The organism is Streptomyces gobiensis (assembly GCF_021216675.1).
In the GTDB taxonomy this organism is placed as follows: Bacteria; Actinomycetota; Actinomycetes; order Streptomycetales; family Streptomycetaceae; genus Streptomyces; species Streptomyces gobiensis.
In genome coordinates, this window is sequence record NZ_CP086120.1 from 4,189,761 (window position 1) to 4,305,103 (window position 115,343).

The 115,343-nt window shown below is 68.6% G+C and carries 94 protein-coding genes, 3 tRNA genes, 2 pseudogenes, 2 CRISPR repeat arrays and 2 riboswitches (2 of these 103 cut by a window edge); of the genes and pseudogenes, 59 read left to right on the plus strand and 40 right to left on the minus strand.

Annotation, left to right across the window (positions count from 1 at the left end):
- The 13 genes from test1122_RS19625 to glgX form a co-directional block, all read right to left on the minus strand.
- Positions 1-210, minus strand: the start of a protein-coding gene (locus test1122_RS19625; protein WP_232270475.1) for an ABC transporter ATP-binding protein. Its footprint begins 1,587 nt before the window's first position; 210 of the gene's 1,797 nt are visible here — the first part of the coding sequence; its start codon is at positions 208-210; its stop codon lies off the left edge, out of view.
- Positions 211-504: 294 nt separating this feature from the next.
- On the minus strand, positions 505-726 hold the full coding sequence (locus test1122_RS19630; RefSeq protein ID WP_232270476.1) for a hypothetical protein: 222 nt from the start codon (positions 724-726) through the stop codon (positions 505-507).
- A gap of 491 nt (positions 727-1,217) precedes the next feature.
- A complete protein-coding gene (locus test1122_RS19635; RefSeq protein WP_232270477.1) occupies positions 1,218-1,736 on the minus strand; it encodes a hypothetical protein in 519 nt (172 codons plus the stop codon).
- 162 nt (positions 1,737-1,898) lie between these two features.
- Positions 1,899-3,101: a helix-turn-helix domain-containing protein gene (locus test1122_RS19640; RefSeq protein ID WP_232270478.1), complete on the minus strand. Its 1,203-nt coding sequence runs from the start codon at positions 3,099-3,101 to the stop codon at positions 1,899-1,901.
- Between the two features lie 113 nt (positions 3,102-3,214).
- Positions 3,215-3,670: a CRISPR direct-repeat array (repeat unit 29 nt; unit sequence GGGACCATCCCCGCAGGCGCGGGGAGCAC).
- Between the two features lie 85 nt (positions 3,671-3,755).
- Positions 3,756-4,103, minus strand: a complete 348-nt coding sequence (gene cas2e / locus test1122_RS19645) for a type I-E CRISPR-associated endoribonuclease Cas2e (RefSeq protein WP_232270479.1) — start codon at positions 4,101-4,103, stop codon at positions 3,756-3,758.
- Positions 4,100-5,044, minus strand: coding sequence for a type I-E CRISPR-associated endonuclease Cas1e (gene cas1e / locus test1122_RS19650; protein WP_232270480.1), 945 nt, complete (start codon positions 5,042-5,044; stop codon positions 4,100-4,102). The genes cas2e and cas1e overlap by 4 nt, the downstream gene beginning before the upstream one ends.
- Positions 5,045-5,047: 3 nt before the next feature.
- Entirely contained in the window at positions 5,048-5,755 is a 708-nt protein-coding gene (gene cas6e, locus test1122_RS19655; protein ID WP_232270481.1) for a type I-E CRISPR-associated protein Cas6/Cse3/CasE, read from the minus strand.
- A complete protein-coding gene (gene cas5e / locus test1122_RS19660) occupies positions 5,755-6,453 on the minus strand; it encodes a type I-E CRISPR-associated protein Cas5/CasD (protein ID WP_232270482.1) in 699 nt (232 codons plus the stop codon). Before cas5e ends, cas6e begins: the two co-directional genes overlap by 1 nt.
- Complete coding sequence (gene cas7e, locus test1122_RS19665; protein ID WP_232270483.1) at positions 6,450-7,637, minus strand: type I-E CRISPR-associated protein Cas7/Cse4/CasC; 1,188 nt, start codon at positions 7,635-7,637, stop codon at positions 6,450-6,452. The genes cas5e and cas7e overlap by 4 nt, the downstream gene beginning before the upstream one ends.
- Positions 7,634-8,260 (minus strand): type I-E CRISPR-associated protein Cse2/CasB, encoded by a 627-nt coding sequence (gene casB, locus test1122_RS19670; RefSeq protein ID WP_232270484.1) that lies wholly within the window; start codon positions 8,258-8,260, stop codon positions 7,634-7,636. The genes cas7e and casB overlap by 4 nt, the downstream gene beginning before the upstream one ends.
- A gap of 67 nt (positions 8,261-8,327) precedes the next feature.
- Entirely contained in the window at positions 8,328-9,968 is a 1,641-nt protein-coding gene (casA, locus tag test1122_RS19675) for a type I-E CRISPR-associated protein Cse1/CasA (protein ID WP_232270485.1), read from the minus strand.
- Positions 9,958-12,882, minus strand: a complete 2,925-nt coding sequence (gene cas3 / locus test1122_RS19680) for a CRISPR-associated helicase Cas3' (RefSeq protein WP_422397017.1) — start codon at positions 12,880-12,882, stop codon at positions 9,958-9,960. The genes casA and cas3 overlap by 11 nt, the downstream gene beginning before the upstream one ends.
- 190 nt (positions 12,883-13,072) lie before the next feature.
- A CRISPR array of direct repeats spans positions 13,073-14,382; the repeat unit is 29 nt; unit sequence CTGCTCCCCGCGCATGCGGGGATGGTCCC.
- 37 nt (positions 14,383-14,419) lie between these two features.
- Positions 14,420-16,753, minus strand: a complete 2,334-nt coding sequence (gene glgX, locus test1122_RS19685) for a glycogen debranching protein GlgX (protein WP_232270486.1) — start codon at positions 16,751-16,753, stop codon at positions 14,420-14,422.
- 186 nt (positions 16,754-16,939) lie between these two features.
- Here glgX and test1122_RS19690 point away from each other — a divergent pair, with 186 nt between their 5' ends.
- The 5 genes from test1122_RS19690 to test1122_RS19710 all read left to right on the plus strand — a co-directional run bounded on the left by test1122_RS19690 (position 16,940) and on the right by test1122_RS19710 (position 21,249).
- Positions 16,940-17,098 (plus strand): hypothetical protein, encoded by a 159-nt coding sequence (locus test1122_RS19690; RefSeq protein WP_232270487.1) that lies wholly within the window; start codon positions 16,940-16,942, stop codon positions 17,096-17,098.
- Between the two features lie 153 nt (positions 17,099-17,251).
- Complete coding sequence (locus test1122_RS19695) at positions 17,252-18,490, plus strand: L,D-transpeptidase (RefSeq protein WP_422397018.1); 1,239 nt, start codon at positions 17,252-17,254, stop codon at positions 18,488-18,490.
- Positions 18,491-18,551: 61 nt separating this feature from the next.
- Positions 18,552-19,319, plus strand: coding sequence for an enoyl-CoA hydratase/isomerase family protein (locus test1122_RS19700; protein WP_232270488.1), 768 nt, complete (start codon positions 18,552-18,554; stop codon positions 19,317-19,319).
- A gap of 284 nt (positions 19,320-19,603) precedes the next feature.
- Entirely contained in the window at positions 19,604-20,074 is a 471-nt protein-coding gene (locus test1122_RS19705) for an ATP-binding protein (protein ID WP_422397019.1), read from the plus strand.
- A gap of 263 nt (positions 20,075-20,337) precedes the next feature.
- Positions 20,338-21,249, plus strand: a complete 912-nt coding sequence (locus tag test1122_RS19710) for a glutaminase (protein ID WP_422397020.1) — start codon at positions 20,338-20,340, stop codon at positions 21,247-21,249.
- 23 nt (positions 21,250-21,272) lie between these two features.
- Here test1122_RS19710 and test1122_RS19715 read toward each other — a convergent pair whose 3' ends face one another.
- Positions 21,273-21,584: a hypothetical protein gene (locus test1122_RS19715; protein ID WP_232270489.1), complete on the minus strand. Its 312-nt coding sequence runs from the start codon at positions 21,582-21,584 to the stop codon at positions 21,273-21,275.
- A 128-nt stretch (positions 21,585-21,712) separates the two neighbouring features.
- On the opposite strand from test1122_RS19715, the gene test1122_RS19720 reads away from it, so the two are divergent.
- Entirely contained in the window at positions 21,713-22,417 is a 705-nt protein-coding gene (locus test1122_RS19720; RefSeq protein WP_232270490.1) for a DUF2267 domain-containing protein, read from the plus strand.
- Here the strand turns inward: test1122_RS19720 and test1122_RS19725 are convergent.
- From test1122_RS19725 to test1122_RS19740, 4 genes and pseudogenes are all read right to left on the minus strand, one after another.
- Entirely contained in the window at positions 22,408-24,432 is a 2,025-nt protein-coding gene (locus test1122_RS19725; protein WP_232270491.1) for a CocE/NonD family hydrolase, read from the minus strand. The two genes, test1122_RS19720 and test1122_RS19725, sit on opposite strands and share 10 nt — an antisense overlap.
- Complete coding sequence (locus test1122_RS19730; RefSeq protein ID WP_232270492.1) at positions 24,425-25,720, minus strand: ATP-grasp domain-containing protein; 1,296 nt, start codon at positions 25,718-25,720, stop codon at positions 24,425-24,427. Before test1122_RS19730 ends, test1122_RS19725 begins: the two co-directional genes overlap by 8 nt.
- 325 nt (positions 25,721-26,045) lie before the next feature.
- Positions 26,046-28,277: a catalase/peroxidase HPI gene (katG, locus tag test1122_RS19735; protein WP_232270493.1), complete on the minus strand. Its 2,232-nt coding sequence runs from the start codon at positions 28,275-28,277 to the stop codon at positions 26,046-26,048.
- Between the two features lie 41 nt (positions 28,278-28,318).
- Positions 28,319-28,569, minus strand: a pseudogene (locus tag test1122_RS19740) (transcriptional repressor); the annotation flags it as partial.
- 194 nt (positions 28,570-28,763) lie between these two features.
- Between test1122_RS19740 and test1122_RS19745 the strand changes: the two are divergent.
- Entirely contained in the window at positions 28,764-29,174 is a 411-nt protein-coding gene (locus test1122_RS19745) for a Fur family transcriptional regulator (RefSeq protein ID WP_232270494.1), read from the plus strand.
- Between the two features lie 46 nt (positions 29,175-29,220).
- Here test1122_RS19745 and test1122_RS19750 read toward each other — a convergent pair whose 3' ends face one another.
- Positions 29,221-29,916, minus strand: a complete 696-nt coding sequence (locus test1122_RS19750) for an AAA family ATPase (RefSeq protein ID WP_422397089.1) — start codon at positions 29,914-29,916, stop codon at positions 29,221-29,223.
- A gap of 31 nt (positions 29,917-29,947) precedes the next feature.
- Here test1122_RS19750 and test1122_RS19755 point away from each other — a divergent pair.
- Positions 29,948-30,176 (plus strand): annotated as a pseudogene (locus test1122_RS19755) (IS5/IS1182 family transposase); the annotation flags it as partial.
- A 195-nt stretch (positions 30,177-30,371) separates the two neighbouring features.
- On the opposite strand, the gene test1122_RS19760 reads toward test1122_RS19755, so the two are convergent.
- From test1122_RS19760 to test1122_RS19780, 5 genes are all read right to left on the minus strand, one after another.
- The gene (locus test1122_RS19760) at positions 30,372-31,769 is read right to left on the minus strand and encodes an L-serine ammonia-lyase (RefSeq protein ID WP_232270496.1); all 1,398 of its coding nucleotides are present in this window, start codon (positions 31,767-31,769) and stop codon (positions 30,372-30,374) included.
- 134 nt (positions 31,770-31,903) lie between these two features.
- Positions 31,904-33,181: a serine hydroxymethyltransferase gene (gene glyA / locus test1122_RS19765; RefSeq protein ID WP_232270497.1), complete on the minus strand. Its 1,278-nt coding sequence runs from the start codon at positions 33,179-33,181 to the stop codon at positions 31,904-31,906.
- A gap of 44 nt (positions 33,182-33,225) precedes the next feature.
- Positions 33,226-33,600, minus strand: a complete 375-nt coding sequence (gene gcvH, locus test1122_RS19770; RefSeq protein ID WP_232270498.1) for a glycine cleavage system protein GcvH — start codon at positions 33,598-33,600, stop codon at positions 33,226-33,228.
- A 117-nt stretch (positions 33,601-33,717) separates the two neighbouring features.
- Entirely contained in the window at positions 33,718-34,857 is a 1,140-nt protein-coding gene (gcvT, locus tag test1122_RS19775) for a glycine cleavage system aminomethyltransferase GcvT (RefSeq protein WP_232270499.1), read from the minus strand.
- Positions 34,858-34,885: 28 nt separating this feature from the next.
- A riboswitch (glycine riboswitch) is annotated at positions 34,886-35,003 on the minus strand.
- A riboswitch (glycine riboswitch) is annotated at positions 35,004-35,109 on the minus strand.
- A gap of 156 nt (positions 35,110-35,265) precedes the next feature.
- The gene (locus tag test1122_RS19780) at positions 35,266-35,895 is read right to left on the minus strand and encodes a hypothetical protein (protein WP_232270500.1); all 630 of its coding nucleotides are present in this window, start codon (positions 35,893-35,895) and stop codon (positions 35,266-35,268) included.
- Between the two features lie 156 nt (positions 35,896-36,051).
- Here test1122_RS19780 and test1122_RS19785 point away from each other — a divergent pair, with 156 nt between their 5' ends.
- The 7 genes from test1122_RS19785 to test1122_RS19815 all read left to right on the plus strand — a co-directional run bounded on the left by test1122_RS19785 (position 36,052) and on the right by test1122_RS19815 (position 43,638).
- Complete coding sequence (locus tag test1122_RS19785; protein WP_232270501.1) at positions 36,052-36,846, plus strand: enhanced serine sensitivity protein SseB; 795 nt, start codon at positions 36,052-36,054, stop codon at positions 36,844-36,846.
- Positions 36,847-36,923: 77 nt separating this feature from the next.
- Positions 36,924-37,700: an enhanced serine sensitivity protein SseB C-terminal domain-containing protein gene (locus test1122_RS19790; RefSeq protein WP_232270502.1), complete on the plus strand. Its 777-nt coding sequence runs from the start codon at positions 36,924-36,926 to the stop codon at positions 37,698-37,700.
- 158 nt (positions 37,701-37,858) lie between these two features.
- A complete protein-coding gene (locus test1122_RS19795) occupies positions 37,859-39,523 on the plus strand; it encodes an ABC transporter substrate-binding protein (protein ID WP_232270503.1) in 1,665 nt (554 codons plus the stop codon).
- Between the two features lie 87 nt (positions 39,524-39,610).
- Positions 39,611-40,615, plus strand: coding sequence for an ABC transporter permease (locus tag test1122_RS19800; protein WP_232270504.1), 1,005 nt, complete (start codon positions 39,611-39,613; stop codon positions 40,613-40,615).
- Positions 40,615-41,568, plus strand: coding sequence for an ABC transporter permease (locus tag test1122_RS19805; RefSeq protein ID WP_232270505.1), 954 nt, complete (start codon positions 40,615-40,617; stop codon positions 41,566-41,568). Before test1122_RS19800 ends, test1122_RS19805 begins: the two co-directional genes overlap by 1 nt.
- A 4-nt stretch (positions 41,569-41,572) precedes the next feature.
- A complete protein-coding gene (locus tag test1122_RS19810) occupies positions 41,573-42,586 on the plus strand; it encodes an ABC transporter ATP-binding protein (RefSeq protein WP_232270506.1) in 1,014 nt (337 codons plus the stop codon).
- Positions 42,583-43,638 carry an ABC transporter ATP-binding protein gene (locus tag test1122_RS19815; protein WP_232270507.1) on the plus strand — a complete coding sequence of 352 codons (1,056 nt, stop codon included), beginning with the start codon at positions 42,583-42,585 and terminating at the stop codon, positions 43,636-43,638. Before test1122_RS19810 ends, test1122_RS19815 begins: the two co-directional genes overlap by 4 nt.
- 19 nt (positions 43,639-43,657) lie before the next feature.
- Here the strand turns inward: test1122_RS19815 and test1122_RS19820 are convergent, their stop codons facing one another.
- The gene (locus test1122_RS19820; RefSeq protein ID WP_232272000.1) at positions 43,658-44,281 is read right to left on the minus strand and encodes a trimeric intracellular cation channel family protein; all 624 of its coding nucleotides are present in this window, start codon (positions 44,279-44,281) and stop codon (positions 43,658-43,660) included.
- 42 nt (positions 44,282-44,323) lie between these two features.
- On the opposite strand from test1122_RS19820, the gene test1122_RS19825 reads away from it, so the two are divergent.
- Positions 44,324-45,172, plus strand: a complete 849-nt coding sequence (locus tag test1122_RS19825) for a thioesterase family protein (protein ID WP_232270508.1) — start codon at positions 44,324-44,326, stop codon at positions 45,170-45,172.
- Between the two features lie 7 nt (positions 45,173-45,179).
- Here test1122_RS19825 and mnmA read toward each other — a convergent pair whose 3' ends face one another.
- Entirely contained in the window at positions 45,180-46,316 is a 1,137-nt protein-coding gene (gene mnmA, locus test1122_RS19830; protein WP_232270509.1) for a tRNA 2-thiouridine(34) synthase MnmA, read from the minus strand.
- Between the two features lie 508 nt (positions 46,317-46,824).
- Here mnmA and test1122_RS19835 point away from each other — a divergent pair.
- Positions 46,825-47,475 (plus strand): N-acetylmuramoyl-L-alanine amidase, encoded by a 651-nt coding sequence (locus test1122_RS19835; protein WP_232270510.1) that lies wholly within the window; start codon positions 46,825-46,827, stop codon positions 47,473-47,475.
- On the opposite strand, the gene test1122_RS19840 is transcribed toward test1122_RS19835, so the two are convergent.
- The 3 genes from test1122_RS19840 to mreB all read right to left on the minus strand — a co-directional run bounded on the left by test1122_RS19840 (position 47,468) and on the right by mreB (position 50,328).
- The gene (locus test1122_RS19840; protein WP_232270511.1) at positions 47,468-48,631 is read right to left on the minus strand and encodes a cysteine desulfurase family protein; all 1,164 of its coding nucleotides are present in this window, start codon (positions 48,629-48,631) and stop codon (positions 47,468-47,470) included. The two genes, test1122_RS19835 and test1122_RS19840, sit on opposite strands and share 8 nt — an antisense overlap.
- Positions 48,632-48,746: 115 nt before the next feature.
- On the minus strand, positions 48,747-49,223 hold the full coding sequence (locus test1122_RS19845) for a Dps family protein (RefSeq protein ID WP_232270512.1): 477 nt from the start codon (positions 49,221-49,223) through the stop codon (positions 48,747-48,749).
- An 82-nt stretch (positions 49,224-49,305) separates the two neighbouring features.
- Positions 49,306-50,328 carry a rod shape-determining protein gene (gene mreB / locus test1122_RS19850; RefSeq protein ID WP_232270513.1) on the minus strand — a complete coding sequence of 341 codons (1,023 nt, stop codon included), beginning with the start codon at positions 50,326-50,328 and terminating at the stop codon, positions 49,306-49,308.
- Between the two features lie 103 nt (positions 50,329-50,431).
- On the opposite strand from mreB, the gene test1122_RS19855 reads away from it, so the two are divergent.
- The 5 genes from test1122_RS19855 to test1122_RS19875 all read left to right on the plus strand — a co-directional run bounded on the left by test1122_RS19855 (position 50,432) and on the right by test1122_RS19875 (position 57,319).
- A complete protein-coding gene (locus test1122_RS19855; RefSeq protein WP_232270514.1) occupies positions 50,432-50,956 on the plus strand; it encodes an LOG family protein in 525 nt (174 codons plus the stop codon).
- Positions 50,957-50,970: 14 nt separating this feature from the next.
- Entirely contained in the window at positions 50,971-51,672 is a 702-nt protein-coding gene (locus test1122_RS19860; RefSeq protein ID WP_232270515.1) for an SDR family oxidoreductase, read from the plus strand.
- Between the two features lie 118 nt (positions 51,673-51,790).
- Positions 51,791-52,762 carry a methionine synthase gene (locus tag test1122_RS19865; RefSeq protein ID WP_232272001.1) on the plus strand — a complete coding sequence of 324 codons (972 nt, stop codon included), beginning with the start codon at positions 51,791-51,793 and terminating at the stop codon, positions 52,760-52,762.
- Positions 52,763-52,777: 15 nt separating this feature from the next.
- Positions 52,778-54,958, plus strand: coding sequence for an NAD-dependent DNA ligase LigA (gene ligA / locus test1122_RS19870; protein WP_232270516.1), 2,181 nt, complete (start codon positions 52,778-52,780; stop codon positions 54,956-54,958).
- Between the two features lie 204 nt (positions 54,959-55,162).
- Entirely contained in the window at positions 55,163-57,319 is a 2,157-nt protein-coding gene (locus tag test1122_RS19875; protein ID WP_232270517.1) for a putative bifunctional diguanylate cyclase/phosphodiesterase, read from the plus strand.
- A 315-nt stretch (positions 57,320-57,634) separates the two neighbouring features.
- Here test1122_RS19875 and test1122_RS19880 read toward each other — a convergent pair whose 3' ends face one another.
- Entirely contained in the window at positions 57,635-58,660 is a 1,026-nt protein-coding gene (locus test1122_RS19880; protein WP_232270518.1) for a methyltransferase, read from the minus strand.
- 174 nt (positions 58,661-58,834) lie between these two features.
- Here test1122_RS19880 and gatC point away from each other — a divergent pair, with 174 nt between their 5' ends.
- The 7 genes from gatC (at position 58,835) to test1122_RS19915 (ending at position 68,319) form a co-directional block, all read left to right on the plus strand.
- Positions 58,835-59,131, plus strand: coding sequence for an Asp-tRNA(Asn)/Glu-tRNA(Gln) amidotransferase subunit GatC (gene gatC / locus test1122_RS19885; RefSeq protein ID WP_232270519.1), 297 nt, complete (start codon positions 58,835-58,837; stop codon positions 59,129-59,131).
- Between the two features lie 5 nt (positions 59,132-59,136).
- Positions 59,137-60,630: an Asp-tRNA(Asn)/Glu-tRNA(Gln) amidotransferase subunit GatA gene (gene gatA / locus test1122_RS19890; protein WP_232270520.1), complete on the plus strand. Its 1,494-nt coding sequence runs from the start codon at positions 59,137-59,139 to the stop codon at positions 60,628-60,630.
- Positions 60,627-60,869, plus strand: coding sequence for a hypothetical protein (locus test1122_RS19895; RefSeq protein ID WP_232270521.1), 243 nt, complete (start codon positions 60,627-60,629; stop codon positions 60,867-60,869). The genes gatA and test1122_RS19895 overlap by 4 nt, the downstream gene beginning before the upstream one ends.
- A 26-nt stretch (positions 60,870-60,895) precedes the next feature.
- Entirely contained in the window at positions 60,896-62,404 is a 1,509-nt protein-coding gene (gene gatB / locus test1122_RS19900; RefSeq protein WP_232270522.1) for an Asp-tRNA(Asn)/Glu-tRNA(Gln) amidotransferase subunit GatB, read from the plus strand.
- Between the two features lie 249 nt (positions 62,405-62,653).
- Complete coding sequence (locus test1122_RS19905) at positions 62,654-64,906, plus strand: MMPL family transporter (protein ID WP_232270523.1); 2,253 nt, start codon at positions 62,654-62,656, stop codon at positions 64,904-64,906.
- A gap of 98 nt (positions 64,907-65,004) precedes the next feature.
- Positions 65,005-65,226 (plus strand): hypothetical protein, encoded by a 222-nt coding sequence (locus tag test1122_RS19910; protein WP_232270524.1) that lies wholly within the window; start codon positions 65,005-65,007, stop codon positions 65,224-65,226.
- A 60-nt stretch (positions 65,227-65,286) separates the two neighbouring features.
- On the plus strand, positions 65,287-68,319 hold the full coding sequence (locus tag test1122_RS19915) for a helix-turn-helix transcriptional regulator (protein ID WP_232272002.1): 3,033 nt from the start codon (positions 65,287-65,289) through the stop codon (positions 68,317-68,319).
- On the opposite strand, the gene test1122_RS19920 is transcribed toward test1122_RS19915, so the two are convergent.
- From test1122_RS19920 to test1122_RS19930, 3 genes are all read right to left on the minus strand, one after another.
- Positions 68,246-68,461: a DUF6191 domain-containing protein gene (locus test1122_RS19920; RefSeq protein WP_232270525.1), complete on the minus strand. Its 216-nt coding sequence runs from the start codon at positions 68,459-68,461 to the stop codon at positions 68,246-68,248. The two genes, test1122_RS19915 and test1122_RS19920, sit on opposite strands and share 74 nt — an antisense overlap.
- 43 nt (positions 68,462-68,504) lie before the next feature.
- Positions 68,505-69,695, minus strand: a complete 1,191-nt coding sequence (locus test1122_RS19925; RefSeq protein ID WP_232270526.1) for a PQQ-dependent sugar dehydrogenase — start codon at positions 69,693-69,695, stop codon at positions 68,505-68,507.
- Between the two features lie 92 nt (positions 69,696-69,787).
- Positions 69,788-70,786 (minus strand): aldo/keto reductase, encoded by a 999-nt coding sequence (locus test1122_RS19930; protein WP_232270527.1) that lies wholly within the window; start codon positions 70,784-70,786, stop codon positions 69,788-69,790.
- A gap of 122 nt (positions 70,787-70,908) precedes the next feature.
- Here test1122_RS19930 and test1122_RS19935 point away from each other — a divergent pair, with 122 nt between their 5' ends.
- From test1122_RS19935 to test1122_RS19965, 7 genes are all read left to right on the plus strand, one after another.
- Positions 70,909-71,850, plus strand: coding sequence for a 2-hydroxyacid dehydrogenase (locus test1122_RS19935; RefSeq protein ID WP_232270528.1), 942 nt, complete (start codon positions 70,909-70,911; stop codon positions 71,848-71,850).
- Between the two features lie 251 nt (positions 71,851-72,101).
- Positions 72,102-75,014, plus strand: coding sequence for a putative bifunctional diguanylate cyclase/phosphodiesterase (locus test1122_RS19940; protein ID WP_232270529.1), 2,913 nt, complete (start codon positions 72,102-72,104; stop codon positions 75,012-75,014).
- Positions 75,015-75,287: 273 nt separating this feature from the next.
- A complete protein-coding gene (locus test1122_RS19945; protein WP_232270530.1) occupies positions 75,288-77,183 on the plus strand; it encodes an acetolactate synthase large subunit in 1,896 nt (631 codons plus the stop codon).
- A 21-nt stretch (positions 77,184-77,204) separates the two neighbouring features.
- Positions 77,205-77,729, plus strand: coding sequence for an acetolactate synthase small subunit (ilvN, locus tag test1122_RS19950; protein WP_232270531.1), 525 nt, complete (start codon positions 77,205-77,207; stop codon positions 77,727-77,729).
- Positions 77,730-77,867: 138 nt separating this feature from the next.
- A complete protein-coding gene (gene ilvC, locus test1122_RS19955; protein WP_232272003.1) occupies positions 77,868-78,866 on the plus strand; it encodes a ketol-acid reductoisomerase in 999 nt (332 codons plus the stop codon).
- A 281-nt stretch (positions 78,867-79,147) separates the two neighbouring features.
- A complete protein-coding gene (serA, locus tag test1122_RS19960) occupies positions 79,148-80,737 on the plus strand; it encodes a phosphoglycerate dehydrogenase (protein ID WP_232270532.1) in 1,590 nt (529 codons plus the stop codon).
- Positions 80,738-80,855: 118 nt separating this feature from the next.
- A protein-coding gene (locus test1122_RS19965) for an IS5 family transposase (RefSeq protein WP_422396910.1) occupies positions 80,856-81,700 on the plus strand; the annotation gives its coding sequence in 2 pieces (ribosomal slippage) (positions 80,856-81,186 and positions 81,186-81,700; 846 coding nt in all).
- Positions 81,701-82,362: 662 nt separating this feature from the next.
- Here the strand turns inward: test1122_RS19965 and test1122_RS19970 are convergent.
- Positions 82,363-83,538 (minus strand): PucR family transcriptional regulator, encoded by a 1,176-nt coding sequence (locus tag test1122_RS19970; RefSeq protein ID WP_232270533.1) that lies wholly within the window; start codon positions 83,536-83,538, stop codon positions 82,363-82,365.
- A gap of 179 nt (positions 83,539-83,717) precedes the next feature.
- On the opposite strand from test1122_RS19970, the gene test1122_RS19975 reads away from it, so the two are divergent.
- From test1122_RS19975 to cimA, 7 genes are all read left to right on the plus strand, one after another.
- On the plus strand, positions 83,718-84,644 hold the full coding sequence (locus tag test1122_RS19975; protein ID WP_232270534.1) for a proline dehydrogenase family protein: 927 nt from the start codon (positions 83,718-83,720) through the stop codon (positions 84,642-84,644).
- 56 nt (positions 84,645-84,700) lie between these two features.
- Positions 84,701-86,332, plus strand: a complete 1,632-nt coding sequence (gene pruA, locus test1122_RS19980; RefSeq protein WP_232270535.1) for an L-glutamate gamma-semialdehyde dehydrogenase — start codon at positions 84,701-84,703, stop codon at positions 86,330-86,332.
- A gap of 349 nt (positions 86,333-86,681) precedes the next feature.
- Entirely contained in the window at positions 86,682-87,401 is a 720-nt protein-coding gene (locus tag test1122_RS19985) for an HAD family hydrolase (RefSeq protein WP_232270536.1), read from the plus strand.
- 206 nt (positions 87,402-87,607) lie between these two features.
- On the plus strand, positions 87,608-87,736 hold the full coding sequence (locus tag test1122_RS26605; RefSeq protein ID WP_277879860.1) for a hypothetical protein: 129 nt from the start codon (positions 87,608-87,610) through the stop codon (positions 87,734-87,736).
- A 69-nt stretch (positions 87,737-87,805) separates the two neighbouring features.
- Entirely contained in the window at positions 87,806-88,849 is a 1,044-nt protein-coding gene (locus test1122_RS19990; protein WP_232270537.1) for a 3-isopropylmalate dehydrogenase, read from the plus strand.
- 207 nt (positions 88,850-89,056) lie between these two features.
- On the plus strand, positions 89,057-90,160 hold the full coding sequence (locus test1122_RS19995; RefSeq protein ID WP_232270538.1) for a branched-chain amino acid aminotransferase: 1,104 nt from the start codon (positions 89,057-89,059) through the stop codon (positions 90,158-90,160).
- Between the two features lie 456 nt (positions 90,161-90,616).
- Complete coding sequence (cimA, locus tag test1122_RS20000) at positions 90,617-92,221, plus strand: citramalate synthase (RefSeq protein WP_232270539.1); 1,605 nt, start codon at positions 90,617-90,619, stop codon at positions 92,219-92,221.
- 6 nt (positions 92,222-92,227) lie between these two features.
- On the opposite strand, the gene test1122_RS20005 is transcribed toward cimA, so the two are convergent.
- From test1122_RS20005 to ureA, 4 genes are all read right to left on the minus strand, one after another.
- Positions 92,228-92,857 (minus strand): TetR/AcrR family transcriptional regulator, encoded by a 630-nt coding sequence (locus test1122_RS20005; RefSeq protein ID WP_232270540.1) that lies wholly within the window; start codon positions 92,855-92,857, stop codon positions 92,228-92,230.
- A gap of 26 nt (positions 92,858-92,883) precedes the next feature.
- A complete protein-coding gene (locus tag test1122_RS20010; protein ID WP_232270541.1) occupies positions 92,884-93,945 on the minus strand; it encodes an agmatine deiminase family protein in 1,062 nt (353 codons plus the stop codon).
- Between the two features lie 105 nt (positions 93,946-94,050).
- Positions 94,051-95,790, minus strand: coding sequence for an urease subunit alpha (locus test1122_RS20015; protein ID WP_232270542.1), 1,740 nt, complete (start codon positions 95,788-95,790; stop codon positions 94,051-94,053).
- On the minus strand, positions 95,787-96,473 hold the full coding sequence (ureA, locus tag test1122_RS20020; RefSeq protein ID WP_232272004.1) for an urease subunit gamma: 687 nt from the start codon (positions 96,471-96,473) through the stop codon (positions 95,787-95,789). Before ureA ends, test1122_RS20015 begins: the two co-directional genes overlap by 4 nt.
- Positions 96,474-96,645: 172 nt before the next feature.
- Here ureA and test1122_RS20025 point away from each other — a divergent pair, with 172 nt between their 5' ends.
- The 3 genes from test1122_RS20025 to test1122_RS20035 all read left to right on the plus strand — a co-directional run bounded on the left by test1122_RS20025 (position 96,646) and on the right by test1122_RS20035 (position 100,241).
- Positions 96,646-98,088 (plus strand): cytosine permease, encoded by a 1,443-nt coding sequence (locus test1122_RS20025; RefSeq protein WP_232270543.1) that lies wholly within the window; start codon positions 96,646-96,648, stop codon positions 98,086-98,088.
- Positions 98,089-98,408: 320 nt separating this feature from the next.
- Positions 98,409-99,992, plus strand: coding sequence for an acyl-CoA carboxylase subunit beta (locus test1122_RS20030; RefSeq protein WP_232270544.1), 1,584 nt, complete (start codon positions 98,409-98,411; stop codon positions 99,990-99,992).
- A gap of 30 nt (positions 99,993-100,022) precedes the next feature.
- Entirely contained in the window at positions 100,023-100,241 is a 219-nt protein-coding gene (locus test1122_RS20035; protein ID WP_422397023.1) for an acyl-CoA carboxylase epsilon subunit, read from the plus strand.
- A gap of 310 nt (positions 100,242-100,551) precedes the next feature.
- On the opposite strand, the gene test1122_RS20040 is transcribed toward test1122_RS20035, so the two are convergent.
- Positions 100,552-100,713, minus strand: a complete 162-nt coding sequence (locus test1122_RS20040; protein ID WP_232272091.1) for a hypothetical protein — start codon at positions 100,711-100,713, stop codon at positions 100,552-100,554.
- Positions 100,714-101,262: 549 nt separating this feature from the next.
- On the opposite strand from test1122_RS20040, the gene test1122_RS20045 reads away from it, so the two are divergent.
- From test1122_RS20045 to test1122_RS20105, 13 genes are all read left to right on the plus strand, one after another.
- Positions 101,263-104,652, plus strand: coding sequence for a sensor histidine kinase (locus test1122_RS20045; RefSeq protein WP_232270546.1), 3,390 nt, complete (start codon positions 101,263-101,265; stop codon positions 104,650-104,652).
- Positions 104,653-104,661: 9 nt separating this feature from the next.
- Complete coding sequence (locus test1122_RS20050; RefSeq protein ID WP_232272005.1) at positions 104,662-105,075, plus strand: roadblock/LC7 domain-containing protein; 414 nt, start codon at positions 104,662-104,664, stop codon at positions 105,073-105,075.
- 66 nt (positions 105,076-105,141) lie between these two features.
- Complete coding sequence (locus test1122_RS20055; protein WP_232270547.1) at positions 105,142-105,549, plus strand: DUF742 domain-containing protein; 408 nt, start codon at positions 105,142-105,144, stop codon at positions 105,547-105,549.
- The gene (locus tag test1122_RS20060; protein WP_232270548.1) at positions 105,530-106,129 is read left to right on the plus strand and encodes a GTP-binding protein; all 600 of its coding nucleotides are present in this window, start codon (positions 105,530-105,532) and stop codon (positions 106,127-106,129) included. The genes test1122_RS20055 and test1122_RS20060 overlap by 20 nt, the downstream gene beginning before the upstream one ends.
- A 314-nt stretch (positions 106,130-106,443) precedes the next feature.
- A complete protein-coding gene (locus tag test1122_RS20065; RefSeq protein ID WP_232270549.1) occupies positions 106,444-109,584 on the plus strand; it encodes a sensor histidine kinase in 3,141 nt (1,046 codons plus the stop codon).
- 10 nt (positions 109,585-109,594) lie between these two features.
- A complete protein-coding gene (locus tag test1122_RS20070; RefSeq protein WP_033321188.1) occupies positions 109,595-110,008 on the plus strand; it encodes a roadblock/LC7 domain-containing protein in 414 nt (137 codons plus the stop codon).
- Positions 110,009-110,118: 110 nt separating this feature from the next.
- Positions 110,119-110,652: a DUF742 domain-containing protein gene (locus test1122_RS20075; RefSeq protein WP_232270550.1), complete on the plus strand. Its 534-nt coding sequence runs from the start codon at positions 110,119-110,121 to the stop codon at positions 110,650-110,652.
- Entirely contained in the window at positions 110,633-111,211 is a 579-nt protein-coding gene (locus tag test1122_RS20080) for a GTP-binding protein (protein WP_232270551.1), read from the plus strand. Before test1122_RS20075 ends, test1122_RS20080 begins: the two co-directional genes overlap by 20 nt.
- A 728-nt stretch (positions 111,212-111,939) precedes the next feature.
- Entirely contained in the window at positions 111,940-112,722 is a 783-nt protein-coding gene (locus test1122_RS20085; RefSeq protein WP_232270552.1) for a fumarylacetoacetate hydrolase family protein, read from the plus strand.
- The gene (gltX, locus tag test1122_RS20090) at positions 112,715-114,193 is read left to right on the plus strand and encodes a glutamate--tRNA ligase (RefSeq protein WP_232270553.1); all 1,479 of its coding nucleotides are present in this window, start codon (positions 112,715-112,717) and stop codon (positions 114,191-114,193) included. Before test1122_RS20085 ends, gltX begins: the two co-directional genes overlap by 8 nt.
- A gap of 360 nt (positions 114,194-114,553) precedes the next feature.
- A tRNA-Gln gene (locus test1122_RS20095) sits at positions 114,554-114,625 on the plus strand.
- Between the two features lie 27 nt (positions 114,626-114,652).
- Positions 114,653-114,725, plus strand: a tRNA-Glu gene (locus test1122_RS20100).
- A gap of 26 nt (positions 114,726-114,751) precedes the next feature.
- Positions 114,752-114,824 (plus strand) — tRNA-Glu (locus test1122_RS20105).
- Positions 114,825-114,892: 68 nt separating this feature from the next.
- Here test1122_RS20105 and ndgR read toward each other — a convergent pair.
- A protein-coding gene (ndgR, locus tag test1122_RS20110; RefSeq protein ID WP_232270554.1) for an IclR family transcriptional regulator NdgR crosses the window boundary here: on the minus strand, positions 114,893-115,343 show its 3' portion. Its footprint extends 275 nt past the window's final position; the window shows 451 of its 726 coding nt (coding positions 276-726); its start codon lies beyond the right edge, outside the window; its stop codon occupies positions 114,893-114,895.

The following is a 115,343-nucleotide window of genomic DNA, read 5'->3' on the forward strand; positions in this document are numbered from 1 at the left end:
ACCGGTATCCCGCTCGGCAACCGGACCATCAATGATCCACTTCAACACCAGCGGAATAGCCAGCCCCATAAACGACGCGGCGATCCCCACAACCGCCGCTGTGGCCAACCGCGCCCGCACGGGCCGCACGTACGGCCACAGCCGTAAGAGCGACCGCACAGCGGAGCGTCGATCCTCTGCGGAGGAAGCGGCAGCGGCAGCGGCAGTCATCAGCACCGAGACTACGGTTCGCCACTGTCACACTTCACTGGGTTTTTGGGCCTAGACCCTTGGCCCTACGCCACTGAACGCGCCCATATCCGCTGGGGCGCTGAAGGGTCGCCCACGGCCACGGACTCCAGGTTCATCGCGCAGCTCGCCTGATGGACCGGCAGCGGGCGCACGCACAGGGCGGGTAGCTGATGGAGTCGGGAAGGAGCGCAGGATCCCCCGCCCTGAACTCCCGAGGCTCCCGGACCGTGACGCGGCGGCCGTCCGGACGTACCCGGTAAACCTTGATCGTCATCATGGCTGCTGCTCACCACCGTCAAGGAGCTGCCGCAGCTGCTCGCCCGCGAAGGTGATCGCCAGGGCTTCCACCAGGGCGCTGTCCCGGTCGATCCAGCGCAGCCCCAGAGTATCCTGGTGCAGGCCATCGTGACCAGCTCGAAGGACACAGGGGATGTGACCCCCGTCTGTGCATCGGTGGTCGGGACGCTTGGAGCCGCACAGCCGATCGCCGCTCATCGAGCACCCCCGTGCAGGACACGCTGGTCAAGGTCGATACCGAGATACACGGCCGCGTAGAGCACCCGGCGACGCTCCTGCTGCTCATGCGCCAGCAAGTACGGCCTTACAAGCGGTTGGGCGTCCATGTACAACGGGCCCTCCGGAAGGCCGTAGGGGCTGCGATGCCGGGGCAGCGCTGCGGGGCTCTCTGGGCGCGGTGGTACTGGTGGTCGCGGAGGGACGTCGTCGTGACCGGCGCCTGTCGGGCGCCACTCCTCCAGCCCGTAAAGGGCTGCGATCGCTGCTCTCGCCAAAGCGATCAGGGCATGGATAATGCGCATGTCGGTCTGCTCCATTCAGATCGGCCACGCCCCGGGAGGTCTGCGGCCTCGCCGGGGTCTCCTTGTGGCCTGGTGATGAACCGGTCACGTCCTGGGCCCGAAGGCATCAGTCACTGATCGGCGATTGCGGTCTGGGGCGAGCGGCACCCGCCAGTGCAGGCCGGGTCGTCACCGCCTCCCGCCAGCGTCCGGGGGCAGCTTCGTGACGTCCAGCCCGTCCGGCAGTGCCCACGGCTCTGCTTCCGGCAGCAGCGGCATTACGGCTTCGCCAGTGGTGATTCCGTCACCGCACTCCTCGACAGGAGACGTACCGGTGGACGCGTAGACGGCGAATCCGTCGTGGCTACGAAGCCAGGCGGCCACCTGGCCCCGCTCGTCCGGGCTGCCACCGCACATGTCCGGCGTCGCGGTGACGATGCCCTGAGCCTGACCTGTTTCAATCATGCTCCGCACCCGCGCCCAGCCGGTACGGCTGTCGAGGGGCAGGCTGACCGCCGCACGGTCTATGACCTCTACGACCGGTACCCAGTACCGCGCGTCGGCGTAATCGCGGGCAGCTTGGAGCATCTTGGACTCGGGGCCGCCGGGCAGAACGCAAACGTAGATCACCACGGCAGTGCGCTGGAAACCAGACGACGCGTCCGCGATGGCACGCCGCCTCATGACTTGGTGCGGAGTCCTGCCCATTGACGTCTCCCTTCACGGTGCAAGACATCGTGACGGGACATCAACTGTCTGTGAACGGATGGACTGTAGGGCCTGGCTTAACTCGTTGAGGCTCTTCTCCTACGGCCCGTGACAGACCTCTGGAGCCTCACCGCAGGAGGTACCACGAACTGTGGTACTCGGTCACCGTAGAGCCAGCGGTACTCCGATGGTCCGTGAGATTTGCCGTGCCTTGTGCGTCGCGTGGTCCGCGATCCGCTGGTTGACTACACCCACCAGTGCCTGATGGCGCGCCCACTCTGGCCGCTCGGCGATGACCGCCAACAGAGTGTCCGCCGCGCGGTCCCATAGCTTCGCCTCAGCCTGGGCCAGCGCCACCGACAGCATGTAGCGCAGACGCGGCACATCCCTGAGCTGGTCGACGCCCTGGGTCGATTTGATGAGCTTGATGGCCTTGCCGATCTCTCCGAGCGCCAATGCCACCGTGACGGCCTCCGTGCCTGCCGTCGCCTGCCCAAACGTCGTCTCGTACGGGTCGATTTCACCATCGACCCGCGCTGCCGCAGCATGCGCCTGGCTCAGATAGTCGCGCGCACGCTCCTTGTCCTCCAGCCGTGAGGAGGCGACTGCGGCCCGAATCATCAATTTTCCGTACACCGCCAACCGGGCCTGGTCGTTCTGCGAGAACGAGGGCTCGATCTGTGACGCTGCGCCCAGAGAGAGGGAGATGGCATCAGCCAGACGGCCGTCCCGCATCAACACCCATGCCAGAGTGGTGTTCTGCGCTGCGTACAGCAACTCGTCACTCGCCCGCTCGGCAGAAGTCTTCGCATGAGTCATCGCCGCGTAGGACAGGTTCCGGGAGCCGAGCGAGTTCCCGACGCGGGCAGCAATCCGGTAGGCATCCGCAAGGATCCGCATCGCCTCGTCCCGCTCCGACCCTGAGCCACTGTCCGCCAGCGCGGTTGTCTCCATCATCAGCTGGGGCAGGATGCTGGCCGTCTCAACGTGCTCGCCTTTCCAGTAGTGGAGGCTCGCTTTCCCGAGCGCGGCCCGCAGGGAAGGAATGTCACTGGGAACCATGCCGTCGGGGAAGAGCTTCAGCGCGCTGTTGTGGACGGCGGACTCGATATGGCGAAGTGCGGCCCGGTCCGTCATGGTCATCGCGTGACGCGGACCCTGTTGGCCCAGGATCACGCTGATATCCACCTTCAGCGCGCTGGCCAGCCGCAGCAGCGACCCGATCGATGCCTTGGAGGTCTGCTCAACTTTCTGGATCAGTGAGAGAGAAAGCCCTGTGGCGTTGGCGAGGCCCTGCTGGGTCATCTCCTGCCCGCGCAGAAAGCGGACTCGTTCCCCTGTCGTGTAGTCAGACCATTGCGGCATAGTCAGCTCCGTTCTGACGTAGACACTCAGGACGGTACTCCCAACTTTGTTTACGGGTACAGCAGACGGCCCTGGCGCATGTCACGAGAGGCCGTCGTGCTGCTACACCGGTTGGTGCCATCCCCGCAAGCGCGGGGAGCACGGCGGCAGCCATCTCCCGGCGGGCCCGGTCACGGGACCATCCCCGCAGGCGCGGGGAGCACACCAGCGTGACCGTCTTCGACGCTACATCGTCGGGACCATCCCCGCAGGCGCGGCGAGCACCGTTCCCCAGAGCCGTTGTCACAGCAACCGTGGGGACCATCCCCGCAGGCGCGGGGAGCACCCAGCCACATACAGCCACCAGGCATCGCACTGGGGACCATCCCCGCAGGCGCGGGGAGCACCTCCAGTCCCATGTCATGCCTGATCTGGAGATGGGACCATCCCCGCAGGCGCGGGGAGCACTCCCCGAACGGCTGTGCGCTTGTCTGCGGCCCGGGACCATCCCCGCAGGCGCGGGGAGCACGAGGAGGTCTGCGGACCTTGTGGTGCCGTCTCGGGACCATCCCCGCAGGCGCGGGGAGCACACTTCGTGACCTGCGTGTTTAGGGTGGCGGGGCGCGGGTTTTGAGTACTTTCCGAGAGTCGGGCATATCGGGCGTGAACCTCCTCCTAGCGGTTGCCGAAGCGACGGCGCTTGGATGCCTTGCTCCAGCCGCGCTGTGGGATCGCCGAGGTCGCAGATTGCTCCTTTGGGCGGCGGATCAGGGTGAGGCCTTCGTGGTTTGTTGGGTGCCACTTGTGGTCGTGGGTCTCGAAGGTGTAGCCCTGTTCATTGTTGGTGTTGTAGGCCAGCAAGGCGCGGCCGTTGCCCGCGTACTGCTTTACCTCCGTCCACAGGGCTTCGCGGATACGGGCGGATGGTCCGCCGATGAAGACGCCGGGGGAGATCTCCAACAGCCAGCGGGTGAGGAAGCCACGTAGGCCTGCTGGGCAGTTGGTGAGCACGATGACCGTCACCAGACCACTCCGTCGCCATAGTTGCGGCCGGAATCCACTTCCAAACCGCGATCGGCTTGGAGGGTGACGCGGTCCGTGGCGTCGCCGGGGAGGTCGGTGTCAGGGAGCAGGAGTTTCTTGATGTCGGTCACGCATCGGTCCAGCAGTTGTGTTTCGTTGACGCGGTCGCGGAGGGCGCGGCGGGTGCGAGCGCCTACCTCTTCGGGGTCTTCTGCCGCCACCTCAAAGGCGACGGGGATGCCTATCTCGGTTTTATAGAGGTCGGCTATGTCCAGGACAAACGACAGTTCATGCCCGGAGTGGATAAAGCCGAGCCCTGGTGCGCAGCCCAGGGCGGCGGTGACGGCCTGAGCAATTCCGTACATGCACTGGGCTGCTGCGGTGATGCCTTGATTGAGTGAATCTCCGGCGGTGAAGTCGCCGGGGACGTACTGACGGCCATGCCAGGGGATGCCGACTCTGGCGGCCTCCTTGCGGTAGAAGTCCTTGACTCGTTGGCCTTCCCTGCCCAGAAGCTCCTGGCGGTTCAGGCCCGCCGGGTCCTCGTCCGGGAAGCGCATCTTGTACATGGCTCGGGCCACATCAAGCCGGGTGCGGCGGTTGGCCCACTTGGTGGCCTGGGCCTCGACTAGGGCGGACGAGCGGGTCAGAGCACGGCCGCCAGCGTAGAAGCGGACCCCGTGTTCCCCCACCCACACCACGCCAGCCCCACATTCGCCGAGCACACTCATCGCCTGGTGAGTGACGCGGGTGCCGGGGCCCAGCAGCAGAGTTCCGATGGTGGCGGAGGGGATGTGGGTGGTGCCGTCTGCGTCCTCGGCCGTGATGGCGTTGGCGTCGCGGTGGATCGTGCACCGCTCCAGGTAGATGAAGGAGAGTCGGTCTCCGGCGCGGGTGAGCTCGCGTGGGGATGAGGTGCGGCGCTGGCTAACGCTTGCCATGCCTCACCCCACCGGGGCCAGGGTCATCAGGCCGCAGCCGTATGCCTTGGCCCGGCCCAGGCCTGCGGTGAGAGTACGGCGCAGAGCGTTGGGGTCCGTGACCTCCAAGTGGCCGTCGAAGGTGGCAATGGCCAGGGAGACGGTTCTCTTCCGCTGCGCTTTCTCGTCGGTCTTGCCAAAGGCGAGATTGCGGCGATCGTGGACGGTCAGCGCGTATTCGTCGGTCTCAGGAAGATGACGTTGCTCTGGTGGTTTTTCCGCTATCCGGAATCCTGCTGCTTCCTGGCGCTCCAGCAGCCAGCTCATCTGGTGTCGTGGTGTGATGTGCGCGGTGTGTTTGGTTGGTTCGCCTGCTTTTCGGCGGATGCTGTGCACCGGGTTGGCGGTGATGCGGAATGACCAGAACTGACCTGTGGTGAGCCGGGAGAGGAACGGGCCGTAATCGTAGGTCTGCCATGTCGTCGCCGTGGTGGGCCAGCCCGCCTGCTCAACCAGGTGGGTGAGGTCGGGCTTCGGTGGGCTGACGATATAGAGGATCACCTCGGCCTTGGCGTTGTGGTCGATCCGCCAGAGCACACGCGGGCCGCCGTCGGGGGTGGTCAGCACCTCGGCGAAGGAGGACATCACGGCGGCGTGCAGGGCCTGGGGTGATGACAGCAGCCGACGGGCCCCGATGCGCGCGGTGTTGATGCGGAAGCGGGTGAGGTACATCAGTCACCTCCCAGCACGGCCGTCGGGTCGTGATCGGGGCGCGCGGGCACCGGGACGGTATCCGTGCGGACGCCGCGCAGGGCGTAGCGGCGGTGTCTTGGGTCAAAGCTGAGGGGCTGGTCGCGGAGGCTGTCGACCGGGGCATCTGCGTCGCCGTCGTGTGGGGTGGCTTCGATGAGCCACTCGAGATACGGTTCGCGCCGATGGCGGCGCTTGTACCACTCGGCGGCGCGCCAAGGCTCCCGCGCCAGGATCTCTTCCAGGCCCCGGTCGTGGTAGACACCGAGATCGACAGGGTGGGCGGGCGGGCAGGAGCGGCGCCCCAGGTAGGGCAGGTAGACCGGGTCCCGCAGCGCTCGATGCAGCTCGTTGACCAGAGCGTCATCGCCCTCGACGGCCGCGACGAATACGGCGTCGGCCAGGTAAAAGCGCTCGGACAGCGGCATGGATTTACCCGTGTCGAAGTGCTGCGCGGTCTGGTAGTCCCGTACGCGTCTGCCGGGCTGGTCAACCCGCACCCCGAAGCGCAGTGCGGCCAAGTCCGTGAGGTCGGCGCCGCGCTCACGTCCCTGCGCGGCGGCGAGCAGCCCGATGACACCGCTCTTGGTGGGGGCGGACTCGGTGGTGCGCCGGGCGAACCGAGCCGAGGCTCCCCACGATTGCAGGGGGCCCGCCAGTTGGAGCACCAGGACGCTCATTCCACGGCCTCCTGGCGCTGGGCGACCGCCGCGCCGACACCGGAGACCAGCTCGGTCAGGTTCGTCTCCGTGCCGAGACCGGCGAGTTTCTCTGTATTCTCCCCGACACGCAGCACCCAGGTGGGGGTTCCGTCCTCGGCGCCGTAGCTGCTCTCGACGTCGGGGATGTAGGACGCGAGCCTGTCGCAAGCTGTCCGGAGGTGGCCGGTGCCCGGTAGTACCGGCTCCTCGAAGGCCGCGACGAAGCTGATGGGACGGGAGGAGCGGAGCTTGACGATGACCGCGTCGGGCAGCGTGTGGTTGCCGAAGGTGTTGAGCTTGCCGGTGGGCAGCGAGGTGATGAAGCCCTGGACGAACGCCTCGACGGCTCGGCGCACTGGCTCGGTGTCCGGCTCGTCTTCGCGTAGCCCCATACCCAGGTTCTTACGCAGCAGGTCAACGTCCAGAGCGGCGTACCGGTAGAGAGTGGCGGAGTTGAACTCGACGGTGCCGATCATTCCCGCGCCAGGCTCGGCGTCCGTGTTGCGGTCGTCAACGGCGGTGTAGTAGTCGGATTCATTCTCCACCGCGTGCACGCTGATGGCGTGCGCGACCTGAGCGGCGGCGTCGACGTTGATGTCGGCGCCGTCAGCGACCATACGGCCGAAGAGAGCGATGTCGACCGAGTGCCGAGTGTTGGCGATCTCTTTGGCCTGGCTTCTGTTCTCCTTCTCCTTGAGGAATGCCTTGATGTCGGCGCTCCCCTTAATGGCCAGCTCGGCCAGGCCGTCCAGCTGGCGGGCGCTGAGGAACATCAAGTAAGAGGATTCAGGAGCGGGCTCGTCCTCCCCCTTCTTTTTCGACGACTCTGCCTTCCGCTTGGGCACTTCGATCTTGGAGCCGGTGGCGGCCTGGACGGTCTCCGCCGCCAGTTTCAGCGCTTCGGTTGCCTCGATGGACGTGTCGAGCCCGTGAATACGCTCGGCCAGCAGTTCGGCTACCCGTTTGGTCCGCACGCCCAGCTCGCTGGGGTCCAGGAGATCGTCGAAGGCCCGGCGAGTGGCACGCTTCCATGCCTGACTGGAGACCCGTGATCGGCGCACGCCGCCGTAGAAAGCAGTCTTGGGCGCCCCGGTGTCGTCCCGGTTGAGGTTGCTCGGCGGAACGGTTTGCAGCACGTGCAAATCGAGGATGGTACGGCTCACGAGGCGTCCTTGTCGGTTGGAGTGTCGTCTTTCTTCGGCTGGTAGGCGTGGAAGCTGCGGCCCCATGCCTGGCGGACCTTGAGCATCCCGCCGGGCCGCTGTGCCTGGTAAAGCCGGTCCGCGAGCTTGCCGTAGTCGAGTGGTATCGCGTCGCGCCGCAGAAGGGTGGTGATCTCCCGTAGCCGATAGGCGAGTACATTTGACGTGGTCGCGGCGCCCGCTCGTACGAACCGCTTGCGGACCGGTTCGTCGATCTCGCCGCCCCGCATCAGCTGACGTACGGCCTCGCCCAGCTCAGGTCCAGGCTGGTGCATCTTGTCGTGGTGGGACTGCTGGTGCAGGGCGTAGAGGGTGACGGCGATGTGGACGGCGGACTCGGCTCGGGTCGCCTCCTCTTCGGGAAGTGGACCGTCCTGGTAGAGCAGTTCAGTCCCGGTCAGAGCCCACAGCTCCGGTACCTCCTCTGGCGTTTTTCCCGCGCCGCGCCGCAGCTGTGCCAGGCGGGCGACCGCTTCACTACGGTCGGTGAGATAGCCCTGCTGGAGTGGCCTCAGGTATTCCTCGACGGTGGTGCCCGCCAGGCCCAGAGGGAAACGTCTGGCGGGTGGGACGGCTGTGGTCACCGGCGGGCCCTCCCTTCTGCAAGCCGTGTCATGTGCGCTGCACCTCCGGGTGTTGATGGTCGGACCGCTAGGCGTTGGTCAAGGGGAGAGCGTCGCGGAGTCTGCGCCGGAACCGCAGGTCAGCGGAGGATGCCGTGAGCCAGAGAGACCCGCCGCCCCTGGTGTCGATGACCCTGCCCTCCCAGGCGGCGTCACCAGCTTCCTTCAGCAAGTCATCGCCGAGTCCGCTGATGAGTTGATGGACCCGGTGCTGCCATATCTGGCGTCGCTCATGGGGATCGTGCCCGGGCTTGAGGTCCCGCAGCCACGCACGGAACGGTCCGTCCAGCGTGGCGAAACCGAGATCACGTGCGGCGGCCTGGGCTACGGAGGGCTCGGCCCCGGCGGCCTGAGCCAAGTCTGCGGCGAGGTCACCCAAGACGGCATAGACCGTTTCCTCGGCGTCACTGACCGCGCCGATGGCGGCTTGGCACAGAGGACTGTCTTGGTCGTGCAGCAGCACCACGGCCATCTTCACCCCGTCGTCCACCACCTCGTCGATCACCGACTGCTGGGTGCCGTACACCGCGCCGAAGAGCCGGGCCCGGATGAGGAAATCCTCCTCCAGACAGTCCTCGACGGTGAGTCGGGCGACCCAGTCGAGGATGCGCGGCCGTACGAATTTGGCGGGCTCCTGACGCTGGCCCGCATCCTTCACTGCCCCTGTCACCAGGGCTGCCAGGCCGCGCCAGGCGGTGCGGGTGGGGTCGTGCTCGCGCGGCAGGTAGACCTGGGGCTCGCGTAGCTTCTTCTCCTGAACCGGGCTGCGTCGCCAAGCGGTCATCGGCTCATGCTGTTGTTTGTTACGCGGGGTCAGTGGATCGCCGTAGCCGAGTACCACGCCATGGACGCCGTCAGCGTCGTAGTGCAGCCGGAGCCGACGGGACTGCCAGGTGTACAGGTCACGTACCCCCGATGGCCGGGAAGCCAGCTCTACGGGATCCGCCTCGCCCGGCCCCGGCGGTTCACGGCGCCAGGCGGGGCGGTCATCCTTGCCGGACCGCAGGTTCTCGGTGTCCGTGGCGATCAGGTTGAGCAGCAGGGTCTCGCGAAGGTCCGCGCCCTCGGCGAGCACGCCGCCCAGGTTCCCCGCCCAGCCAACGCCCTGCGGATACCCCTTGCCACCCTTGACCCGGGAGTCGCCCACCGCACCTGACTTGATACCAGAGGGGTCGTACGCGTGTGCGTGCACGACCCAGCGGGCGGCCTCCGCGAAGCCGAGCCGCCCGGCGCCCTGTGCCCGCATCGTGAAGAACCGCTCACCGTTAGGGACATCGGCGACGATACGGTCCAGCGAAGCCACTTCGTTCTTCGCCGTATGCAGCCCGGCGACCTGGAAGAACGGTGTCTCGGGATGAAGCAGGTCAAAGCGCTCGCGATGTTCGTCGAGATAGGCCGCGATGTCGTCGCACGGCAGCCCGTCCTCCCGCAGGACGCTCCAGGCGTCGAGGTCGGCCGGTCCGTCGACCGCGTCATGCACAATCGCCAGCAGCAGCCGTAGCAGCGCGAACTCCTGCGTGGGTATGTCCCCGACGAGCCGTCGCAGGTTTTTGGCCTCCGCGAAGACGTCCAGAAGGGACAGCTCCGATTCGGCGTCGCTGAGGTCCTGAACCGGTATCCATGGCTGGGAGATCAGGTCAAAGGACTGAACGGGGCGTTCACTCGGCACGGGTCACCTCGAGGCCGTCGGTGCGGGTGTAACGGAGGTCAAAGCCTGCCAGCCGGGCACGACAATCCTCGTCCAGCACCAGGAGCAACTCTCCGGCCAGCCAGTGGGACTCCTTGGTCTGCCAGGCCGGGACGCATACGGCCTCCATTTCTTCGATAGCCCGATCCAGCACATCGGGGAACGAGAAGTGGTAGGGGAGCCGCAGCCCGCTTGCCGCGACGATGCGCGCAAGCCTGGGCGCGGGCACCGCGTCGGTGGGAAGTTCCAAGCCGCCGCATCCGTCGCTCAGCCACGGCATGGTCGTCAGCGCGCCATCGGCGCGCCGCTGCACGACCAGCACTTCCAGGCTCTCCTGGCTGTCCCTGACCTGTGCCCGCCCGGCGCGGGTGTCATCGGCGTCCCCGACTCCGGCATCGATCCAGCCCACCAGGGCACGGCCGTCTCGCCCTACGTCACCCAGCTGGAAAACATGAGCGCTCTCCTGCTGCTTCGCCTGCTTCAGGTCATGCTCTTCGCGTGCCTGGGCCATCACTTCCTGCCACTCCGCCGGGCCCTCCGTCTGTGGGCCATATGCCCGCTGGACCAGCGGGCTGATGTCCTCGGGCAGCCGCACCGTGCGGTCCGTCCCGGCGGCCCCGGCCAGGTATGGCTCCAGTACGGCCAGGGAGCGCAGCAGCGCGTATCTCCCGTAGATCCGGGAGGAACCCCTTACCGGCTCGGGCGGCACGTGTTGCCAGTCCGTACCGGTTATCAGGCAGCGGGCGGTACGCAGTTTGGGCGGCCGGTCGCTCTGCCCCTTACCGCGCAGGTGGCGGTGCAGCCGTCCCATCCGCTGCAGCAGCAGATCGACCGGGCACAGATCTGTCACCAGCAGGTCAAAATCAATATCGAGGGACTGCTCCACGACCTGGCTGGCAACCACGATGTGCCTGTCGTCTGGGCGCTGGCCCCCGCTCTTTTCGGGCGGACCGAAGCGGGCCAGTAGCTCAGCGTCCTTCGCGGCGCGGTCCAGATCAAGGAAGCGGGCGTGCGCGACGGTGACTTGCCCGGTGCCGAACCGCTGCCGCAGGTGCGCGGCCGTATCCAGCACGCGGTCCACGGTGTTGCGCACCACGAGAGCGCAGCCGCCGTCGGACAGCTCGTCCGCCAGCCGGTCGGCCAGCGCGTCGAGGTCATCATCGAAGCGCTCAACTCGTACTTCTGTACGGCGGCCGGATGCCTCGGGGACGCCGGTGCGGGGCGCCGATCCGGACGTGACCGCAGCCAGCAGCGGATACCCGTCTGTCTTCTCCAGCTCGGCGAAACCGCCCCCGGCCGAGGACGTCCCGGCGTACGCCTCGGCCAGCTCGCGACGCCGGCGCGCGGGCAGGGTCGCTGACAGCACCACCACCGGAACCTGGTAGGCGCCCAGCCATGACAACACGCGGTCGAGGTACGCGTTCATATATGTGTCGTAGGCGTGCGCCTCATCGATCACGAGGACCTTTCCCGCTAGGGCGAGATGACGCAGTGCCAGGTGGCGGCTTTTGAGTCCCGCGAACAGCAGCTGATCGATGGTGCCTACCGCGAACGACGCCAGCATCCCCTTCTTGCGGCCACGCAGCCAGTGATGTGCGACTAATTCCGCCGAGTCGGCCCGCATATCCTGGCCGTGCCGCCGGGTGTTGCCCTGGCCGTCCTGGTCAACCGCGGCGACTTTCCGTCCGTAGTTGCTTGAGCGCAACAGACCCGAGTACTCCTTGTTGAGCGCGGCCTTTGAGTGCGCCAGGAATACGGAATGCGCACCGGGCTCGGCTCGTTCGTCCGGGAGCCGCCCCAGCCAGTCGAGCAGCCGAGGGAACATGGCGTTTCCCGTGGCCATGGTGGGCAGCGCGATGAAGCAGCCGCCCGCTCCGGTACGGGCAGCGAAGATCTCGGCAACGGCGAGCGCGGCCTCCGTTTTCCCCTCACCCATCGGGGCCTCGATCACCATCAGGCCAGGGGCGGGCATCTCGCGCGCCATCCGCACCGCCGCTTCCTGCACCGGCCGGACGCGTGCACCGGGCGGCAGGGAAAACCGGGCGGCGAACAGTTTTGCTGGGTCTTCGTCGGGCTCCACCGCCCGCCACGGAGGCGGCAGGCTCAGGCCGCGCCAGGCTGCCTCGACGCGCTCGGTGTCCGTCCGGGGCGGTTCCTCAGGAAAGTACGGGAAAAGATCCGGATTACTGGCGATCCAGTCCGCGACGATGACGAGCGCGGTCAGCAGGACCTGCACCGATTGGGGGAGCTTCACATGCTGCCAGTCGGCCAGCTGTTCTCTTACGCCGCACGCCTCCGCACAGGCGTCGAGCAACTCCTCTTGCACGGTATGCCACAGCGGCTCGCTGCCAGGAGTGCGCAGCAGCTCGGGGCGAACTGTCAGCTGCTGGATATCCGAAGAGGTCGGCGGCACACCGTGGTGGCCTCCGGCGACAATCGCGAATTGGGTGGTGGCCGCCTTGGACCAGCCGTGCCGCTCGTTCAGCCACTGACGAAGAAGCCGCTGTCCCGCCAAGCCGTGCGGGGCGAGACGACGGTCGGCCATCTGCTTCTGCAACGGCATATCCAGCCCTGCGGCCCGCATGGCATCGGCCAGCGACTCCACCTGGCAAGCGAAGGCGGGTGTGGCCTTACCGATGTCGTGGGTGGCCGCCAGCCACACCGCCAGCCGCCGCGCGTCTCCGGCTCCGCCGGGTAAGGCCATTGCTACGAGCCGCTGCACATGGCGGGGCAGCCACTGGTCCCAAAGCAACCCGGCGACGGCCGCACTGTCCGCCATATGCCGCCACAGCGGCAGCCATCCATCGGTGGGCCGGTCATGCTTGGCCCACACCGCACATGCGGCCGAGGATAGCCCTGCTCCCAGCCGGGTCCGGGTGGGCTGATCGGTATCCATGGGAGCTATCTAAACCCAACGTGACTCCGATGATGTGATGAGTAGCAAAACGTCCCCCAAGCTGCTTGCGTGACGGTAGAGTTCAGCGGCCTCTGGCGCCGTCGAAGGGGGTTTTAATTCCCTTATGTCCGATCCTTCGAAACTATGCGGAACAGCATCCTGTCCCGGATAAACACGCAGGTCACCGAGTCTGCTCCCCGCGCATGCGGGGATGGTCCCGCCGCCTATCTGGCCGCAGCTTCAAGCGGCCACTGCTCCCCGCGCATGCGGGGATGGTCCCGTCGCCTTGACGACTCCTTGCCCGCTGTAGCGCTGCTCCCCGCGCATGCGGGGATGGTCCCTGCGCTCCCGTCTAGACGCCCTGGGCATCTCCCTGCTCCCCGCGCATGCGGGGATGGTCCCAGCCAGCGGGCCACGGCCCGTGAGCCGACTGTCTGCTCCCCGCGCATGCGGGGATGGTCCCCTGGAGTTCGACTACGACGATCCGGTCCCCGACTGCTCCCCGCGCATGCGGGGATGGTCCCGCCAGGGTCTTCAGGTCCATCGGTGTCTCCAGCTGCTCCCCGCGCATGCGGGGATGGTCCCTCCGCCAGCGCCTTCCAGCTGTCCGTCCACGCCTGCTCCCCGCGCTTGCGGGGATGGTCCCGGGCTGTCGTGCGGGTCCTCCATTCGCGAGGCCTGCTCCCCGCGCTTGCGGGGATGGTCCCAAAGCCGACGACCTGCTGGACACGGTCAACGACTGCTCCCCGCGCTTGCGGGGATGGTCCCTCAGCCACCCCGTCCGGGGTGAGCTGGAGGCTCTGCTCCCCGCGCTTGCGGGGATGGTCCCGGCGGGGAGGGGGAAGGGGTGCGGCCGCAGGGCTGCTCCCCGCGCTTGCGGGGATGGTCCCCGCTAGGGACGCGTCGTCAACAGCGAAGACCTCTGCTCCCCGCGCTTGCGGGGATGGTCCCTGGCCCATCGGCAGTATTCCAGGAAGGAAAGTCTGCTCCCCGCGCATGCGGGGATGGTCCCTCGGCATGGAACCAGACGAGGTTCTGCGCCTGCTGCTCCCCGCGCATGCGGGGATGGTCCCCGCGGCCACCGGGCCCATCTCGATCTCACCGGCTGCTCCCCGCGCATGCGGGGATGGTCCCGCCGACCGTGCGATCCGCCAGCTCCACCGGCACTGCTCCCCGCGCATGCGGGGATGGTCCCGCCCTGTGGGATCTTGCCCGGCTGGTGGGGGCCTGCTCCCCGCGCATGCGGGGATGGTCCCGGGTTGGTGAAGCCGAAGTCGACAACCCACCACTGCTGCCCGCGCATGCGGGGATGGTCCCCGCTATGTCATCCCGGAGTGGGGGAACCGGCACTGCTCCCCGCGCATGCGGGGATGGTCCCGGCGCCAGCGGACCACAGCGGCTCGAGCCCGTCTGCTCCCCGCGCATGCGGGGATGGTCCCGCCACGCACCGCCGCACGGCCGCCGGAAGGATCTGCTCCCCGCGCATGCGGGGATGGTTCCTCCTGGAGTCGTCGTGCTCCCCGTGCAGCGGGGATGGTCATACGCCCCGGGGCGGGGCAGGCGCTCCGCGCGCTCGTGGGGGCTCGGGTTCGGGGACTACACGCCACAGCAGGGCGGAGCGTTCTGGGAGGTCGATGACTGTGCCGGCTTTGTGGAGGGTGGCTGGGGGGTGGTGTTGGTTCTCTTGGGAGGTGTCGATGAGGAGTTCGTAGGTGGTGGCCCAGGGTGGGCCCGGGAGGGGGAAGCGGAGGGGGTGGTGGGCTGCGTGGAGGAGGGCCAGGAAGCTGTCGTCGGTGACGGGGTCGCCCTTGGCGTCCCGGTGGGGGATGTCGCGGCCGGAGAGGTAGAGGCCGATGGTTGAGCTGGGGGCGTACCAGTCGGCCTCGGTCATTTCCGTGCCGTGGGGGGTGAACCAGGCCAGGTCACGCAGGCCACCGGGGGCGTGGGGGCGGCCGGAGAAGAAGGCTTTGCGGCGCAGGACCGGGTGGGCGCGGCGTAGGGCGATGAGGCGGGTGGTGAGGTCGAAGAGGGCTTGCCAGGCGGGGTCGTCGAGGAGGGACCAGTCGAGCCAGCTGGTCTCGTTGTCCTGGCAGTAGGCGTTGTTGTTGCCGTGCTGGGTGCGGCCCAGTTCATCGCCCGCGACGAGCATGGGTACGCCGGTGGAGAGCAGCAGGGTGGTGAGGAGATTGCGGAGCTGGCGGCGGCGGAGGGCGTTGATGTCGGCGTTGTCTGTTTCGCCTTCGGCGCCGCAGTTCCAGGCGCGGTTGTCGTTGGTGCCGTCGCGGTTGTCCTCGCCGTTGGCCTCGTTGTGCTTGTGCTCGTAGCTGACGAGGTCGCGCAGGGTGAAGCCGTCATGGGCGGTGATGAAGTTGACCGAGGCGTAGGGGCGGCGGCCGCCCCAGGCGTAGAGGTCGCTGGAGCCGGAGAGGCGGTAGCCGAGGTCGCGGACGTCGGGCAGGGCGCCGCGCCAGAAGTCGCGTACGGCGTCGCGGTAACGGTCGTTCCACTCGGTCCACAGGGGTGGGAAGGCGCCTACCTGGTAGCCGCCGGAGCCGACGTCCCATGGCTCGGCGATGAGCTTCACCCGGCGCAGGACCGGGTCCTGGGCGATGACGGCCAGGAAGGGGGAGAGCATGTCGACGTCGTGCATGGCGCGGGCGAGCGCGGAGGCGAGGTCGAAGCGGAAGCCGTCGACGCCCATCTCCTGGACCCAGTAGCGCAGTGAGTCGGTGATCAGGCGCAGCACCTGGGGCTGTACGACATGGAGGGTGTTGCCGCAGCCGGTGTAGTCGGCGTAGTGGCGGGGGTTGTGGGCGAGCCGGTAGTAGCCGCGGTTGTCGATGCCGCGCAGCGAAAGGGTGGGGCCGAGTTCCCCTGCCTCGGCGGTGTGGTTGTAGACGACGTCGAGGATGACTTCGATTCCGGCGGCGTGCAGGGCGCGGACCATCGCCTTGAACTCGCCGACCTGCTGGCCGCGGGTGCCGTGCGCGGCGTATGCGGCGTGTGGGGCGAAGTAGCCGATGGAGTTGTAGCCCCAGTAGTTGCGCAGGCCGCGGCGCAGCAGGTGGTCCTCGTGGGCGAACTGGTGGACGGGGAGCAGTTCGACGGCGGTGATGCCGAGCTTCGTCAGGTGTTCGAGGGCGGCCGGGTGGGCCAGGCCGGCGTAGGTGCCGCGCAGGTGTTTGGGGACGCCGGGGTGGCGCATGGTGAAGCCGCGGACGTGCAGTTCGTAGAGGACCGTGTCGGCCCAAGGGGTCTTGGGGCGGCGGTCGTCGCGCCATTCGTCGTCGGGGCCGCTGTTGTGGATGACGACGCCCTTGGGGACATGCGGTGCGGAGTCGTGGTTGTCGCGTACGGTGTCGGCGAGCTGCTGCTGTGGCCAGTCACGGACATGGCCGTACACCTCGGGGGGCAGCCGGAAGTCACCGTCCACCGCCCGCGCGTAGGGGTCGAGCAGCAGCTTGGCCGGGTTCCAGCGGGCGCCGGACCAGGGGTCCCAGCGGCCGTGTACGCGGTAGCCGTAGCGCTGTCCGGGCTGGACGCCGGGCAGAAAGCCATGCCAGATCTCATGGGTGAGTTCGGTCAGTGGGCAGCGGCTCTCGCGACCGGCGTCGTCGAAGAGGCAGACTTCCACGCCTTCGGCCCCGCCCGCCCACAGTGCGAAGTTGGTGCCCGCCACCCCGTCAGGGCCCATCCGGTACCGCGCGCCGAGTGGCTGTGGGCTGCCGGGCCAGACCAGCCTGGCCGGTGCCTCCTGCACGGGCGGTGGTGTGCGGTCCGGTGTGACCGCTTGGCGGTGGCCGTTCACCGGGGGCGCGGCGACGGCTGCCCGCTCGTTGTGGGCCAGCCCGTCTTCGGGTGCCTGCGACATAGGTACGCTCCCCCGTTTCGCGGCTCGGCTGGGCGGCGGTGCGCGGTGTCCCGGCCGCAGGGGTCTGTCGCCCAGTCCTCTTCCCGATTCTTCCCGAAAGGGCCATGCCATTCACACGCGTGATCGACCCGGTTCACCCCTCTGAGCAAGATCGTTTGAGGCGTTGTGACGGTGCGATGGCCGCGGATGGCGGCATTGACGGTGGCCTTGGTGATGCTGGCGGTGTGTGGACTGGTGGCCGAACCGAGTCCGCACGCGGAGGCCATTCGGGTGACGCCGGTGGACGGGGCGAAGGGGGTACGGGCCTCGGGGCCGCTGGAGGTGGGCGGGTCAGCGCTGAGCTGAGGGGACCTCGTCGGCGTAAATGTCCTGGAGCTGTCACAACTGGATTTCCTGTGTACCTCCCTGACCTGGCTGTGTGGTTATCTAACCGGGAAAAGGCGCGGGTCGCGCGTCGGGGCGCCGCCGGGGCGGGCTGCGCGAGGGGAGAAAGTCATCTTGATTGTGTGGGGTATACGTACGGGGGGCGGCGGTTCGCCAGCACTGAGGAGTGGGCTGCTGGCCCTCCTGCTGGGGACGCTGCTGATGATGGTCACGGCCTGCGGCGGCGATTCCGCAGCGGACAAGGCCAGGACCGGTACCGTGAGCAGCGGGCAGGATGAGGAGGCCTCCGAGGCGGTCGTGACGATAGCCCCGGAGAATGGCGCGGAGGGTGTCGCCACCTCGGGCGCGCTCAAGATCACTGCGGTGAAGGGGAAGTTGACCTCGGTCCGGGTCAAGGACTCCGAGGGCAACGAGGTAGCGGGGGAGATCGTCAAGGGGGGCGCGGCCTGGGAGCCGGAGCGCCAGCTGGCCACCGCGACGAAGTACACCGTGGATGCGGTCGCCAAGGACAGTGAGGGCCGCGAGTCGGCCAAGAACTCGACCTTTACGACGATCGTTGCGAAGGACAGCTTCATTGGTTACTTCACCCCCGAGGATGGCTCCACGGTGGGTGTCGGTATGCCGGTGTCCATCAATTTCAACCGAGCCATCGCCAACCGGGAGGCCGTTGCGAACGGCATCGAGGTCACGGCTGAACCGAAGGTGGAGATCAAGGGTCACTGGTTCGGCAACCGGCGGCTGGACTTCCGGCCCAAGGAGTACTGGAAGCCTGGTACCAAGGTCACACTGAGCCTGAAGCTCAACGGTGTTGAGGGTGCGTCCGGGGTCTATGGCAGCCAGCACAAGGATGTGTCGTTCACCATCGGCCGCAGCCAGGTCAGCACGGTTGACGCGAAGAAGAAGACGATGGTCGTCCAGCGCGACGGCAAGACGGTCAAGACCATTCCCATCACCGCTGGTGAGCCGAAGAGCACCACATGGAACGGCAAGATGGTGATCAGTGAGAAGCACAAGGTGACCCGGATGAACGGTGACACCGTGGGCTTCGGCGGTGAGTACGACATCGAGGATGTGCCGCACGCAATGCGGCTGAGCACGTCCGGCACGTTCATCCACGGCAACTACTGGGCGGGCAAGGCGACCTTCGGCTCGGCGAACACGAGCCACGGCTGTGTGGGGCTCTTCGACAAGCGGGGCGGTAACGACAAGTCCACTCCGGCCGCCTGGTTCTTCAAGAACTCGATCCTCGGCGATGTCGTCGAGGTGGAGAACTCCCAGGACAAGGTCATCGCTCCGGACAACGGCCTCAATGTCTGGAACATGGACTGGAGCCAGTGGGGCGCCAGCCAGTAAGCGCGGCACATCACAGGCGGCGGCAGGGGACACGTTCGTTAACGGGCGTTACCCTGCCGCCATGACTGTGAATCTCGAAGTCGCCGACGGTGTCGGCACCATCCGGCTGGACCGTCCTCCGATGAACGCGCTGGATATCGCCACCCAGGACCGGCTGTTTGAGCTGGCCGCGGAGGTGACCCGGCGCGACGATGTACGGGCCGTGGTGATCTACGGCGGCGAGAAGGTGTTCGCGGCGGGCGCGGACATCAAGGAGATGCGGGACATGGACCACGCGGCCATGATCGCCCGGTCGCGTGCGCTGCAGGACTCCTTCACCGCCGTGGCCCGTATCCCCAAGCCCGTGGTGGCCGCGGTCACCGGTTACGCGCTGGGCGGCGGATGTGAGTTGGCGCTCTGCGCCGATATCCGGATCGCCGGGGAGAACGCCAGGCTCGGCCAGCCCGAGATCCTGCTGGGGCTGATCCCGGGTGCGGGCGGCACCCAGCGACTGTCCCGGCTGGTCGGCCCGTCCAGAGCCAAGGATCTGATCTTCACCGGGCGCCAGGTCAAGGCCGAGGAAGCGCTCGCCATTGGGCTTGTCGACCGGGTTGTCCCGGCCGAGGAGGTCTATACGCAGGCGCACGCCTGGGCAGCCAAGCTGGCCGCGGGGCCCGCCATCGCGCTGCGCGCCGCCAAGGAGTCGGTCGATTTTGGCCTTGAAGCGGACATCGACACGGGGCTCGCGATTGAACGCAACTGGTTCGCTGGTCTGTTCGCTACCGAGGACCGGGACATCGGCATGCGCAGCTTTGTGGAGGAGGGGCCGGGCAAGGCCAAGTTCCGCTGACCGATGGCTGGTTGTTGTTGACGGATGTCCGTCAACAACAGCCGGTACGTCCGTTCGTGTCTTGTCTCCGCCTTAGCTAAACCTTAAGGAAGCCTTAAATACAGGCCGATTAGCGACCCCTGGTGATCAACTGCGCACCGGGCGTTACCGCAGGTCGTCAGGGTGAGTGGACTATGTGACTGCCTTCGGCATATGCCTTTGTAGTGGCTGGTAACCGACGGTCGGCCGACGGGGATTCACTCGGTACGGCCCCGGAGCATTAGCTATCAGGCCATGATGGGGGCATGCCGGGACTGGAACACGCGGCACCGCGGGTGTCGACGCTCGAGAGCGAAATGGTGACCAACGCCGTCCATTGGGTCGGAGACCTAACCTTTGGCGAGGTGCATCTGCCCAACCGTCCGGAGTCCGCCCGCCGTGCCCGGCGGATGGCCGAGTCCGTCCTCCACGGACGCTGGCACCTACCGGGCCATCTCACCGAGCAGGCCGTACTCCTCGTCTCCGAGCTCGTGGGCAACGCCGTGCGGCACACTGGCGCCCATACCTTTGTACTGCGTATGTCCTGCCGCCGCGGCTGGATCCGCATCGAGCTGCGTGACCCCTCGCGGGGGCTGCCCTGTCTGCTGCCGGTGCATGACCTCGATACGAGTGGGCGTGGCCTGTTCCTGGTGGACAAGCTTTCCGATCGCTGGGGTGTGGATTTGTTGCCGCGTGGCAAGACGACGTGGTTTGAGATGCGGGTCGGCGAGCACTGAGGTGGGGCCGGTACGGTGCGGGTGGTTCGGCGGGGCGGGGTTCCCCAGCCCCGCCCCTTCCCGTAACCGGGGCTCCGCCCCGGGGCCCGGGGTTGGCCGGGTGCGGTCCGGTGGCCGGGTGTTGTGCCCACCCTCCCCCATAGCCTTAAGGGCATGGGGGGACCCCCATCGCCCCTCGGGCGGCCCGAGTGCCCACAACGGTGGGGAGAGGGCCCGAGTGCCCACAACGGTGGGTGAACTCGGGTTCCGGGAGAATGGGGGGTGTGGACTATGGAGAGTTGTTGAGTGAGGCGATGGAGGCGGCTCGGCCGGTGCTGGGGCGGGGCGCCCCCGCTGACTACATTCCCGCGCTGGCCTGCGCCGATCCCGCTGACTTCGGGATGGCGCTGGCGACCGTGGACGGTGAGGTGCACGGGGTCGGCGAGTGGCGTAAAGCCTTCTCCATCCAAAGCGTCTCCAAGCTCTTCGCCCTCGCGCTGGCGCTCTCCCATGGCGGCACCACACTCTGGCAGCGCGTCGGCCGGGAGCCCTCGGGCAACCCGTTCAACTCACTGATCCAGCTGGAGTCCGAGCACGGCATCCCGCGTAACCCGTTCATCAACGCGGGTGCCCTCGTGGTCACCGACGCCCTGCTCAGCCTGACCGGTGACGCCCGGGGCGCCGTGGTCGACTTCCTGCGCGCCGAATCAGGCAATATGTCCATCGACACGGACCACGCCATCGCCGCCTCTGAGGCCGGGCACGGCCACCGCAACGCGGCGCTGGCCCACTTCATGGCCTCTTTCGGCAACCTCCACAACGAGGTCGAGGAGGTCCTGGAGCACTACTTCGCCCAGTGCTCCATCAGCGCTGACTGCCGTGACCTCGCACTGGCGGGCAGCTTCCTCGCCCGCCACGGGCTGCGCGCCGATGGCAGCAGGCTGCTGGGCCGAGGCGACGCCAAACGGATCAACGCCGTCCTGCTCACCTGCGGCACCTATGACGCCGCGGGGGAGTTCGCCTACCGCGTCGGCCTGCCCGGTAAGAGCGGGGTCGGCGGTGGCATCCTCGCCATCGTCCCCGGCCGGGGCGCGATCTGTGCCTGGAGCCCGGGACTGGACGCGGTCGGCAACTCGGTGGGCGCGATGGCCGCACTGGAGGACTTCACCAGCCGCTCCGACTGGTCGGTCTTCTGACCGGGTCCTGACCGGGTTCGCGCTCAGCGTGCCGTGCGTCGGCCGGTGCCTGCTCTGCGGCGGCGGTCATTGCAGAGCAGGCACTTGCCCCAGGTGGGCGGCAGCGGGTCCTCCTGGTCGCCGTACAGCGGATCGACCGCCCCGCGTGGATGCTCACGGCATCCGGTCGCCCCGCCGTGTTCGGCCTCCAGCGTCCGTACCGTGGCCAGTGCCCGGCGCAGGGCGTCGGAGACCTCCGCCAGCTGGCCGGTGGATGGGGTGCCCTCCAGCGCGAAGGCGATATCGGACGCGGTGTGCAGCGCGGTCTGCAGCTCGCGGACATCTGCGTGACTCATATCCGGGAGCCTAGGCGGGGCCACTGACAGTCCGGCGGGACTCGTGTAGGCGGCGGCCCGGTGGGTACCGCGACGGGGACTGTTTCTGAGCCACGCAGTCATCAGCGGATCCAGCAGGGAGGCGCGCGATGGTCGCCCAGCGGTGGCTGGTCGAGGAGGTCGCTGCCCGGGCGCGGCTCGCCGGTACCGAGGAAGCGGCCCAAGCCGTACGGGTTACGGTGGCCGCGCTGGCCCGGCGGCTCGATATCCCCCAGCGGCGCAGGCTACGGCAGGCGGTGCCGGGGCCCGAGCGGGATGCCGCGTTCGCCGCCGTCCCCACCGTGGGCGGCGGCAACGCCGAGCTGCTGGAGGAGATCAGCGGCTACGTGGGAGGCACGCCCGAACACGTCCGGTATATCGCCCGGACCGTGCTCTCCCGGATCGCCGAAGCAGAACCGGAGCTGGCGCGGGAGATCCTGGCGCATCTGCCGACCGAATTCAGGGAACTGTTCTCGCCGCCGGATCCCTGTCCCGAGCGGATGAGCACCGCGACCGGCGCCCCGGCACCGCTGACCCCCAGCGAGTTGGATACCGCGCTGCGGCTGCGTCCCGCCTGGAGCGGGGACGGCCACCGGCTGCTCCGCACGGTGACGCTGCCGGACGACCGGCTGGCGCAGCTGCTGGACCGGGTCCAGCGGGAGGCGGCGGAGCTGAACCACCGGATCGACTATGAGCAGACCGGTGAGGGCATGACGTTCATCCTCCGTACCCGTACCCGTACCGCGGAGGCGGTCACCGAGCTCGACCTGACGCTGGCCGACCGTATTGACGTCGCCATCGAGGCTTACAGGTGATCGCGGGGGATGACGTGATCCCAGTTGCGGGAGAAAGCCCTGCGGGCGTCCTCATATCCGTCGAGCTGTGCGTGGAGCAGAAACTCATCCTTGGTGCAGGACAGGTACGTGCGCGTGACGGTACGGACCTCCCAGTCACCCCGCTGGAATGTCATCGTCCCCACCACTTCGCCCCACACCGACTCAAAGTCATCCGCCAGCCAGCAGTACCGCTGGTACACACGGCGCCCCACTTCCAGGTCGATGTCCTCAAACCGTACGACCCCGGCGTCCTTCACCACCTCCAGCGCCGAGCGGTACCTGACGAGGTCACGTGAGACGGTCCACTTCTCCTCACCTGGCTTGATCTTGGTGGTGCGGATCGGGGGTGTGCCTTCCGGCTCATCGAACGGGTGCGGCGTCACCTCGTCGGCCTCGGTGATCGGCCGTACCGGCAGCACCAGCTGGCTGGCCCCGGCGAATACGCTCATCCGCACCGGCCGCGGTGGTGGCCAGGCCACTGGCCAGTAGGAGGTGGACAGCGACAGCCGGATCCGGTGGCCGGCGGGGAAGAGCTGCGCCACGCCGTTGAGCTGGATGTCCACCCGGTAACGGCGGCCGGGCTCCAGAGGTTCCGGGGTGCTGTCGCCGTTGCGGTGGGTGAGGTTCAGCATCCCGAAGGTGACCCGGGTCGCGCGACCGTCCGGGGATACATCGGACAGCCGGACGGCCACCATCGCGATGGGTTCGGTGACCGCGACCTCCAGTTGCGCGACGGGGGCGCCGAGAATCTCGCATGGCTCGCTGAGTACATCGCTGTTGAACACCAGTGAGCCGCCGTCCTCCTCCCGTTGGTCGTAGGGCAGGTCGGGGGGCGCGGCGTAGGAGCACCACTTTCCGGCGAACTGCCCTACCGACAGCGGTGACTCAACGGTTATCTCTTCCTCCTCGATCTGTTCTCCCGGCTCGCGGACCCGGTACCGGGAGAGCGGGTACTCGGTCAGCCGGGTGTGCGGGGACGGCCACGAGGGCTCACCGACCCAGCGGCCGGGGCGTTCCACATACGCGGTGAACGGGGGCATGCTGTCCTGCATCCAGACGCGCAGCATCGGCTCCTTCGTCACACCGTTGTCGATGTTCTTCAGCCAGCGGTCCCACCAGCGCACCACTTCCTGCAGATACCCGATGGCCGGTCCCGGCTCCCCCAGATGCGGGTACTTGTGCGACCACGGTCCGATCAGGCCCATGCGCGGGACCTCGAGATGCTCCATCAGCCGGAAGACCGCGTTTGAGTATCCGTCCGCCCATCCACTGACGGCGAACACCGGGCACCGTACCGCCTGGTAGTTCTCGTTCACCGAGCCATGCCGCCAGTAGTCGTCCCGCCGCTGGTGCTGCAGCCACTCATGCAGCCACAGGCCGCTGTCCGCGAGCCTTTCCAGCCACATCTCCCGCCAGCGCTCGCCGACCAGTGCCGGGTCGGGCGGGCAGGAGGTGTGGGCGAACATGGTGGACGCCTCCGAGAGGTTGTCCGACAGCAGGCAGCCGCCCATGAAGTGCATATCGTCGGAGTAGCGGTCGTCCGTGAAGGAGGCGATGGCGATGGCGCCCAGGCTCGGCGGCTGCCGGGCGGCGACCTGCAAGGCGTTGAAGCCACCCCAGGAGATGCCCATCATGCCGGTGTGCCCGTCGCACCATGGCCGGTCGGCGAGCCAGGCGAGGACCTCTTCCGCGTCACGCAGTTCCAGCTCCAGGTACTCGTCGGTGAGCACCCCCTCGGACTCGCCGGTACCGCGCAGGTCGACACGTACGCATCCATAACCGTGCCCTGCCATATAGGGGTGGTTGATGGAATCGCGCACCGCGGTGAGGTCCCGCTTGCGATAGGGGATGTACTCGAGGATCGCGGGCACCGGCTCGTCATCGGAGGACACCGGCCGCCAGATACGGGCCGCGAGCCGGGTGCCGTCCGACAGCGGAATCCACAGGTGTTCTTCCTCCTTGACCGGGTACGGCAGTGAGGTCACCTCACGCATGACTGCCCTCCTCGTCGTCTTCGATGCGGAAGTCCAGAGCCGCCACGCAGCGGTCGTACTTCTGCTCCAGTTCCCGTTCGTCGACTGCCGCCACATCGATGTGGGCGAGCTCGTAGCTGTAGCTGTCGTGGGTCTGTGGCAGCTCGGACAGCCGCTTGCCCTCATCGACGGCATAGATCACCTCCACTCCGGGGATCTCCCGCTGCAGCCGTTCGATGTCCTCGTCCGTGGCCCGGTGCCGGACCCGCCCGTCACTGAAGTGGCGCAGGAAGCACTTGGCCGCGAGCGCGTACGGGCCCTGCCGGAAAGGTAGCCGCGGGTCCACGCCCAACGCGAGGCTGATCATGCAGTGGTGGTTGGGGATTCCGTCGACCTGCTCGAATATCCAGGCGTGGGACTGGGAGTGCCGCGGGTTGATCTCCAGCAGGCTGATGCTGCCCTCCTCGGGATGACAGAAGTACTCGATACAGAACGTCGAGTTGTCCAGCCCGATCTGCGCCATCACGCGTTTTGAGACGTCTTCCAGCCGCCGCAGCATATGGGGCGGCTGCTTGGACGGGTACTGATACCGCAGGAAGCTGGACCTGCCGGGATAGGTGAGTGAGTCCACCACCCCGTAGATGTCGATGTGCCCTTCGCGGCTGTAGCCCTCCACGGTGACCTGCGCGCCGGACAGCGACTCCTCCACCAGACACGCCTGGCCACCGGCCTTGGCGATCTCGGGCGGCAGGTCGAGCTGCCGGAGAATGTACTCAAACGACTGGCCGATCTGGCCCAGGCCTTCCCGGACCTCCCTTACCGCGGTGCGGAACTGCTCGTCATCCTCCACCCGGTAGGCGAGCTGGGAGGCGTAGGACTTGACCGGTTTGACCCACAGCGGATACCGCAAGCCCTCCGGCGGATGGGCAGGACGATCGAGGTCGACCAGCGCGAACCGGGGATGTTCCTCGATCACCTTCTGCTGTTCGAGCCTGCTCCAGTATTTGTGCTCGCACTTCAGAACCGCTTCCAGGCTGGGCCCCCGGAGCCCGAAACGGCGGCACAGGATCGGCGCCATCGTGCTGACCGGGAAGTCCCAGTAGCCGACGATCGCGTCGATCTTCCCCTCGAACGCCATGAGCTGCCGCTGCGCCCGGTCCAGCAGCTCGGACACCGGGATCTTGCTGTACTGCAGTTCCTCCCGGCTCAGCAGTGCGTGGAACCGGTAGCTCGCGGCGTTCGACACATCTCGCAATGTCTCGTGGCTCTTCTCCTCGAGCCCGAGCACGAATATGTTGGCGTGCTCCATCCAGGCCTCCTAGCGGAGCCCCCGTAACCCGGTTTGCCCTGATCACGGCGATCAAACGTTCGGCGATACATGCCGGACGGTGACCGCTGTGCGGGAGGAGCTGGACCGTGCCTCAGCACTGGGCCCCATCACTGGGCCTCAGCACTGGGCCTCAGCACTCGATGATGTTGACCGCCAGGCCGCCGCGGGCGGTCTCCTCGTATGTGACGTTCATGCTGGCCCTGGCAGCGATGACTCCCTCGACCTGGGGATTCGGGCTCAGTTTCTTGATCCATCCGGTCGCCAGGTCCAGGTCGGCCAGCGCAGGCCGACCTGGACGTCATGATCAGACGAGGTCGAACCGGTCGAGGTTCATCACCTTGTGCCACGCCGCGACGAAGTCGTTTACGAACTTCTCCTTCGCGTCATCGCTCGCGTAGACCTCCGCGAGCGCGCGCAGCTCGGAGTTCGACCCGAAGACGAGGTCGGCACGGCTGCCGGTCCACCTGACCTCGCCCGTGGCGGCGTCGCGGCCCTCGAACGTGTTCGCGTCCTTGGACGTCGCCTTCCACGTCGTGCCCAGGTCGAGCAGGTTGACGAAGAAGTCGTTGGTCAGAGACCCGGGAGTCGTGGTGAAGACGCCGAGCGGTGGCTGCTGGTAGTTCGCGTCCAGGACACGGAGGCCACCGACGAGGACGGTCAGCTCGGGGGCGCTCAGGGTCAGCAGGTTCGCCCGGTCGATCAGCAGGTACTCGGCCGGCAGCCGGTTGCCCTTCCCGAGGTAGTTGCGGAACCCGTCGGCGGCCGGCTCGAGCGCGGCGAACGACTCCACGTCGGTCTGCTCCTGCGACGCGTCCACGCGGCCCGGCGTGAAGGGGACCTCGACGTCGACGCCGGCGTCCTTGGCGGCCTTCTCGACGGCCGCGCACCCGCCGAGCACGATCAGGTCGGCGAGCGAGACCTGCTTGCCGCCGGTCTGGGCGGCGTTGAAGGCTTCCTGGATCCCCTCCAGGGTGTGCAGCACTGTCGCCAGCTGGTCGGGGTCGTTGACCTCCCATCCGCTCTGCGGCTGGAGGCGGATGCGCGCACCGTTGGCGCCGCCGCGCTTGTCGCTGCCACGGAAGGACGAGGCCGACGCCCACGCGGTGGACACGAGCTGGGACACCGACAGGCCTGAGGCGAGGATCCGGCCCTTGAGAGAGGCGATGTCCTCGGCGTCGACGAGCTCGTGCGCCACCGCGGGGAGGGGGTCCTGCCACAGCAGCGTCTCGGCCGGAATCTCCGGGCCGAGGTAGCGCACGATCGGGCCCATGTCGCGGTGGGTCAGCTTGAACCACGCCCGGGCGAAGGCGTCCGCGAACTCGGCGGGGTTCTCGAGGAAGCGTCGCGAGATCTGCTCGTAGGCCGGGTCGAACCGGAGCGAGAGGTCGGTCGTCAGCATCGTTGGGGCGTGGCTCTTCGACGGGTCGTGGGCGTCGGGGACGGTGCCTGCCCCGGCGCCGTCCTTCGGCCTCCACTGGTGCGCACCCGCGGGGCTCTTGAACAGCTCCCACTCGTAGCCGAACAGGATCTCGAAGAAGCTGTTGTCCCAGGTCACCGGGGTGTTCGTCCATGTGCCCTCGAGACCGCTGGTGATCGTGTCGCCGCCCTTGCCGGTGCGATAAGAGTTCCTCCAGCCGAGGCCCTGCTCCTCGAGCGGGGCGGCCTCGGGGTCGGGGCCGACGCTGTCCGCCGGGCCCGCGCCGTGGGTCTTGCCGAAGGTGTGGCCGCCCGCGATCAGGGCGACCGTCTCCTCGTCGTTCATCGCCATCCGGCGGAACGTCTCACGGATGTCGCGGGCCGCGGCGATCGGGTCCGGGTTGCCGTTCGGGCCCTCCGGGTTGACGTAGATGAGGCCCATCTGGACCGCGCCGAGGGGGTTCTCCAGCTCACGGTCGCCGGTGTAGCGCTCGTCGCCGAGCCAGGTGGTCTCGGGGCCCCAGTAGACGTCCTCGTCGGGCTCCCAGACGTCCGCACGACCGCCGCCGAAGCCGAACGTCTTGAAGCCCATGGACTCCAGGGCGACGTTGCCGGCGAGGATCATGAGGTCGGCCCACGAGAGGCTCTGGCCGTACTTCCTCTTGACCGGCCACAGCAGGCGGCGAGCCTTGTCCAGGTTCCCGTTGTCCGGCCAGCTGTTGAGGGGGGCGAAGCGCTGCTGGCCGGCTCCGGCACCGCCGCGGCCGTCGCTGATCCGGTAGGTACCCGCGCTGTGCCACGCCATCCGGATCATGAACGGGCCGTAGTGCCCGAAGTCGGCGGGCCACCAGTCCTGCGAGGTCGTCAGCACTTCCGCGATGTCCCGCTTCACTGCCGGGAGATCGAGGGTCTTGAACGCCTCGGCGTAGTCGAACTCCTCGCCGAGGGGGTTTGCCACGGCGGGGTTCTTGGCGAGAACCTTCAGGTTGAGCCGCTCAGGCCACCACTGACGGTTTCCGCCGCCCTGAGTCGGGTGCGGGGCGCGCCCGTGCGCGACCGGGCAGCCATCCGCACCCTCCGTTTTCGCGTCTGTGACGATTGCATCATGGTTCTCAGACATGGGAATCCTTCCGGACCAGGCGGATCACGGTGCTCATGAACTGCGGGTGAACAGTCGGGACACAGGCCCCAGTAGATGACCTCGGCCTCGTCGATCGGGAAGCCGTGGCCGTCGGACGCGATCAGGCAACAGGGGCCTCGTCGAACGCAGTTGACGTCGGCGATGACACCGCACGACCGGCACACGACGTGTTGGTGGTTGTCCCCGCCTCGACGCCGAGGTGATCACCGTCCCGGACGAGCTCGAGCAGCGTGACGCTGGCGGCCGTACCCCGCAAGTCGGCACCGCGCAGCTCCTCGGCGGTGTCCCGTCACGTCCTGTCTCCCGCCGTACTGGAGTCTTCCTGCCCCCTTGGCTATTGCCGGAACCGATCCTACGATGGACAGGGTCTAAGTCAAGAAGCGCATCAGGCCTGTATCCAATGGGAACTCGGACGTCCACGGGTGAACTTCGCGTATTCCACCGAACCTGGATAGGTGCACCGATATGAGTGACCTGCCGGAGCGACTGCGAGGGCGTGGCTGGCGGATGACCTCCCAGCGGCGTGTCGTTGCGGAGGTCCTCGACGGCGAACACATGCACCTCACGGCCGACGAAGTGCACGCCCGCGCGGCGCAGCGGCTGCCTGAGATCTCCCGGGCGACCGTCTACAACGCCCTGGGCGAGCTGGTCTCCCTCGGTGAGGTCATAGAGGTCTCCCCCGAAGGCCGCGCCAAGCGCTACGACCCCAACGCACACCACCCGCACCAGCACTTGGTGTGCTCCAACTGCGGCACCATCCGCGATGTCCACCCCACCGGCGATCTGCTCGCCGACCTCCCGACGGAGGAACGGTTCGGCTTCACGGTGTCCGAGGTCGAGGTCACCTACCGCGGGTTGTGCCCATCCTGCGCCTAGAACCGTTTCCTTGCGGACCTGGATACGCCCGTGGGGCACCCGCAGATCACGACGTCTCGAAACCGACCGCCCGCAGCCGACTCGCCGCGCCCCGGTCCAGCAGCACCACCGACACGCACCCCACCGGAACACGCCCCCGCTCGGCGTCCCGTACCAGCCGCCCCACCGCCCGGCAGTGGTGGGCGAAGGCGTACCGCGAGACGCCCCGGCCCCGCTCCCGCTGGCCGGCGAGCGCGGCCTCCGGCCGCACATCGAGCAGCAGCAGATGCAGGCCCCGGCCGCGCCGTGCCGCCTCCCGGGCCAGCCAGCGCCGCACCCAGGCCCGGGTGCCGCAGTCGTGGACGACGACGCTCCCGCCGGAGCGCAGCTCCCGCCACAGCCCGGCGTAGTGCGCGAGCCGTACCAGGGGGCGGTACACGGCGTACGGGAGGAAGCGCGGCATCCGCAGCGCCCAGCGGTCCCGGCTGTCCTGGGAGTCGATCCGGGACACCGCCACCGCCCGCTCGATCAGCGTGCTCTTGCCGCTGCCTGGCAGACCGGAGACCACAACCAGGTCACCCTCCTGGAAGGCCAGGTTCCGAGGCGTACGCCCCGCTCTGCCCCGCAGATCCCGTATGACCGGACCGGACCGCAGAGAACCGGTCCCCTCGCCACACAACGGCCCCGCCACCACGGCGGACCCCACCGCAGCAGAGCCCGACAGCTCCCGCACCACTACCCCCACCGACTCACCGCTCGTCATGGCGTACACACACAGAGACCGTAATGCGCGCAGGCTCAGGACCCGGCCGCAGGCCGTCCTCGCGGACCTCGCCTACTCATTCCGTGCCCTCCGCGGACCCCTCCGCCGCTGCGGCATCCGCGCAGTCATCCCGCAGCCCACTGATCAGACGGCCAACCGCCACAAGTAATGGCGCGGCCCAGCGATGCGAACCGACCAACTCGCCACCGCCTCAGGCCGCACTCCACCTCGCCGCCATCCTCATCTGTACCCGACGCTGACCCAAGAGACTGAGTCTAGCCGCGAGTTCGGGCCAGCCAGCCGGTGGCGGGTCTGCGGGTGACTGATCGTAACGGCCCGACCCGCCGCCGCTTCCGCCGACCTCGGCCGTCAGCAACGGGCGGTCACCCTCGCGCAGGCGCATGCGGCGCATCCCGAGGGACATCCCAGGGACTGTTCAGGGAGGGCCCCTCCCGTCAGCACTCGATGATGTTGACCGCCAGGCCGCCGCGGGCGGTCTCCTTGTATTTGACGCTCATATCAGCGCCGGTCTCCTTCATGGTCTTGATGGCCTTGTCGAGGGAGACATGGTGGCGGCCGTCGCCGCGCAGCGACATCCGGGCGGCGGTGATCGCCTTCACCGCGGCCATGCCGTTGCGCTCGATGCAGGGGATCTGGACCAGGCCGCCGACGGGGTCGCAGGTGAGGCCGAGGTTGTGCTCAATGCCGATCTCAGCGGCGTTCTCCACTTGCTCCGGCGAGCCGCCCAGCACCTCGGCGAGGCCGCCGGCGGCCATGGAGCAGGCAGAGCCGACCTCGCCCTGGCAGCCGACCTCAGCGCCCGAGATGGAGGCGTTCTCCTTGAAGAGCATGCCGATCGCGCCGGCCGCCAGCAGGAAGCGGACCACACCGTCTGCCCTTCCCGCGTCGCTGTCCCCGCCGGGCACGAAGTTGACGTAGTAGTGCAGCACCGAGGGGATGATGCCTGCCGCGCCATTGGTGGGGGCGGTGACGACCCGGCCGCCCGCCGCGTTCTCCTCGTTGACCGCCATGGCGTAGAGCGTCACCCACTCCATGGCGTGGGCCTCGGTGTGGCCCTCGGCGCGCAGCTGACGGGCGGAGGTCGCCGCGCGGCGGCGGACCTTGAGACCGCCGGGGAGGATGCCCTCCTGGGACATCCCCCGGGCCACACAGTCCCGCATGACCTGCCAGATCTCCAGCAAGCCCGCGCGGATCTCCGCCTCGGTGCGCCAGGCCTTCTCGTTCTCCAGCATCAGCGCGGAGACGGACAGGCCCGTCTCCCGGGTGAGCCGCATCAGCTCGTCACCGGTACGGAAGGGGTACGTGAGCTGGGTGTCGTCGAGCTTGATGCGGTCTTCGCCGACCGCGTCCTCGTCGACGACGAAGCCGCCGCCGACCGAGTAATACGTCTTCTCCAGCAGTGGGCGTCCCTCGGCGTCGTAGGCGAAGAGCGTCATGCCGTTGGCGTGATACGGCAGGGAGCGGCGCCGGTGCAGGATGAGATCGGTGTCGAAGGCGAAGTCGATCTCGTGGGCATCGCCGATCTCCGTGCCGAGCAGCCGCAGGCGCCCCGCTGAGCGGATACGGTCCACCTCGTCATCGGCGGTCTCGACATCGACGGTACGGGGGGAGTTGCCCTCCAGACCGAGCAGGACGGCCTTGGGCGTGCCGTGGCCATGGCCGGTGGCACCAAGGGAGCCGTAGAGCTCCGCGCGGACCGAAGCCGTCTGGGCCAGCACGCCTTCGTTCTTGAGACGACGCGCGAACATCCGGGCCGCGCGCATCGGGCCTACCGTGTGTGAGCTGGAGGGGCCTATGCCGATGGAGAAGAGGTCGAAGACGGAGAGGGCCACGTGGCGGACTCCTATGTCAGCGCTCGTGGTGTGAGCGGTGGTGCGACGGTGGACGCCTGGGCGCCCCGCTAGGGGTGGGCGGGGCGCCCAGGCAAGGATGCTGCTTGTTCTCTACTTGTTGTTCTCTGACGTGTTCAGGACTTGTTCAGGCCGGGGTACAGCGGGTGCTTCTCGGCGAGTGCCGAGACGCGCGTGGCCAGTGCCTTGGCCTTCGCCTCATCGAAGTCCGGCAGCAGCGCCTCGGCGATGATGTCCGCGACCTCCTGGAAGTCCTCCAGCTGGAAGCCACGGGTGGCCAGCGCCGGGGTTCCGATCCGCAGACCCGAGGTGACCATCGGCGGGCGGGGGTCGTTCGGGACGGCGTTGCGGTTCACGGTGATGCCGATCTCGTGCAGCCGGTCCTCCGCCTGCTGGCCATCGAGCTCGCTGTTGCGCAGATCGACCAGGACCAGATGGACATCGGTGCCACCGGAGAGCACGGAGACGCCCGCGTCCACCGCGTCCGGCCGGGTGAGCCGCTCGGCGAGTGCCTTGGCCCCCTCCAGCGTACGCTGCTGGCGCTCCTTGAACTCCTCGGTCGCCGCGATCTTGAAGGAGACCGCCTTCGCCGCGATGACATGCTCCAGCGGGCCACCCTGCTGGCCCGGGAAGACCGCGGAGTTGATCTTTTTGGCGTACTGCTGCTTGGAGAGGATGACGCCGCCGCGCGGACCGCCGAGGGTCTTGTGGGTCGTGGTGGTGACCACATCCGCGTGCGGCACCGGGTTGGGGTGCAGACCGGCGGCGACCAGGCCCGCGAAGTGCGCCATGTCCACCATCAGCAGGGCACCGACCTCATCGGCGATCCGCCGGAAGGCGGCGAAGTCGAGCTGACGCGGGTAGGCGGACCAGCCAGCGATGATCAGCTGCGGCCGGTGCTCCTTGGCGAGGCGCTCGACCTCATCCATGTCGACCAGACTGGTCTTCTCATCCACGTGGTAGGCCACCACGTTGTACAGCTTGCCGGAGAAGTTGATCCGCATGCCGTGGGTGAGGTGCCCACCGTGGGCCAGATCCAGGCCCATGATGGTGTCGCCCGGCTTGAGCAGGGCGAACATCGCCGCCGCGTTGGCGGAGGCGCCGGAGTGCGGCTGGACATTCGCGGCCTCGGCGCCGAAGAGCGCCTTGATGCGGTCGCGGGCGATGTCCTCGATGACGTCGACGTGCTCACAGCCGCCGTAGTAGCGGCGGCCGGGGTAGCCCTCGGCGTACTTGTTGGTCAGGACCGAGCCCTGGGCCTCCAGCGAGGCGACCGGAGCGAAGTTCTCCGATGCGATCATCTCGAGGGTGGACTGCTGACGGTGGAGCTCGGCGTCGACGGCGGCGGCGACGTCCGGGTCCACCTCATGGAGGGAGCTGTTCAGAAGCGACATCAGATCTTTGTTCCGATCGTGGTGTGCCGGGTGTGTGGGCTCAGTTAGCTGGTGAAGGCGGTGTACTCATCGGCGGAGAGCAGATCCTCCGGCTCTTCCGTGATCTTCACCTTGAACAGCCAGCCGCCCTCGAAGGGGGCGGAGTTCACCAGCGCCGGGTCGTCCACGACATCCTGGTTGGTCTCGGTGACCTCACCGGTGACCGGCGCGTAGAGGTCGCTGACCGACTTGGTCGACTCCAGCTCACCGCAGGTCTCACCCGCGGTGATGGTGTCGCCGACCTCGGGGAGCTGGACATAGACGACATCGCCGAGGGCGTTGGCCGCGTGCTCGGTGATACCGACCGTCGAGACGCCGTCCTCGGCGGCCGACAGCCACTCGTGCTCCTTGCTGTAGCGCAGCTGCTGGGGGTTGCTCATGACCTGGATTCTCCCGGATGAAGGGTGGTGGCTGTGAAAGGGGTCTTGACAGGTGGGACGGGCTCTACTGGTTGTACGGCTGTACCTGCTGGCTGTACCGGCGGTGCCTGCTGGGGTTCAGCGCTGCCGCTTGTAGAACGGCAGGGCGACGACCTCGTACGGCTCGTGGGTGCCGCGGATGTCCACGGCGACCCCCTCCGTACCGGGGGCGGCGTGCTCGGCGTCCACGTAGGCCATCGCGATCGGCTTGCCCAGGGTGGGTGAGGGGGCCCCGGAGGTGACCTCGCCGATCACCGTGCCGTCCGCGGCCACCACGGGGTAGCCGGCGCGGGGCACCCGGCGGCCTTCGGCGATCAGGCCCACGAGCTTGCGCGGGGGGCTGGTCTCGGCCCGCTTGGCGGCGGCCTCCAGCGGCGTACGGCCGACAAAGCGGCCGTCGTTTGTTGTCTTCTCGAACTTCACCACCCGGCCCAGACCGGCGTCGAACGGTGTCGTGGCGGTGGTCAGCTCATGCCCGTACAGCGGCATACCCGCCTCCAGGCGCAGGGTGTCGCGGCAGGACAGACCGCACGGCACCAGGCCGGCGTCCTCGCCCGCCTCGGACAGCGCGTTCCACAGCTTCTCGGCGTCAGCCGGGGATACGAAGAGCTCGAAACCGTCCTCGCCGGTGTAGCCGGTGCGCGCGATCAGCGCGGAGACCCCGGCGACCGTGCCCGGCAGGCCCGCGTAGTACTTGAGCCCGTCCAGATCGGCGTCGGTCAGGCTCCGCAGAATTCCGGCCGCCTCGGGGCCCTGCACCGCCAGCAGCGCGTAGGCGTCCCGGTCGTCCCGTACGGCCGCGTCGAAACCCCCCTGGCGGTCGGTGAGCGCGTCCAGCACCACCTGGGCGTTGGCGGCGTTGGCGACCACCATGTACTCCCGCTCGGCGAGGCGGTAGACGATCAGGTCGTCCAGGATGCCGCCGTTCTCGTCGCAGATCATGGTGTAGCGGGCCCGGCCGGGCTTGAGCGCTGACAGATTGCCCACCAGCGCGTAGTCCAGCAGCTCACCGGCGGCGGGCCCGGTCACGGTGATCTCTCCCATATGGGAGAGATCGAAGAGCCCGGCGCGGGTGCGTACCGCGTTGTGCTCATCGCGCTCGCTGCCGTAGCGCAGCGGCATGTCCCAGCCCGCGAAGTCGGTCATGGTCGCGCCGAGCGCGCGATGCACGGAGTCGAGGGCCGTATGGCGGGTGGTGTGACGGGGCGGTTCAGACATTTCTGGCTCCCAGGCAGGGGCGGACACGTCCTCCCCATCTGTCATCGGAACCTGAGAGGTTCGCCGCAGGCCCGTTCGGGCCACGGCTTGCACCTTGGGTGGGGATTCGCGCCTTCCCAGGCGCGAAACCCACTTTTCAGATCTGCCTCACCCGCGCGGTACGGGGCCTGAGAGATTCAAGGGAGGACTTGCTCCTTCGGCGCCCGGCACCCTCGTTGACCAGGGGTGCGGGGACTCTCCCGCGCAGGTTCAAACGGCCGGTATGGAGTTTGCGGGCTCATCATGACATGGGCTACGGGCGGGTGGCCATGCACACGGCCCGCCACCGGTGGGCAGTGGCGGGCCGTGTCCGGGGACACACCGGGGACGCAGACCGGGGACAGACCGGGAGAGGGGAGGGGAATCGGGTCAGCTCGGCAGCTCCGGCAGGTCCAGGTCTGACAGGTCCAGCTCCGGCAGGCCGTCGGTCGGCAGATTGGGGCGATCGGGCCGCTGCGGCGAGTCGCCGGAATTCGGCTGGGGCAGGTTGGCCCCGTCTCCCAGGCCCTGCAGCGCGTCCAGCAGGCTCTTGAGGACGTTTCCCAGCGTGGAGACGAGCTCGTCGAGGAGGTCGTTCGGCTGCGCTCCGGCGCTGACTCCCTTGCTCTGTTTATCCAGCTTGTCGAGCGTGTCCAGCATGGCCTCGACCTCGGCCGTGGACTCGTCGAACTTGCCCATCGGGTCCGTGACGGCCTCGATATGGCGGAGTTCCTTCTTGACGGCCCGGACGTGCTTGGTGACATCCGGCGTACGGCCGTCCTCTTTGGCCCTGACCACCTCACTGAGCAGAGCCATGGTGGCGGATCTGATGTCGCGTGCGGAGTCCATGAGTTCCGCCTGCCGACCGGTCGCATCGGCGCTCAGCAGCGAGGCGTGGGCGGCGGCGCGCAGGGATCGCTCCGCGGATGTCGCGGCGCCCGCGGCCACGGCGGGGCCGAGGACGAGAGCGCCCGCCAGCGCGGCGGCGAGAGCGGCGGAAGCCGTCATGTTCCGGTGCATGGGGCAGCACCTCCAATTCGTCAGAGTGGGAGTTCCACACTTCAACGGGGTTGCACGTTCCGCAACCGGACAGCGGCTGTACGTGACCATCCGGGTTACGCCACCGCCGCTGCCCCTCTTGTCGAGCTTGTCGTGGCCGCGGCTAGGGTTTCGCTTATGACCGCTCCGCAGCAGCCACAGCACTTCGGGCCGGGCCACGGCGGTGGCTGGCCCGGCAATGAGCTGGAGGAAACCCTCGCAGCGTCCCTCGGCGTCCCGGAGGCGGGCGCCCGGCTGCTGGAGGTGCTGGGCCGCAGCAGCCTGTGGGTGCCGCTGCCGGAGGGCGGCGGCCCGGACAGCTCCGACCTCGATCTGCCGACCATGCAGCTGGGTGATGCGCCCTACGTCCCGGTCTACAGCTCCGAGCAGCAGTTCCTGCAGTGCGTACGCACGCCGATGCCGTTCGCCATCGTGTCCGCCCAGGAGCTCGCGCGCGGACTGCCACCGCAGGTCGGTATCGCTGTGAACCCGGAGGGCGCGGTCGGTGTGCCACTGCCCCCGGCGGCGGTCGCGGAGCTGTGCAAGGACGGCGGCGCCGAGCGTATCCCCGGGGCACCGAGCGGCGCCCGAATGCGGCTGTTCGAGCCGGACTGGCAGGAGGACCCGGTGGACTTCCTCACGGCCGCCGCGGGCGAGTTCGCGATGTTCCCGCCGGTACGCACCGCACGGCGCGGTCTGGCCAGTGCGGAGGGCGATCCGCCCGCGCTCTTCATCGGGGTTGAGCTCGACCTGCTCGACCCGGAGTCGCGCCAGGGCGCCCATGACGCGCTGGCGCGCGCGCTCGGTCGCCAACCGGTCAAGTGGCCGGTGCAGTTGGTGCTGCTGGACGCGGCGCAGGATCCGGTGGTGGAGTGGATGCGCCAGTGTGTGCGGCCTTTCTACAGCCGGAGCCCTGCCGCTTCCGGCTCGTAAGCTGGTTGGATGTCGGGGGCGGGTGCGCACACGCGTGCCCTGGGGCAGGTGACCGAAGTTGAGAAGGGGCGGGCCACGTGAGCGCGGCTGAAAGCGTCGAGGAGCTGCTGCACCAGGTGTCGCCCGGTCGGTATGACGCCTACGAAGCGCTGCTGCGCGCCCTCGCCGACGGTCAGGTGTGGATGCTGCTCTGGCACGGCCGACCCGGTGCGCCCGATGCCCAGTACGGGAACATGGAGGTGGCCGGGCATGGCTACGCGCCCTGTGTCACCTCCGCCCAGGAGCTGGCGGCCTCCGGCTGGAACCGTGCGCACGAAGTGATCGGCGGACGGGACATCGCCGCCGCGCTCTTCCCCGACCGCTGGGGGCTCTGGCTCAACCCGCACGCACCGGGCGGCGGCGTCGGCGTCCCCTGGCTCGATCTGCGCCGGATCTCCGCCGGCCTGGACCGGCTGCCCGCCGGCCCGCTGCGCATCGGTGAACCGTCCCTGGACATCCCGCAGTTCTACGCCCAGCTCACCCACAACGCACAGCGCACCCCCGCGGTGCGCAGTCTGCGCCGGGCCTGGGTGCAGCCCGCCCTGGGCGCCGCGTACCTGGTGATCGGTCTGGATCTGTACGACGCCAGCCAGCAGGCCGTGGAATCGGTGCGCTTGATGATGAGTCAGTCCATCGGCGCGGTGCCCGACGGACTGCCGGTTTCCACGGTCGCGATGTCCGATGACTACGACCCGGTCGCGATGTGGCTACGGGCCAACTCACGCCCCTTCTTCGACCGTGACGCCCACGGCGCGGCCAACCCGAGCGCGGCCGCCGCACCCGGATACGGATACGGCTACCCCCGGCCGTACTGAGACTCCGGTACGGAAATGTCCAACTACCGCCTGTTGTCTGACAGGGCAGGGTCTCAGCTCGGTATCGCCGACATGAGAACGGTTCACACCTATGTAGATGCACAGTAATGTGCGGGCGACCAACATGTCTGAACCACCACTGACCCCTGAGGTGGAGTATGCGCATAGCCAGATCCCGGGTCGTCCAGACGATCGCAGCCACCCTTGCGGTCGGAGTGATTGCCACTGGATGCGCCAGCGAGCGAGGCGATGAAGGCAGCGACAAGCCTTTCGTGTTCGGCGCTCCTGGCGACCCAGCCGCTCTGGATCCGTCGATCACCAGCGACGGGGAGACATCCCGAGTCACCCGTCAGGCTTTTGAGGCTCTGCTTGAGCACGAGCCGGGCGGCACTGAAATCGTTGGCGGACTGGCCGAGAAGTGGTCGAGTAACGACGCAGGCACAGAGTGGACATTCAACCTCCGTAAGGGGGTCAAGTTCCACGACGGTGCGAAACTCACCGCTGAGGCGGTGTGCAAGAACTATGACCGCTGGTACAACTGGTCGGGGACTTACCAGCTCGACGCCCTCTCATACTACTGGCAGAAGGTCTTCGGCGGATTCGCGAAGAACGAGAACGAGGATATCCCCGAGGCCAACTACGACGGATGCACCGCAGCGGACGAACTGACCGCGGTCATCAAGGTCAAGAAGCCCACGGCCAATCTGCCGGGCGGATTCTCCCTGCAGTCGCTCGCCATCCATTCGCCCAAGTCCATTGATGCCTATGAGAAGGACAAGCCCAGCGGCAAGGGCGATGCGATCAACTACCCCAAGTACAGTCAGGAGGCCGGTACGGTCGCCGGCACCGGGCCGTTCAAGATAGTCAAGTGGAACAAGGGCAACAAAGAAGTCACTCTCGAGAAGTTCGATGACTACTGGAACGAGAAGGGCAAGGCCCGCATAGACAAGCTGGTCTTCCGCACCATCGACACCGAGGCCGCCCGCCGCCAGGCTCTGCAGAGCGGGGACATCCACGGCTATGATCTGGTCGCCCCCTCGGATGTGAAGACGCTGGAGAAGGACGGTTTCCAGGTCCCGGTCCGAAGTGTCTTCAACATCTTCTATCTGGCCTTCACCGAGGATTCGCACAAGGCCTTCGCCAAGAAGGACGTCCGCACCGCCGTCATGCACGCCATCGACCGCGAGAACATCGTGAAGACTCAGCTGCCGGAAGGCGGCAAGGTCGCCACCCAGTTCATGCCCGACACCATCGATGGCTACTCGGACCGAGTGAAGACGTACGCACATGACCCGAAGAAGGCCAAAGACCTGCTCGCCAAGGCGGGCGAAGAGGATCTGACGGTCGAGTTCTGCTACCCGACCGAGGTAACCCGCCCCTATATGCCGGCGCCCACCGACATGTTCCAGATCATGAAGTCCGATCTGGAAGGTGTGGGCATCAACGTCAAGCCCAAGCCGATGAAGTGGACCCCGGACTACGTCGACACCACCCGCGACGGTGGATGCCAGATCTACCTGCTGGGCTGGACCGGTGACTTCAACGACGGCTACAACTTCATCGGGACCTGGTTCGGCAACTACCAGAAGGAGTGGGGCTTCCGCGACGACAAGGTATTCGACGCGGTGAAGGCCGCAGGCAGCGAGCCGGATGCCGAGAAGCGGGTCGAGCTCTACAAAAAGGCCAACGAAATCATCATGGACTACCTCCCGGGCGTGCCGATCTCCTCATCGCCACCGGCCATCGCATTCGCCAAGGACGTGAACCCACCGAAGCTCTCCCCGCTGACGCAGGAGAACTTCGCTGAGGCTTCCTTCAAGTAACAGCACATCGCGCAGGTCCGCCCGGCCACGGCACGTCGGTGGCCGGGCGGACCTGGCTATGAGGGGAAAGAAAGGGGGCATCGCGGGGTGTTGCGTCTCATCGTTCGAAGACTGCTGCAGCTCATTCCCACCCTGCTCGGCCTGTCGGTTCTGCTGTTTCTCTGGCTGAACCGACTGCCGGGCGGTCCGGCGGCGGCCATGCTGGGAGAACGGGCGACCGCGGAGCAAAAAGCGCGGATCGAGGCCGCACTCGGGCTCGACCAGCCGGTGTGGGTCCAGTACGGCCGCTTTCTCAGGCGGCTGACCGAGCTGGATCTGGGGACGTCATCGCAGACCGGCCAGCCAGTGTGGGACGAGTTCGTCAGACGGTTTCCGGCCACGGTGGAGCTTGGTGTCTCGGCCATGGTGATCGCCGTCCTCCTCGGCATTCCGCTCGGGTACTTCGCGGCCCGGCGGCGCGGCAGCTGGCTGGATGTGACCGCGGTGTCCGGTTCCCTGATCGGCATCTGTATCCCGGTCTTCTTCCTCGCCTTCATCCTCAAGGCGATCTTCGCCGTCAACCTGGGCTGGTTTCCCAGCTTCGGCCGCCAGACCACCGGTATCAACGCCACCGAGGTGACGGGCTTCTACGTCCTGGACGGCATCCTCACCGGTGAGCTCGACGCGAGCGGCGATGCCCTGATGCATCTGGTGCTGCCCGCGCTGGCGCTCTCCTCCATTCCACTGGCCATCATCACCCGCATGACCCGCGCCAGCGTGCTGGAGGTGCTCAGCGAGGACTACGTCCGCACCGCTGAGTCCAAGGGCCTGCAACAGCGGGTGGTGCGCGGCCGGCATGTGATGCGCAACGCCCTGCTGCCGGTGATCACCGCCATCGGCCTGCTGACCGGTGGTCTGCTTTCGGGGGCGGTTCTCACCGAGTCGGTCTTCGCCTTCGGTGGCGTCGGCTCGTTCATCCGTACCGCCATCGATGCCCGGGACTACCCGGTGCTCGTGGGATTCATCATGTTCATCGCGCTGGCCTACGTCCTTATCAACCTGCTGGTTGACCTGGCCTACAGCGTTATTGACCCGAGAGTGCGGGTGCACTGATGAGTACCAGGACCGACAAGATAGACCGGCTCGCGGAGCTCACCGCGGAGCATGAGGCCACCAGCGGCGGCAGCCTGTGGGTCGAGGCCATGCGCCGACTGCGCGCCAGCAAGATGGCTCTCATCGGCGGCATCGTCATCGCGGTGTTCGTCGTCCTCGCCGTCCTCGGCCCGTGGATCGCCCCGTACGACCCCACCGCCCAGACCTGGCGCGGCGAGGTATTCCGCAACCAGGGCATCTTCGTGGGGGCGCGCGGCGAGAACTGGTTCGGACTGGACCACCTGGGCCGCGACGAGTTCTCCCGGGTGCTGGTGGGCGCGCGGCAGACGCTGCTCGTCGGCGTGGTGGCCACGCTGCTCGGCTTCACCGTGGGCGCCCTGATCGGCGGAGCCTCCGGCGCCGCCATGACGCTGGGCGGCAGGATCGGCCGCCGTATCGACACCGTCATCATGCGCTTCATCGACATGATGCTGGCGCTGCCCTCGCTGCTGCTCGCGGTCAGCATCGCGGCGATCATGGGGCAGAGCCTGCTGACCGTCATGATCGCCGTGGGGGTGGTGCAGATCCCCATCTTCGCCCGGCTGTTGCGCGGTGCGATGCTCGCCCAGGGCGGCTCCGACTATGTGCTCGCCGCCCAGGCGCTGGGGGTACGCAAACGCCGTATCGTGCTCGCCCATGTGCTGCCCAACTCGCTGAGCCCGGTGATCGTACAGGCCACACTCAGCCTCGCCACCGCCATCATCGAAGCCGCCGCGCTCTCCTTCCTGGGCTTGGGAAATCCGGACGCGGCCGTGCCCGAGTGGGGTGTCATGCTGGCTCAGGCGCAGGTTTTCATCGACAGCGCGCCCATGCTCGCGGTCTATCCCGCAGTGGGCATCATCGTCACTGCCCTCGGCTTCACCCTGCTGGGCGAGGCCATGCGGGAAGCCCTCGACCCGAAATTGCGGAGTTGATGACATGTCGTTGCTTTCCGTGGACGAACTGACCGTCACCTTCACCGGGCGCGGACACCGCGATGTGCGGGCCGTGTCGGGGGTGTCCTTCTCCGTTGACCAGGGCCAAGTCGTAGGCCTGGTGGGGGAGTCGGGCTGTGGCAAGAGCGTCACCTCCCTGGCCCTGATGGGGCTGCTGCCCGACCGTGGGGTCACGGTCGGCGGCCGGGCCGACTTCGACGGCACCGATCTGCTCTCCCTGAGCAGTGGCCGGATGCGCGATCTGCGTGGCTCCCAGCTGGCGATGATCTTCCAGGACCCGCTGTCCTCGCTCAACCCGGTGGTGCCCATCGGTGTGCAGGTCACCGAGATCCTCAACCGGCACCGGGGCATCAAGGGCGAGGCGGCCCGAAAGGAGGCCGCCGCACTGCTGGACCGGGTGGGGATTCCGGACCCGGACCGGCGGCTGAAGGAGTATCCGCATCAGCTCTCCGGCGGTATGCGGCAGCGGGCCCTCATCGCGATGGCGGTGGCCTGCGCGCCCCGGCTGCTGATCGCCGATGAGCCGACCACCGCCCTCGATGTGACCATCCAGGCGCAGATCCTGGAACTTCTGAAGGAGCTCGTCGACCAGGAGGGCACCGCACTGCTGATGATCACCCACGATCTGGGGGTGGTCGCCGGGCTGTGCGACCAGGTCAATGTGCTCTACGCGGGCAAGGTGGTGGAGTCCGCCGAGCGGCGGCCGCTGTTCGCGGCGCCCACCCACCCGTACGCCCATGGGCTGCTGGAGTCGATCCCACGGCTGGACGCCCCGCACGGTGAGCCGCTGAACCCGATCCGGGGTTCCATCAACGACACGATCGCCTGGGACGACGGCTGTGCCTTCGCACCCCGCTGCGACTTCTACACCATGGAGTGTCTGACGGGGACTCCCGAACTGACAGAGCCACGGACGGCCGGGCACCAGGTCCGATGCGTGAACCCGGTGCTGTCCAAGAGCGCCACGGATCTGGAGAAGACGGAGGCCAGCTCATGAGCCTGCTCGAACTGGACGGTGTGAAGGTCCACTTCCCGGTCAAGAAGGGCATCTTCTTCGACCGTACGGTCGGCCATGTCTACGCCGTTGACGGTGTCTCGCTCTCCGTCGCGCCCGGTCAGACATACGGCCTGGTCGGTGAGTCCGGCTGTGGCAAGACGACGCTCGGCCGGGCCATTCTGCGGCTGGTCGACATCACCGCTGGCGACGTCGTCTTCGACGGCACGGACCTGGCGAAGCTGCCGGATGAGGAGATGCGCCGCTTCCGCCGCCGGCTGCAGATGGTGTTCCAGGATCCGCTGGGCAGCCTCAACCCGCGGCAGAACATCGAGTCGATCCTCTCCGAGGGCATGGCCGCGCATGGCATCGGCGCCGACCAGGAGGAACGGCGCGGCAGAATCCAGCAGATCCTGACGAAGGTCGGTCTGCCGACGAACGCGCTCTCCCGCTATCCCCATGAGTTCTCCGGCGGACAGCGGCAGCGCATCGGCATCGCCCGTGCGCTGGTGCTGGAACCGGACGTGATCATCTGTGATGAGCCGGTCTCCGCGCTGGATGTGTCCATCCAGGCGCAGGTGATCAACCTGCTGGAGGAGCTGCAGGAATCCATGGGCCTGACCTATGTGGTCATCGCCCATGACCTGGCCGTGGTGCGGCATATCTCCGATGTCGTCGGGGTGATGTACCTGGGCTCGCTGGTGGAAGAGGCGGCCAGCGACACGCTGTACGCCGAGCCCAAGCACCCGTACACCAGGGCGCTGATGTCGGCCGTGCCGGTGCCCGATCCAGCGGTCGAGGACAGCCGGGAGCGCATCCTGCTCACCGGCGATCTCCCCTCACCGGCGAATCCGCCCACCGGATGCCGCTTCCACACCCGGTGTCCCTGGAAGCAGGAGAAGCTCTGTGCCACCGAACGCCCGGAGCTCAAGGACCTCGGTGGCGGCCACAAGGTGGCGTGTCACTACGCCGCCGAGATCGCGGCCGGCACGGTCCAGCGGCGTGGCGACGGGAGCGCGGCGGCGCTGGCGCTGACTCCGGCGGCCCCGGACTGACCCGCCGGTCCCGACGGCCTCAGCCCTGCTCGTACTCCTCGCCCGGGTGCGGGCGGGGCAGATGCAGGCCGAAGTACATCGCGCCGATCCGCAGTGCGAAGACGAGTCCGGCCGACACCACGGTGGCGGGCGTCTGGGCCACCTCCAGCCAGTGCAGGATCAGATAGCAGAGCGCACCGGCGAACGCGGCGGTGGCGTAGACGTCCTCGCGCAGCAGCAGGGGCGGGAACTCCCCGCACAGGATGTCGCGGATGACCTCGCCCGTCACCCCGGTGAGTACGGCGAGGATGAGTACCGCCAGCGGGGTGACACCGGTCTCAATGGCGGCCCGGGCGCCGATCACCGTCACCACGGCGAGGCCGACGGCGTCGACCAGCAGAAGTGAGCGGTGCGGCAGCTTCCAGAAGCGCAGATAGATCATGGTGCCGATGCCCACACTGCCCACGACGGTGAGCAGCACCCAGTCGTGGGTCCAGTAGAGCGGGTGCCGGTTGAGGATGAGCTCGCGCAGCGTACCGCCGGACATCGCGGCGATGAAGGCGAGCATCAGGCCCCCGAAGGGATCCATGTTCGCGCGGTGTGCCGCCAGCACCCCGCTGGCGGCGAAGGCGGAGACACCCACCAGGAAGACCACATGCAGCATGAGGGGATCATCCCAGTAGTAGAAAGCTGTACGGTTCACCGTATGACCGAGGCAACTATCGGGCGCAGTGAGTTCGACCGTGATACCCAGGTGCAGCTGCGTGAGCCGGGCGTGTACGACATCGACCTCCCCTCGGGCTGGGCGATCGGCGGAGCCCTCAACGGCGGCTATCTGCTGGCCGTACTGGGCCGCTCCCTCAGCGAGGCGCTGGCACACCCCGACCCGTTCACCATCACCGCTCACTATCTGACCGCCACCCTGCCCGGGCCCGCCGTCATCCGCACCGATCCCGCGCCGAGCGGCCGCAGTCTGTCCACCGGCTCGGCCAGGCTGCTCCAGCTCACCGAGGACGGCACCGAGGCCGAGCGCATCCGGGTCCTGGCCACCTACGGCGATCTGGGCGCCCTGCCCGGCGATGTCCGTACCGCCGCCAAACCACCGGAGCTGCCGCCCTACGAGCAGTGCCTCGGCTCACAGGACAACCCCGGTCACGCCACCGGTGCCCCCAGCACACCGCCGATCGCCGCCCGGCTCGATCTGCGGCTCGACCCGGCCACCGTCGGCTGGGCACTGGGCGCTCCCAGCGGACGCGGCGAGATGCGCGCCTGGTTCGGGCTGGCCGACGGCCGCGACCAGGACCCGCTCTCCCTGCTGCTCGCGGTCGACGCCCTGCCGCCAACCGCCTTCGAACTGGGCGTCAAGGGCTGGGTGCCGACCGTGGAGCTCACCGCCCATATCCGCTGCCGCCCGGCCCCCGGTCCGGTCCGGATCGCGATCACCACCCGTAATCTCGCGGGCGGTTACCTGGAGGAGGACGCGGAGGTCTGGGACAGCCAGGACCGGCTCGTCGCCCAGTCCCGGCAGCTGGCGCGGATACCGTCCGGCAGCTGACCTGACGTCAGCCGCAGGCCGCGGTGGTACGCGGCCGCTGTGTGCTGGCGATGGTCGCCGAGCCGACCACCCGGGTGCCGTCGTAGAGCACGATCGCCTGGCCCGGGGCCACACCGCGCACCGGCTCGGTGAAGCCGACCCGCAGCTCATCGTCGACGAGCTCCGCTGTGACCGGTGTCTCCCCGCCATGGGCGCGAAGCTGCGCGGTGTATGTGCCCGGCCCGCTCGGGGCGGTGCCGCACCAGCGGGGCTTGATGGCGGTGAGGGCGGTCACGTCCAGGGCCTCGGCCGGGCCGACGGTGACGGTGTTGTCCACCGGGGAGATGTCCAGAACGTAGCGGGGCTTGCCGTCCGGGGCCGGATGGCCGATACGCAGGCCCTTGCGCTGGCCGATGGTGAAGCCGTACGCGCCGTCGTGGCTGCCGAGCTTGTGACCCTCCTCATCGAGGATGTCGCCCTCGGCGGTGCCGAGGTGCCTGCTGAGGAAGCCCTGGGTGTCGCCGTCGGCGATAAAGCAGATGTCGTGACTGTCCGGCTTCTTCGCGACGGCCAGACCACGGCGCTCGGCCTCGGCCCGGATCTCGTCCTTGGTGGTGAGCGTGTCACCCAGCGGGAACATCGCGTGGGCTAGCTGCTGCTCGTCCAGGACGCCCAGGACGTAGGACTGGTCCTTGGCCATGTCGGATGCGCGGTGCAGCTCACGGCTGCCGTCGTCGTTGAGTACGACGGTGGCGTAGTGGCCGGTGCAGACCGCGTCGAAGCCGAGGGCGAGGGCCTTGTCGAGCAGCGCCGCGAACTTGATCTTCTCGTTGCAGCGGAGGCAGGGGTTGGGGGTGCGGCCCGCCTCGTACTCCGCGATGAAGTCCTCCACGACATCCTCGCGGAACCGCTCGGCGAGATCCCATACATAGAAGGGGATGCCGATGACGTCGGCGGCGCGGCGGGCGTCGCGGGAGTCCTCGATGGTGCAGCAGCCACGGGCCCCGGTGCGGAACGATTGCGGGTTCGCGGAGAGGGCCAGATGGACGCCGGTCACATCGTGCCCGGCGTCTGCTGCGCGGGCGGCGGCGACGGCGGAGTCCACGCCGCCGGACATGGCGGCCAGTACGCGGAGCCGCTGGCGCGGCGGGGTCGAGTGAGTCATAACCCTTCCAGGGTACGGGCCCGGTTCGTCCGGCTCCCCCTTGGCGCGGGCTCGCGCGGGGTGGCCCTGTCGCTGGGCCGTGCCCGCGCGCCCACCCCACTGCCGGGGTGGGGGTTTCCCCGTACCGGCTCCCCCGCGCGGCGGGACTCGACCCGGATGCGGGGCGCCGTGGTGGGTTTCCCCAATTCCCGCCCCTTCCCGGAAACCGGGGCTTCGCCCCGGGCCCCCGGGGTTGGCCCGGTGCGGGCCGGTGGGCGGGTGTTGTGCCCACCCTCCCCCATAGCCTTAAGGGCATGGGGGGACCCCCATCGCCCCTCTGGGGGCACCTCCCAGACGAAGTCTGGGGGAGGCCCGAGTGCCCACAACACGGGGGTGGGGGTCTGGGGGCGGCAGCCCCCAGGTTCGGGAAGGGGCGGGGTTGGGGAAGCCACCCGTTCCCGGTGGAACTGTGGGGGTGGTGGGGACGTTTAGGGGCTGGAGGAGCGGAGCTATCACATCGGGGGCGGGCATGGCGGCGGAGCCGGAAGCGCGGGGGGTCAGTCGGCGGGCCCTGCTCATCGGCGGCGGGACGGCAGTCGCGCTCGGGGGAGCCGGGTACGCCGCGCGGGACGAGCTCCGGCGCTGGTGGTGGCGGCTGCCCGGCACGCACAAGCCGCGTAAAGAGGGCGAGGTCGACTTCCGGGGAGCCCAGTGGGTCGCCGCCTCGACCGCGAACTGGCGGCGGGCCAGTCGCCCGTACGACTACACCATCGACCGCGTGGTCATCCATGTCATCGAGGGCAGCTACCCCATCGCGCTGAAGGTCTTCCAGGACCCCGCACACGGCGCCGCCGCCCACTACGTCGTGCGCACCTCCGACGGCCGGGTGGCGCAGACGGTCCGCGAGCTCGATGTGGCGTATCACGCGGGGAACCGCTCGTACAACGAGCGCAGCATCGGAATTGAGCACGAGGGCTTTGTCGACCGGCCCGAGGCCTTTACCGACGATATGTACCGGGCTTCGGCCCGGCTGACGGCCGATATATGCGCGCGCCATGACATTCCCAGGGACCGTGAGCACATCGTGGGTCATAACGAGGTGCCGGGCGCGGACCATACGGATCCGGGGAAGCACTGGGACTGGGACCGTTACATACGGATGGTGCGGGCGGCTAGCTGAGGCCCGCCGTACGGGCCCGTTCCACAGCCGGGCCGATGGCCTCCGCCACGGCCTCCACATCGGCCTTCGTCGAGGTGTGCCCCAGCGAGAAACGCAGCGTGCCGCGCGCCAGCTCCGGGTCGGCGCCGGTGGCCAGCACCACATGGCTGGGCTGGGCGATGCCCGCCGTACAGGCCGAGCCCGTTGAGCACTCGATGCCCTGTGCGTCCAGCAGAAGCAGCAGTGAATCGCCCTCACAGCCGGGGAAGGCGAAGTGCGCGTTGGCCGGGAGGCGGTCCATGGGGTCACCGCCGAGTACGGCGTCCGGCACGGCGGCCCGTACGGCGGCGATCAGCGTGTCCCGCAGCGTGCCGATGTCCCGGGCGAACTCCTCGCGCCGCTCGGCCGCCAGCTCCGCGGCCACCGCGAAGGCGGCGATCGCCGGGACGTCCAAGGTCCCGGAGCGTACGTCCCGTTCCTGGCCGCCGCCGTGCAGCAGCGGCTCGGGGGTCTGGTCACGGCCGAGCAGCAGTGCCCCGATGCCATAGGGGCCGCCGATCTTGTGGCCGCTGACGGTCAGCGCGGACAGCCCGGACGCCGCGAAGTCCACCGCGGTCTGGCCGACGGCCTGCACCGCGTCGGAGTGCAGCGGGACATCGAACTCCCGGGCCACCGAGGCCAGTTCCCCGATGGGCAGGATGGTGCCGATCTCGTTGTTCGCCCACATCACGGTGGCCAGCGCCACATCGCCCGGCTCCCGCTCGATCGCCTCGCGCAGCGCCTCGGAGTGCACCCGCCCGTAGCCGTCCACCGGCAACCACTCGATCCGGGCGCCTTCGTGGTCCGCCAGCCAGTGCACCGCGTCCAGCACGGCATGATGCTCGACGGGGCTCGTCAGCACCCGTCTGCGAGCGGGGTCGGCCGCGACGCGCGCCCAGTACAGGCCCTTCACCGCCAGGTTGTCGGCTTCGGTGCCGCCCGCGGTGAAGACCACCTCGCTGGGCCGGGCGCCCAGCGCCGCGGCGAGCCGTTCGCGGGCCTCCTCGACGGTACGGCGGGCCCGCCGCCCGGCGCCGTGCAGGGAGGAGGGGTTTCCGGTGACGGCGAGCTGGGCGGTCATCTCCCGCACCGCCTCCGGGAGCATGGGTGTGGTGGCGGCGTGATCGAGGTAGGCCATGGTGTGGCCAATTCTACGAGCCCGTGGTCAAGCGCTCCGGGGCGCATACCGGGCGCGCGTGTGCGCTAGTACCGAATCGGCCAACCATGCCGTCTACGGCCCGGATCAGCCCCGCTCAGCTGCGGGTGTTCTCGGCCTGGAACATCCAGTGCTGCTTCTCGAGGTCACCGATGAGGTTGATGAAGACATCCTGGGTGACCAGGTCGGCCTCGCCCACCGCGTTCATGTGCTCGCGCATCCGGGTGATCACAGAGGTGAGGGCGACGACCATCGTCTGTACCGCCTCGGTGTCCTGCTGCCAGCCTTCCGTCACCGGGCCGATGCCGCTGCCCTCGGCGACGGTACGGACCCGGCCGTCCGGGGAGACCCCCAGGGCGGAGGCGCGCTCAGCGACGGTGTCGGAGTATTTCCGCGCGGTGTTCACGATCTCATCGAGCTGGAAGTGAATCGTCCGGAAACGTGGTCCCACCACGTTCCAGTGGATCTGCTTGGCGACCAGGGAAAGGTCGACGAGATCCACCAAGGCGCCCTGGAGCGCCTGGCCGACGACCTTGAGGTCCTGCTCCGGCAGTGTGCTTTTGACGGCATACATCCGTTGATCACTTTCCTCGCTGTCGAGTGATTTGTACCGTTTTGGTCAGCGTACAACGGAGGAGCGGTGTCAGCACTCAGGGTTACGCCACCGCGGCTGCTGCCGGAGAGCTGAAGACCGTTTCCAGCTGGTCGAACTCCTCCAGACAGCGCCCGGTGCCCAGCGCGACACAGTCCAGCGGGGCATCGGCCACGATCACCGGCATGCCGGTCTCCTGGATGAGTCGCTGATCCAGCCCGTGCAGCAGCGCGCCGCCACCGGTCAGTACGATGCCGCGCTCCATGATGTCGCCGTAGAGCTCGGGCGGGCATGCGTCAAAGGCGGTGCTCACCGCGTCGACGATGGCCTGAACGGGGGATTCGATCGCCTCCAGCACGGCCTCCGTGCTCAGTTCGACGCTCTTGGGCATGCCGGTGCTCTTGTCCCGGCCGCGCACCGGAATCAGGGACTCCTGCCCGATGACCATCTTGATCTCTTCAGCGGTCCGCTCGCCGACCGCTATCGCGTGCTGCTTTTCGATATAGCCGGCGATGGCCGTGTCCAGCGTGTCCCCGGCGACCCGGGCGGAGTGCGAGGCGACCATGCCGCCCAGCGAGATAATGGCGATCTCGGTGGAGCCGCCACCGATGTCCACCACCATGATGCCGCGCGCCTCATGCACCGGCAGTCCGGCACCGATGGCGGCGGCCATCGGCTCCTCGATCAGATGCACCGACTTGGCGCCCGCCCGGGACGCGGTCTGCAGCACGGCACGGCGCTCAACGCCGGTCACCCCGCTGGGAACGCAGACGATCACCCGGGGCGCACGGACCCGGCCCCGCCGCCGGGCCTTCCGGATGAACGCGCGCAGCATGCCCTCGGCGGCTTCGAAGTCCGTGATGACACCGCCCTTGAGCGGACGGGTGGCGACGATGGAGCCAGGAGTACGGCCTACGGCCTCTCTGGCTTCGTGGCCGACCGCCAGCACCTCCCCGGTGCGGGAGTCGATGGCCACGACCGAGGGTTCATTCAGGATCACGCCGCGCCCGCGGGCGTAGACGAGGGTGTTGGCGGTGCCGAGATCTATGCCGATGTCCCGGGTGCTGAACGGTGTGCTCTTTGCCATGTGACCTGACCCCGCTACTTTCGAGTGCGTTCGCCGGAAATGTCGTGCTCGTCGTGCAGCATACTCACCGATCGGGAATCGCGCGGGGCATAGGGTGCCGACCATGCGGATATGCGTCTTCTGCTCGGCCGCCGAGCTCGACGAGGTCTACACCGCTCCGGCCAGGGAGTTCGCCCGGCTCATCGGCGAGCGCGGACACACCCTGGTCTGGGGCGGCTCGGATGCCGGACTGATGAAGGTGATGGCGGACGGAGTACGGGAGTCCGGCGGGCGGCTGGTCGGAGTATCGGTGGAGTTCCTCCAGCACACGGTACGCCCGGAGGCGGACGAGATGATCGTCACGGTCAGCCTCGCGGAGCGCAAGGCCCAACTCCTGGAGCGCGCGGACGCCATTGTGGTGATGGTCGGCGGGACCGGCACGCTGGACGAGGCCACCGAGATCCTGGAGCTGAAGAAACACGGCATGCACGCCAAGCCAGTCGTGGTGCTGAACACCGCCGGTTTTTACGACGGATTGCGGCAGCAGATGGAGCGGATGGACATCGAGGGCTTTCTTCCGCTGCCGCTGGCCGAGTTGGTCGTCTTCGCGGACAACAGCGACCAGGCGCTCAAGCTGCTTGGGGCATAAGGGATCATGGGGGCATGGCTACACATCTGATCACGGGAGCAGGGTCCGGCATCGGAGAGGCGGTCGCACAGCGGCTGCTGGAACGTGGCGATGAGCTGTGGCTGCTGGCGCGCAACGCGGGACGTGCGAAGGAGCTGGCCGAGCGCTTCGCGGGAACCGGCGGTACGGTCCATACGCTCGTTGGCGACCTGGGCGAACCCGAGCGGCTCTCCTGGGCCCTCAGTCACCAGACGCTGCCCGGGGAACTGGACTCGCTGCTGCATATCGCGGGTGTCGTGGAGCTGGGCACGGTCGCTGAGCTGACGCCCAAGGTGTGGAACGCCACCCTGGCGGCCAATCTGGTGGCGCCCGCTGAGCTGACCCGGCTGCTGCTGCCGCACGTACGGCTGGCGCGCGGGCACATCATCTTCGCCAACTCCGGCGCCGGGCTGCGCGCGAACGCCCAGTGGAGCGCCTATGCCGCCAGCAAGCACGGCCTCAAGGCGCTCGCTGACGCGCTGCGTGCCGAGGAGGCGGCGCATGGCATCCGGGTGACCAGCGTCTACCCGGGGCGCACCGCCACCGCGATGCAGGCGAAGGTCCACCAGCAGGAGGGCAAGGAGTTCCACCCGGCGGACTGGATGACGCCGGAGTCGGTGGCGACCACCATCCTGACCGCTCTCGATCTGCCGCGCGGCAGCGAGATCACCGACCTGAGCGTCCGGCCGAGCGGCTGAGCGGGCTGCTGACCGGGGCTGCTGAGCCGGGCGGCTGTCCACTGGGCCGTACGCTTCTGGGGTGAGCGACAAGCACAGGTTCAGTTGGGGTACGGGCGCCGCGAGCGGGATCGGGTCGATGCCCGGTGACGACGCCCGGGAAGCGGCGAAGACCGTCACCGGTTCGCTGGAGGCGCTGCCATATCTGCCGGAGCTGCCCGCACGCGGGCCCGGCGCGGACATGATCGGGCGGACCGCCGGGATGCTGGTCGAGCTGTACGCGCATGTGGAGCCCAGCGGCTGGCGGATCAGCGACCGGCCGGGGCGGGACACCAAGCGGGCGCGGTCCTGGCTGGGCGAGGACCTGGATGCCCTGGAGGAGTTCACCCAGGGGTACGAGGACGCGCTCAAGGTCTCGGCCGTCGGCCCGTGGACGCTCGCCGCGGCGCTGGAGCGGCGCAGCGGTGAGGCGATGCTGGGGGACCCCGGGGCCTGCCGGGATCTGCTGGAGTCCCTGGCCGAGGGGGTGCGCGGACATCTGGCGGAGGTGCAGCGCCGGGTGCCGGGAGCCCGTACCGTGCTGCAGCTCGATGAGCCCTCGCTCGGCGCGGTGCTGCACGGCCGCGTCCCGACGGCGAGCGGCTACCGCACACACCGGGCCGTCGACCGGGCCGTCGTCGAGGGCGCGCTGCGCGATCTCGTACGGGCCGCCGGGGATACCGGCACCTCCGTAGTGGTGCACACCTGTGCGCCGGAGGTGCCCTTCGCGCTGCTGCGGCGGGCCGGGGTTACCGGGATCTCGGTGGACTTCTCCCTGCTTACCGAGCGTGAGGATGAGGCGATCGGGGAAGCGGTGGAGTCCGGCACCGCGCTCTTCGCGGGTGTCGTGCCCGGCACCGAGCCGAGCTCGGGTGCATTGTCAGACCCGGCCGGTAGCGTCATGGGTGTCAGGTCGCTATGGCGCAGGCTGGGGCTGTCGCCCGGGCTCCTTGCGGAGTCTGTGGTGATCACTCCGGCGTGCGGTCTCGCGGGTGCCTCGCCGGCGTACGCGCGCGAGGCGCTGGCGCACTGCGCCCGGGCGGCGAGATCGCTCGCAGACAACCCTGAGTAACGGGAGGACGACACGGTGGCTGCCGAACAGCACGCAGCAGTGCCCGCCGCGGCGCGGGAGAAGCACGCGCGACTGGCGGAGCAGATCGAGGAGCACCGCTTCCGGTACTACGTGAAGGACGCTCCCATCATCAGCGACGCCGAGTTCGACCGGCTGCTGCGTGAGCTGGAGGGGCTGGAGGACGAGCACCCCGGGCTCAGGACCCCGGACTCGCCGACCCAGAAGGTCGCGGGACAGTACGAGACCGAGTTCACCGAGGTCCAGCACCGTGAGCGGATGCTGTCCCTGGACAACGCCTTCGATGAGGAGGAGCTGACCACCTGGGCGGACCGCATCGCCCGGGAGCTGGAAGGGATCCCGTATCACTTTCTCTGCGAGCTCAAGCTCGACGGCCTCGCGGTCAATCTGACGTATGAGCACGGCAGGCTGACCCGCGCCGCGACCCGGGGGGACGGGCGCACGGGAGAGGACATCACGCCCAATGTGCGCACCATCGAGGACATTCCGGAGCGGCTGACCGGCGATCAGATCCCGGACTTGGTGGAGATCCGGGGGGAGGTCTTCTTCCCGATGGAGCGCTTCCAGGAGCTCAACGCCCGGCTGGTGGCGGACGGCAAGCCGCCGTTCGCCAACCCGCGTAACGCCGCGGCCGGTTCGCTGCGGCAGAAGGACCCGAAGATCACCGCCAGCCGCCCGCTGCATATGCTCGTGCATGGCGTCGGGGCGCTGGAAGGCATGGATCTGGACCGGCTCTCGCACGCCTATGAGCTGCTGAAGAAGTGGGGGCTGCCGACCTCCGAGCACAACAAGGTGGTCGACTCGATCGACGGGGTGCGGAAGTTCATCGCCGACTCGGCCAGCCAGCGGCACTCGCTGGGACAGGAGATCGACGGTGCTGTCATCAAGCTCGATGAGATCCGGCTGCAGGGACGGCTGGGATCCACCTCGCGGGCGCCGCGCTGGGCGATCGCCTGGAAGTTCGCGCCCGAGGAGGTCAACACCAAGCTGCTGGACATCCGCGTCGGCGTCGGGCGGACCGGGCGGGTCACGCCGTACGCGGTGGTGGAGCCCGTCACGGTCGCGGGCTCGGAGGTGGAGTTCGCCACCCTGCACAACCAGGAAGTGGTGAAGTCCAAGGGCGTCCTCATCGGGGACACCGTCGTGCTGCGCAAGGCCGGCGATGTCATTCCGGAGATCCTGGGCCCGGTTGCCGGCCTGCGGGACGGCAGCGAGCGGGAGTTCGAGATGCCCACCGAGTGCCCCGACTGCGGCAGCGCGCTGCGCCCCATGAAGGAGGGCGACATCGATCTGCGCTGCCCCAACGCCCGCTCCTGCCCGGCACAGTTGCGGGAGCGTACTTACTATCTGGCGGGCCGTAAGTGCCTGGACATCGAGAACTTCGGCTATGTGGCCGCCACGGCGCTCACTCAGCCGCTGGAGCCGGCGGAGCCGCCGTTGAAGGATGAGGGCGGGCTCTTCGATCTGACGGTGGAAGAGCTGCTGCCCATCAAGTCCTATGTGCTGGACCCGGACAGCGGCCTGCCCAAGCGTGACCCCAAGACGGGCGAGGAGAAGGTTGTTACCTTCTTCGCCAACCAGAAGGGCGAGCCGAAGAAGAACACCCTGGCCATGCTGGAGAACATCCAGGCCGCCAAGCGACGGCCGCTCGCCAGGATCATTACCGGCCTGTCCATCCGGCATGTCGGGCCGGTGGCGGCCCAGGCGCTGGCCCGTGAATTCCGCTCGCTGGACCGTATCGCCGAGGCGGACGAGGCCGAGCTGGCGGCGGTCGAGGGGGTGGGTGAGACCATCGCGGCCTCGGTGAAGGACTGGTTCGCCGAGGACTGGCACCGCGACATCGTCGAGCGGTGGCGGGCCGCGGGGGTCCGGATGACGGAAGAGGGCGGCGAGGACATCGGGCCGCGCCCGCTGGAGGGTCTCACCGTGGTCGTAACGGGAACTCTTCGGTCACACACCCGGGACGGCGCAAAAGAGGCACTGCAGAACCTGGGCGCGAAAGTGACTGGTTCTGTATCAAAAAAGACTGGATTCGTCGTTGTAGGGGATAACCCCGGATCAAAATATGACAAAGCCGTCCAGTTGAAGGTGCCGATTGTGGATGATGAGGGCTTCGCCGTCCTGCTGGAACACGGCCCTGACGCGGCCCGCGAGGCCGCCTTGACCCCGGAGGCGTAGCGTCCGGCAGCGTGGCTGCGCGGGCGCGAACGGTCCTGCGTACAACCGGCACATCATCCGTACGGCGCATATCAGATGGTGTTGAGGGTAGGACCGCATTCGGGCAACCACGCTGGATCGCTGCCCCTGACAGCCGTCCGCGGCCTACTGTTGAAACGTGCGCCTGCCGTGGCGTGGGCACCGACGGCCGTGAGAGGGACGCGCATGCAGCAGACATCTGTAGAACGTGGACGGGAACAGCTCCGCCACGATCTTCCGAACATCTCTCCGGCCGATGGCGTTGAACGGGTCAGCTGGATTCAACGCCTGGCGACCACGTCAGTCCCCGGACTCTCCCTGCTCGTTGTCGCCGGAGCGGCGGCAGCGCTGGCCATCGGCGTCTACCGGGTGCTGGACCAAGGCCGCGCGCTCTTCCCCGGCGCGACCGCCGGCTGGGCCTTCGCCATCCTCACCGGCGTCATCGTTGGCCACTTGGTGGCCATCGGCCGGGACCGCTGGTGGGGCGGCACCGGCTCCGGCGCCGCCCTCACTCTCGCCATCCTGTTGCTCTACGGCTGGGTTCCGGCCACTTTGATCAGCCTCGCTGTGGTGGTGCTGGTCGGCGCCGTCCGGCACCACCGCTGGCGGCAGGCCGTGGTGCACGGGGCCGTCGACATCCTTGGCGTTGGCGCCTCGGCGCTGACTATGGCCGCCTTCGGCACTCACCCGTCCGTGGAAGCCCCCTGGGCACCCGCCGATTGGCGATGGGCCGCGCTGCCTGAGGTGCTGATCGCGGCCTGCACGTATCTGTTCATCACCCGGGTGCTGCTCTGGTACTGCCTGGCGCCCCGCAGCGGCGGACTGCCCACGGCCGCGCGCACCGCGCTGCTGCGGCAGGGGCTCGTCTGTGTCGCACTGCTCGGCATTTCGCCGCTGATCGTGGTCGTCGCCGTCCATATGCCGGTATTGCTGCCGCTCTTCGCCGTGCCGCTGATCGCGCTGGACTCCACGCTGTGGATCGCCCGCGCACGCGCCGAGGAGCAACTGCGCGATCCGCTCACCGGATTGCCCAACCGGCTCTGGCTGATGGAGCGCACCTGGTCCGCGCTGGATGAGGCCGACCGGCAGGGAGCGCGGTCCGCGCTCATACTGATCGACCTCGATCGCTTCCGCTCGGTCAATGACACCCTGGGGCACCGTGCGGGTGACCGGCTGCTGCTCCAGATAGCGGACCGGCTCCGGCTGGAGCTCCCGCGGGACGCGGAGGCGGCCCGGCTCGGCGGCGATGAGTTCGCGGTGCTGCTACCGCTGGCCGACTCAGCGACCAGCGCACAGCGTGTCGCCCGGGCCCTGGTCTCCGCACTGAGCTCACCGCTGGATCTGGACGGCCTGACGCTGGTGCTGGAGGCCAGCGCGGGGGTCGCCGTCTTCCCCGACCACGCGCGGGAGGCCGAGGGCCTGCTCCGCCGCGCGGATGTGGCGATGTACGAGGCCAAACGGGAGCGCACTGGCGTGGAGGTCTACGACGCCACCCGGGACGGCAACACCCCCGACCGGCTCGGACTCCTGGGTGACCTGCGGCGTGCCCTGGACGCGGGCGACGTTGAGCTGCACTACCAGCCCAAGGTCGCCTTCGACGGAGAGGTCGCCGGTCTGGAGGCGCTGGTGCGGTGGATGCACCCGGAGCGGGGCAAGGTGCCGCCGGATGAGTTCATCGCCATCGCCGAGTCCTCTGGGCTGATGCCCCGGCTGACCGAGTACGTACTGGACACCGCGCTGCGGCAGGTCGCCGTCTGGCGTGCGGTGGGCCTGAAGGTGCCGGTCGCGGTCAATGTGTCGCCCAGGGATGTGCACACCCCCGGCTTCGCGGGCGCGGTGGCCGCCCGGCTGGCCCGGCACGGCGTCCCGGCGGGGGCGTTGCAGCTGGAGATAACCGAGCATGTGCTGCTTGAGGACCCGCAGCAGGCGGCGGACACGCTGGCCGGGCTGACCGGCCACGGAGTGAAGATGTCCCTGGACGACTTCGGCACCGGATACTCCTCGCTGGTGCACTTGCGGCGGCTGCCGGTGAGTGAGCTGAAGATCGACCGGTCGTTTGTGGCCCGGCTGGCGGTGGACACCGAGGACGCGGAGATTGTGCGCTGCACGGTCGACTTGGCCCACTCCCTGGGGCTTCTTGTGGTCGCTGAGGGCGTCGAGGACGACGAGACCTGGGAGCGGCTTCGGGATCTGGGCTGTGACGCGGTACAGGGGTGGCTCGTCTCGGCGGCGATGCCGCCTGCGGAGACCACTGCGTGGCTGAGGGCGCGGGACAGTGTGCCGGTGGCGTTGCCGCCGGGGGTTTCCGCGGCTGCGGAGAAGGCCCCAGGCCCGGTCCAGTGACCCCCTTGCGGGGCAGCCCCGTTCGGGCCCGCCTCTTCCCAGCTGGGCGGTGTGCGGCTGCGCCGAGTGGCGGGGCTTCGCCCGGTGGCGGGGGTGCCGTGGGTGGGTTTCCCCGTAATCCCGCCCCTTCCCGGAAACCGGGGCTCGCGCCCCGGGGCCCCGGGGGTGGCCCGGTGCGGGCCGGTGGCCGGGTTGTGCCCACCCACAGCCCCTCGCGGGGCTGCGAGTGCCCACAACGGGGGGTGGGGGTCTGGGGGGCGTAGCCCCCGGTTTCCGGGGAGGGGTGGGATATGGGGACAGCCACCCCGGGGTGCCCTAGCGGATGGCGGTTACCGCTGACTCCCGGGCTGTCAGGGGGACGACCCGGGGGTTGTGGAAGCCCGTGTCGGTGAGCCACCGCACCGCGTCCGCTCCGGTGTAGTCGAAGCCGCCGGGCGTCTCAATGAGCATATTGAGGCTCATCAGCAGGCCAGCCGTATTCACCCGCCGCTCATCATCGATCAGGGTCTCGTAGAGCACCACCATGCCGCCCTCCGGCAGCGCCTCATACGCCTTCTCCAGCAGCATCCGCTTCGTCGGCAGATCCCAGTCATGCAGGATGTGGCCGAAAATAAGCACCTCCGCCCGGGGCAGCGGGTCGGTGAAGAAGTCACCGGGCACGAAGTCAACCCGGTCCGCGAGCCCCCGCTCCCGTACGTACTCCGTCAGCACCGGACCGACCGCCGGAAGGTCGAAACCCACACCCCGCAGCTGAGGGTGCGCGGTCAGCAGCCCGGCCAGCAGCGCGCCCTGCGCGGAGCCCACATCACAGACGGTGCGGTAGCCCCGCCAGTCGACGGCCTGGGCCAGCGCGTCGACGGACCGTGCCGACAGCCCGCTCATCGCGCGCTGGAAATCCCGCAGCCGCTGCGGATCGCTGTAGAGCTCGCCGAAGAAATCGGTCTCACCCGGCTGCCGGCCGGCCGCCTCGTTCTGCGGCAGCCCGGTCCGCAGCCCGGTCGTCAGCTGCCCCCAGAAGCCATAGAGCCGTTCGTTCAGCATCTCCAGCCAGCCGCCCAGATAGTCCGGCGAGGCGCGGTCCAGATAGCGGGCGGTGTCCGGGGTATTGGCGTAGGTGTCGCCATGGCGCTCCAGCATGCCCAGCGAGACCAGGGCGTCGAAGAAGTCACGGGCCGAGCGTTTGGCCAGACCGAGCTCGTCCCGTAGCCGGTCACCGGTCACCGGACCGTTGCCCAGCCGGCTGAACAGACCGAGCTCCACCGCGCTGAGCAGGGTCTTGGCGGCCATGAACCCGGTCGCCAGCTCCAGGATGCCGTCCGGTCCGCGCGAGTCGTCTGCCACTATGTGTCCCTCACGTTCGGTTGATGCCTGTTATGCGCACCGTACCGATCGCCCGCCCCGTGCCGCGTCAGGGCCGCCGCCCGACGCGGGCAGCGGCACGGGAGCCATAGGATTGGGCCGCAAAGCCCAAACGCAAAAACATCAGCCATGAACTGAACCCTTAAGGATCGCTGCATGCCTGGCATTACGCGCGAGGAGGTCGCTCACCTCGCTCGGCTGGCGCGCCTGGAGCTGAAGGACGAAGAGCTCGAGCACTTCTCCGGACAGCTCGACGACATCATCGGAGCGGTCGCCGCCGTCTCCGACGTCGCCGATGAGGACGTACCGCCGACCTCCCACCCGCTGCCGCTGACCAATGTCATGCGCCCGGACGAGGTCCGTCCGAGCCTGACCCCCGAGCAGGCGCTCTCCAGCGCCCCGGCCCAGGAGCAGCAGCGTTTCAAGGTGCCGCAGATTCTGGGGGAGGAGTGACCGGCATGGCTGATCTGATCAGGCTTACGGCGGCGGAGACCGCCGCGAAGATCGCGAGCGGTGAGGTCACCGCCGTCGAGGTCGCCGAGGCGCATCTGGCCCGGATCGAGGCGGTGGACGAGAAGGTGCACGCCTTCTTGCACATCGACCGTGAGGGCGCGCTGGCCAAGGCCCGCGAGGTCGATGAGAGGCGGGCCCGGGGCGAGAAGCTGGGACCGCTGGCCGGTGTGCCGCTGGCGCTGAAGGACGTCTTCACCACTGAGGGCGTGCCCACCACCGTCGGTTCCAAGATCCTCGAGGGCTGGATTCCGCCGTATGACGCCACGCTGACCAAGCGGCTCAAGGACGCCGATGTGGTGATCCTCGGCAAGACCAATATGGATGAGTTCGCCATGGGCTCCTCCACCGAGAACAGCGCGTACGGGCCGACCGGCAACCCCTGGGACCTCACCCGGATCCCCGGCGGCTCCGGTGGCGGTTCGTCCGCCGCGCTCGCCTCGTACCAGGCCCCGCTGGCCATCGGTACGGACACCGGCGGCTCCATCCGGCAGCCCGCCGCCGTGACCGGCACCGTCGGCGTCAAGCCGACCTACGGCGGGGTGTCCCGGTACGGCCTGGTCGCCTTCTCCTCCTCCCTCGACCAGGGCGGCCCCTGCGCCCGTACGGTCCTGGACGCCGCCCTGCTGCACGAGGTCATCGCCGGGCACGACCCGATGGACTCCACCTCCATCGACGCCCCGGTGCCGCCGGTCGTCGAGGCGGCCCGTAACGGCGAAGTGCGGGGCATGCGCGTCGGCGTCGTCAAGGAGTTCGCCGGGGAGGGCTACCAGGCCGGTGTGATGCAGCGCTTCAACGAGTCCGCCGAGCTGCTGCGCGAGCTGGGCGCCGAGATCGTCGAGATCTCCTGCCCGTCCTTCGACAAGGCGCTGGCGGCCTACTATCTGATCGCACCGAGCGAGTGCTCCTCGAACCTCGCCCGCTTCGACGGGCTGCGGTACGGGCTGCGGGTCGGCGACGACGGCACCAGGTCCGCCGAGGACGTCACCGCGCTGACCCGGGAGGCCGGTTTCGGCGACGAGGTCAAGCGCCGGATCATGCTCGGCACGTATGCGCTCAGCTCCGGCTACTACGACGCGTACTACGGCTCCGCGCAGAAGGTACGGACGCTCATCACCCGTGACTTCGAGAAGGCCTTCGAGTCCGTGGATGTGCTGATCTCGCCCACCACGCCGACCACTGCCTTCCCGATCGGTGAGCGGGTGGACGACCCGATGGCGATGTACCTCGCCGACCTGTGCACCATCCCGTCCAACCTGGCCGGAAACGCCGCCATGTCGCTGCCCTGCGGCCTGGCCCCGGAGGACGGGCTCCCGGTGGGGCTCCAGATCATCGCCCCCGCCATGGCCGACGACCGGCTCTACCGTGTCGGAGCTGCCGTTGAGGCCGCCTTCCAGGCACGTTGGGGTCACCCACTGCTTGAGGAGGCACCGTCGCTATGAGCACGATCCAGAAGGCCAAGGGCTTCAAGAAGTCCAAGCCCGGTACATATCTGTCCATCGGCACCACGCTGTTCGGTGCGGTCAGCGTCGCCAAGCAGGCCAAGAAGGCCCGCCGTGAAGGCGACAAGCTGCAGCTCATCGACGCGGTCGTCTCCGCCGCCGCCATCGCCACCGGCGTCGCGCTCCTCGTACGTGAGCTGCGCCGCCTGGGCGAGGACGACATCCTCGCGGACGACTGACGCGGACCTTCGAAAGGCAATATTCCGTGACTGTCATTGACCTGGTGTCATACGAGGACGCGCTGGCTTCCTACGACCCCGTCATGGGTCTGGAGGTCCATGTCGAACTCGGCACCAAGACCAAGATGTTCTGCGGCTGCTCCACCGCCCTCGGCTCGGACGCCAACTCGCAGACCTGCCCCACCTGCCTCGGCCTGCCCGGCTCGCTTCCGGTCGTCAACGCGACCGGTGTGGAGTCCGCCATCAAGATCGGTCTGGCACTGAACTGCCAGATCGCTGAATGGTGCCGCTTCGCCCGGAAGAACTACTTCTATCCGGATATGCCGAAGAACTTTCAGACCTCGCAGTATGACGAGCCCATCGCCTTCAACGGCTATCTGGACGTTCAGCTGGAGGACGGCGAGGTCTTCCGCGTGGAGATCGAACGCGCCCATATGGAGGAGGACACCGGCAAGTCGACGCATGTGGGCGGCGCCACCGGCCGTATCCACGGCGCCTTGCACTCGCTGCTCGACTACAACCGCGCCGGTATCCCGCTGATCGAGATCGTCACCAAGCCGATCGAGGGCGCGGGCGCGCGGGCCCCGGAGGTCGCCAAGGCATACGTCACCGAACTGCGTGAGCTCATCAAGGCCCTCGGCGTCTCCGAGGCCCGGATGGAGATGGGCCAGATGCGCTGCGACGTCAACCTGTCGCTGATGCCGAAGGACTCCGCGACCTTCGGCACCCGGAGCGAGACCAAGAACGTCAACTCGCTGCGGAGCGTGGAGCGCGCGGTCCGCTTTGAGATCCAGCGGCACGCGGCGGTGCTCGGCACGGGCGGCATCGTCGTCCAGGAGACCCGGCACTTCCACGAGGACGACGGCACCACCACCTCCGGCCGGGTCAAGGAGGAGGCGGAGGACTACCGCTACTTCCCCGAGCCCGATCTGGTGCCGGTCGCCCCGTCCCGGGAGTGGGTGGAGGAACTGCGCGCTTCGCTGCCCGAGCTGCCACGGCTGCGCCGCAACCGGCTGCGCGAGGAGTGGGACATCTCCGCTCATGAGATGCAGTCCGTGCTCAACGCCGGTGCCATCGACCTGATCGTCGCCACCATCGACGCCGGTGCCCCGGCCGACCAGGCCCGTAAGTGGTGGATGGGCGAGCTGGCCCGCCGGGCCAACGAGGAGGGCGCCGAGCTGGCCGCGCTGCCGATCACCCCGGACCAGGTCGCCCGGGTATGCGCCCTGGTCAAGGAGGGCTCCCTCAACGACAAGCTGGCCCGCCAGACCATTGAGGGCGTACTCGCCGGGGAAGGCACTCCGGACGAGGTCGTCGAGAAGCGCGGCCTGAAGGTCGTTTCCGACGAGGGCGCGCTCAGTGCGGCCGTCGATGAGGCGATCGCCGCGAATGGGCCCATCGCCGACAAGATCCGCGGTGGCAAGGTCGCGGCGGCGGGGGCGCTGGTCGGCGCCGTGATGAAGGCCACCCGTGGCCAGGCGGACGCCGCGCGCGTGCGCGAGCTGATCCTGGAGAAGCTCGGCGTCGAAGGCTGACAGCCGGCGGTGCAGAACAGGGCACATCGGCCCCCGCGCTCCCGCAGCGCGGGGGCCGGCTCGTTGGCCGCCCTCGGGGGCGAGCCCGCACCGCGCCGCACTCTGCTGTGATGAAGCGCACGAAAGCGGGGGGAAACTGGCAAAAGATCTTCAAATACTGCCAGTGTTCATCCGTCAAGTACCTGAATGAGTGCTCTTTGAGGGCGGACTTCCCTGAAAGATCATCGAGTGACCGGGAAGCCTCCTCCAATGACCGCTCTCGCCCGGTGGTGCATACGGCACCGTCTCGCCGTTCTGCTGCTGTGGCTCGCCACCTTTGCCGGGGTCGGCGCCGCGGCGGCCGTCGTGGGCCCCTCGTATTCCACCCGGTATGAGGTACCCGGCACCGAGTCGGGGCGCGCCGCCGAGCTGCTCGCTGAGGCATTCCCCGGGCAGCGGGGCGACAGTGACACCGTCGTCTGGCATACAGGCGGTCCGGGCGATTCGGGGCGCGAAGGGGTTCGCAGCGCCGCCACCCGGCAGCGGATGACCCAGGCGCTGGACCGTGTCGGACAACTGCCCTCGGTCGCGGCGGTCTCCAGCCCGTACCAGGACGGTGCCGAGCGGCAGATCAGCCGGGACGGGCACACCGCCTACGCCACCGTCACCTATGACCGGCCCGCCGAAGAGCTGGACTCCGCCGTGGTGGAGCAGGTCGTCGACACCGCACGGGACGCGGCGACCGCTGGACTCCAGGTCGAGGTGGGCGGCCCGGCGGTCGGTCTCGCCCAGACGCCCAGCGGTCATCTCGCCGAGGCGGTGGGGCTCGCGGTCGCGGCCGTCGTCCTCTTCCTCGCCTTCGGCTCACTCGCCGCCACCGCGCTGCCGCTGATCACCGCGCTGGCCGGCGTCGGTACCGGGTATCTGGCCACGGGACTGCTCGGACACGCCATGACCGTCGCCGACTTCGCGCCCATGCTCGGCACCCTGATCGGGCTTGGCGTGGGCATCGACTACGCGCTCTTCATCGTCACCCGGCACCGCCGGGGGCTCCGTCAGGGTCTGGGTGTCGCGGAGTCCGCCGAGCGCGCGCTGGCCACCTCGGGCCGGGCCGTGGTCTTCGCCGGGATCACCGTCTGTATAGCCCTGCTGGGAATGCTGGTGCTGCGGCTTGGCTTTCTGGGCGGGGTCGCGGTGGCCGCTTCGATGACGGTCGTACTGGCCGTACTCGCCTCGGTCACACTGCTGCCCGCCCTGCTCTCGTATATCGGCGGGCGGGCTCTCAGCCGCCGCGAGCGCCACCGCCTGCACACCCATGGCCCGGAGCCCGGGGGCCCGCGTGGGCTCTCCGCCCGCTGGTCCGGCTGTGTCGAGCGGCATCCCAAGCTGCTCGGCGCGGTGGCTGCTGTTCTTATGGCGGTGCTCGCGTTCCCCACGCTGGGTCTCCATCTGGGCACCTCCGACCAGGGCAACGGCCCGCGCACAGCCACTACCCGGCAGGCGTATGACCTGCTCGCCGAGGGCTTCGGCCCTGGCGTCAACGGGCCGCTCACCCTCGTCGGCGAGATCCATGGCCCCGGCGACCGGCTCGCCCTTGACCGGCTCGCACAGTCCCTGCGCGACACCCCTGGAGTGGCTGAGTCCATCGAGGCCACGGTCGGCGGCGGCGATACGGGGACGATCACCGTCATCCCCGAGACGGCACCACAGTCCCAGGACACCTCCGAGCTGGTGGAGCGACTGCGTACGGAGGTGCTCCCACAGGCGACCGGCGGCAGCTCGCTGGAGGTGTACGTCGGCGGGGTGACCGCCGCGTATGACGACTTCGCCACGGTGATACTCGGCAAGCTCCCGCTGTTCATCGGCGTCGTCATCGCACTTGGCTGTCTTCTGCTGCTGCTCGCCTTCCGCAGCTTCGGGATACCGCTCAAGGCGGCGGCGATGAATGTGCTGGCGGTGTCGGCCTCCTTCGGGATCGTTGTCGCGATCTTCCAATGGGGGTGGGGAAGTGAGGCGATGGGGCTGGGCGGCGCCGGGCCGATTGAACCCTTCCTGCCGGTGATCATGGTGTCCGTACTCTTCGGGCTCTCCATGGACTACCAGGTCTTCATGGTCAGCCGGATGTACGAGGAGTGGCAGGCCACCGGCGACAACCGCCGGGCGGTGCGGGTCGGCCTCGCCGAGACCGGACGAGTGATCAACTCTGCGGCGGTGATTATGATCGCGGTCTTCGGCGCGTTCGTACTCAGCGGCGACCGGATCATCGCGATGTTCGGCATCGGCCTTTCGGCCGCCGTCGCCCTGGACGCCTTCGTGCTGCGTACCCTGCTCGTGCCGGCGCTGATGCATCTGCTCGGCGGCGCCAACTGGTGGCTGCCGCCCTGGCTGGAACGGCGGCTGCCCAGGCTCAGCATCGAGCCGCCCCAGGCGCCGGTAAGGGTGCTTATCCCCGCGGCGGCGACCCAGCCCCCGGACACTAAGGCAACCGGAGCCGACAAGGCCCGCAGCCGAGCCCGGTCCTAAGGACCCAGGACACCGGACATCGGGCAGTCGCCCGATGCGATGGCCCCTCCTCAGAGAGCAATCTTGCAGCACATCGAGATTCCGGCCGAGGAGACACCATGTACCAGGACGTTCTGGCACACCAGGCCCGTATCGCCCAGCTGCGGCAGGAAGCCCAGCGGCAGCGGCTGGTCAGCCAGGTGAAGAAGGCCCGCCGCAAGGCGGCCGCCGAGGAACGGGAGCGGCGGGGAAGGCAGGAAGAAGGGGGAAGGCAGGAAGAAGGGGGAAGTTCGCAGGGGCGGGGACCCAAGCGGTGGTCGCGCTGGGTCAAGGCCGCCTGAGCAGGTCCTGAGACCGGCACCGGACAGAAAATGCCTGCCGTTGTGTCAGACCTCTATGCGATGCTCAGCGACGTGGAAGCAGCCAGCGTCAGCCCCGTCTTCGTCGGCCGCCGTGCCGAAGTGTCCGCTCTCACCGATGCGCTCGCCCGCACCGCCGCGGGAGAGCCGCAGGCGGTGGTGGTGGGCGGCGAGGCGGGAGTCGGCAAGACGCGGCTGCTGGAGGAGTTCCTGGCCGCCGCCCGGAAGACCGGTGCGGTTACGGCCGTTGGCGGCTGTATAGAGATCGGCGCGGACGGGCTCCCCTTCGCGCCCGTATCGACCGTGCTGCGCTCACTGCACCGTCAGTTGGGGGACGAGCTCACGGCCGCCGCCGCCGGACAGGAGGGCGAGCTGGCCAGGCTGCTGCCCGAACTGGGCGAAGCCACCCGGGAGTTCCACGATGAGGACGGCCGTGCCCGGCTCTTCGAGCTCACCGCCCGGCTGCTGGAATCGCTCTCCCAGGACCGGACCCTGGTCCTGGCCATCGAGGACCTGCACTGGGCGGACCGCTCCACCCGCGAACTCTTCGCCTACCTCTTCCGCTCCCTGCACCAGGCCCGGCTGGTGCTCGTCGCCACCTACCGCTCCGATGACATTCACCGCCGCCACCCACTGCGCCCCTTCCTCGCCGAGCTGGACCGGCTGCGCACCATCCGGCGGATTGAGCTGCCCCGGCTCAGCCGGGACGAGGTCCAGGCCCAGATGGCCGGTATCCAGGGTGTGCCGGAGCCCGAGCGGGATCTTGTTGAGCAGGTCTTCGAGCGTTCCGAGGGCAATCCCTTCTTCGTCGAGGAGCTGACCACCCACTGCGGCACCTGCGACATCAGCGACTCCCTGCGCGATCTGCTGCTCGTACGGGTCGAGGCGCTGCCGGAGACCGCACAGCAGGTGGTGCGGGTCGCTGCCGAGGGCGGCTCCACAGTGGAGTTCTCCCTGCTCGCCGCGGTCGCGGAGGAGCGCGAGGATGAGCTGATCGGTGCGCTGCGGGCGGCGGTCGGCGGCCATGTGCTCACCCCGAGCGGGGACGGAGACGGGTACCGGTTCCGGCACGCGCTGGTGCGTGAGGCCGTCTCCGACGATCTGCTGCCCGGTGAGCGCAGCGGGCTCAACCGGCGCTACGCACAGGCGCTGGAGTCGGAACCGGGGCTGATACGGGCCGACCAGCGCGCGGCCCGGCTGGCGAGCTACTGGTACCACGCGCACGATGCGGCCAAGGCGCTGCCCGCCGTGCTTGACGCGGCGGTCGATGCCCGACGCCGCTACGCCTACGCCGAGCAACTGCGGCTGCTGGACCGTGCTTTGGAGCTGTGGGAGGACGCCTCACCACAGACCCGGGGCTCGGTGCGGGCCTTCGACCATGCCGAGGTGTATCCGGCGTGCGGCTGTGCGGACGAGGCGCTGCGCTATCTCGATCTGCTCGCCGAGGCGGTGTCCGCCGCGCTGCTGGCGGGCGAGCGCAAGCGGGCGCTGGCCTGTATCAAGCGGGCCCTGCGGCTGCTGGACGACCGGGCGGACCCGCTGCGCGCGGCCTGGTTCTGGACCCAGAAGTCAAAGCTCACCGAGCTCACCAGCCAGGGCGACGGCTGGGCGGAGCTGGCACGGGCGCAGGAGCTGGTGCGCGGGCTGCCGCCGTCCCCGGTGCATGCAGAGGTGCTGGCCAACGTCGCCGCCTGGGGATCCGTGCACGAACCTTCGCCCGATACCCTCACCACCGCCCAGCGGGCGGTGGAGCTCGCCTCACTCGTCGGTGCCGAGAGCATCGAGCTGCACGCCCGTGTGACGCTCGGTTATCTGCTGACCGGGTCCGGCGATGTGGCGGCCGGGCTGGCCGAGATGCGCGCCGCCGCCCGGCGGGTGGTTGAGCGGGCTCAAGTGACGGTGATGCGCTCACACGTCAATCTGGGCTCGGTCCTGGACGGGCTGGGGCGCTACGACGAAGCGCTCGTGGTGCTGGAGGAGGGACTTCAGGTCGCCCAGCGCTTCGGACAGCACCGGATCAAGGCCTGGCTGCACGGCAACCGTTCCGAGATCCTGTGCGCACTGGGGCGCTGGGACGAGGCGGATGCGGCGATCGCGGACACCCGGCAACACGCCCTGGGCGCACGGCCGCTGGGAGCAGCCGCGCTGCGCAGTGGGCAACTGGCCATGGACCGGGGCCATACCGACCTGGCCGCCCAGGAGCTGGCGGAGGCCTGGAAGCAGTACGGCACCCATGACCCCCAGCCGCAGCACGTCATTCCGCTGACGACTCTCGGAGTGGCGATCGAGGCCGCCAGGGGTCGTATCGGGGCGGCCCGGGAGCTGCTGGCGGAGGCCCTGGGCGGCGGCTTTCCGATGGGCACGGAGCGGTACGCCTGGCCGCTGCTGTTCGCCGCTGTGACGGCGGAGTCGGAGGCCCGTGGAACGCGCGCCGCCGAAGCCGGCCGGACGCGCGTCCTGGCCCGGATCCGGGAGACGGCCAAGCGGCTGCCCCGGCTGGTCCCGGTGTGGGCGGCTTATGGGCTGCTGGTCGACGCGGAGCTCATACGGGCCGAGGGGCGTACCGCGCCGGACCGCTGGGCGGAGGCGGTCACCGCACTGGAAGCGGTGGGACACCCTTTCCAGCTGGCCCAGGCGCGCTATCGCTGGGCCGAGGCGCTGCTGGACTCCGGCGAGGGGCGCGACCGGGCGGCTGATCTCCTTGCCCAGGCGCACTCAGTGGCCCAGGAGCTGGGCGCGGACCCATTGCGCGCCCGCATTGAGCAGCTGGCGGGACGGGCCCGTATCGCCGCGCTGGTACCGCCCGCCGATCCGGGTGAGTCCTTTGGTCTCACCCGTCGGGAACGGGGTGTGCTCGCCCTGGTGGCGGCGGGCCGCAGCAACCGTCAGATAGCCGAGGAGCTGTATATCTCGCCGAAGACGGCGAGTGTGCATGTCTCCAACATCCTGGCGAAGCTGGACGTCTCAAGCCGTGGTGAGGCGGCGGCGATGGCACACCGCCTCAGTCTTCTTCTTCCGACTCCGCCACCCGGGGGCGGGGCGGAAGCACCGCGGGCTCCGTTGGCATCGCGATAAGGATCTGGCCCGAGTCGAGGTCTACCGGGCCACAGCCCGGACCGAAGCTGCCCTCCTCGACGCGGGTGTGCTCCAGCCGCTGCCGCTCGTCCTCGGTGTGCTGGGTGGCTGGACTGAACAGTTCCTCGGCCAGACCGAACATGTCTCCGGTCTCCTTCCCCCCACCCCATCGGGCGGATCCGCGGTCACCGCACCTTCAGCTTCAGGATACGGTCATCATCATCGTCCGGGTCGCCCCGGCCGTCGGTGTTGCTCGTCACCAGCCACAGCCCGTCGTTCCCATCGGAGACCACGGTACGCAGCCTTCCGTACTCGCCCTCCAGAAACGCCTGCGGCTCCGCCACCGGCTCGGTGCCTCCCCCCACCGGGATCCGCCACAGCCGCTCGCCGCGCAGACCCGCCATCCACAGGGAGCCCTTGGCCCAGGCGAGGCCGCTCGGAGAGGCCTCCTTGGGAGTCCACTGCGCTACGGGGTCGACGAAGCCCTTCCGGCCTGCCTTGCCCTCGACCTCCGGCCAGCCGTAGTTCTTGCCGGGCTCGATCAGATTGAGCTCGTCCCACTTGTTCTGTCCGAATTCCGAGGCCCAGAGCCGATTCTCCCGGCCCCAGGCCAGGCCCTGCACATTGCGGTGACCGTAGGAGTAGACGACCGAGTCCGCCTCCGGGTTGCCATGCCCGGGCGGGCTGCCGTCCGGCTGCATCCGGAGGATCTTCCCGGCCGGTGACTCCTTGTCCTGGGACAGATCGCTGTCGGTGGCGTCGCCGGTGCCGACGTAGAGCATCTTGTCCGGGCCGAAGGCGATGCGGCCGCCATTGTGCACCGCGGACTTGGGGAGCCCGGTGAATACCCGGCTGGGCTCCCCCAGTTGCTGACCTGCCGGCTTCTTGTCGTTGTAGAGCATCCGCACGACGCGGTTGTCGGAGGCGCTGGTGAAGTAGGCGTAGATATAGCCGTCGCCGTTTGTCGCGATGCCCAGCAGCCCGCCTTCGCCGCCCGGCACGGCGCCCGCCATGGCGCCCCGGACCTCACCCAGCTCTGTCTTCTTGCCGTCCTCGGTAGAGATCCGGAAGATCTTCCCGGTGTCCCGTGAGGAGACCAGCAGGTCTCCCTCGGGCAGCGCCGCAAGCCCCCACGGGGTGTTCAGCTTGGTGGTGACCGTGGCGGTCACCTTGACCGTGCCCTTGGCGGGCGGCGGCGACCCGGTCGGGCTGTTTCCTGGCTCCGCAGGGGCTTCCGCTGTGGCTGGTGGTGATGGCTCCCCGGCGCCGTTCTCGGAGGCTGGGCCGCCGGAGCAGGCGGAGGTCAGCAAGGTCAACAGGGCGGTGCCGATGAGCCCGGCGGTGGTGGCCCTCCCGGGCAGATGGCGGCTTCGCACGGTCTGTGCCTCCCGGTGTCCTTGGTGGGTGCTGTGGTGTTCCCAGCACACCACACCCGCGGGTGTTCCGGGCGTCTCCGGCCCCGGGTGAGCTATTCCCAGGAGCCCTGGGCCGGGGGGAGGGCGCGGATTTCCTGGAGGTCTTTGGCAGTGAGGGGGAGCCGGGCTGCTTTTATGTTCTCCACCGCCCAGCGCTGCTTCTTCGCCCCCGGCACCGGGATGACATGACGTCCCTGGGCCAGCAGCCAGGCCAGTGCCACCTGTGCCGGGGTGGCCTCACCGTGCCGCTGGGCGATCCGGCGCAGTCCCGCCACGATGGGCTGGTTGGCGGCCATCATCTCGGCCGTGAAGCGCGGGTGGCGGGCCCGCACGTCGTCGGGCTCAAAGCCGCTGCCGGGCGTCAGCGTGCCGCTCAGGAAGCCATTGCCCAGGGGCATCGCCGCCAGAAAGCCGACCCCGCGTGCCTCGCACCAAGGCAGCAGCCCGGTGAGCGCCTCCGGTGACCAGACGGAGAGCTCGGCCTGCACGGCGCTGACCGGGAAGATCTGCTGGATCCGCTGGAGTTGCCGAAGCGTCGTCTCATGTATCGGCGCACCCGCTGACCGCCGCAGGGCCCGCGCACCGACCGCGCACAGCCCCAGCGAGCGCACCTTGCCCGCCGTCACCAGCTCGGCCATCGCACCCCAGGTCTCCTCGATGGGCACCTCGGGGTCGGCCCGGTGCAGCTGGTAGAGGTCGATCACATCGGTCTGCAGCCGTCGCAGCGAGGCATCGCAGGCCCGCCTGACGTAGCTGGGCCTGCCATTGGCCACGATGTGCTGCTCACCGACGAGCAGCCCGACCTTGGTCGATACGAAGGCGTCCGGACGCCGCTCCCTGAGCACCCTGCCGATCAGCAGCTCATTGGTGAACGGGCCGTACATATCGGCGGTGTCGAGCAGCGTCGCCCCATGGTCCAGGGCGGCGTGAATGGTGCGCAGCGAATTCTCGCCGATCTGCTCGGACGTGGTGTACGCCCAGCTCATCGGCATACAGCCGAGGCCGATCGCCCCCACCTCGAGCGCTGCCGCACCCAGTGTCCTGCGCTCCACCTGCGCTGATGCCTCCCGCGAGTCCCTGCTGGGGTTCGGGGCCCGCAACGCCAGCATTATGTGAGGCCCCCGGGAAAGCACAGTAACGGGTCACCCATCGGGCGTTCGCATACCCTCTCGCCATGGCTTACGCAGATGTATGGCTTCCCATTCCGCCCGCCGAGATCGACGGTCTGCCGGGCTCGTTCAACTACCTGTACTGGAATGGTCAGGAGGACTTCCCCGCCGACCCCGCCCGGTGCGTTTTCTATGTCGTCCCCTATATGAAGAGGCCGGACGTCGTGCTGCGCCCGCTGCGGGCGATGACGGGTATCCAGGTGGTGCAGACACTCACCGCGGGAATCGACGATGTCGCCCCAGCCGTCCGGCAATTGCCCGCGGGGGCCAGGCTGTGCAACGCACGGGGGGTGCATGACGCCAGTACCGCCGAGCTGGCGCTCACCCTCACCCTCGCCTCACTCCGTGGTATTCCCGGCGCTGTCCATGACCAGGCCGCACAGCGGTGGCAGCCGGATCTGCGTCCCGCCCTCGCGGACAAGACCGTGCTGATTGTCGGTTATGGCGCCGTTGGCAGTGCCATTGAGAACCGGCTCATTCCTTTTGAGGTGGAGCGGGTCGACCGGATCGCGCGTACGGCGCGGCAGAGCGAACGTGGTCCCGTGCACTCGCGCACCGAACTGCCCCGGCTGCTTCCCGACGCCGATGTCGTGGTGCTGTCCACGCCACTCACGGACGATACGCGTCAGCTTGTTGACGCTGATTTTATGACCCGTATGAAGGACGGCGCCCTGCTGGTGAATGTGGCCCGTGGGGGAGTGGTGGACACCAAGGCGCTTCTCGCCGAGCTGGAGAGAGGGCGGCTGCGGGCCGCGCTCGATGTCACCGATCCCGAACCGTTGCCCGCCGGACATCCGTTGTGGCGGGCGCCGGGCACTCTCATCACACCGCATATAGGCGGCTTCACCTCGGCTTTTCTGCCCCGCGCCAAGAAGTTGCTGCGCACCCAGCTGAAGCGCTTCGAGGCCGGAGAACCGTTGGAGCATGTGCGGGCCGTGGCAGAGTAGGCGGACTACCTCAAGAGCGCTCCCATACCACGCTGTGCAGGCGGGCGGCTGCACCCTGTGCCCAAAACTTCGCTCTTGGTCACGCTGAGTAGAGACGCTATGTCCCTGAGTGACGGAACTGGTGTATCGTCCGGACGGGGCGATACCAGTACAACCGAGGGGGGCGATGGGCGAATGCGCGACCAATGGACGAACTGGCGGATGAGGGGTGACGGACGCAGGACGTGGCCCCCATGCTCGGAGGCGGCGCGATGAGCGCCCATGGAGCCACTTTCGCCCGGGTCCCCCGGCGGCGGGTTGGCGGTCGCAGGGCGGTGCTGCCGCAGCTGGCGCTGGTCGCCGTCTGCCTCGGCTATGCGACGGGGGCGGCACTCGGCTGGGGCTCTCCCCAAGTGGCGCTGTTCATGGGTGACTTCGGGCTCAGCGCCGCCGCCTTCCTGGCCGCCGGATCCTGCCTCTGGTATGCCCGTACGCACCCGAGCCGGTTTCGCCCCGCCTGGGTGCTGTTCGCGGTGTCCTCCGCGATGGCGGGGATGGGGAACGCCGTCTGGGGGTGGTACGAGATCGTTCTGGATCAGCCAGTTCCGTCACCGTCGCCCGCCGATGTCTTCTTTCTGCTCTTCGCGCCGCCCGCGATCATCGGTCTGCTGGTGCTCGCCAAGCGGCCGGTCTCCAGAGCCGGCTGGATCTGTCTCAGCCTGGACGCCTGGCTGATCGGTGGCTCGCTTCTGACCCTCTCCTGGAGCCTCGCCCTCGCCCACACCAATACCTGGCGGGGCGAGTCCGTGCCGCAGGCCGCGCTTCTGCTGGCCTATCCGCTGCTGGACATCGTGCTGGTCAGCATGGTGCTGGCGCTGCACTTCCGGCGCTCCTCGGCACATCGCTCGGCGATCAACACCGCGGTCGGCGCGCTCGCTCTCACCGTGCTGTGTGACGCGCTGTTCACCTCGCCGTTGCTGCAGGCGCGGTACAGCTCGGGGCAGCTGCTGGACGCGGGCTGGTTCGCGGGCTCCCTGCTCCTTGCCTACGCCCCATGGGTCAGCGGCCGCCAGCCCACGCGGGAGAAGGAGAGCGCCCCGGTCACCAGCCGTCCGATCTCCGGATCGCTGGCCGCTCTGACGCCGTATCTCGCCGCCGCCGTCTGCACCCTGGGCGTGCTCTACAACTTCAGCGACGGCCGCCATGTCGACCAGGTGGTGCTCGTCACCGCCTGCACCGTCGTGCTCGGCCTGGTGGTGCGGCAGGGAATCATGCTGATGGACAACATCCGGCTGACCCGGGAACTGGCCCACAAGGAGAGCCACTTCCGCTCCCTGGTGCAAGGGTCCAGTGATGTCATCATGATCGCCGCATCCACCGGGACGCTGCGCTATGTCAGTCCCGCCGCCGCGGGCGTCTACGGCCGCGAGGCCGAGGAGCTGGTCGGCTCCGAGCTCGCCTCGCTGATTCATCAAGAGGACCTCGGCCGGTTCCTCCATGAGGTGCGCCGCTTTCTCGCCGCGCCATCCGACCAGGAGTCCTCGATCCGGATCGAGTGCCGCTTCCAGCATGCCAACGGTGACTGGCTCAATGTGGAGTCCACGATCAACCGCTATCAGGGCGGGCTCATCTTCAACAGCCGGGATGTCACCGAACGGGTGCGGCTGCAAGCACAGTTGCAGCACAACGCCTCCCATGACCCGCTCACCGATCTGCCCAACCGCGCGCTGTTCACCGAGCGGGTGCGGCAGGCGCTCTCCGGACGGCGCGGCGGGGACGGCCCGGACCGGGACGCCGCGGTGCTCTTCATCGACCTCGACGGTTTCAAGGCGGTCAATGACTCCATCGGGCACCAGGCGGGCGATGAGCTGCTGGTGCACGCCGGGCGGCGGCTCCTGGAGTCCGTACGGGCCGGGGACACCGCCGCCCGGCTTGGCGGCGATGAGTTCGCGGCGCTCATCCTCGGCGATGGGGCGTGCGGCCAGGCCGAGCGTGAGGTCCGGGTCCTGGAGATCGCCGACCGGCTGCGGCTGAAGCTCTCGGAGCCCTACCGCGTCGAGGGGGAGACCGAAGTGCGGGTCGCCGCCTCCATCGGGGTCGCCTTCGCCGAGCCCGGCATCTCACCGGCCGCGCTGATGCGCAACGCCGACCTGGCGATGTACCGGGCCAAGCAGGCGGGCAAGGCCCGGGTCGAGCTCTACGCACCGCAGCTGCAAGCCGAGATGGTGCGCCGCTCCGAGATCGCCACCCGGCTGCGCAGCGCCCTGCACGACGGCGAGTTCGCCCTGCTCCACCAGCCCATCGTCGAGCTCGACAGCGGTGAGGTCAGGGCGGTCGCCGCACAGGCACGCTGGCGCTCGGCACAGGGTCTGCTCTTCAACCCGGCGGAGTTCCTTCCCGGCGATGCCCGGGCGGGCCGGGACGGCGCCGGCGGCCAGGAGGCCAAAGTGGGCCGCTGGCTGCTGCAGGAGGCGGTCGCCCAGGCCGCCGAGCGGCACCGGGCGGGCTTCACCACACCGGTGTCCGTGCGGCTCTCCGCCCGCCGTCTCATCGACCGCTCCATGGCCAGCGGCACCATCGAGGCGCTGCTGACCCGGCATGGCCTGCCCTCCGGAAGCCTCGTCATCGAGCTCTGCGACAGCGACCCACGGCTCCCGCTCGAAGAGCTGGAAGCCCGGCTGAACGGGCTGCGGCGGCTCGGCGTCGCTGTCGCGCTGGACGGCTTCGGCAGCGGCTGCGGGACCATCGCCGCGCTGCGGCGGCTCCCGGTCGATGTGCTCCGGCTCGAACGCGGGCTGGTCGACGGCATTGTGGAGTCTCCCCGGCTGAACAAGATCACCGCCGGGCTGCTCCGGATCGCCAACGACCTCGGCATGTCCTCCGTGGCCGATGGCGTCGATCTGCCCGAGCAGGTCAGCGCGCTCCGTGCGATGGGCTGCACACATGGCCAGGGGATGGCCTTCTCCGGGCCGCTGGATGAGCACCGGCTGCGCCGGGCACTGTCCCGGGGCTGCTATCCGGTGCCGGAGCACGCCGTCGCCAATGGGAACACCAATGGAAACGGTGGCCGCTCGATCGTGGTGGCCGGATCGCTGCCGGTGCGCCGGGGTGGCGCGGCTGGTCCGGATCCGGTGACGCATCCGCCATTGCGCTCAAATAGTGAGACGTCCGTCCCACCCACTTGACACTTCATATGCCGTGGGAGGAAGGTCTGTGCCATGCGCACTCGAATTCTCGTACTTGGAAAGCGCGTCAGCTGACCCGGGGCCACCAGACCCCGCGGACACCAGTGACGCGCTCCCCTCGCTTGCCTACCGGCACGAGGGGTTTTTTGTTGCACCAGTGCCCTCGCACATCCCGCACAGACCGCCCAGAACAGCCCAAAGCCAGCACCATCCCAGCAGTACCCGAGCAGCACCCAGCGTCAAAACCCTCACTCATCCGAGAAGAGATAGCCGATGACCGAGCAGGCCACCGGGGCCCCCACTCCGCAGCCGCGGGCCCGTAGCGGCGGGCAGCAGCCGCCCGCCAACGCCACTGCCACCGTCCAGCACCTCACGGGCGCGCAGTCCCTCATCCGTTCTCTTGAGGAAGTCGGTGCCGACACCGTATTCGGCATCCCGGGCGGCGCTATCCTGCCCGCGTACGACCCGATGATGGACTCCTCCCGGGTCCGCCACGTCCTCGTCCGTCATGAGCAGGGCGCGGGACACGCCGCGACCGGTTACGCCCAGGCGACCGGCAAGGTCGGCGTCTGCATGGCCACCTCGGGCCCCGGCGCCACCAACCTTGTCACCCCGATCGCCGACGCCCATATGGACTCCGTCCCGCTGGTCGCGATCACGGGACAGGTGGCCTCCAAGGCGATCGGCACCGACGCCTTCCAGGAAGCCGACATCTGCGGCATCACGATGCCGATCACCAAGCACAACTTCCTGGTCACCAACCCGGCCGATATCCCGCGGACCATCGCCGAGGCCTTCCACATCGCCGCCACCGGACGCCCCGGCCCGGTTCTCGTCGACATCGCCAAGGACGCTCTGCAGGCCCAGACCACCTTCTCCTGGCCGCCCGTCCATGACCTGCCCGGCTACCGGCCCGTCACCAAGCCGCACGCCAAGCAGATCCGCGAGGCCGCCAAGCTGATCAGCGCGGCCAGGCGCCCGGTGCTCTATGTCGGCGGCGGTGTTCTCAAGGCACGGGCCACCGCTGAGCTGAAGATCCTGGCCGAGCTGACCGGCGCCCCCGTCACCACCACTCTGATGGCGCTCGGCGCCTTCCCGGACAGCCACCCGCAGCACGTCGGGATGCCCGGGATGCATGGCGCCGTGGCGGCCGTCACCGCGCTGCAGAAGGCCGATCTGATCGTGGCACTGGGCGCTCGCTTTGATGACCGCGTCACCGGCAAGCTGGACTCCTTCGCCCCCTATGCGAAGATCGTCCACGCCGATATCGACCCGGCCGAGATCGGCAAGAACCGCGCCGCCGATGTGCCGATCGTCGGAGACGCCCGTGAGGTCATCGCCGACCTGGTCGTCGCCGTGCAGGGCGAGCAGGAGGCGGGCCGGGCCGGTGAGGCCGCCCGAACGGGATACGCGGACTGGTGGGAGCAGCTGAGCCGCTGGCGCGACACCTATCCGCTCGGCTACGACCTGCCCGAGGACGGCTCGCTGTCCCCGCAGCAGGTGATCGAGCGCATCGGGCAGCTGGCACCCAAGGACACCATCTACGCCGCGGGCGTCGGCCAGCATCAGATGTGGGCCTCGCACTTCATCAAGTACGAGCAGCCCGCGACCTGGCTGAACTCCGGGGGCCTGGGCACCATGGGGTACGCGGTCCCGGCCGCGCTGGGCGCCAAGGCCGGTGCCCCGGACCGTACGGTCTGGGCGATCGACGGCGACGGCTGCTTCCAGATGACCAACCAGGAGCTGGTCACCGCCACGCTCAACAACATCCCGATCAAGGTCGCGATCATCAACAATGGCGCGCTGGGCATGGTCCGCCAGTGGCAGACCCTCTTCTACAACGAGCGCTACTCCAACACCGTGCTGCACTCCGGTCCGGAGTCGGACGGCAAGGCCTCGGCTGACGGCACCCCCAGCCTGGGCACCCGCTGCCCGGACTTCGTCAAACTGGCGGAGGCCATGGGCTGTGTCGGTATCCGCTGTGAGGACCCGGCCGATCTGGACGCGGTGATCGAGAAGGCCAACTCCATCAACGACCGCCCCGTCGTCGTCGACTTCATCGTCCATGAGGACGCGATGGTCTGGCCGATGGTCGCGGCAGGCACTTCCAACGACGAGGTCATGGCGGCGCGCGGCGTCCGTCCGGACTTCGGTGACAGCGACGACTGAGAGAGCGAGAGAGTACGAGACATGTCCAAGCACACGCTCTCCGTCCTGGTGGAGAACAAGCCCGGTGTCCTCGCCCGGATCACCGCGCTGTTCTCCCGGCGGGGCTTCAACATCGACTCGCTCGCCGTCGGTACCACCGAACACCCGGAGATCTCCCGGATCACCATCGTGGTGAACGTCGAGGACCTTCCGCTCGAGCAGGTCACCAAGCAGCTCAACAAGCTCATCAATGTGCTGAAGATCGTTGAGCTGGAGCCCGCGGCGGCCGTTCAGCGTGAACTCGTTCTGGTGAAAGTGCGTGCCGACAACGAGACTCGCTCGCAGATCGTGGAGATCGTCCAGCTCTTCCGCGCCAAGACCGTCGACGTGTCCCCGGAGGCCGTCACCATCGAGGCGACCGGCAGCAGCGACAAGCTGGAGGCGATGCTCAAGATGCTGGAGCCCTTCGGCATCAAGGAGCTGGTCCAGTCCGGCACCATCGCGATCGGGCGCGGCTCCCGCTCCATCACCGACCGCTCCCTCCGCGCCCTGGACCGCACGGCGTAGGCACGGCCGCGGACGCGACCGTATAGCGAGACTCCGCCCCGGCCCCCGCCCACCGGGCATACGGTGGGACCCATACGCGGGCCGCACAGCACAACAGACGCACAGACCCCGCACAGCAAGAACAAGGAGATATCCGAAGTGGCCGAGCTGTTCTATGACGACGACGCCGACCTGTCCATCATCCAGGGCCGCAAGGTCGCGGTTCTCGGCTACGGCAGCCAGGGGCACGCCCACGCGCTGTCGCTGCGCGACTCGGGTGTCGATGTGCGCGTCGGTCTGCACGAGGGCTCCAAGTCCCGTACGAAGGCCGAGGAGCAGGGCCTGCGCGTGGTGACCCCGGCCGAGGCCGCCGCCGAGGCCGACGTCATCATGGTCCTGGTGCCGGACCCGATCCAGGCCCAGGTCTACGAGGAGTCCGTCAAGGGCAACCTGAAGGACGGCGACGCGCTGTTCTTCGGCCATGGCTTCAACATCCGCTTCGGCTTCATCCAGCCGCCGGCCGGTGTCGACGTCTGCATGGTCGCCCCCAAGGGCCCGGGCCACCTGGTCCGCCGCCAGTTCGAGGAAGGCCGGGGCGTGCCGTGTATCGCGGCCGTCGAGCAGGACGCGACCGGCAAGGCCTTCGAGCTGGCCCTGTCCTACGCCAAGGGCATCGGCGGCACCCGCGCGGGCGTCATCAAGACCACCTTCACCGAGGAGACCGAGACCGACCTCTTCGGCGAGCAGGCGGTGCTCTGCGGCGGCGCCTCCGCGCTGGTCAAGGCGGGCTTCGAGACCCTGGTCGAGGCGGGCTACCAGCCGGAGATCGCGTACTTCGAGTGCCTTCACGAGCTCAAGCTGATCGTGGACCTGATGTACGAGGGCGGCCTGGACAAGATGCGCTGGTCGGTCTCCGAGACCGCCGAGTGGGGCGACTACGTCACCGGTCCGCGGATCATCACTGACCAGACCAAGGCCGAGATGAAGAAGGTCCTGGACGATATCCAGGACGGCACTTTCGCCAAGAACTGGATGGCGGAGTACAAGGCCGGTCTGCCGAAGTACAACGAGTACAAGCAGGCCGACAGCGACCACCTCCTGGAGACCACCGGCAAGGAGCTGCGCAAGCTCATGAGCTGGGTCGACGACGAGGCGTAAGCCGGTCCGAGTGTCCGTGGCGGGACCGACGGGTCCCGCCACGGACACCGGTACGGGGGTGGGGAGGACCCCCGCGCGAGGGGCGATCCACGCAAGCCGTCAACCTCGCCCCGCTTCGTGGATAGACTGCGGAGCAGATACGCGTCACAGGCTCACAGCGTCGTGCGTCTCCACGCGGCTGCCAACCTCCACCGCCTTCGGCCGTCGCGACGCGGCCGTCCTCCCCCGTAACCCTCCGGGCACGGGAGGGGCCCCCAGGACTAGTGAGGACTGAGACCGAAGTGAGCAAGCCCGTAGTACTCATTGCCGAAGAGCTCTCGCCGGCCACGATCGATGCCCTAGGCCCCGATTTTGAGATCCGGCAGTGCAATGGAGCCGACCGAGGCGAGCTGCTGTCCGCCATCGCCGATGTCGACGCCATCCTGGTCCGCAGCGCCACGAAGGTGGACGCTGAGGCGATCGGCGCCGCCCGCAAACTCAAGGTCGTCGCCCGCGCCGGTGTCGGCCTGGACAACGTCGACGTCTCCGCCGCCACCAAGGCCGGTGTGATGGTCGTCAACGCTCCGACATCCAACATCGTCACCGCCGCCGAGCTCGCCTGCGGTCTGCTCGTCGCCACCGCCCGCAATATTCCGCAGGCCAACACCGCCCTGAAGAACGGCGAGTGGAAGCGCAGCAAGTACACCGGCGTCGAGCTCGCCGAGAAGACGCTGGGCGTTGTCGGACTCGGCCGGATCGGTGTGCTGGTCGCCCAGCGGATGTCCGCCTTCGGCATGAAGGTCGTCGCTTACGACCCGTACGTCCAGCCCGCGCGTGCCGCGCAGATGGGCGTCAAGCTGCTCTCGCTGGACGAGCTGCTCGAGGTCTCCGACTTCATCACCGTGCACCTGCCCAAGACCCCGGAGACCGTGGGTCTCATCGGTGACGAGGCGCTGCACAAGGTCAAGCCCTCGGTCCGGATCGTCAACGCGGCCCGCGGTGGCATCGTGGACGAGGAGGCCCTGGCCGCAGCCCTCAAGGAGGGCCGGGTCGCGGGTGCGGGGCTGGATGTGTACGCCACCGAGCCATGCACCGACTCCCCGCTCTTCGCGTTCGACCAGGTCGTATGCACCCCGCACCTGGGCGCCTCCACCGGTGAGGCCCAGGAGAAGGCGGGCGTCTCCGTCGCCCGGTCGGTCCGGCTGGCGCTCGCCGGTGAGCTGGTGCCGGACGCGGTCAATGTCCAGGGCGGTGTCATCGCCGAGGACGTACGTCCCGGACTGCCGCTCGCCGAGCGGCTGGGCCGGATCTTCACCGCGCTGGCGGCCGAGGTCGCCGTCCGGCTCGATGTCGAGGTCTACGGCGAGATCACCCAGCACGATGTGAAGGTGCTCGAACTCTCCGCGCTCAAGGGTGTCTTCGAGGATGTCGTCGACGACACCGTCTCGTACGTCAACGCCCCGCTCTTCGCTCAGGAGCGCGGCGTTGAGGTCCGCCTCACGACGTCCAGCGACTCCCCGGACCACCGCAACCTGGTGACCGTGCGCGGCACCCTGAGCAGCGGTGAGGAGATCGCTGTCTCGGGCACGCTGGCGGGCCCGAAGCACCTGCAGAAGATCGTCGCTATCGGTGAGCACGACATCGAGCTCGGTCTCGCCGACCACATGGCGTTCCTGCGCTACACCGACCGCCCCGGCGTCGTCGGCACCCTCGGCCGCATCATCGGTGAGGCGGGCATCAACATCGCCAATATGCAGGTCTCCCGTGCGGAGGAGGGCGGCGAGGCGCTGGTCGCTCTCACGGTGGATGACACGATTCCGGCTGGTGTCCTCGCGGAGATCGCCGAAGAGATCGGTGCGACGTCGGCCCGCGCGGTCAACCTGGAAGACTGACCGCACCCGCCACCCCTTCTTAACGGCGTCCTCGCACCTCTCGGCGCCGGGGGCGCCTCGAGGGCTTCGGACTCCCCCTAGGCCGTTTCCTTCGGATCATCTGATCGTTGGTTGATGTGTGTCGTTGACTGATGCCCAGTGGGCACGGATCGAGCCGTTGTTGCCGGACCGGACTCCGAAGCGGGGCGGACGGTGGCGTGATCACCGCCAGGTGATCGACGCGATCGCGTTCAAGTACCGCACCGGGACACCGTGGATGGACCTGCCCGAGCACTTCGGGTCGTGGAAGGGCGCCCACAACCGCCTGCGGAAGTGGGCCGCCGACGGCACCTGGGAGAAGGTCTTCACCGCCCTGCTCGCCCAGGCCGACGCCGAAGGCGACCTCGACTGGGTCGTCGCGGTCGACTCCACCATCGTCCGAGCCCACCAGCACGCCGCCGGGGCCCGTCAAAAGGGGCCCCGGCCGGCGAGCCGGACGACCATGCCCTCGGACGCTCCCGCGGCGGACTGACCACCAAGATCCACCTCGCCGCGGACAGCCACTGCCGGCCCCTGGCCTTCGTCATCACGCCTGGCCAGGCAGGTGACGCACCCGCATTCCCCGAGGTCATGGCCCGCTTACGGGTGCCCCGGCCAATCGGCCGGCCCAGGATCACGCCGGACGTGATCCTGGCCGACAAGGCCTACTCATCCCGCGCGATCCGGACCCATCTCCGTCGGCGCGGGATCCGGGCCGTGATCCCGCAGCCCGCCGACCAGGCCGCCAACCGCAAACGCCGCGGCAGCCGCGGCGGCAGACCACCAGCCTTCGACCGCGACGCCTACAAGCGGCGCAACACGGTCGAGCGCTGCATCAACAGACTCAAGCAATGGCGCGGCCTGGCCACCCGCTACGACAAGACCGCCACCATCTACCTCGCCGGACTCCACCTCGCCGCCATCTTCATCTGGTCAGCGAGATGATCCAAAAGAAACGGCCTAGCCCTGGCGGGCTGGGAGGTGCCCCCAGCGCCGGACTCCGTCCGTCGGGGGTGGTGGCTGGGCGCCGTTGCCGTCGGTGGGAGTTCCCCGAACCCGGCCCCTTCCCGAAACTGTGGGCTGCCGCCCCCAGACCCCCACCCCGTGTTGTGGGCACTCGCAGCCCCGCGAGGGGCTGTGGGTGGGCACAACACCGGCCACCGGCCCGCACCGGGCCACCCCCGGGGCCCGGGGCGAAGCCCCGGTTTCCGGGAAGGGGCGGGAATTGGGGAAACCCGCCCCCGGCACCCCCGCAGCCGGGGGGAGGCCCCGCCGCGCGGCGGAGCCGCATATCGGTGCAGCCGGGAAGGGGCGGGATACGGGGGAACCCACTCACGGCACCCCCGCAGCCGGGCGGAGCCCCGCCACGCGGCGGAGCCGCATATCGGTGCAGCCGGGAAGGGGCGGGAATTGGGGAAACCCACTCACGGCACCCCCGCAGCCGGGCGGAGCCCCGCCACGCGGCGGAGCCGCATATCGGTAGAGCCGGGAAGGGGCGGGAATTGGGGAAACCCACCCACGGCACCCCGCAGCCGGGGGGCGGAGCCCCGCCGCGTGGCGGAGCCGCGTATCGGCACAGCGGGGGAGGGGGAACCCCGCGGCGCGGGTCAGAGGCGGGCGGCCTTGAGGGCCATGTGGAGCAGGAGACGGTGCTCACCGTCGTCCAGGTCGAGCCCGGTGAGCTGCTCCACCCGGGAGAGCCGGTAGTACAGCGTTTGCCGGTGAATCCCCAGGGCCGCCGCCGTACGCTTCGCCTGGCCCGCGCAGTCGAGGAACACCTCGGCGGTGTGGGCCATTTCGCGGTGTACCGGCTCCAGCAGGGTCCGTATGACCGGATCGGGCTCGGCGTCGGCGGGCAGCGCGGTCAGCAGGCGGTAGGGCCCGAGCCCGGACCACTGGGCGACGGGACCCAGCCGGGTGTCGGCCCGAGCGGCCCGGGCCGCGGCCAGGGCCTCCCGCCAGGCGCCGGGCAGCTCCATCAGCCCGCCGCGTGGCGCGCTGATGCCCGCCGCGGGCCGCCCCCGTGGGCTCGCCCGCGGTGACCGCAGCAGCCGCTCCGCGGTCGTCAGGGCGGGGTCGAGACCGCCGGACGGGCGCAGCCGTACCAGCGCGGCCAGCGCCGTAGCCGATGGCAGCGCACACAGCGCGGCCACATTCGGCTGCCCGGCCAGCGTGGACTCCCCGCCCGGGGCGTCGCCCTCGCCCCCCTGCCAGGGCGCGATCGCCAGCATCGCCAGCGACGAGATGCCGGCCGCCGCATCGCCGAGCGCGGTGCGCAGCTCCGCGGCGGCGGAGTCCCGGGCCCCGGCGGAGCCGGTGAGCAGCTCCCGCAGCAGCTCACCCAGCCGCGCACCCGCGCGCGCCTCCGCCGCCAGCAGGGCCCCGATCCGGGTAGCCGTGGCCAACGCCTCCGTCAGCCGGGGATCGGTGAGCGCCAGCGCACCGTCGTCCAGCAGCCAGATATAGCCATAGGCGACCCCGCCATGCCGCACGGGCAGGCAGATACGCCCCCTCACCACCCCCGCCGCCGGATCCGGCGGAATCCGTACCGGCTCCGTCGCCCGGGCGATCCCAAACCGCTCGAACCACTCCCGCACCGCCGCCGTGGAGCGCCGCCGCATGATGGACCGGGTCCGTACCGGGTCCATGACCAGCTCGTCGTCATCGCTGTCGCTCTCATGCGCGCCGAAGGCGATCAGCCCGAAATCACGGTTCTCCAGTGTCGCCGGGGTGCCGAGCAGCGCTGATACCTCGTCGATCAGTGCCTGATAGTCCTCGCGCATCCGTTTCCGCCGTCTCCTGGGTCGCGTTCCAGTCCAATGTCACCGACCATTCTCGTACATGTGTCTGAGATCTGGGACACGGATGCGTGACAGCTGTCGATGGTCGCGCATTGGCGCGATCCTTAGGTTTCACGGTGGCTCACCTTGCCGTTCAAGAGGTCTCTTTGTGGAGGTGCCCCGTGCTGGGTCCTGTGCTTCTCGCTGCCGCGCGCAGCGACAGCATCCGCCGTATCGTCTCGGCCGCACCGGTCACCCGCACCGTGGTGGACCGGTTTGTCGCGGGGGAGCGGCTGGATGAGTCTCTGGCGGTGGTGCGCTCGCTGACCGGCCGTGGCCTGGAGGTCACCCTCGATCACCTCGGCGAGGACATCACCGACCGCAGCGAGGCGCTGCGGTCCCGCGACGCCTATCTCGCGCTCGCCAGGGCTCTCAAGGGCGAGGGCCTGGGCGTACGAGCTGAGATGTCGGTGAAGCTGAGCGCCTTCGGGCAGGCGCTGCCCGGTGGCCATGACATCGCCTACGAGAACGTCCTGCCGGTCGTTGAGGCCGCGGCCGAGGCGGGCACGACCGTTACGCTGGATATGGAGGACCACACCACGGTCGACTCCACCCTGGCCATCCTGACCGAGCTCCGGAAGCGTTTCCCGCAGACCGGTGCCGTCGTTCAGTCCTACCTCTTCCGGACCGAGGACGACTGCCACGCACTGGCGGGGGAAGGCTCGCGGGTGCGGCTGGTGAAGGGTGCGTACAAGGAGCCGGCCGGGGTTGCCTTCCAGGACAAACGAGAGGTCGACCGGGCGTACGTCCGCTGCCTGAAGATCCTGATGGCGGGCAAGGGGTACCCCATGATCGGCTCGCATGACCCGCGGATGGTGGCCATCACGCAGGAGCTCGCACGCCGCTTCGGCCGTAAACAGGACGAGTACGAGTTCCAGATGCTGTACGGCATCCGCGAGGCCGAGCAGCGGCGGCTCGTGGCGGAGGGGAACCGGATGCGCGTCTATGTCCCTTACGGCACCGACTGGTACGCGTACTTCATGCGACGGCTTGCCGAGCGCCCCGCCAACCTCGCCTTCTTCCTGCGCTCGCTGGCCACCCGTGGGTAACACAGACGGCGCCTCATGACGAATCAGTACCGCCACATCGGTGAAGGAGAAGAACCATGGACGCTGTGACCCAGGTCCCCGCCCCGTACAACGAGCCGGTGCACACCTACGCACCCGGCAGTGCGGAGCGCGCTCGCCTTGAGAAGAAGCTCAAGGAGCTGTCCGAGAACCCCATTGAGCTCCCCATGACCATCAACGGGGAGAAGCGGATGGGTGGCGGTGAGCGCTTCGACGTCGTACAGCCGCACAACCACAAGGCCGTACTGGGCACCTACGCCAACGCCACCCGCGAGGACGCCCAGGACGCGATTGACGCCGCGCTGGCCGCTGCCCCGGCCTGGCGTGCGATGTCCTTCGACGACCGCGCGGCCATCATCCTCAAGGCCGCCGAGCTGCTGTCCGGCCCATGGCGCGAGACGATCGCCGCCTCCACCATGCTGGGCCAGTCCAAGACCATCCAGCAGGCGGAGATCGACGCCCCCTGTGAGCTGATCGACTTCTGGCGCTTCAATGTGCACTTCGCGCGTGAGCTGCTGCAGGAGCAGCCGCCCATCCAGCCGAAGGGCGTCTGGAACCGCCTTGACCACCGCCCGCTGGAGGGCTTCGTCTACGCGATTACGCCCTTCAACTTCACCGCGATCGCGGGCAACCTGCCCACCGCACCGGCGCTGATGGGCAATGTGGTCGTGTGGAAGCCGTCGCCGACCCAGACCCACGCCGCCGTGCTCCTGATGGAGCTCCTGGAGGAGGCGGGCCTGCCCAAGGGCGTCATCAACCTGGTGACGGGCGATGGCTATGAGGTCTCCGAGGTCGCCCTGCCGCACCCGGAGCTGGCGGGCATCCACTTCACCGGCTCCACCAAGACCTTCCAGCACCTGTGGTCAGAGGTCGGTAAGAACCTCCCGGGCTACCGTTCCTACCCGCGCATCGTCGGTGAGACCGGCGGCAAGGACTTCATCGTCGCCCACCCGACCGCCGACCCGGCGATCCTGAAAACCGCCATCACCCGTGGCGCCTTTGAGTACCAGGGCCAGAAGTGCTCGGCCGCCTCGCGGGCCTACATCCCGCGCTCCATCTGGGAGAGCGGCTTCAAGGACGAGCTGGTGGCCGAGACGGAGAGCCTCCCCATGGGAGATGTCTCCGACCTCTCGAACTTCATCGGCGCCGTGATCGACGACCGTGCCTTCGCCAAGAGCAAGGCGGCGATCGACCGGGCCAAGGCGGACCCGAGCTGCGAGATCGTCGCGGGCGGTACCTACGACGACTCCGTCGGCTACTTCGTCCGTCCGACGGTGATCGAGTGCTCCGACGCGGAGAACGAGGTCTTCAAGAAGGAGTACTTCGGCCCGATCATCGCGGTGCATGTCTATGAGGACGCGAAGTTCGACGAGATGCTGGAGCAGATGGAGTCGGCCTCCGCCTACGCCCTGACCGGCGCCGTCCTCGCCAAGGACCGGCAGGTACTCGCCAAGGCCTCCGAGAAGCTCCGCTTCGCCGCGGGCAACTTCTATCTGAACGACCGCCCCACCGGCTCCATCGTGGGCCAGCAGCCCTTCGGCGGCGCGCGTGCCTCCGGCACGAACGACAAGGCGGGCTCGAAGTTCAACCTGCTCCGCTGGATCTCGCCGCGCGCCATCAAGGAGACCCAGGTGGCCCCGACGGACTACCGGTACCCCCACATGACGTAGTTGCCCCGCTCCGGGGTGGGCGAAGTCGTCGTGGTTGCTGGCGGTGGTGGGTTGCCTTGCGGGGTTGAGCCTGTTGCCCCGCTCCGGGGTGGGCGAAGTCGTCGTGGTTGCTGGCGGTGGTGGGTTGCCTTGCGGGGTTGAGCCCGTTGCCCTGCTTCCGGGTGGCTGCGACCCCCGGTCTTGGGGACCGGGGTCGCAGGGCACCCCAGTGGTCTACGGGTCCCGGTCTTGGGGGTTACGGCCCTCGTCTGGGGGCTGCCACCCTGTTCTGGGTGACTTAGCGTCGGATGTCTGAGGCCCGCTGTTCCGTTCTGGGGTGGCGGGCCTTGGCTGTCGGTATCGTCGAGGGGTGCCGATCCGAGCCGTGCTGTGGGATGTCGACGACACCCTTTTCGATTACACCGGGTCCGACCGGGCGGGGGCCCTGCGCCATCTCACGGATGAGGGGCTGCTCACCCAGTACGCCTCGGCGGAGGCCGCGCTGGAGCGGTGGCGGGTGGTGATGGAAGAACAGTTCGCCCGCTTCCTCGCGGGGGAGCTGGGCTTTATGGAACATCGCAGGGAGCGCGCGCGAGGCTTTCTCGGTAAGACGATGTCGGACGCGGAGGCCGACGCGTGGTTTGGGCGGTATATCGCGCACTACGAGGCGGCGTGGACGCTCTTCCCCGATGTGGTCCCCGCCCTGGACGCGCTCGCTGACGGCTACCGCCATGGGGTGCTGTCCAACTCCTCGGCCGTGAACCAGGAGCGCAAGCTGCGCGCCCTTGGCATCCGGGACCGCTTTGAGGTGCTGGTCTGCGCCGATGAGATCCGGTGCGCCAAGCCCGCCGCCGAGGCCTTCCAGGCGGCCTGTACAGCGATGGGTCTGGCGCCGGGTGAGGTCGCGTATGTGGGCGATCAGCTCGACACCGACGCCCAAGGGGCCGAGGCGGCGGGGCTGCTGGGGGTCTGGCTGGACCGTACGTGCACCGGCGGGGGTGAGCGGGCGGGCCGGATCACCGATCTTGCTGAGCTGCCCGCGGTGCTGGCCAAGTCAGCACCGCTTCCGAGTGGCCTTCGTCTCAGATAGTAGGAAGGCCAACTAATTAGCGAGACATCACAGCGATTCGCTCTTACCTTGGTAGCAGCCGAACGTCTCGCTCCATCCAGCGAACGGCGGATGAGGCGCGGTGCTCTGTCGCAGGTGACCCCTGCCGCACCGTGTGCCCCCGCCCCTTGCGGCATGTATGAATCCGCATTTCTTCTCGGGGTTTGTCTGCTGAAGGAGCCTTGACCATGGATGACACCGCCCGCCGTCGCGCCCGCCATACCGCCCGTACGAACGATGCCGACCGGAAGAACGCTGCCGCTGCGCTGCAGCGTGCGCTGGACCGTCGCGACAACGGCGGCGCCACCGGTCACTGAGCCCGTTTCCCTCGTCCACATGACGGACGGAGCGTGTCATCTCATGGGACGGGGAGTAGTGTCCGGCCCATGGCGCGCAGCATCAATCTCGCAGTGATTCCCGGCGACGGTATCGGCCAGGAGGTCGTGTCCCAGGGCCTGAAGGTCCTCTCCGCGGCACTTCCCCAGGACGTCAAGCTGGAGAGCAAGGAGTACGACCTCGGTGCCAGGCGCTGGCACGCCACGGGGGAGACTCTTCCGGATGCTGAGCTGGAGCAGCTCAAGGCGCATGACGCCATCCTGCTGGGCGCCATCGGAGACCCGTCCGTGCCCTCCGGGGTGCTGGAGCGCGGGATGCTGCTGAAGCTGCGCTTCGCCTTCGACCACTACGTCAATCTGCGCCCCTCGAAGCTCTTCCCCAATACGGCCACCCCGCTGGCGGGCCGCCCGGAGATCCACTTTGTCGTCGTCCGGGAGGGCACCGAGGGCCCGTACGTTGGCAACGGTGGCAGCCTGCGCACCGGTACCCCCGCCGAGGTGGCCACCGAAGTCAGCCTTAACACCGCCTATGGGGTGGAGCGGGTGGTGCGCGACGCGTACGAGCGGGCCAACGCCCGGCCGCGTAAGAAGCTGACCCTGGTACACAAGAACAACGTCCTCGTCTACGCCGGGCACCTGTGGAAGAACATCTTCGACCGGGTCGGCCAGGAGTACCCCGAGGTCACCACCGACTATCTGCATGTCGACGCCGCGACGATCTTCCTGGTGAACGACCCCGCGCGCTTCGATGTGATCGTCACCGACAACCTCTTCGGTGACATCCTCACCGACCTCGCCGCCGCCATCACCGGCGGCATCGGCCTCGCCGCCTCCGGCAACATCAACCCGGCCGGGGACTTCCCGTCGATGTTCGAGCCGGTGCACGGCTCCGCCCCGGACATCGCGGGCACCGGCAAGGCCGACCCCACCGCGACGATCCTCTCCGTCGCGCTGCTGCTGCGGCACCTGGGCTACGACGCCGAGGCCGCCCGTATCGAGGACGCGGTCACCGCGGACCTCGCCGGGCGGGACGGCGCCGCGCCACGCACCACCGATGAGATCGGTGACGCCCTCGCGGTACGAGTAGCGAGCTAGCCCGGCGCACAGCGCCGGGCCGCCCAAGCGCCCGGTGGCTGTGCTACCTGGCGGTTGGGTGCGACCATCTATCCCAGGGCCGCCACCCGTGTGTTCCGCGCGGCACCCCACGAGCGATAATCGGACGTGGGGCCGCGTCGCGAGGAAAAGCTCGGACGTCCTAGTACGTGAGCGGTCCGCCACACCACATCAGTGAAGGACGCGCCCATGACGACGCCCCGTATCGACTTCGACCTCAAGCCCTCCGCTCAGCCGCTGGCGGACGCGGAGCGTGAGGCGGTGCTCGCCAAACCCGGCTTCGGCCGCCACTTCACGGACCACATGGTCACCATCAAGTGGACCGAGGGACGTGGCTGGCACGACGCGCAGCTTGAGCCGTACGCGCCGCTGCAGATGGACCCGGCGAATATGACGCTGCACTACGCGCAGTCGATTTTCGAAGGGCTGAAGGCCTACCGTCAGGACGATGGCTCGGTCGCCGTCTTCCGCCCGGACGCCAACGCCAGGCGCTTCCAGAACTCCGCCCGTCGCCTTGCCATGCCCGAACTGCCCGTCGAGACGTTCATCGAGGCCTGCGATCTGCTCATCCAGCAGGACAAGGCATGGGTCCCGGGTGTCGGCGAGGAGTCCCTCTATCTGCGCCCCTTCATGTTCGCCAGCGAAGTCGGTCTCGGCGTCAAGCCCGCCAACGAATACCTCTTCATGGTGATCGCCTCACCCGCCGGCCCCTACTTCCCCGGCGGCATCAAGCCGGTCTCCGTCTGGCTCTCCGAGGAGTACGTCCGTGCCGCCCCCGGTGGCACCGGCGAGGCCAAGTGCGCGGGCAACTACGCCGCCTCCCTGGTCGCCCAGGCCGAGGCTGCCGCGCACGGCTGCGATCAGGTGGTCTGGCTGGACGCGATCGAGCGCCGCTGGATCGAGGAAATGGGCGGCATGAACCTGTACTTCGTGCAGGGCAGCGGTGCGGATGCCAAGGTCATGACCCCGGAGCTGACCGGCACCCTGCTTCCGGGGATCACCCGTGACTCGCTGCTGAAGATCGCCGCTGATATGGGCTACGCGACCGAGGAGATCCGTATCTCCACCGACGACTGGCGTGAGGGCAACGCCAGCGGGGCCATCACCGAGGTCTTCGCCTGCGGTACCGCGGCCGTTATCACCCCGGTCGGCTCGGTGAAGTCGGCCCGCGGCGAGTGGACGGTCGGCGACGGTCAGCCCGGCGAGATCACCATGAAACTCCGCGAGGCACTGCTCGCCATCCAGAACGGCCGCGCGGCGGACCCGCACGGCTGGATGCACAGACTCGGCTGATGTCTTCGACAGTCCGCCACCGCCGCGCGTCACGCGGCGGTGGCGGACTGCGCGCATTCTGGTACGGCCATGCGGACGCCCGGGCCGCCGCCGCTGCCGGCTTGACCGGCTGCATGAGGGGCCGGAGACCAGCGCGGGCAGCGCTCAGGTACGGCGGTAAGTCCGAATCGTGAGACATGCCGTGGCCCGCGAGGCTGATGTGCAAGACTGCCTTCGTGCTCTCGTTTGCCATGATTATTGGTGACAGCGCGCCGGTCCGCAGTGACCGCTGATCGCATGAACCCCTATGCGGTGGCGGACACCATGTCCCAGACCCGCGCGCAGACCTCTCGCACCCGCGAGAGGTTTTTTCGTTTTCCGGCCCATCTACGCCGGAGGCGGGAGCGCGCGGGATGATGGGGACAAGTGGAGCCATGCCTTCCGGATCCACTCATTTCTCGTAGGAGATAGAGCAGCATGACCACCGATGCCCCCGACGATTCGTTCCATGTCTTCGACACCACGCTGCGCGATGGCGCCCAGCGTGAGGGGATCAACCTGACGGTCTCCGACAAGCTGACCATCGCCCGCCACCTGGACGAGTTCGGCGTGGGATTTATCGAGGGCGGCTGGCCCGGCGCGAACCCACGGGACACGGAGTTCTTCGAGCGGGCCCGGGCGGAGATCGACTTCAAGCACGCCCAGCTCGTCGCCTTCGGTGCCACCCGCAGGGCGGGGGCGCGCGCCGAGGACGATCCACAGGTGCGGGCGCTCCTCGACTCCGGCGCGCCTGTCGTCACCCTGGTGGCCAAGTCCCACGACCGGCATGTGGAGCTGGCGCTGCGCACCACGCTGGAGGAGAACCTGGCGATGGTGCGGGACACCGTCGCCTGTCTGCGGGAGCGGGGCCGTCGGGTCTTCGTCGACTGCGAGCACTTCTTCGACGGTTACCACGCCAACGCCGAGTACGCGAAGCAGGTCGTGCGCACCGCGTATGAGGCGGGCGCCGATGTGGTCGTGCTGTGTGACACCAATGGCGGGATGCTTCCCGCGCAGGTGCACGCGGTCGTACGGACGGTGCTCGCCGATACCGGTGCCCGGCTGGGTATCCACGCGCAGGACGACACCGGGTGTGCCATCGCCAACACCCTCGCCGCCGTGGACGCCGGTGCCACGCATGTGCAGTGCACCGCCAATGGCTATGGCGAGCGGGTCGGCAACGCCAATCTCTTCCCGGTCGTCGCCGCGCTTCAGCTCAAATACGGCAAGCAGGTCATCCCGGCGGGCTCGCTCCCGGAGATGACCCGTATCTCGCATGCCATCGCCGAGGTCGTCAATCTCACCCCGTCCACCCATGAGCCGTACGTCGGGGTCTCGGCCTTCGCGCACAAGGCCGGGCTGCACGCCTCCGCGATCAAGATCGACCCGGATCTGTATCAGCACATCGACCCCGATCAGGTCGGTAACTCCATGCGGATGCTGGTCTCCGACATGGCGGGCCGCGCCTCGGTCGAGCTCAAGGGCAAGGAGCTGGGCTATGACCTGACCGGCGACCGGGAGCTGGTCGGCCGGATCGTTGAGAAGGTCAAGGAGCAGGAGCTCAAGGGGTACACCTATGAGGCCGCCGACGCCTCCTTCGAACTGCTGCTGAGGGATGAGGTGCAGGGCGGCGGCGCACCGCGGTACTACCGGCTGGAGTCCTGGCGGGCGATCATCGAGGACCGCCCCGACGGCACCCACGCCAATGAGGCGACCGTACGGCTGTGGGCCAAGGGCGAGCGTGTCGTCGCCACCGGCGAGGGCAATGGCCCAGTCAACGCACTCGACCGGGCGCTGCGTGTCGCGCTGGAGCGGATCTTCCCGGAGCTGGCCCGGCTGTCGCTGGTGGACTACAAGGTACGGATCCTGCCCGGCACCCACGGCACCGAGTCGACCACCCGGGTGCTGATCTCCACCAGCGACGGCACCACGGAGTGGTCCACGGTCGGGGTGGCGGACAACGTCATCGCCGCCTCCTGGCAGGCCCTGGACGACGCCTACACCTATGGGCTGCTGCGGGCTGGGGTGCAGCCCAGCGAGTAGGGCGGCTCAGCTCGCCATCAGGGACTCGTTGAAGTAGTCCCTGACATGGGCGAGCACTATGTCCCGGTCCAGACCCGGCAGCCCCACCACCAGATGGGTGCCGAAGCCGTCCAGCAGGGCGCGGGTGCGAGTGGCGAACCGGTCAGCGTCGACCGCCTTGAACTCGCCCCGCGCCGCGCCCTCCACGAAGAGCGCCACCAGATCGCGGTGCCAGGCCAGCTCCAGCTCCAGCTGGCGGGAGCGGACTTCGTCGTCGGCGCACTGCGAGCGGTTCCAGACCTCCAGCCAGAGCGCCCAGGCGGGGTCCCGGGGACCGTTGGGAAGGTAGAGGTCGACCAGTATGTCCAGCCGCTCCCGGGCCGGGACCTGCCGGGCCAGGGCGGCCCGGCGCTCAACGCCCAGCTGCTCCTCGCTCCACTGCAGTGTCTGGAGCAGCAGCTCATCCTTGGTCTTGAAGTAGTAGAGGAGATGGCCGCTGCTCATCCCGACCTGGCGGCCCAGCCCGGCCATGGTGAGCCGTTCCAGACCGTACTCGGCGATGGTGGCCATGGCGGCGGCCAGCAGTTGCTCCCGTGGCTGGGCGGGACGGCGGGGTCGGTTCTCCCGCCGGGCATGCCCCCCGGAACGATCTGGCAATGCGGGCTCCTCCATGCGTTACGCCGTCAGACCTTCGGCTGCTGCTGGGTGATGCAGTGGATACCGCCACCCGCGGCGAAGATCGTACGCGCGTCGACGAGCGTCACCGTGCGGTCGGGGAAGAGTCTGCGGAAGATTCCCGCGTTGTGCTCATCCATCCGGTCCTGGAAGCCGCACAGCACCACGCCTCCGTTGCAGAGGTAGTGGTTCACATACGAGTAGTCCACGAGCTCCCCGTCCACCTCGGTGATGGTCGGCGCGGGCAGCTCCACCACCTCCAGCGGGCGGCCCTTGGCATCGGTGGAGGCCCGCAGCAGCTTCACCGTCTCCCGGCAGATGTCATGGTCCGGGTGGGAGGGATCGGGCTGGCTGTGGGCGACCACCAGGCCGGGCCGGACAAAGGCGGCGACGAGATCAACGTGGCCACGGGTGCCGAACTGTCCGTAGTCGGCGGTGAGCCCACAGGGCAGCCAGATCGCCTTCCGGGTGCCGAGGTGCGCATGGATCTCGGCCTCGATCTGCTCATGTGCCCAGCCGGGGTTACGGCCGGGATCGAGCTGGACGGTCTCGGTGAGCAGGACGGTGCCCTCGCCGTCGACATGGATGCCGCCGCCCTCGTTGACCAGCAAAGAGGCGTACGTACGGGCGTCGGCCCAGTTTGCCACCTGGGCACCGATCTTGGCGTCGTGGTCCCAGCGGGCCCAGGGCTGGGCGCCCCAGCCGTTGAAGATCCAGTCCACGGCGGCCAGTTGGCCGCTCCCAGCCCTGGCGGCCTGGGCGGTGCCCCCACCGGTGACGAAGGTCGGTCCGATGTCGCGCATCCAGGCGTCGTCGACCTGCTGCTCGATGACCTCGATCCCGGAGCCGAGGTGCCGGCGTGCGATGGCCGCCTGGTCGGGGGAGGCCACGACGCTTACCGGCTCGAAGCGGCGGACCGCACGGGCGACACGCGCCCAGGCGGTACGGGCCTCGGCCAGCGCCTCCTCGGTATCGAAGGTGGGGTTGGGGCCGGGCCAGGCCATCCAGGTGCGGTCGTGCGGCGCCCACTCGGGGGGCATTCGGAAGCCGTCGGCGGCAGGGGTCGACATGGGTGTCGCGTCCTTCGGGGTCAGTAAGCAGGCAGGAAAGCAGGCCGGAAACGGGCCAGAAGCAGGCTGAGTGGGAGAGACGGCGGGATTACAGGCTGAGTGGGATTACAGGAAGTACAGGCGGTTCAGCGAGACGCTCTCGGCCGGGTCGGAGCGCAGGGGGTCGCCGTCGAGGGTGACCAGCCCGCTGCGCTCATCCACCCGCACCTCGCCGATGCGGGAGTTGTGCACCAGGTCCGCCGGGCCGATGCCACGGGTGCCGCGCACCGCCACCCGGCGGCGCCGGGTGAGCATCCCGTCGGCGCCCTGCTCGGTGGCGGCCCGTGAGACGAAGGCGACCGAGATATCGGCGGGCGTGGCGCCGTAGGCACCGAACTGCGGGCCGAGGACGAGGGGTTCGCAGGTGTCGGTGGCGGCGTTGGGGTCGCCGGTGACGCCATAGGCGGGGAAGCCGGACTTCAGGACCAGCTGGGGCTTCGCCCCGAAGTAGGCGGGCTGCCAGAGCACGATGTCGGCCAGCTTGCCCACCTCGATGGAGCCGATCTCATGCGACAGACCGTGGGCGATCGACGGGTTGAGGGTGAGCTTGGCGATATAGCGCAGCACCCGCGCGTTGTCGTCGCCTTCCCCGTCACCGGGCTCCCCGTCCTGGGGAAGGAGGGGACCCAGCTCGGCCTTGAGCTTCCCGGCCATCTGGAACGTACGGCGTACGGTCTCACCCGCGCGCCCCATGCCCTGGGCATCGGAGGAGGTGATGCCGATGGCACCCAGATCGTGCAGGACGTCCTCGGCGCCCATCGTCCCCGCGCGGATCCGGTCCCGGGCCATCGCCGCGTCACCGGGCAGATCGGTCTTCAGATCGTGGACGGAGACGATCATGCCGTAGTGCTCGGCGATCGCGTCCCGCCCGAAGGGCAGCGTGGGGTTGGTGGAGGAGCCGATGACGTTGGGGACGCCCGCCATCTTCAGCACATTGGGCACATGGCCGCCGCCGCAGCCTTCGATATGGAAGGCGTGGATGGTCCGGCCGTCCAGCACCGCGAGGGTGTCCTCGACCGCGAGGGACTCATTGAGGCCATCGCTGTGCAGGGCGACCTGGACATCGTGCTCCTCGGCGACCCGCAGCGCGGTGTCCAGGGCGCGGCGGTGGGCGCCCATGTCCTCGTGCACCTTGAAGCCGCAGGCCCCGCCCTGGGCGAGGGCTTCGGTCAGCGGTGCCGGGTCCGAGGAGGAACCACGGCCCAGGAAGCCGATATTGACCGGCCAGGCGTCAAAGGCGTTGAAGGCGTGCCGCAGTGCCCAGGGGGAGTTGACGCCGACGCCCCACACCGGGCCGAACTCCTGCCCGATGATGGTGGTCACACCGGAGGCCAGCGAGGCCTCCATGATCCGCGGTGACAGCAGATGGACATGGGTGTCCACCGCACCGGCGGTGGCGATCAGCCCCTCACCGGAGACGATCGAGGTGCCGGTGCCGACGACCACATCCACCCCGTCCAGGGTGTCCGGGTTCCCGGCCCGTCCGATGGCGTGGATACGACCCTCACGGATGCCGATCGACACCTTGCGGATGCCCTGCACCGCGTCGATGACCAGCACGTTGCTGATGACGACATCGCAGGTCTCGCTGGCCGCGGCGGCCTTGAGGTGCAGCCCGTCCCGGGCTGTCTTGCCGAAGCCCGCCAGGAACTCATCGCCCGGTTTCTGGGCGTCGGACTCCACCCGGACGACAAGCCCGGAGTCGCCCAGCCGCACCCGGTCCCCGGCGCGTGGGCCGTGCACGGAGGCATAGGGGGTCTGGGCGTTCTGCCCATGAGAAGTACAGCCGTGGGGGTCGCTGGTCATGATGCCGGTCCCTCCGCTCCCAGATATCCGCAGGCGGCCGCCCGTCGCAGCGCCTCTTTCCGCGCGCCCGGCGCGTCCAGTGGTCCGTCGACCAGTCCGGCGAAGCCGATCGCGATCCGGTCGCCGCCGATCGGCACCAGCGGGGCCTGGACCGTCTCACCGGGGCCAAAACGCAGCGAGGAACCGGCCGGTACACACAGCCGCATGCCGTAAGCCGCCGCTCGGTCGAAGTGCAGCCGGGGGTTGACCTCGAAGAAGTGAAAGTGCGAGGTGACGCTGACGGGAACGGACGCGGTGTTCCGCACCGTCAGCGTCACCTCCGGCTCGGGCTCCGCTGCCGCGGGCCCTGGCAGTACCGCGCCCGGTCCGTCCACCGTCGCGGCACCAATCGGCTCGGGTACCACAGCGAGCCGTGAGCCGTCTTCAAAAACCGCCTCGACATGGACCTCGGTGATCACATCGGCGACCCCGGGCAGCACATCGTCGGGACCGAGCACATCGCGGGCGGCCTGGATCGCTTCCGCGAGCCGCAGCCCGTCCCGGGCGGCCTCGCAGACCGTGTCGGCGATCAGCGCGGTCGCTTCGGGCACATTGAGGCGCAGCCCACGGGCCCGCCGTGCCCGGGCCAGCTCGGCGGCGCCGTACAGCAGCAGCCGGTCGCGCTCCGTCGGGGTCAGCCGCATCGGGCTCTCCACCTCCCGCTCTTTGCTCCATCGGTTAGAGCATCACTCTAAACCTTCAATGACTTCTTGCGGAAGTCTTGACCTGAGAAGGGGCGGGTCTCACATTTAGTGAAGCTCAATGCTTTGAGTGCCGCTCAAAATACTCACCCCCGTGTCCCCAGGGAGTACCGCTATGCAGATCGAGCAATACGGCGTCGACACCATCCCGGACGAGGAACGCACCAGTCGGCCGCGCGACATCGTCAGCTTTCTGCTCGGCTCGAATCTCGCACTGGGCGTCGTGATCTTCGGCTGGCTGCCGGTCTCCTTCGGCCTGGGCTTCTGGCCCTCGGTCACCTCACTGCTCCTGGGCACCCTGGTCGGCACTTTCCTCGTCGCGCCGCTCGCTCTGGTCTCCCTGCGCACCGCGACCAATCTGTCCACCAGCAGCGGGGCGCAGTTCGGGGTGCGCGGCCGGCTCATCGGCTCGGTGATCGGCCTGCTGCTCTCGCTCGGCTACTCGGCGCTGACCCTGTGGGTCGGCGGCGAGGCGATGGTCGCCTCGCTGGGCAGGCTGGTGGGAATGCCGGAGACCGGTACCGGCTATGCGGTGATCTACGCACTGCTGGCCGGCTGCACCGCCTTCGCCGCCATCTACGGCTACCGGCTGCTGCTGAGAATCAGCCGCGTGCTCGCCATCGGGATGACCCTGCTCCTGATCGTCGGCATCTTCGCCTACGCGCCCGACTTCACCACCGCGGCACCGGAAGGCAGCGAGTATCTGCTCGGCGGCTTCTGGCCGACCTGGGCGCTGTCCACCGTCGCCGCCGGACTGAGCGGCCCGATCGCCTTCATCCTGCTGCTGGGCGACTACACCCGCTACATCTCGCCGGGGCGCCACTCCTCGCGCAAGGTCTGGCTCGCCACCTGCGTCGGCCTTGTCGTCGGTCTGTCCATCCCCCAGCTCTTCGGCACCTTCACCGCCCTCGCCGTGGGGGCGTACGAAGACTACGCCGGTCCGCTGGTCGCCGGGGCGCCCTTCTGGTTCCTGGTACCGCTGCTGCTCGCCGCGTCCGCCGGATCGATCGGCAATGCCGGTCTGATGCTCTACTCCATGGGTCTCGACCTGGATGCGATCATGCCGCGCACCACCCGTACGAAGGCCACCTACGCGGTCGCCGTGATCTCCACCGCAATGGTCTTCTTCGGCCACTTCGTCTGGAACGCACAGGACGCGATGACGTCCTTTGTGCTGCTGCTGACCGCGGTGGGTACGCCCTGGGCGGTCATCGTTCTGATGGGATACATCCGCTGCCGTGGCGAGTACGACAGCGAAGCGCTCCAGGTGCTCAACCGCCGGGCGCACGGCGGCGCCTACTGGTACCGCGCCGGATGGAACCCACGGGCCACCGTGGCGTGGACGGTGGGCTCGGCGGTGGGCCTGTTCGCTGTGGACACCCCGCTGTACACCGGCCCCCTGGTTGAGCCGCTCGGTGGCCTCGACTTCAGCTTCCTGCTCTCCGCCGCGGTGACGGCCGTCCTCTTCCTGATCGCTTCCCGGGAGCGTCCCGCCGGTGCCACCCCGGCCCCGGCCCCGGCCACGCCGACGGCGGAAGAGGCCCCCGCGGCCGTCTGACAACCCGTTGCGAAGGTATTGGGCACCATGGAGCGCTGTCCCCGCACCGGCCCGGTGCGGAGACAGCGCTCCATGACCATTCGGTATACGGCCACGGCGCATATGCTGACCTGTGCCGTAACGCTCGCCTAACCTCCGGTAACGAGCAGACGGCGTCGTACTGTAGGACCCCCACAGCGTGGCGCCGCTCAGGTGTGAGGCTTCGCTGCTCGACTGAGCCGGGGGAGTGCTGGTTCTGTCCAGCGCAGCCATGAAATGGCGGCGGAGACTGTACGAATCCGACGAGGGTGTTCTGGGCGCGGGTTTCGTAGGGTCTATACATGACCGATCTGCTTCAGACCTCAGCCGCGGCGACTGACGCACGAGGCCGTACGGCTGAGCTGCACGCCATCCGTGAGGAAGCCCGGCGTGGCCCGAGCGCGCGCGCTACCGAGGCCCAGCATGCGAAGGGGAAGCTGACCGCGCGTGAGCGGATCGACCTGCTGGTGGATGAGGGATCCTTCAACGAGGTCGAGACGCTGCGCCGGCACCGGGCGACCGGTTTTGGGCTGGAGTCGAAGAAGCCCTACACCGATGGCGTGATCACCGGGTGGGGAACCGTGCACGGCCGGACGGTCTTCGTTTACGCGCATGACTTCCGGATCTTCGGCGGGGCGCTGGGTGAGGCCCACGCCACCAAGATCCACAAGATTATGGACATGGCGATCGCGGCGGGCGCTCCGCTGGTGTCGCTGAACGACGGTGCGGGCGCCCGTATCCAGGAAGGCGTCTCGGCGCTGGCCGGATATGGCGGAATCTTCCAGCGCAACACCAAGGCGTCGGGGGTGATCCCGCAGATCTCGGTGATGCTCGGTCCGTGCGCGGGCGGTGCGGCCTACTCACCGGCGCTGACGGACTTTGTGTTCATGGTCCGGGACACCTCACAGATGTTCATCACCGGCCCGGATGTGGTGCAGGCGGTGACCGGCGAGAAGATCTCGCAGAACGGGCTGGGCGGCGCGGATGTCCACGCGGGCACCTCGGGTGTGTCGCACTTCGCGTACGACGACGAGGAGACCTGCCTGGAAGAGGTGCGGTATCTGCTCTCGCTGCTGCCGCAGAACAACCGGGAGAACCCGCCCACGGTGCTGACGGAGGACCCGGCCGACCGCCGCGCGGACGCGCTGCTGGAACTGGTCCCCGCCGATGGCAACCGGCCCTATGACATGCGCAAGGTGATCGAGGAAATCGTCGACGACGGCGAGTATCTGGAGATCCATGAGCGCTGGGCGACGAACATCATCTGTACGCTCACCCGTCTGGACGGTCAGGTGGTCGGCATCGTCGCCAACCAACCGCAGTCACTGGCCGGAGTGTTGGACATCGAGGCATCTGAGAAGGCTGCGCGCTTTGTCCAGATGTGTGATGCTTTCAACATTCCGATCGTGACCCTGCTGGATGTGCCCGGCTTTCTGCCGGGTGTCGATCAGGAGCATGGCGGGATCATCCGGCATGGCGCGAAGCTGCTGTACGCGTACTGCAACGCGACCGTGCCCAGGATCTCGGTAGTGCTGCGGAAGGCGTATGGCGGTGCGTACATCGTGATGGACTCCCAGTCCATTGGAGCGGATCTGACCTATGCGTGGCCGACCAACGAGATCGCGGTGATGGGCGCCGAGGGCGCCGCCAACGTCATCTTCCGCAAGCAGATCGCCGCGGCCGATGACTCCGAGGCCATGCGGGTGCGGATGGTCAAGGAGTACAAGTCCGAACTGATGCACCCCTACTACGCCGCGGAGCGCGGCCTGGTCGATGACGTCATCGACCCTGGCGAGACCCGTGAGGTTCTTATCCGTTCGCTGGCCATGCTCCGCACGAAGCACGCAGACCTGCCATCCCGTAAGCACGGCAACCCGCCGCAGTAAGCAGCATGAGCTGCATTAATGGAGAGCCTTGTGAGCACGACTGACACCGCCAACCTCGTCCGGGTGGAGAAGGGCGAGGCCAGCGATGAGGAGCTGGCCGCCGTCACAGCGCTGCTGCTGGCCCGTGCGGCCAGTGGCCAGGGCGCGCGGCGGGATGCCCGGCCCGGCCCTACCGTTGCGGGCTGGCGCCGCCTTGAGCGCACACCGGGCTTCCGGGCCCCGCACAGCTGGCAGGGCACCTCTTCTTAACGGCGTCGCGTGTGGCCTGCGCGGCGGGCCCCGATGCGGGGCGGGGCTCCGCCCGGCTGCGGGGGTGCCGTGGGTGGGTTTCCCCGTATCCCGCCCCTTCCCGTAACCGGGGCTGCGCCCCGGGGCCCCGGGGGTGGCCGGGTGCGGGCTGGTGGCCGGGGGTTGTGCCCACCCACAGCCCCTCGCGGGGCTGCGAGTGCCCACAACACGGGTGGGCGGGTCTGGGGGCGGCAGCCCCCACGCGGCGGAGCCGCAAATCGGTACAGCCGGGAAGGGGCCGGGTTTGGGGATACCGCTGGGTGACCCGGGGTCAGCTCGGTGCGGGGGCTTCCATCAGGGTCGTACGACGCGGATTCGCAGTCACCGGCGGGAGTTCCGCGTCATGCTCCTGCTGCTCGGCGGTGAGCTCTTCGGCATCCGTGAGGTGGGCCAGGGTGGTGCGCTCAGGGTTGGCTATGTTGCGCATGATCATGGTCGTCTTCACTTCGGGGCATGCCTCTTGTCTAATTCGTACCTGATGTAAATCCAGAGAGTAGAGCCCTTTCCCACCGGGTGGTCGATACAGACAATCGAGACCCTGTGAGTTTCCTCACCAGGCTGCGGGCAAAAGGAACATAACGGTAGGTCAATTGCCTGCGACCAAACGGACATTGTCGGACCGAAGTGCGTATTCCGCTCCCTGGTGTCGCTACTGGGGCAGTGCGCACACCTGACCGACTCGTGATTGAAAGTCCGATATCAGGGGCGTTTGTTTTCACCGGCTGTTACTTCGTATCCGCATAGCGTCACGCGTGTCACAGCCTGATACGTGGCCCTTGTTGGAGATCCGGCACTGTGCTGGAATCTCACGGACCGCCGCAGGACATCAGCCGGCGCGTGGGGGCGCAGATGCAGCGCCGCGCGGTGGTGACGAGGAGACGCGCCGGTCACTCACGACCGTTGGGGAGGTCTTGTATCTCCCTGACTCGATACCGTCCCCCGCTCACGCGGAGGGACGCCTGGTCCAGAGGTTGCGACGCTAGTGCAGGGACGTTTCAAGAGGGATGGCAGCGCTGCGGGGGACCCGGAGCTGCGCGGGGCAACCGACCGCGGCTCCTCTGCCCAGCGCGCGCGGGAGGGTCGGCCGGCGGTCGTCCATGACGCTGACGGCGGCGCCAGCTCCAAGGGGCAATCGGATGGCAGCGCGGACAGCGCCGTAGGTCCGAAGGAGCCCAGCGGGCCGGGGTCTCGGCTGGCGCTGCGCAACTGGCGCATCAGTACCCGCCTTGTTTCCCTCCTCGCGCTGCCCGTTGTGGCCGCGACGACCCTGGGCGCCTTCCGGATCGTCGACGCCCGTGGCGAGGTCGAGCAGCTGGAGAACATGAAGCTGCTCACCGAGATGACCCAGCAGGCCACTGAGCTGGCCGCCGCGCTCCAGGAGGAGCGCGACCGCTCGGCCGGGCCGCTGACCGCGCACGGCAATGCCAAGGACGACACGGTCGTCGGGCCGCGGGAGAAGACCGACAAGGCGAAGCAGTCCTTCAACGAGGCCACCGGAGACCTGACCGCGGGCGGCGATGAGCTGCTCGTCGGAGTCCAGTCGACGATCATCGACATCGGCCGCCAGCTCAACACGATCAAGAACATCCGGGAACGGGCCTATGAGAACCCGGCCGCCATCGCCGAGACCGTCGGTGAGTACAACCGCCTGATCGTTTCGCTGCTCTCCCTCTCCCAGGACATGGCGCAGGCGACCAGCAACCCGGAGATGGTCAGGAGCACCCGGGCGCTCGCCGCGTTCTCCACCGCCAAGGAGTACGCGTCGATCCAGCGCGCCGTCATCAGCGCCGGTCTCGCCCCCAAGAGCGGACCCAAGCTCTCCGAGAACGACCGGCGCTACGGCAAGATCGCGCTCGACAACGAGCGCGCGGCCATGAGCCGGTTCAACGTCATCTACCAGAGTGACCGGGCCGCCGAGCTCACCAAGCCCCTCGACGGCGGCATCGTCAACATCACCTCCGCCAACGAATACGCCTCCCGCGTCTTCAAGAGCCCCGACGGGATCAAGGCCGAGAAACGTTCGTACATGGACTGGTACGACCAGGACCGTACGAAGATCGACGAGATGGCCAAGATCGAGAAGACGCTGCTCACCCAGATGGAGCAGCAGGCCCGAGAGCTGCGCTCGGAGTCGCAGCAAGCCGCCCTGTTCAACGGTGCCGTCATCCTGCTGGTCCTCGGTATCTCGCTCGTCGGCGCCTTTGTTGTGGCCCGTTCCATGGTCAGCTCGCTGCGGCGGCTGCAGGACACCGCGCAGGAGGTCTCCCGCAGGCGGCTGCCCGAGCTGGTCAAGCAGCTCTCGGAGTCCGAGCCGCAGGAGGTCGACACCACCGTCCAGTCCGTCGGTGTGCACAGCCGGGACGAGATCGGCAAGGTGGCCACGGCCTTCGACGACGTGCACCGCGAGGCGGTCCGCCTCGCCAGTGAGCAGGCGCTGCTGCGAGGCAACGTCAACGCGATGTTCACCAACCTCTCGCGCCGCAGCCAGGGCCTTATCCAGCGTCAGCTCTCGCTCATCTCCGAACTGGAGTCCCGCGAGGCCGACCCGGACCAGCTCTCCTCGCTCTTCAAGCTGGACCACCTCGCGACCCGTATGCGCCGGAACGGTGAGAACCTGCTCGTCCTCGCGGGTGAAGAGCCGGGCCGCCGCTGGACCCGGCCGGTCCCGCTCGTGGACGTACTCCGCGCCGCCGCCTCCGAGGTGGAGCAGTACGAGCGCATTGAGCTGAGCGCCGTCCCGACCACCGAGGTCGCGGGCCGGGTCGTCAACGACCTGGTGCACCTCCTCGCCGAGCTGCTGGAGAACGCCACCTCGTTCTCCTCGCCGCAGACCAAGGTCAAGGTCACCGGTCACGCGCTGCCCGACGGCCGTGTCCTGGTGGAGATCCACGACACCGGCATCGGGCTCTCGCCCGAGGACCTGGCCGCGATCAATGAGCGGCTGGCCAACCCGCCGACCGTCGATGTGTCGGTCTCCCGGCGCATGGGCCTGTTCGTGGTTGGCCGGCTGTCCCTGCGGCACGGCATCCGTATCCAGCTCCGCCCCTCCGACTCCGGTGGCACCACCGCGCTGGTCATGCTGCCGGTGGATGTCGCCCAGAGCGGCCAGGGCGTCAAGGGCAAGCCCGGCGCCGGTATGGGCGCCCCCGGCGGTGCCCCGCCGGCCGCCGCCACCCTCAAGCGCGAGCCACAGGGCTCCGGCGCCCCGTCCGGTACGAGCCGTCTCGGCGCCCTGCCGACCCGTGGCCAGGTGCCCAGCGGCGACCAGCGCCCCGCCCTGCCCGGCGCCGACCGGGGTGGCCCGGGCGGTTTCGGTGGCCCCGGCGGCCCGGGCGCCCCAAGCGGTCCCGGCGTCAACGGCCGTGGCCCCGGCGCCGGCCCGCCGCCCCGCCACGGTGCGGGCGCCCCGAGTGCCCCGCCCCCGTCCCCGACCCTGCCCGCTCCCACCCCGCCGGCTCCCGCTCCCGCGCCGACCGGCACCGCCGGCGGCCGCCCGCCGCAGCTGCCCGCACGCGACAGCGAACCCGTCGGCGAGCTCCCGCCCCGCGAGCCGAGCCCCGGACCCCCGGCACCGACCGGGAACCGGGCGGGCAGCCAGCGCCCGAGCTGGGCCGGTGCCTCCGGCCGCCCGGCCCCGGAGCAGCGGGACCGCGAGGGGGCCGACACCCCGCGCGGCCATGAAGAACCCGAGTCCACCGGGGAGTTCGCCCGGCCCGGATTCACCGGCGCCTCCAGCGGCGCGCCGGCCCGCGCCCCACGGCAGGACATCCCGCAGCAGCCACAGCACAGCGACACGGGTGAGTACCCGCAGCCGTCCGTCCCGGCCCGCCTCGATGACACCACCGAGCTGGACAGGCCTGTGGCCCCGGGTAATGCGGACAGCGCCCGGACGCCGATCTTCGAGGAGATGGAGACGAGCTGGTTCAGCGCTCGCTCCAGCCGTAACCAGCAGCAGCCGGAACGCAGTCAGCAGCCGGAGCCTTCGGCTGCGCCATCAGCTGCGCCCGCCGGTCCCAGCGGCTCCGCAGGGTCCCCTCGGGCCGCTGAGGAGACCCGGTCCGCGGGCAACTGGCAGGCGTCGCCCAACGATGAGCGCTGGCGCCGGGCCGAACAGCTCCGCCAGCCCGCGGCCGGTGGGGTCACCACCTCCGGACTGCCGCGCCGGGTGCCCCGTGCCAACCTGGTCGCGGGCACCGCACAGACCGCTCCGCAGCAGTCAACAACGCCGAGTGGCCCCCAGGTCTCGCGTGCGCCCGGTGATGTGCGTGGCCGTCTGACCAACCTCCGCAGGGGAATCCAACAGGGCCGTCAGGCCGGCGACCCCGGCAGCAATGATCGGGGCTCCGGCCCCACTTACCAGCAGGAGCGTTAGTTGAGTCCGATGAGCCAGGCGGCGCAGAATCTGAACTGGTTGATCACCAACTTTGTGGACCACACCCCGGGGGTGTCGCACACAGTGGTGGTCTCCGCCGACGGCCTCCTTCTGGCGATGTCCGAGGGGTTTCCACGGGACCGTGCCGATCAGCTGGCGGCGGTTGCCTCCGGGCTGACCTCGCTGACCGCGGGCGCCTCGCGGATCTTCGAGGGCGGTAGTGTGAACCAGACCGTGGTGGAGATGGAACGTGGTTTCCTCTTCATCATGTCGATCTCGGACGGCTCCTCACTGGCCGTACTCGCTCATCCAGACGCCGATATCGGTCTGGTCGGATATGAGATGGCCCTTCTGGTGGACCGGGCGGGTACCGTCCTTACTCCGGACCTCCGTGCCGAACTGCAAGGAAGCCTGCTTAACTAGCCCGCGCTCCCCCCACATGAGCATTACAGTCCGCCTCGCCGACCTTATGCCTCGCTCGGAGGAGCCATGACCACGCCGCCCGCCTCACCCGACCCGTACGGTCATCAAGCACCGTACGGGGTCGACGAAGGCGACCAGCCGCTGGTGCGCCCGTATGCCATGACCGGCGGCCGGACCCGGCCGCGCTATGAGCTCGCCATCGAGGCGCTGGTCAGCACCAGTGCCGAACCGGTACAGCTGCAAGGTCTGCTCCCTGAGCACCAGCGCATCTGTCATCTGTGCCGTGAGGTGAAGTCCGTCGCGGAGGTCTCGGCACTGCTCGCGATACCGCTCGGGGTGGCCCGGATTCTTATCGCCGACCTCGCCGAAGCCGGGATGGTGGCCATCCACCAGCCCGGCGGCAGCGGTGAGTCCGGCGGTGCCCCAGATGTGACGCTGCTCGAAAGGGTGCTCAGTGGACTTCGCAAGCTCTAGCCCCCACACGGCATATGGCGCGGGCCCGGCCCGCTCCACCACCTCCGCGAAGATCGTGGTGGCGGGTGGCTTCGGTGTGGGCAAGACGACCTTTGTGGGCGCCGTGTCGGAGATCAATCCGCTGCGTACCGAGGCCGTGATGACGTCCGCCTCGGCGGGCATCGACGACCTCACGCACACCGGCGGTAAGACCACCACGACCGTGGCGATGGATTTCGGCCGGATCACGCTCGACGACGACCTGATTCTCTATCTCTTCGGTACGCCCGGTCAGGACCGCTTCTGGTTTATGTGGGATGACCTGGTCCGTGGTGCTATCGGCGCGGTCGTCCTGGTCGACACCAGACGCCTGGCGGACTGTTTCCCGGCGGTCGACTACTTCGAGAACAGCGGCCTGCCTTTTGTGATCGCGCTCAACGGTTTCGACGGCCACCAGCCATACCGCCCGGAAGAAGTGCGCGAAGCGCTTCAGATCGGCCCGGAGGCGCCCATCATCATCACCGACGCCCGCCATCGCGCGGACGCCAAGGGCGCGCTCATCCAGCTCGTAGAGCATGCGCTGCTGGCCAGACTTCGCTAGGTACCCGCGGGGACGGACGCGGGCGGGGCTGTGTGCTTCAGCACACGTCCCGCCTGAGCGTTCATAACATTTCGACAGACAATTGAAGTGCCGTGGCCACGGGCGGCGAGCAGGCCACTCCCCTCTGCACACGTTTCTCCTGGCTTTTGCTGTCAAGCGAACGTAAATGCCCGTTTTTTCGGGTAGTCGTTCCGGCCAGCGGTCGCACTTTCAAGTGTTTGGAAAGCACCGCCCCGACGTGCTGAAATTCCCTTAACTCAGCAGTAGTTACGGCACCTCGAGGACGACGTGCCGAAGCCGAGAGGTTTGGTCGAGTGAGGCGAAGTAAGACGGCATCCCCGCCGCCGGAGTCGCGCGGCAACTTCACGCCGCGCGCTGCGGCGTCGTCCGCTGAACCGTCCTCGGCCCCCGCTGAGTCCGGGAACAGCAGCAAGTTCGCCATCCGTAACTGGCGGGTGGCCGCCCGGCTGAACGCCATTCTGCTGATCCCGGTGCTCGTCGCCCTCGTCTTCGGTGGCTTCCGGGTGCACAGCTCGATGGAGACGCTGAACGAGGCCGAGGACGCCGAGCGCACCGCCGAGCTTGTACGGGCCGCCTCTGCCTACGCCCACGCTCTCCTGGATGAGCGGGACCGCACCGCCGCCCCGCTCCTCAAGGGCGATCAGGACGACCCGGAGATCGCAGAGGCGCGCAAGGCCACCGATGACGCCAAGGAGCTCTTCCACGAGGCCGCTGAGCGCGCGCCCGACACGGACAGCCTGCAGACTCGGCTGGACAACATCGAGAAGGTCGAGCCGAAGCTCGCCTCGCTGCGTCAAGCCGCTTACACCGACCGGCTGAGCGGTGTGGACACAGAGCTCGGCTTCGTCCAGATCCAGCACCCGCTGATGAACCTCGCCAATGAGCTCGGTCTGGGCACCGGCAACGTCACGGCTTACGGCCGTACCGTCTACGCCATCTCGCTCGCCAAATCCGCTGCGTCGCTGAACCGCTCCATCGGCACCCATCTGCTGATCAAGCCCGGCCCTTCGGCCAAGGACAAGGCCGAGCAGCTGACCGCCTTCCAGTCCTACGCCTATCTGGAGAAAGTCGCCCTCGGCGAGTACCTGTCCGGCGGGACCCAGGAGGACGACGACCGGCTCAAGTCCGATATGCGGGCTCTCCAGGCCAAGGGCAAGGAGAAGATCGCCGAGGCCAAGCGGCAGGCCGAGAGCGCCGGCCAGCCCTTTGTCGCCCCGCCGCCGATGGACGGCATGATCGAGAAGATCGGCTCCGGCGCCCGGCCGACCACGCTGGCCCGGCAGGGCATTACCGCCCAGACCTGGTACCAGACCGCGACCGGCAAGTTCGATGTCTACCGCGGTATCGAGCAGGACCTCGCCGACAAGGCCGTGACCGAGGCCCAGGAGATCGCCTCCGACGCCAAGCGCGACGCCATCGTCAACTCCATGGTCGTGCTGGCCGCTCTGCTGATCGCCTTCATGGTGGCGGGGCTGATGGCCCGCTCGATGAGCCGCAGCATGAACCGGCTGCGCAACGCCGCCTTCGACGTGGCCGAGCAGCGGCTGCCGATGCTCGTCGACCAGCTCTCCCGCACCGAGCCGGGACGGGTGGACACCAACGTCAAGCCGATCCCGATCAGCAGCCAGGATGAGATCGGCGAGGTCGCCCGGGCCTTCGACCAGGTACACCGCGAGGCCGTCCGGCTCGCCGCCGAGCAGGCGCTGCTGCGGGGCAACGTCAACGCGATCTTCACCAACCTCTCCAGCCGTAACCAGGGCCTCATTGAGCGCCAGCTCGGCCTGATCACGGACCTGGAGAACAACGAGGCCGACCCGGACCAGCTGGAGAACCTCTTCAAGCTGGACCACCTCGCGACCCGTATGCGGCGAAACGGTGAGAACCTGCTCGTCCTCGCGGGCGAGGAACCGGGCCGGCGCTGGAACCAGCCGGTGCCGCTGGTCGACGTCATGCGCGCCGCCTCCTCCGAGGTGGAGTCCTACGAGCGGATCGAGCTGTCCGGCGTCCCGGAGAGCGAGATCCACGGCGCCGTGGTCACCGACCTGGTGCACCTCCTCGCCGAGCTGCTGGAGAACGCCACCTCGTTCTCCTCGCCACAGACCAAGGTCAACGTCACCGCGACCCGGCTGCCCGACGGCCGGGTGATGGTCGAGATTCATGACAAGGGCATCGGGCTGACCCCCGAGGACTTCGCGGACATCAACCACAAGCTGGCCAATCCACCGACCGTGGACGCCGCTGTGTCCCAGCGCATGGGCCTGTTCGTGGTCGGCCGCCTCGCCGACCGGCATGGCATCCGCGTCCAGCTGCGCCCCTCCGGCGAACAGGCGGGCACCACCTCGCTGGTCATGCTGCCCGAGGCGATCACCCGCGGTGGTGGCGGCGAGGAGTTCGTCGAAGAGGACTTCACCGTCTCCCGGATCGTGCAGGAGCAGCCCCAGATCTCCCAGCAGGCCCAGCCGCCCCAGCTGGCCGCGGACCCGGGGTACTCCCGCCAGCCCACCGCCGCCGAACTGGGCTTCGACGACTCCCGCTATGAGTCCGTCGAGGTGCCGGATGACGCTTCCGCGCTCGACCCGGTGGGGCGCTCGTTGATGCGTGAGGAGCGCCGCGCGGCGCTGGAGGTGCAGCAGGGCGCGTATGACCGGTACGAGCCCCAGCAGCAGGAGCAGGGGTACGAGGAGCAGTCTTACGAGCGGCAGGGGTACGACCCCGGCTACCAGGAGCCGCAGTACCGGCAGCAGTACCAGGAGCCGCGGGCCCAGGAGTCGCAGTACCAAGCACCGCAGTACCAAGAGCAGCCTCAGTACCAAGAACCGCGGTACCAAGAACCTCAGTACGAGGAGCCCGCGTATCAGCAGGCGCGGTATGAGGAGCCCCAGCGGGGCCCGGCGTACGACACCGGATTCCATCCACAACCGGAATCCCGTCCTGCAACTCCCGCAGCTGGCCCAGAGCGCGTAGGCTTCGATCGTCCGGGTGCCTCTTCAGGCGGTGCACACCCCTTGACCGGTGCTGGTCTACCGCGCAGGGACAAGGGAGGGCACCAGCCCGAGGAGCCCCAGACATCGCTGTTCCAGTCGCAACCGGAATCTCCGGAAGCGCCACCGCGGGGGTCGCGGTCCGACAACCCTGAGTGGCGTACCGCGAATGACGAGCGCTGGCAGCGGGCGGAGAAGATCCGCGACCCCAAGGCCGGTGGGGTCACCTCCTCCGGCCTGCCCCGACGTGTGCCCAGGGCGAATCTCGTCGAGGGCACCGCGGAACAGACCCCACAGGGAGGTCCTCAGGTCTCCCGTGCCCCGGAAGACGTCCGTGGCAGGTTGAGCAACCTGCACCGTGGCGTACGCAGAGGGCGCGCGGGCGGCCGGGACGCCACCCAGAATGACCGACCGGGCTTCGGTCCCGGCAGCACCTACGATCAGGAGCGTTAGTGTGAGCCCGATGAGCCAGGCGGCGCAGAACCTGAACTGGTTGATCACCAACTTTGTGGACAACACTCCAGGGGTGTCGCACACAGTGGTGGTCTCCGCCGACGGCCTCCTTCTGGCGATGTCGGAGGGATTCCCGCGTGACCGTGCCGATCAGCTGGCGGCGGTCGCTTCCGGGCTGACGTCGCTGACCGCGGGCGCCTCGCGGATCTTTGAGGGCGGTAGCGTGAATCAGACCGTGGTGGAGATGGAACGTGGTTTCCTCTTCATCATGTCGATCTCGGACGGCTCCTCACTGGCCGTACTTGCCCATCCGGAGGCCGATATCGGTCTTGTCGGATATGAGATGGCCCTTCTGGTGGACCGGGCGGGTACCGTCCTTACCCCAGATCTCCGCGCCGAACTGCAAGGAAGCCTTCTCAACTAGCAAACATCCGGTGCACTTTGCGTCTCCGCGCCATAAGGTGCGGAGACGCGGGCACCGCTTGAACGCTCATCCAGTGGTGGTCCCGTAGTCCGGCAGTCGGAGGAGGAAACGTGGCAACGCCCCCAGGCGGTCCGTACGGCAATGAGCAGCAGCCGCAGCCCGGCCAGCCGTACCAGCGCTTCAACTTCCCCTCAGCGCCGAGCCACCAGCAGCAGGCACCGCAGCAGCCGCCGCACCGTGCCCAGCCGGTACAGCAGCCGCCCCAGCAGCGTTCCCAGCGCGGCGGGAGCGGCGACAGCGAGCGCCAGCCACTGGTACGCCCCTACGCGATGACCGGCGGCCGCACCCGGCCGCGCTACCAGCTAGCCATCGAGGCGCTGGTGCACACCACCGCGCAGTCCGCCCAGCTTCAGGGACAACTCCCGGAACACCAGCGGATCTGCCGACTGTGCTACGAGATCAAGTCGGTCGCCGAGATCTCGGCACTACTCTCCATTCCCCTAGGCGTCGCCCGGATTCTCGTCGCCGACCTCGCCGAGGCCGGACTTGTCGCCATTCACCAGCCTGGCGGCGACGAATCCGCCGGCGGACAGCCAGATGTGACACTGCTCGAAAGGGTGCTCAGTGGACTTCGCAAGCTCTAGCGGTGCGGCCCGCTCTACCACCTCCGCGAAAATCGTGGTGGCGGGTGGCTTTGGCGTGGGCAAGACGACCTTCGTGGGCGCCGTATCGGAGATTAATCCACTGCGGACCGAAGCCGTGATGACCTCCGCCTCGGCGGGCATCGATGACCTCACGCACACCGGAGACAAGACCACCACCACGGTGGCCATGGACTTCGGCCGCATCACCCTGGACCAGGATCTGATCCTGTACCTCTTCGGTACGCCCGGCCAGGACCGCTTCTGGTTTATGTGGGACGACTTGGTGCGCGGTGCCATCGGCGCCGTCGTCCTGGTCGACACCCGCCGCCTGGCGGACTGTTTTCCAGCGGTCGACTACTTCGAGAACAGCGGCCTGCCTTTTGTGATCGCCCTCAACGGCTTCGACGGCCATCAGCCGTACAGCCCGGACGAGGTGCGTGAGGCGCTCCAGATCGGCCCGGACGCGCCGATCATCACCACGGACGCCCGCCACCGGGCGGACGCGAAGAGCGCCCTGATCACCCTGGTCGAACACGCCCTGATGGCCCGTCTCCGCTAACCCCTTCTTAACTGGCGGCCACCCCTTCTTAACGGCGCCCTCGCGCCTCTCGGCGCCGGGGGCGCCTCGAGGGCTTCGGCCTCCTGCGCCGGACTCCGTCCGTCGGGTGGTGGCTGAGCGACGCTGTCGGCTGTGGGAGTTCCCCGAACCCGACCCCTTCCCGAAACTGGGGGCTTGCACCCCCAGACCCCACCCTGTTGTGGGCACTCGCAGCCCCGCGAGGGGCTGTGGGTGGGCACAACCCGGCCACCGGCCCGCACCGGGCCACCCCCGGGGCCCGGGGCGAAGCCCCGGTTTCCGGGAAGGGGCGGGAATTGGGGAAACCCACCCACGGCACCCCCACAACCGGGCGAAGTCCCGCCACGCGGCGGAGCCGCATATCGGTATAGCCGGGAGGGGGCGGGAATTGGGAACCCCCACCCACGGCACCCCCCACAGCCGGGCGGAGCCCCGCCGCGCGGCGGAGCCGCATACCGGCACAGCCGGGAAGGGGCGGGATACGGGGACACCCTCCCCCCGGCACCCCCGCACCCGGGGCGAAGCCCCGCCGCGCGGCGGAGCCGCATATCGGTGCAGCCGAACCCCACCCCCGGCACCCCGCAGCCGGGGGGAGCCCCGGCGCGCGGCGGAGCCGGACGCGGCGCTGCGAGCCCGCGACGCCCGCAGGGCTCGCACCCAGATACCCTGAGGTGTCAGCTTCAGCAGGTCAGTGAGGGGCAACCCAAACCGTGCGCATCGCCAGATTTTCCATCGACGGCAACGTCGCGTTCGGCGTCGTCGAAGGGGACGCCCAGACCGAAGGCGGACCGGTCCTGGACATCATCAAGGGCCACCCCTTCGCCGAATTCGAGCGCTCGGGCCAGAAGATCCCGCTGGGCAAGGTGCGGCTGCTGCCGCCCGTGCTGCCCAACAAGGTCGTGGCCATCGGCCGCAACTACGCCGAGCACGCCAAGGAGCTCGGCCAGACGGTCCCGGACACCCCGGTGGTCTTCTTCAAGCCCTCCACCTCCGTCATCGGCCCGGGCGACCCCATCGGCTACCCGGCCTTCTCCAACGAGGTGCACTACGAGGCCGAGCTCGCCGTAGTCATCGGCCGCATGTGCAGCCAGGTACCGCGCGAGCGGGCCAAGGAGGTCATCCTCGGCTACGCCTGCGCCAATGACGTCACCGCGCGGGACATCCAGCGCAGCGAGGAGCAGTGGGCACGGGCCAAGGGCTTCGACAGCTCCTGCCCACTGGGCCCCTGGGTGGAGACCGAGCTCGACCCCACCGACCTGGGCATCATGTGCACGGTCAATGGCGAGCAGCGGCAGCTGGGCCGCACCAGCGACATGGTCCGCTCCATCGAGGAGCTGATCGTCCACATCACCGAGGCCATGACGCTCCTGCCCGGGGATGTCATCCTCACCGGCACCCCCGCAGGCGTCGGCCCCCTGAACGTCGGCGACGAGGTCGCCGTCACCATCGAAGGCATCGGCACTCTCACCAATAAGGTGATCAAGCGTGGCTAGCGCACACCCCGTACGCGTACGTTTCTGTCCTTCGCCGACCGGCAACCCCCATGTGGGCCTGGTCCGCACCGCCCTGTTCAACTGGGCGTTCGCCCGGCACCACGGCGGCACCCTGGTCTTCCGTATCGAGGACACCGACGTGGCCCGGGACTCCGAGGAGTCGTACCACCAGCTCCTGGACTCCATGCGCTGGCTGGGCCTCGACTGGGACGAGGGCCCCGAGGTGGGCGGCCCGCACGCGCCGTACCGCCAGTCCCAGCGTATGGACATCTACGCCGATGTCGCGGCCAAGCTCCTCGATGGCGGCTATGCCTACCGTTGCTACTGCACCGCCGATGAGCTGGAGGCCCGCCGTGAGGCCGCCCGCAAGGCGGGCAAGCCCTCGGGCTACGACGGTAAGTGCCGTGACCTCACCGCCGGGCAGATCGCCGAGTACGAGTCCCAGGACCGCTCCTTCATCGTCCGCTTCCGGATGCCGGATGAGACGATCACCTTCACCGACCTGGTCCGTGGCGAGCTGACCTTCGCCCCGGAGAACGTGACGGACTTCGGCATCGTCCGGGCCAATGGCACCCCGTTGTACACCCTGGTCAACCCGGTCGACGACGCCCTGATGGAGATCACGCACGTGCTGCGTGGCGAGGACCTGCTCTCCTCCACCCCGCGCCAGATCGCCCTTTACCGCGCGCTGGCGGAGCTCGGCATCGGCACCGGACGCACGCCGGCCTTCGGTCATCTCCCGTACGTCATGGGCGAGGGCAACAAGAAGCTCTCCAAGCGCGACCCGCAGTCCTCGCTCAATCTCTACCGTGAGCGCGGCTTCCTGCCCGAGGGACTGCTCAACTACCTTTCCCTGCTGGGCTGGTCGATCGCCGAGGACCGCGACATCTTCACCATGGAGGAGATGGTCGCCGCCTTCGATATCACCGAAGTCAACGCCAACCCGGCCCGCTTCGACCTCAAGAAGTGCGAGGCCATCAACGCCACGCATCTGCGGGAGATGCCGGTCGAGGAGTTCACCGCGGCCTGCGCGCCATGGCTGACGGCCCCCTACGCTCCCTGGAAGCCCGAAGCCTTCGACCAGGCCGCCTTCGAGGCCTTGGCCCCGCTCGCCCAGACCCGCCTCACCGTGCTCTCCGACATCACGGACAACGTCGACTTCCTGTTCCTGGACGAGCCGGTGTACGACGAGGCCTCCTGGCAGAAGGCGATGAAGCCGGGCGCGGCCGAGCTGCTGCGTACGGCCCGTGCGAAGCTCGCCGAGGCCGACTGGCGGGCCGACGCCCTCAAGGACGCCGTCCTGGCGGCCGGCGAGGAGCACGGCCTGAAGCTGGGCAAGGCGCAGGCCCCGGTCCGCGTAGCCGTCACCGGCCGTACGGTCGGGCTTCCCCTCTTCGAGTCCCTGGAGGTGCTGGGCCGCGACCGCACGCTGTCCCGCGTGGACGCCACGCTGGCGAGGCTGGCCGCGTAGCCGGCGGTTGACCTGTATGTGCCGGGTCGCACATCACGCTTGAGTGCCCGGAACAACCCAGCGGGGGAGATGGCCGGGAGCGTGGGCTCCCGGCCCGGTCAGCCCGTATCTTCGCGGCGGTCTGGGGCGTCATACGGCGCCTCATGGCCGTCGAGGCGTGGCACGGCTGGGCATGCGGCAGCTCCTCCTCGGCCGGGAGACGGTTCCGCACTCACCAGGGCGTCGCGGGGCGATACCCGTTTTGGAGCACCGTCCTCGATCGGGTAATGTTCTTCCTGTCGCCGAGCGGGGCAGGCCGAAGGGCTGGGTCACCGGGAGGCGGTCACCCGGGCGAAATCCCCATCGGGGGTTGAGTTTTGGTGGGCTATGGTGTAATTGGCAGCACGACTGATTCTGGTTCAGTTAGTCTAGGTTCGAGTCCTGGTAGCCCAGCGCGATCTTCTCCTAGCAAGATCGAATGCCCCCGTTGTGTAGCGGCCTAGCACGCCGCCCTCTCAAGGCGGTAGCGCCGGTTCGAATCCGGTCGGGGGTACTGATCCTTTCCGGGATCACGCTAGGGCCCCCGTTGTGTAGCGGCCTAGCACGCCGCCCTCTCAAGGCGGTAGCGCCGGTTCGAATCCGGTCGGGGGTACTGATCCTTTCCGGGATCACGTTCAGTCCGGAAGCCCCGCACCTCTCGGTGCGGGGCTTCCGTCGTATTCAGCCACGTCGCAGCGCCTCGGAGAGCCGGGCGGCGGCGTCGACGATCGCCTGGGCGTGCATACGGCCCGGGTGGCGCGTCAGGCGCTCGATCGGGCCGGAGACCGAGACCGCAGCCACCACGCGGTTAGAGGGGCCGCGTACGGGGGCGGAGACGGACGCCACGCCGGGCTCCCGCTCGCCGATCGACTGGGCCCAGCCACGGCGTCGTACGCCGGACAGGGCCGTCGCCGTGAAGCGGGCACCCTGGAGGCCGCGGTGCAGCCGCTCCGGCTCCTCCCAGGCCATCAGGATCTGCGCCGCCGACCCGGCCTTCATCGGCAGCGTGGAGCCCACCGGCACGGTGTCCCGCAGCCCGGAAAGCCGCTCGGCCGCAGCCACACAGATCCGCATGTCGCCCTGGCGCCGGTAGAGCTGCGCGCTCTCACCGGTCACATCGCGCAGATGCGTC

Excerpts from the sequence above, each read along its gene's own strand:
- test1122_RS19630 (WP_232270476.1), bottom strand. The coding sequence starts at position 726 with ATGAGCGGCGATCGGCTGTGCGGCTCCAAGCGTCCCGACCACCGATGC.
- test1122_RS19635 (WP_232270477.1), bottom strand. The coding sequence starts at position 1,736 with ATGGGCAGGACTCCGCACCAAGTCATGAGGCGGCGTGCCATCGCGGAC.
- test1122_RS19640 (WP_232270478.1), bottom strand. The coding sequence starts at position 3,101 with ATGCCGCAATGGTCTGACTACACGACAGGGGAACGAGTCCGCTTTCTG.
- cas1e (WP_232270480.1), bottom strand. The coding sequence starts at position 5,044 with ATGGCAAGCGTTAGCCAGCGCCGCACCTCATCCCCACGCGAGCTCACC.
- cas6e (WP_232270481.1), bottom strand. The coding sequence starts at position 5,755 with ATGTACCTCACCCGCTTCCGCATCAACACCGCGCGCATCGGGGCCCGT.
- cas5e (WP_232270482.1), bottom strand. The coding sequence starts at position 6,453 with ATGAGCGTCCTGGTGCTCCAACTGGCGGGCCCCCTGCAATCGTGGGGA.
- cas3 (WP_422397017.1), bottom strand. The coding sequence starts at position 12,882 with ATGGATACCGATCAGCCCACCCGGACCCGGCTGGGAGCAGGGCTATCC.
- glgX (WP_232270486.1), bottom strand. The coding sequence starts at position 16,753 with ATGTCGCAGGCACCCGAAGACGGGCTGGCCCACAACGAGCGGGCAGCC.
- test1122_RS19690 (WP_232270487.1), top strand. The coding sequence starts at position 16,940 with ATGGCGGCATTGACGGTGGCCTTGGTGATGCTGGCGGTGTGTGGACTG.
- test1122_RS19700 (WP_232270488.1), top strand. The coding sequence starts at position 18,552 with ATGACTGTGAATCTCGAAGTCGCCGACGGTGTCGGCACCATCCGGCTG.
- test1122_RS19705 (WP_422397019.1), top strand. The coding sequence starts at position 19,604 with ATGCCGGGACTGGAACACGCGGCACCGCGGGTGTCGACGCTCGAGAGC.
- test1122_RS19715 (WP_232270489.1), bottom strand. The coding sequence starts at position 21,584 with ATGAGTCACGCAGATGTCCGCGAGCTGCAGACCGCGCTGCACACCGCG.
- test1122_RS19720 (WP_232270490.1), top strand. The coding sequence starts at position 21,713 with ATGGTCGCCCAGCGGTGGCTGGTCGAGGAGGTCGCTGCCCGGGCGCGG.
- test1122_RS19725 (WP_232270491.1), bottom strand. The coding sequence starts at position 24,432 with ATGCGTGAGGTGACCTCACTGCCGTACCCGGTCAAGGAGGAAGAACAC.
- test1122_RS19730 (WP_232270492.1), bottom strand. The coding sequence starts at position 25,720 with ATGGAGCACGCCAACATATTCGTGCTCGGGCTCGAGGAGAAGAGCCAC.
- katG (WP_232270493.1), bottom strand. The coding sequence starts at position 28,277 with ATGTCTGAGAACCATGATGCAATCGTCACAGACGCGAAAACGGAGGGT.
- test1122_RS19745 (WP_232270494.1), top strand. The coding sequence starts at position 28,764 with ATGAGTGACCTGCCGGAGCGACTGCGAGGGCGTGGCTGGCGGATGACC.
- test1122_RS19750 (WP_422397089.1), bottom strand. The coding sequence starts at position 29,916 with ATGACGAGCGGTGAGTCGGTGGGGGTAGTGGTGCGGGAGCTGTCGGGC.
- glyA (WP_232270497.1), bottom strand. The coding sequence starts at position 33,181 with ATGTCGCTTCTGAACAGCTCCCTCCATGAGGTGGACCCGGACGTCGCC.
- gcvH (WP_232270498.1), bottom strand. The coding sequence starts at position 33,600 with ATGAGCAACCCCCAGCAGCTGCGCTACAGCAAGGAGCACGAGTGGCTG.
- gcvT (WP_232270499.1), bottom strand. The coding sequence starts at position 34,857 with ATGTCTGAACCGCCCCGTCACACCACCCGCCATACGGCCCTCGACTCC.
- test1122_RS19780 (WP_232270500.1), bottom strand. The coding sequence starts at position 35,895 with ATGCACCGGAACATGACGGCTTCCGCCGCTCTCGCCGCCGCGCTGGCG.
- test1122_RS19785 (WP_232270501.1), top strand. The coding sequence starts at position 36,052 with ATGACCGCTCCGCAGCAGCCACAGCACTTCGGGCCGGGCCACGGCGGT.
- test1122_RS19795 (WP_232270503.1), top strand. The coding sequence starts at position 37,859 with ATGCGCATAGCCAGATCCCGGGTCGTCCAGACGATCGCAGCCACCCTT.
- test1122_RS19805 (WP_232270505.1), top strand. The coding sequence starts at position 40,615 with ATGAGTACCAGGACCGACAAGATAGACCGGCTCGCGGAGCTCACCGCG.
- test1122_RS19810 (WP_232270506.1), top strand. The coding sequence starts at position 41,573 with ATGTCGTTGCTTTCCGTGGACGAACTGACCGTCACCTTCACCGGGCGC.
- test1122_RS19815 (WP_232270507.1), top strand. The coding sequence starts at position 42,583 with ATGAGCCTGCTCGAACTGGACGGTGTGAAGGTCCACTTCCCGGTCAAG.
- test1122_RS19820 (WP_232272000.1), bottom strand. The coding sequence starts at position 44,281 with ATGCTGCATGTGGTCTTCCTGGTGGGTGTCTCCGCCTTCGCCGCCAGC.
- test1122_RS19825 (WP_232270508.1), top strand. The coding sequence starts at position 44,324 with ATGACCGAGGCAACTATCGGGCGCAGTGAGTTCGACCGTGATACCCAG.
- mnmA (WP_232270509.1), bottom strand. The coding sequence starts at position 46,316 with ATGACTCACTCGACCCCGCCGCGCCAGCGGCTCCGCGTACTGGCCGCC.
- test1122_RS19835 (WP_232270510.1), top strand. The coding sequence starts at position 46,825 with ATGGCGGCGGAGCCGGAAGCGCGGGGGGTCAGTCGGCGGGCCCTGCTC.
- test1122_RS19840 (WP_232270511.1), bottom strand. The coding sequence starts at position 48,631 with ATGGCCTACCTCGATCACGCCGCCACCACACCCATGCTCCCGGAGGCG.
- test1122_RS19845 (WP_232270512.1), bottom strand. The coding sequence starts at position 49,223 with ATGTATGCCGTCAAAAGCACACTGCCGGAGCAGGACCTCAAGGTCGTC.
- mreB (WP_232270513.1), bottom strand. The coding sequence starts at position 50,328 with ATGGCAAAGAGCACACCGTTCAGCACCCGGGACATCGGCATAGATCTC.
- test1122_RS19855 (WP_232270514.1), top strand. The coding sequence starts at position 50,432 with ATGCGGATATGCGTCTTCTGCTCGGCCGCCGAGCTCGACGAGGTCTAC.
- test1122_RS19860 (WP_232270515.1), top strand. The coding sequence starts at position 50,971 with ATGGCTACACATCTGATCACGGGAGCAGGGTCCGGCATCGGAGAGGCG.
- test1122_RS19865 (WP_232272001.1), top strand. The coding sequence starts at position 51,791 with ATGCCCGGTGACGACGCCCGGGAAGCGGCGAAGACCGTCACCGGTTCG.
- test1122_RS19875 (WP_232270517.1), top strand. The coding sequence starts at position 55,163 with ATGCAGCAGACATCTGTAGAACGTGGACGGGAACAGCTCCGCCACGAT.
- gatC (WP_232270519.1), top strand. The coding sequence starts at position 58,835 with ATGCCTGGCATTACGCGCGAGGAGGTCGCTCACCTCGCTCGGCTGGCG.
- gatA (WP_232270520.1), top strand. The coding sequence starts at position 59,137 with ATGGCTGATCTGATCAGGCTTACGGCGGCGGAGACCGCCGCGAAGATC.
- test1122_RS19895 (WP_232270521.1), top strand. The coding sequence starts at position 60,627 with ATGAGCACGATCCAGAAGGCCAAGGGCTTCAAGAAGTCCAAGCCCGGT.
- test1122_RS19905 (WP_232270523.1), top strand. The coding sequence starts at position 62,654 with ATGACCGCTCTCGCCCGGTGGTGCATACGGCACCGTCTCGCCGTTCTG.
- test1122_RS19910 (WP_232270524.1), top strand. The coding sequence starts at position 65,005 with ATGTACCAGGACGTTCTGGCACACCAGGCCCGTATCGCCCAGCTGCGG.
- test1122_RS19915 (WP_232272002.1), top strand. The coding sequence starts at position 65,287 with ATGCTCAGCGACGTGGAAGCAGCCAGCGTCAGCCCCGTCTTCGTCGGC.
- test1122_RS19920 (WP_232270525.1), bottom strand. The coding sequence starts at position 68,461 with ATGTTCGGTCTGGCCGAGGAACTGTTCAGTCCAGCCACCCAGCACACC.
- test1122_RS19935 (WP_232270528.1), top strand. The coding sequence starts at position 70,909 with ATGGCTTACGCAGATGTATGGCTTCCCATTCCGCCCGCCGAGATCGAC.
- test1122_RS19940 (WP_232270529.1), top strand. The coding sequence starts at position 72,102 with ATGAGCGCCCATGGAGCCACTTTCGCCCGGGTCCCCCGGCGGCGGGTT.
- test1122_RS19945 (WP_232270530.1), top strand. The coding sequence starts at position 75,288 with ATGACCGAGCAGGCCACCGGGGCCCCCACTCCGCAGCCGCGGGCCCGT.
- ilvN (WP_232270531.1), top strand. The coding sequence starts at position 77,205 with ATGTCCAAGCACACGCTCTCCGTCCTGGTGGAGAACAAGCCCGGTGTC.
- test1122_RS19970 (WP_232270533.1), bottom strand. The coding sequence starts at position 83,538 with ATGCGCGAGGACTATCAGGCACTGATCGACGAGGTATCAGCGCTGCTC.
- pruA (WP_232270535.1), top strand. The coding sequence starts at position 84,701 with ATGGACGCTGTGACCCAGGTCCCCGCCCCGTACAACGAGCCGGTGCAC.
- test1122_RS26605 (WP_277879860.1), top strand. The coding sequence starts at position 87,608 with ATGGATGACACCGCCCGCCGTCGCGCCCGCCATACCGCCCGTACGAAC.
- test1122_RS19990 (WP_232270537.1), top strand. The coding sequence starts at position 87,806 with ATGGCGCGCAGCATCAATCTCGCAGTGATTCCCGGCGACGGTATCGGC.
- test1122_RS19995 (WP_232270538.1), top strand. The coding sequence starts at position 89,057 with ATGACGACGCCCCGTATCGACTTCGACCTCAAGCCCTCCGCTCAGCCG.
- cimA (WP_232270539.1), top strand. The coding sequence starts at position 90,617 with ATGACCACCGATGCCCCCGACGATTCGTTCCATGTCTTCGACACCACG.
- test1122_RS20010 (WP_232270541.1), bottom strand. The coding sequence starts at position 93,945 with ATGTCGACCCCTGCCGCCGACGGCTTCCGAATGCCCCCCGAGTGGGCG.
- test1122_RS20015 (WP_232270542.1), bottom strand. The coding sequence starts at position 95,790 with ATGACCAGCGACCCCCACGGCTGTACTTCTCATGGGCAGAACGCCCAG.
- ureA (WP_232272004.1), bottom strand. The coding sequence starts at position 96,473 with ATGCGGCTGACCCCGACGGAGCGCGACCGGCTGCTGCTGTACGGCGCC.
- test1122_RS20025 (WP_232270543.1), top strand. The coding sequence starts at position 96,646 with ATGCAGATCGAGCAATACGGCGTCGACACCATCCCGGACGAGGAACGC.
- test1122_RS20030 (WP_232270544.1), top strand. The coding sequence starts at position 98,409 with ATGACCGATCTGCTTCAGACCTCAGCCGCGGCGACTGACGCACGAGGC.
- test1122_RS20040 (WP_232272091.1), bottom strand. The coding sequence starts at position 100,713 with ATGATCATGCGCAACATAGCCAACCCTGAGCGCACCACCCTGGCCCAC.
- test1122_RS20050 (WP_232272005.1), top strand. The coding sequence starts at position 104,662 with ATGAGCCAGGCGGCGCAGAATCTGAACTGGTTGATCACCAACTTTGTG.
- test1122_RS20055 (WP_232270547.1), top strand. The coding sequence starts at position 105,142 with ATGACCACGCCGCCCGCCTCACCCGACCCGTACGGTCATCAAGCACCG.
- test1122_RS20070 (WP_033321188.1), top strand. The coding sequence starts at position 109,595 with ATGAGCCAGGCGGCGCAGAACCTGAACTGGTTGATCACCAACTTTGTG.